The following is a 115343-nucleotide window of genomic DNA, read 5'->3' as shown; positions in this document are numbered from 1 at the left end:
GGAAGTTGCCTTCACGGTCGTTCCGTTCGTAGGTGTGGGCACCGAAGTAGTCCCGTTGTGCTTGTAACAAGTTAGCAGGTAAGACTTCTGCACGGAAGCTGTCGTAGTAAGTGATGGCAGCGGACAGACTAGGAACGGGGATGCCAGCTTGAACGGCTGTCGCAACCACGTCACGGATGGATTGTTGATACTTGCCGGCGATATCCTTAAAGTAGCTATCGAACAGCAGGTTGGTCAGCTTAGGATCCTTGTCGAAGGCGTCGGTGATGTTTTGCAGGAATTGGGCCCGGATAATGCAACCGCCACGCCAAATTTGTGCTAATTCACCAAACTTCAGGTCCCAATCGTTGGCTTCAGAAGCGAAACGCAGTTGTTCAAAGCCTTGGGCGTAACTCATTAACTTCCCAAAGAACAGGGCTTGCCGAACTTCTTCAACGAACTTGTCCTTGTCAGCGATTTCGGCCTTGCCTTGCTTTTCAGCGGCTGGTAAGACCTTCGAAGCCTTGACCCGTTCGTCCTTCATCATGGAGATGTACCGGGCGTAAACGGCTTCCGTGATGACGGATTGTGGTACTTGGACGTTGAGGGCATCTTCGGAACTCCACTTACCAGTCCCCTTGTTGTTCCCACGGTCCTTGATGGCATCGACGATTGGCAAGTTCTTGTCGTCGCCCAAGTCATCCTTACGGGAAAGGATGTCAGCGGTGATTTCGATCAGGTAGCTGTCGAGTTCACCCTTATTCCAGTCCTTAAAGATGTCAGCCATGTCGTCAACGGAAATGCCGGCGACGTTACGCATGATGTTGTAGCTTTCATCGATCAGCTCTTCATCACCGTATTCGATCCCGTTGTGGACCATCTTAACGTAGTGGCCAGCACCATTCGGGCCGATGTAGGTGACACAAGGCTTGCCGTCTTGAGGTGCCTTAGCCGCAATCTTGGTCAAGATAGGTTCAACCAGGTCGTAGGCTTCTTTTTGACCACCAGGCATCAGTGAAGGTCCTTGTAAGGCCCCTAATTCACCACCGGAAACACCCATACCAATGAAGTTGATCCCGGACTTGTCGAGTTCGGCGTTACGGGCCATCGTGTCGTGGAAGTTGGTGTTCCCACCATCGATCAGCACGTCACCCTTATCAAGTAGTGGCAACAGTTCATGGATGACTGCGTCGGTTGGTTTCCCAGCCTTGACCATCAACAGGATCCGCCGTGGCGTTTCCAGTGATTTCACGAAGTCTTCAATCGTGTAGCTAGGCACCAGCTTCTTTTCGCTGTGGTCCTTCATGACCTGTTCAGTCTTGCTGCTGGTCCGGTTGAAAATGCCCACGGTGTATCCGCGGCTTTCAATGTTCAGGGCTAAGTTCTTGCCCATGACCGCCATACCAACAACACCAATATTTGCTTTTTGATCTGCCATTAGTAACCTTCCTTTTTGTGTCAAAATTAGTAACGACTTTCCACAAGCTAGTGTAGCATTGAACAATTTGAAAGGAAACTTATTTGACTTAATTTTAGTGAAAAAGATCAATTGGGTTTCAAAACGGGTAAACGAAATGAGAACGAGCGCAAATTGTTAAGTGGGAGACTTAATAATGGGGTCATAAGGGCGCCTTCTTACGGCATACCAGTATATTGCTGTATGTGAATCAGTCATACAGTTCCGTGCCCAACAGTTCCGGGCTACAGCGTTGAACCAATCCTGGCCAGTCGACCACCGTCAGCGTTTTACGGGCGGTCGTCACGATGCCCTGTTCTCGGAGCTTTTGCAGCACGCGGGTGAACGTTAATAGCGGCAGGCCCACGTTACTGGCCATCGCGGCTTGGGTCAGGATGATACCGTGGGTCTTAAGTAGCTTTTCGTATTGATACAGATAGTTGCAGACCTTGGTCAGACTGTCTTGGGTAGCGAGCACCACCGCGTCGTACAGAAGGATGCTACTAAAGTCCGCGTACTGCCTCAACATGGCCAGGGAAAAAGGTGGCGTGGTGGTCAACAGGGAAGCCAAGTCACGTTGGGGCAAGGGTGTGACCACCACATCCGTTTGCGCTTTGACTAAGAAGGCGTCCCGTTCCATTCGGTATTGCCGTTCTATGGGGCTGTAGAGGGGAAATAGACCGCCGGGGCCGATAAATAGTTCAGTCTTTTCACTACCTGTTTCGGCATCTAGAATGTAAAAACGTAAGATGCCGTGATAAACGTAAAAACTGTGGGTCATGAATTCACCAATCGTGACCAGTTGGTCGTTGGTTTGGAAAGTTTGGGGTGTTCGCCCAGTTGTTAACGTACTTTGAAAATCGGCAAAGGTGCTGTCGTAGTAGTATTCGGGAATTTTGAGCATGTTGTGTGTCCACCTCACTTGATGTATAAGCGCTTCCAATTATAGCCTAAAATGTAAGTAGATACTGACATTAAGGAGTGATTGGATGACAAAGCAAGTGGCAGTGATTACGGGTGGTACCAGTGGTATTGGGTTGGCAACGGCACAAAAATTCGTCCAGGAGGGCTACGAGGTCGTGGCCGCCAGCGTGGATGCGGCTGATAAGGTAGCAGCGGCTAAGCAACAGATTGGGACCGAACACTTTAGCGTTTTGACTTGCAATGTCGCTGACCGAGATGCCGTTCAGCAGACTATTGCGGCCGTGATGGAACAGTATGGTCGCATCGATGTCTTGGCCAACGTGGCCGGCATCCTAGCGAAAGAAGTTGATTTGACAGATGCGGATTTGGATAACGTGGAACAGACGATTCAAATCAATCTGTTAGGGAGCATCTACATGGCAAAGGCCGTGGCTAAAGTCATGAAGCAACAGGGAAACGGCACCATCATTAACGTCGGGTCCATTGACGGCGTGATGGCCAACCACGAGTCGATTGCCTACCACGCCTCCAAGGGTGGCATTCACATGTTTACCAAGGCACTAGCCCGTGAACTGAGTCCGTTTGGCATTCGGGTGGTCTGCGTGGCACCAGGTTGGGTCGACACGGGGATGGTACCGGACAAAGCCCGGGCATACGGGTCAAAGCTCTTGATGAAGGGCCGGCTGATTACAACGGATGAGCTGGCCGGGGCAATCTGGCTCATGACCTTGCCTGAAGCAGCCGCTATCAATGGGAGTGTTGTGATGGCTGACGACGGTTACGCTGAGTTCAAAGGAATGGGGATTCTGGATTTGTGAGGTGTATTTGACGAGGACAAGCAGGGCCCTCGTTTTTTTGTGCAAAAAAGAGTTTGGGACAGACTTGCATGTGCTGCCGCACACCCCGAAACATGAAAACGGCGGTCACTAACCTTTTGATGATAAACTATCATTGAAGGATTAGTGATCGTCGTTTTATTGGTACTTCTCTTTGCCGAGGGACAAACTGATCCACCTAACTTGTGAGTACCCCGAAATATTGCCTTTGAGCATGAATATAAAATTACAAATTTTATTCAGTTAGGGAATCCTTCTACATACTATACGAGGGAGGCTTCATCATGGATATGGATGTAACGTATGACTGCTGCGCCGGCTTGGACGTCCACCAAGGAACCGTTGTCGCTTGTATCCTACATGGTAAACGAACTTCTACGCGGCCAAAAGCTGAGCTACGTACTTTTGGCACAACACAATCACAACTTGACCAGTTGGCCGACTGGTTAAATACGTTTGATTGCCAAGCTGTTGCGATGGAAAGTACGGGTGTCTTTTGGAGACCTATCTGGCACGTCTTGGCTGATAAATTTAGCCTTATTTTAGCCAATCCCCAAAGAATAAAGGGGATTCCCGGACACAAGACCGACAAAAAGGACGCGCGGTGGATTGCCAAATTACTTCGTTTAGACTTGATACCTGCGAGCTTTGTCCCCGATGAAACAATTCAAGATTTGCGTGATTTAACACGTACCCGCAAACACTTGATTGAATCACGCAATAAACAAAAAAATCGTGTCCATCAAGTACCGTTTCTTTACGTCTAACTTTCAAGTTTTCAAAAATAGAAATGCTTATGGAACTTTGGAACAAGCGTTAGATGAATGCCATTATCAAAGCATGTCCAATTAATGTTCCAAGGCATCCAAAAATTAAGAATGTTTTGAGGGAAGAATTTGGTTCATTCCCTATTTTTGAAATAGAGTTCTTTTTCCGATCTTCTACGCCCAACAATAATGAATCTATCGTTACATTGTATAGTGAGCGTAACTTGATTAATTTTTCAATATCAGGATACCCACGATCATTTTCCCATCTGGAAATTGATTGTCGTGAAATATTCAAGTGATTACTGACGTCCTCTTGCGACATTTGATTTGACGTACGTGCTTCCCGTAGGTTCTTTCCGATAGCGTTCATAATGACCTTCCTCCGTAAAATAAATTCTATTTGGCCTATACCATTTTATCATGAAACATTCGTGGATTATTTTACCGTCTCTTTACGTTTTACTCCTACGTAAATTTGAAGTTTACATGCCGAAACTTAGATGAAGCGTAAAACAATCGGTTCTTTCTAAATTGAATTAAGTTAGGTAATCTTGGAATTGTTGATCCGGATCAACGAAAAATATAAGGTGGAGTTATAAAACATGAATATTAAAAAGAGTAGTGTCATTTTAATGACAGTTTTTTCGTTATCGGGTATCATAGTTCCAACAACCCAATCTTTAGCTGCTACAACTGAGCAACAATCTTCAAACAGATCGTCTCAAAATAATCCAGTTCCACTAGCATTACGTGGGTTGAAAGTAAGAGTCCATGTTAATGATAATTGGAAGAAATTAAGTGAAGAGGCCCGCAAAGTTACTGCACAATCTGTTTTAATTACACCTGAACAGGAAAAAGCAAAATATCAAGAATTGATTGCTAAGTATGATGGAGCCCAGATCGATTATAATATCGAAGATGAGGCTGATCATGCACAAGCCCGAGGTCGTTCGTTTTCTGAGAAATTTGTCAATGGAGGTCTGAATGATTTTGCTTACAAAAAATCCGGTTTGGCCGATTTACGTTCATATTATGGTAAAACTGCGCTCTCTCTTAAAGGGCTAGGGGCAACCTCTGGCGCGGCTGCAGGAGCGTCTGCTGGTTTTCTGGGGTCTGCTGTTGGTGCACTAGTTGGCATGGTTGGCGGTACTGTAATCGGAGGCCATTTTGATGAGGCGCAAAGAGACATGAAAAAATGGATTTCTAAGGGGTCTTCAAAAGGTGGATGTCGTGTCACGGCCACTGATGAATTCCCAATTGCAAGTTTGGGATCTCAGAAACAAACGAATATCAGAAAACTAAAATAGGTGAAGTAATTTGAATTTTTTAACAATCTTAGGCATATTTGGGGCTGTCTTTGCAATCTTAATTGCAATCGTTCGAGTATATCGTAAGAAATTTAATCAAACAACGTGTTTGAGTGTAATCGTACTTTTTTTATTTAGCTTGTTTGTAGTGTATTGGTCATTTTAAAAGAGTGTCATCAAAAAGAGTCTGGGACAGACTTGCATGTGCTACCGCACACCCCGAAACATGAAAACGACGGTCATTAACCTGTTGATGACAAACTATCATTGAAGGATTAGTGATCGTCGTTTTATTGGTACTTCTCTTTGCCGAGGGACAAACTGATCCACCTAACTTGTGAGTACCCCGAAATATTGCCTTTGAGCATGAATATAAAATTACAAATTTTATTTTTTTGGACCCACCTAGGTCTTTATTTAGTGTACGCTTCTTTCGATGGAGTTTTCATATAAAAAAACCTAGAATCTGAAGTAATAAGTGGTGTTAATTGCCACGAACCGGCAATTAACACCACTTTTCTTTGGCATGATATGAGCCTGCTTAACTGTCTTCGATAATTTTGATAGGTTCTCAGCCATTAAGGCAATGCCAATCTCATTGGTAGCCGCGGTTAAGCCGCGAACTGAGAATCGCTTGAACTTCAGGTAGGTCTTTAAATCAGCGAAGATCGGTTCGATCTCAATTTTACGATGCGCATACAAAGCGTGGCCAACCTTACTAGTCAGCTGTTTCTTCGCCTGGTCTTTAAAGTAAAGCCAACTATAGTTCACACTGATTTGACGGCGGTTACCTCTCTTGGTTGTCGCCAAAGCCTCGCGCTTTGGGTCCTCAAAGTATTTGACTGAGCGATAAACCTTAAATTGTCTTTCATAGCCGTAGCGGTCATGACGGGTACTGTAATGGTGAAAATTAAAGATTATGCCATCAGGATCGGTGTACTGATCGTTCAATTCATCATATTGCCAGTTAGCGACTTTGCGCCGGTCTTTATGATAAGAGCGGGTTTGTTCTTTTTCGTACATGCCATAAGGAATCAGATACTTGGTTTGAAAGTCATCAGTAAGCTTTTGGTAGTTCATCTCACTGCCATACCCAGCGTCCGCCACCAAATATTGAACGACTCGCGGCGACTGTTTAAAGATATGCGTCACGAATGGAATCAAGGTTCGCGTATCCGTTGGGCGCTGGAAAAGCTGATAATAAAGGGCAAATTGTCGTTGACTGGCAACCTGTAAATTATATCCTGGTTTTAGTTGGCCATTTCTCATGGGGTCCTCTTTCATCCGCATGAAGGTTGCATCATGATCAGTCTTCGAGAAGCTATTTCGGTCACCAAAGGTCTTCTCAGCCAGCTCATAGCGCTGTTTACGAGGTAAATAGTCAGTCGTCAACAGGTGGAGAAAATGCTTTAATTTCCGGCGATGACGTTTGGCTTGTGAACCACCACGACGCGGCTTTTCAAATTTGATTTTTTCGGTTAAACCATTGATTGCGAGTGTTAAATTAGTGGTTAATTTAATCAGGTCAGCACTAGTTAACGCGCGTTCTCGCGGCGAGAAACGCGGTATGGATACTTGATAATTCAATAATTCTTGATAAAGCGAGGCCGTCTTATCATCGAGCTTAGGTTCAGCCTTCTCAATGGATTTACGCCAGACAAACGTATATTTATTAGCGTCAGCCAAGATCTTCGTCCCATCAATGAAAAGTGCGGAATTATTGAAGAGGCCGATCATCGTCAGGTAATCACGAAAGGCGCGAAAGAGCCCTTCGATTAGTCTCAGAGTTCCAGGATTACTGCGGAATCGATTGAAGGTTCGGTAACTCGGAATAGTTAGATTTGGGCCGATGAACCAACGCATCACTAGGTTTTCGTTAGCCAATTGAACAAGCTTACGCCCCGAAAAAGTCTGGCGTAAATAGCCAAAGAGCCAAAGCTTTAAGAGTAACTGTGGTGGATATGAAGGCCGACCGGTAGGAGCTGAACTGGTTTGAAAAGTAGCGGTCGGAATATCGTCCACAATAGCGTTAATAGCCCAGGCGACGCTGTTTGATTGAGGTTGCCAAGATAGATTGAGTTCCAAAGTGGTGCGATTACTGGTATAATTCATTTGCATGGAGTTGGTTATCTCTTTTCTTTTTTGGTTCAGCACCTAAAGAATAGCAGGGATTACCATCTCTGTGTATACATAAGCTTAAAAGGGGTCCTCTCAAGAAATCGGATGATTTCTTGAGAGGACCCCTTTTAATATGCGAGTTGGGAGTCTGTCCCAGACTCTTATCAATTAATTTAATTATTCAAACGGTAGATCCATTCACGGTGGTCGCGTTGAATGAGTTCTTCAGCGGCGGCTGGTCCCATAGAATGTGGCGTGTAGTTCGGGAAGTTTGGTTCTTGTAAGTCCCAAACACGACGGATTTGGTCGACGAACTTCCAAGCGTAGGAAACTTCTGGCCAGCTGGAGAAGTTGGTCCCGTCACCCTTCAAGACGTCGTGTAACAGACGTTCGTAAGGTTCTGGCGTTTCCTTAGACTTCTTGGCATCTACCAAGTAGTCCAACTTGATTGGTTCCGTTGAGAACCCAGCGTCGTTGGTCTTGGCGTTCAATTGCAGAGAGAACCCAGCGTGTGGTTCCACGAAGATCGTCAAAACGTTGGCAGCCAATGGCGTGTTTTGAGATTGTGGGAAGGCAAAGATATCAACCAATGGACGCTTGAAGACAACGTCAACCCGGGTGAATTTGTCAGCTAACATCTTCCCAGTCCGGACGTAGAATGGGGTACCAGACCAACGGTAGTTGTCGAATAACAATTTCCCAGCAACGAACGTTTCAGTCGTTGAATCAGCCGGCACATTGTCTTCGTGACGGTAGTCAGGTTGATTGTCGATCGAGCCGTATTGGCCCCGGACAAAGTTGGTAGCGGCGTCAGCCACGTTGTACACGCGCAGGCTCCGTAAAGCCTTGACCTTTTCAGCCCGGATATCCGTATCCGTGAAGGCAACAGGTTGTTCCATGGCTAACAGAGAAACGATTTGCATGATGTGGTTTTGGACCATATCCCGCAAAGCCCCACTGTTGTCGTAGTAAGAAGCCCGTTCTTCGACCCCTAACTTTTCAGACAGGGTGACTTGGATGTTGTCAATGTAACGGTTGTTCCACAGAGATTCAACCAAGGTGTTGCCGAAACGTAAGGCTTCAATGTTTTGAATCATTTCCTTACCCAAGTAGTGGTCGATCCGGAAGATTTGTTCTTCCTTGAAGGACTTGCTTAAGGCGTCATTTAATTGTTTAGCGGAGTCAAAGTCGCGGCCGAATGGCTTTTCAATGACTAACCGGTTGAAGGCGTCCTTGTTCTTGGACATTAAGCCTTGGTTCTTCAAGTCTTGGGCAATCGTGCCGAAGAATTGTGGGGCCATGGACAGATAGAAGATCCGGTTACCTTGTAACTTGTACTTCTTGTCCAGCTTTTCGGCGGCGTCCTTCAAGACGGAATAGTGCGCCGTGTCGGTAACGTCGTGAGCTTGGTAGTAGAAATGAGAAATAAAATCGCTGGCTTCTTTTGAGTCGGCGCGGTTACCGCTATCAGCCAAAGACTTCTTAACTGCGGCGCGGAATTTGTCGTCGTCTAATGTTTGCCGGGAAGTCCCGATAACGGCGAAATGGGTCCGTAAGCTGCCTTTTTGATAAAGGTTAAACAGACTAGGGTAAAGTTTCCGGTAAGCCAAGTCACCGGTACCCCCGAAGAACATGAATAAAGCTGTGCGTTCAGTTGCCACGAGATCGTCACTCCTTAAGATTGATTACGTTATATGAGCAGTATCTACAAATACATGCGTTAGAGACTATCGGTTATCCGAGGCGGTGAGCAAGGCCACCTCAGGTCCGCGAGTTGCCTAGACACTGTCTAGACCACTTCAGAAAGTTATTATACGCTACTTTGCCGTGAAACGCGACCTTTTTAAAGCAAGAATTTAAATTTTAGACAACCGGTTGCATTGGCGTAAAATCAACGTTTTCATGAATCTTACGTTTTCATGAAAACGTTTATATTTTAGGCCGGTTCTCATGGAAGCGCCTTTCCGCAAGTAAAATTTTGGAATCGCTACCACCTGTAGTCTAGCAGAAAAGGTCTTGGGTGTAACGTGAGACGACGCGGATTGGTGAGAAAGTTTCGTAAGGCCCCGCCATTTGCCCAGCAGCATGGTACACTTAACCCACACGAAAAGAGGGGTTCCCATGACAACGAATTGGAATCAACGAGAAATTCAGACCGTGACGACGGCGACCGACCTACAGCGGCTGTTTGCGCAGCTGGGATTAACGGTGACAGACACCTGCTTGGTACACACGGCGCTCAGTGCGTTTGGCTTTATCCCCGGCGGCGAGCAGACACTAGTTTCAGCTTTAAAGGCAACGCTGAATCAAGGCAATATTGCCATGCCCGCCCAAACGGCGGACTGGTCTGACCCGACTGACTGGGGTAATCCCCCAGTGCGTCCTGACCTCCAGGCGAAGGTCATTGCGGGGATGCCCGCCTTTGACCGTGACTCAACGCCGTGTCACATGATCGGGGTGACGCCCGAATACTTTCGGACGCTACCGGATACCCAGCGCAGTAACCATCCGACCTGTTCCATGACCGCCTGGGGCCGGGATGCCGCGGCAATCTGTGCGACCACCACGTTTGATCTGCCGTTTGGGGCCCAGGGACCGCTACAGAAGCTCTACGACCTGGATGCCAAGGTATTGTGCTTAGGCACGCCGTTTGAGAACGCCACGGCCATTCACTTGGCGGATTCGACGCTGGACCGGCCGACGCATTTGGAGCGTGCCCCAATCAAGATCAATGGACAGACCAAGTGGATCAGCTTTCAAATGGCACCGCTGGAACCGTATGATGATTTCAATGAAATGGGGGCGGCCTTCATGGCGGCATACCCACAAGCGGTCCAGGAGGCGACTATCGGTGATCACCGCACGGCCCGCGTCATGTCAATGCGCCAGCTGGTCGACTTTGCCCGGACGTACTATCGGGCTAAGGACGCCGCGCAAGGGTAGACGGAAGGTTTGATTAAACCATAATTTCCAATCGGATGGTTTCCAGCCGTTGAGATTGGCGAAAGCAGAATGCCTCCGTCAGCTGGCAGTTCTACTGGATTAAAGCGTATTTGACAGTAAAGAATACGTCGCCAAGGGTTAAACTGATTGATGGTTAAGCTTCTTTTTAGCCGAGAGTCTACCAAATATGGTAGAAGCTACCTTAGCAGCGGTCTTTTGGCTCAGAGTCGAGGCGTCGAGACCGTACTATGGCTCGCCCCGTCCGCCCACCGCGTTCCGACCCATAGTTGGGAGACAGCAGACGGCTAGTTCAGATTGTGTACCGGCACAAAACTAATTTAGCGCACCAAATGCCGTGGCGGTGTTTTAGACGATTTTCACCTTTCAATCCGCAATTAAAAAAGTGGTCGCAGCTATCTTAGAGATAACAGCGACCACCGGACGATTCAATTTTTAATCAGCTAAAGCCTTCAGGGCGTCAAAGTCCGCCTGGCTCAAGTCGATGTCTGCGCCATGAATGTTTTGCAGTTCATGGTCAGTGGACTTGGTCCCAGGAATTGGTAAGATGACATCGGACCGCTTCAACAGCCATGCCAACGCGATTTGTGCGGGTGAGGCGTCGTACTTCTTCGCGATGTTGATCAGGGTTGGGTTGTCGATCAACTGACCCGTTGCCAATGGGAACCACGGGATGAAGGCGATGTGGTGGGCGTCAGCGTAGTCCAGGACGTCTTCATCTTGACGATTGCTGAGGTTGTACATGTTTTGCACGGAGGCGATTGGCGCAATCTTTTCGGCTTCCTTGAGCTGGTCAACAGAGACCTGGCTGAGGCCGATGTGCTTGATCTTGCCCTCGTCTTGCATCGCTTTCAGCTCGCCGATTTGGTCGGCTAGCGGTACCGTCGGGTCGATTCGGTGCAGTTGCAGCAGATCAATGTGATCCAGGCCTAACGTGAACAGGTTCAATTCAACCTGTTGGCGCAGGTAGGCGGGCACACCGGTTGGGGTCCAAATGTCAGGGCCTTGACGCGTCTGGCCAACCTTGGTGGCAACCATAACGTGGTTGTTCGGCCGTTCCTGTAAGGCCTTACGCAGGTACAGGTTGGCGTAGAAGGGACCGTAAGCATCAGCGGTATCAATAAAGTTGACGCCGTTATCGATGGCCGTTTCAATGACCTTGACCGCATTATCTGGGTCAGCCACGGGGCCCCAGACACCCTTGCCAGTCAGCTGCATGGTGCCGTAGCCCAACCGATTAACCGTTAAATCATCATCAAATTTGAATGTTTTCCCCATTAGAGTACCACCTAACTAAATAGAATAAGTTTACTGACAATAAGTTAGTCTTTTTAACCGGCAGAAGCAAACATTTAGTTTCGTTTCTAATGGTAAATCAAGTTAATCTTAAGGGTGGTTAAAAAAAGCTAAACTCCTGTTCGATTTTGGTTCTTTTTCCTATAAAATCTGTTATACTACTAAGCGGTTAAAAAATTAATTGCCGGTGGGAAACGCCGGTAGAATAGGGGTCAGGATATAATGAAAAAATTTATGGTTGCGATGACCGGGTTGGTCACTTTAGCTACTATCGGCGCTGTTGCCCCAGTTTCTGTGGCGACGCCCACTGTAACGGCAAATGCGGCAACGCACGTTGGGCCTAGCCTGAGTGTTAACGCCATTTACACGTCTTCCAACAAGGTTTCGGGGACGGCAACGAAGGGTTCTAAGATCACTGTTAAGGCGACGAAGAACGCTAAGAAGAACTTGGCTAGCGGTACTGCCTCCAAGAAGACTGGCAAGTACAGCATCAAGCTGTCCAAGAAGCTGAAGAAGAACGCGAACGTTTACGTTTACGCAACTAACCCTAAGACCAAGACGTCTTTCTACCGGATCATCCGGGTCCAAGCCGCTGCGACTAAGGCAGCAACGAAGACGACGACTAAGACCACGACTACGAAGAAGGCCGCTACCAAGACTTCTACGAAGAAGACCACGGCGGCTAGCTTCTCCGTTAAGACACCAACTGGGACTTGGAAGTCAAACACGGCGAACAAGTACTCCCAAAAGTTTGTCTTCAGTCAAAAGACTGGTTTTAACCAAACGCTCTACAAGAATGGTAAGAAGGTCAAGACGCTAGTTTCTTACGCCAAGTACAGCGTAAACGCTAAGACCCCAACGTTCTGGAAGATTACTTACACGCCTAAGGGTTCTAAGACGTCTAAGAGCTTCTACATGCACTTCACGTCTGCTAAGAAGTTCAAGATCGTTAACAGTAAGGATAAGGCCGTTGCCGTTAAGGCCGGCGTTGCCCCAGCTGCTAAGTGGACTTTCACTAAGGCTTAATTCAAATAATGACGCGTAAAACGTGGGCCTAACGCCCAGTTAGCGTAGTGAGGTCGGGACTTTGGTTCTGGCCTCTTTTATTTTGAGCTGATTATTAAAAAATTAGTCCAGGTTGGCCACCTACAAAGGAAAGTGACCGCCCACCGGAGTCAGCCGCAGACTACTCGTGTGCAGCCTCTATAAAGATTCGTCACAAATTCGTTTATCCAAATTAATGGTAAAGCGGAAACACCTTTTGTATCTTTAATCAGAAAAGGGTAAGATGTTTAGAGAAACTGACATTTCAGGGAAAAGGGGAGAGCGCCGGTGCAACGGTCAATCAGAATCAGTTTAACAGCTTTGGGCGTCGCGGGATTGGCGATTGCGGCTGGCTTAGCCATGGGGTACATGGCCAATGATGTGGCCGTCTCATATGGGGAGGCCGCGGGTTCCGAGCTAGTCTTGTGGGTCTTGACAGCCAGTGCGACCGTAATCTTTGCCGTGAGTCTCTTTTGGCTGCGATTCCGCGGCATCACGTTGCTGAGCGGTGTGTTGGGCGTCGTGAGTATCAGTGGGTACGCCACGCTGGTGGGGACCGGCTTTGACTGGCTGATTCTAGGCTACCTGCTGTATCTCGTCGTAGGTAGTGGGTTAAAATGTTATGCGATTAAAATCTAAAGACACCAAAAGTCCTGGCCAACCATCAGTTGTGATGGTGACCAGGACTTTTTTAAAAACGTTTGATTAGTTCGTCGCTAATTGTTGGGTAGCTGGCTTAGCTTGCTTGGTACCGCGAGGCTTGTAGCCAATCAGGCGCATCGCGTTGAAGATAACCACGAGGATGGAGGCTTCGTGGACGAACATCCCACTGGCCATGTAGATGTAACCGTAAACCAACCCGATCAGCAGGAAGGCAACCGTTAAGATGGCGATGGTGATATTTTCCTTGGTGTTGGCAGAGGTCTTCTTGGCCAGGCCAACCGCGTGATTCAAAGCGGTAAAGCTGGATTGCATCAAGACCACGTCGGCAGTTTCGATGGCGACGTCGGTCCCACCACCCATGGCAATACCAACGCTGGCAGTGGCTAAGGATGGGCTATCGTTGATCCCGTCACCAACGAAGGCAACGTTGCGGCCCATGTCTTGGAACTTCTTGACGAAGGTAACCTTGTCGGCTGGCAGTAAGTCGGCGTGTACTTCGTCGATGCCCAATGATTCAGCAACAGCTTGGGCAGTGGCTTGGTTGTCACCGGTTAACATAACTAAGTGCTTGATACCTTGGCGTTTCAAAGCGGCTAAAGCGGCAGGAACTTCTGGCCGAACCGTATCAGCGACGCCCAGGATAAAGGCAAGTTGGCCTTGATAACCGACTAACACGGTGGATTGGCCTTCGTCTTGCATGCTGTGGAGGTCAGCGAGTTGGTCGTCCGTCAATGTGATGTCGTGGTCCTTTAATAAAGCGGCGTTACCAACGTACAGGTCGTTGTCGTGCCATTGACCGACCATCCCACGACCCTTGATGGTTTCAGTTTCAATGGCGCTGGCGTTGTCTTGTAAATGCGCATCTAGGTGAGCCACAATGGCTTGAGCCAGCGGGTGATCGGAAGTCTTTTCGACTTGGGCCACACCGGCTAAGAGAGACTTATCAGTGGTGTATTGCTTCATGTCAGCGACGGTCATTTTACCAGTGGTTAAGGTACCAGTCTTGTCAAAGACAATCGTATCAACCTTGGCGAGGCTTTCAACCACGTCGCCACCTTTGATTAAGATCCCATTCTTGGCACCGTTACCGATCCCAGCCACGTTTGAAACGGGGGCACCGATAACCAGGGCACCAGGGCAACCGAGGACTAAGACGGTGATGGCTAACCGGAGATCTTGTGAGAAGACGTAAACTAGAATGGCAATGACTAAGACGGCTGGGGTGTAGTATTGGGCAAATTTATCAATAAACTTTTCAGCAGGAGACTTGGTGTCTTGCGCTTCTTCAACTAATTCAATAATCTTGGAGAAAGTGGTCTCGTCACCAACTTGCGTAGCTTCGATGGTTAAGGTCCCACTTTCAACCATGGCACCGGAGTAAACGCCGTCACCATTTTGCTTATTAACCGGGCGAGATTCACCGGTGATGGAGGCTTCATTGACGTAGCCAGAGCCGTCGACGATCTTACCATCGACTGGGACTTGGCCACCGGCCTTGACTAAGACCACGTTGCCTTCTTCCAGGTCATCGACGTCGACTTCTTCAGTCGTGCCGTCATCGTTGACCAATTGGGCGGTCGTTGGGGCCATTTCAGTCAGGGATTGGATAGCGCCCCGCGTTTTGGCCAACGTCTTTTGTTCCAGGTAGGACCCGAAGAGAAAGAGGAAAGTTACGATAGCAGATTCTTCAAATTCACCAATGGCGAAGGCCCCAATAACGGCGATGCCGACCAGGAGTTCAATACTGAAAACCTTGGCTTTCAACGCGCTGATAGCCCGTAAAACGATTGGCGCTGCGGCAATCACAGAAGCGATGATCCAAGCGACATCGGTGACATAAGGGACTTTGGTGAACCAAGCGTTCAGGAAGCCAAGAATGATTAAGCCGGCTGACCAGAAGGTAATGGGATTGGTATGACTGTAAATAAAACGTTGAAATTTCATGGGAGAGCATCCTTTCTATTGATAATTCCTAAGTGCTAATGTTTCGTTCCTTGTTTATGTATTCATTATGCCTTGGAATGGGGGAGATTAACTTGATGCGAATCAAGTTGGAGGAAATAGTTGGGATTATTTTTATTTTTTGGGGGAAAATGATGAAAAATAGTTGATGCAGCGCCAAATCGTTCACGCTTGCACTGGATATAGAACAAAATAGATGATCCACCCCGATATTTTGAAGGTGAACCATCTTTTTTGCTGCATATAACTACAAAGCCGTCCTGACTATAACTTTGGCGAGTTACAGGGCGACAATCTTTAAGTAACTGGCCACCGCCTTTAAAACGACTGCCTGGGATTAGTGTGTTTCTACGAATCCCTTCTCATTCACTCCCATATCATACTATGCTGGTCGGGAGCAAGCAATTGGTAAGGTTCATAGGTAACGCGTAGTGCTAGTAATGTAAGCACCTAAAAACTGACCGTATTGAAATATGAATTAAAAAGAGATGGCCCGTCCTCGGTTTTTTAGGGCGGGCCATCTCTTCCATGGGTTGAGAAGACGAAGACAATGGTAGCCGCAGTAAAACAATTTGTGACGACTAGCGTGCATAACTTCAATTAACTTTGGCGAGTTATGGGACTGCCTTAATCATTTCTGTTTCTAGTCACCGCTCTTAAAGCGGCTTGCTAGAAAGAGGGGACTGGTGCAATAACATTGGTCCGTCATGTTTACGCCTGTATAATAGCATGGCGGTGAGGTCCGAGCAAGGGATGTAAACTCAAGATTGCGTAGCCCGGATCTTAGGTAGGCAGATACATACAGGTTGGCCAGTGATAAGTAAAAACGCGATTCACTCAGCACCTCGCAGTGTACTGAGTGAATCGCGTTTTCTCGCAGGATGAAACAATTTCGTAAGTGCGTGATGCTAGTGATTAATCTTCGTCGTCATCATCGTCTTCTTCGTCCAGACCGTCGCGGGCATCGTTGCCCAGTACGGCTTGGAGTTCACGGATGATGTGGTTGTTGGTGCCGCGGAGGTCAGTTAAGAAGCTAGCCAACGCTGGGCGTTCTTCTTTTTCGGCAAGCTTGATAGCCCGGTCGATGAAGAGGTTGTGGGTATCAGCGTCGTGGACCAGCTCACTGACTTGGTCTTCGGCACTCAGGTACTTCTTGGCGCCACTTTCTTGCAGCATGTTGTAGTCGTGGTATTCCTTGGTCGTCGTCGACACCGTTTCGCCTTCGTCCAAGAGCAGTTCGCCCAAGGCATCAAATTGCTTGCGGTAAGTGTCAATGTAGCCGGCTAGTAATTGGCGAACGCTCAATGCCAGTGGGCCTTTGACGGACCACCGCACTTGATGGAACTTCACGATGGAGATGTGCAGGTTAGACAGGATGTGGTTGGTCATGGCGCCGGCCGTTGGTACGTGGTGGTCGTGGTCAGTTTGGGCTTGTTCTGCTGCAAAGCGGTCTTCGATACTCATAGTGGTAGTTGTCATTGGTTGAACTTCCTTTCGTTTTTAGGGGATGGATTAGAGGGCTTTAACTTTAGAACTCTTCACGGTGTAGCCGAGGTCGGTGACCGTGTCAGCGAGGCTTTCAGCGGTCACTTGGCTGTCATCGAAGTCTGCCTTGATCTTGCTGGCGTTGAAGAGGACCTTGACGTTTTCCACGCCATCCTTCTTACTCAGCGCGCCTTCAATCTTGGTCATGCAAGAGGGGCAGGTCAATGCGTCTAACTTCATCGTTACTTTACTCATAATTGAAAACCTCCTAATGGTTTTAAAGTGCTTTAACTTTACTACTCTGAACGGCGTAGCCTAAATCGGTTACGGTGGTGGCTAAATCTTCGGCTGAAACGGTCTGGTCGTCGAATTCGGCTTTGACCTTGCTGGCGTTGAAGAGGACCTTGACGTTTTTGACGCCAGCCTTCTTACTTAGCGCGCCTTCGATCTTGGTCATGCAAGACGGGCAGGTCAGATCATCTAACTTCATGGTTACTTTACTCATAATGAAAACCTCCTTCGGCTTTTTCGTTTGCCTTGATTACATGACTTAGTATACGGGCGACTGGGCGAAAAGAACTTGACTCAGATCAAGTTAGGCAAAAAATCGTGAATTTCTTTAAAAAATTGGTGATTTTCGCAAAAAAACGCGGTTTAATCGCCTTTTGGAGAGGTAACTGTTTCAGAAATATTTTAAATATGCGACAATGAAGGCAGATTGAAGATAAGTGAGGGACAGTAAATGTGGAAAACCAAAAGAGAAGTCAGTATGGCGGGGATTGTGTCGGCGACCTTACTGCTTAATGCCGCTGCGGCGTGTATGTGGCCGTTAACTACAGTCTACATGCACAATCAGCTCCACCAGACGTTAACGCTAGCAGGTATTGCGTTGCTGGGGATGTCATTATGTATGATTCTGGGCAATTGGCTTGGTGGGTGGCTGTTTGACAATTGGTCGCCGTTTTACTCGGGAATCGTGGGGACGCTGTGTTCCTTTGTTCCGATGACGACACTGATATTCTTCCATGGTTGGCCGATCTTTGGTGTGATGCTCCTGCTGATCGGACTGGGCGACGGTATCGTGATGACCGTCGTCAATTCCTTTGCGGCCACGGTGAAGACGGTACAGAGCCGTAAAGTTTTCAATTACCTCTATATTGGGATGAACTTAGGGGTCGTTGTCGGGACCTTGATGGTCGGGGTCCTGATGAAACACGGCGTCACGCTGGTCTTCTCGGTGGCGGCGGTCAGCTATTTGGCCCTACTACTGATCTTCTTCTTTGACTTCAGAGCTAAGATTGAGAAGAAGACTTACACGCACGCCAAGGGGCCGGTCAAGCCAGCCCGGTTGAAATTGATCTGGCTGATCAGCGCGTTGGTCTTCGCCCTGTACATGAGTTATTCCTTATGGGAAAGTGTCATCTCGGTCCACATGACCAATCTGGGCATCTCATTTGAAAAATACAGTCTCTTGTGGACGCTCAATGGCTTGATGATCGTCTTTGGCCAGCCAATCGTGAACCGCATCGGCTCGGACTTTAAGTTGAGTTCGCAGATTTGGGTGGGGACGTTGGTCTTCATCCTGTCATTCTTGTTGCTGGTCTTTGCCAAGAGCTACGTGATGTTCGTGGTGACCATGGTCATCTTGACGCTGGGTGAAATGACCGGGTTCCCGGGGATTCCGGCGTGGATCGACGGCTTGGCTGGTGACAACGACAAGGGGAAATTCCAAGGCATTTACAACATGGCGATTTCCTTTGGTCGGGCGGTCGGACCGCTATATGGCGGGCTGATCATTGAGTATGGCAGCTATCGGTCCCTGTTCTGGTCGGTCACGGCGCTGATGCTGTTGGCGTTGGCTGCGGTGATGATCGTCAATCACCGAGGAGCGGCGCGAGTGAAGCGCGATTAAAAATGATTAAGGTTAGCGTGGTCCGGTGTCTGGGGACCACGTTTTTTGTTTTCAGGCGGTTGAAAGGAGAGGTATGGTTGGAACTGGCCGCCTCCCGTCCGCCAAATATGGGTCGGAACGCGGTGGGCGGACGGGGCGAGCCACAAGGCGGTCTCGCCACCTCGCCTTTGAGCCGAAATACACGTCTCAAAGACGCCACTTACCCAAGCAGCATAGACCATACTGCTTGGGTAAGTCCCACGGCTGAACCCATATTTGGCGAACTCCCGGCTACGAGGGTGATTAATCGCCAAACAGTTTAATCCTTGGCATGGATGGGGGAAATCAACGCCAACCAGCACTGATGAGCGCCAACCCACTGAAGTCGGCCGGCAGTAAATCAGACGAACCGGGAGCCCGATACATAGGTTGGCCACGTTTCTAAAGCAGGTGGTATTCTGGTTTGCCCTAATTTCACAAGTTAAATACTATCTGGTTATGATTCAACAGCTTAATCATATTTCAATTTCAGAATTTTAATGAACGCTGCTATGATGCGGTTTAACCAGATTCAAGTCAAATTTCGAAGGATTATTAAATCTGTAATAGCAAATTTGGCGATTTCGGGTGAAAATGATTGTGAATTTTGCCAAGTAGCGTAGCCTAAAAGCAAAAGGGAGGTCTTGTCATGCTTGTTGAATTCTCGTTGCAAAATTTTCGGTCGTATAAGGAACCCGCGACCCTGGCGATTGCTGATGCCAAGTGGGTCGCGCTGTGTGGACAGAATGGTGCGGGGAAAAGCGCGATTTTAGCCGGGTTAACGGTCTTGCAACAGATGGTGGTGGCCCCCACGGAACAGGTGACGGACAACTTGCCCTATGAGCCGTTTGCGCTCGACACGACCAGTCATCTCAAGCCGACGCAGTTTGCCGTCACGATTGCCCGTGATGGCCACCAATATCGCTATGCACTGCGGTACAACGCGACCCGGGTAATTGATGAGGAATTGACGCTACTGTTGCCCAATGGCCAGTCTCAACGGCTATTCAGCCGACGAAACGGCGCACTGGTCCAAGTGCCCACTGGTCAGCAGGTCACGGCGGCCAATACCCGGCCGAATGCGTTATTTCTGTACAATCTACAGGCGGCCAATTATCAGCCAGCCGCGGTGGTCTTTCGCTGGTTTGCGACGGATCTGGTAGTTTTGACGGATCGTCCCCAGGCCGATATTGCGCTGGCAGACTGGATTGTGCCCCAGTTAACGCAGTTTTTACACGCGGTGGGCAACGAGGTGGCAGGTGTGACCCAGCGACAAATGGCCGTGCAGTTCCTGGATGGGTCCAGCTTTTTGCGACCGGAATTAGCGTTATTGTATGAGAAATACGACGAAGAGGGCGAAGTAGAAGACGTGGTTGAGTTGCCACTCGACCGAGCCTCCAGTGGCACGCAGCAACTGGTCGCCGCAGGATTAGCTTTCATCACCGCCCAAGTGGCCCCCGCGCCGCAAACCGTCCTGGCCGATGAATTCGCCAGCGCCGTGCGGCCAGAGGTAGCGCAAGCCTTGCTGGGGCTGGTGGCGGGGGATGTTAACCGGAGTCAGTTTATCTTCTCAACGGCGCATGAAGCGTTGCTCGCCCAGCCCACGGCGGCCACGCAGCGTTACTTAGCCGAGAAAAATTACCGTGGCGAAAGCACGTTACAGCCACTTACGGCAGCCACGACCACCGGGCCGACTCAGCTTAGTGAACCGGCAATCGATGTACGGACCTTGCAGACAGCCTTTTTGACTGATGCGGCGGGCTTGTAGGGATGATGGGCTGTGCTGGCCACCTACTGTCCGCCAAATATGGGTTGGAACGCGGTGGGCGGACGGGTCGAGCCAAGGAGCGGTCTCGACGCCTCGCCTTTGAGCCGAAGAACACGTCTCAAAGACGCCAGTTTCCTAAGTGGCATGAATCGCGCCACTAAGGAAACTCCCACGGCTGAACCCATATTTGGCGGACTCTCGGTTACAGGTGTGCTTGCCAACAAAAGTCGACTTAACCCTTGGTAGCAGTTAGTTTGTCACTTAACTCTTGTCCAATGCAATGTTACTGATAGTCATCAACTTGCTGGAGGCGACTAGGGTGGAGCCGGCTGAACCGGAAGATCACTTCTCAGGCTGTAGGTGTTCCCCAGAGCAGGTGGAACCCTGGCAGACGCAGGTTCCTGGTTTCACTAATTTTGGTGGACCGCATATTGTCATTTCGGGAGTCAACGCGTTAAGTTGACTTTCCTTGCGAGTAAAGAAAAACCAGTCAAGACAGAGTCCTGGCTGGCGTAGGGATCTTAATTTTGAAATTAGCAATCAGTCCGCGGCACTCAGCGAAAAGCCTTGCTGGGCCAACGCCACTAGAATTTCTGCCCGTTGCTTAGGATCACGGCTCATTTCCGTAATGATGTGGTGGGTGAACGTTTCGTCGCGTTGGTTGCTGCCGCGCTCATGGTAGTAGGCCGTGATGAGGCGGTTGTAGTCGGCCAGAACGGGATTATCGGCCGTGATAGGCTGGTAGTCGTTGTCGAAATGGACTAATTCTTGTGGTAGGTGGGGCTTTAATGCCGGCTTTTCTGCGGGATGGCCGACCGCCAATCCCAGCACGGGGAAGGTCAGTTTCGGCAAGTTGAACAGCGAAATGACGCGTAAAGTGTCGTTTAGAATGCTGCCCATGATGGTGCTGCCGAGACCCAAGCTCTCACCAGCCGTGACCATGGCCTCCGTCGCAATGGCGGCGTCAAAGATTCCCGCGAGCAGCTTGTCTGCGCTGTGGAGATTGGCGATGGTCGTGTCAGTCTTCGGTGCCAACTGGGCGTTGCGGTACTGATCGGCGACCAGGAGAAAATAGTGGCCGGCGCTTTCCAGCCAGTGGTGGCCGGTGATCTCACCCAACACGGCAAGCTTGTGTGGGTCCGTGACACTGATGATGCTGTACTGCTGTGAAAAGGTACTGGTGGCCGCGTGTTGGGCCGCGCTGACCAGCGTGGCCACTTCGTCAGCCGTTAGCTTCTCGGCGGTAAATTTACGAACGCTACGGTGAGTCAACAGCGTCGTTAACGTAGGATTGTTCATGCGCCGATCACTTCCTTTGCGCGGGTGACCAGGGCGTCGTAGACCCGGGCCTCATCTCGTGGGACGCCGCGGAGTTCGTAGTTGGCCACGAAGGGTGCGTTGAACTTGGCGGCGTAGCGTTTGGCAGTCAGACAGTATTGTTCGTTAAAGTTACGATTGCCACTCCCAACGACACCCAACAAGTGCGTGGCGTTTTGCCCATAAGCGATGTACTCGCCCAGCACGTTGGTCATCAGTTCCTTGACGCCATTATCGATGCCGTTGCCGCCGTTCAGATAAGTGGGCACGAAACAAAAGTACGGTTGCGTTTCCGCGACAAAGTCACTGGCCTCACTGATTTCGGTGGCCGTAATGGTAGGCAGACTGGCGTCGCTGGCGTGCTGCTTGGCCGCATAGGCGGTGAGATTTTCCACAAAGTTGCGCGTATTGCCTTCGATGGAAATAAATAAGATACGTAAAGGTTGCATACAAGTCCCTCCGATTTCATGGCTATGATTACTCCTAGTGTACTCGGATTCTTCGCAAAATGCTGTAGAGATTTTGGCCAAGCTGAGTAAGTAAACTTGCGAAAATTAACCGGCTGTGCTATTCTGTGGGTACTTTAAGAAAGAACGAGGTATTCAGCCGATGCGCTTCTAATCAATCTACAAATGTTAGTCAGCTTCACCCAAAGACAAGGGGTGGAGTGGGCCTGCAATTGGGATTGATGGTGTACCGACTGAGTTGCCAAACGCAACCAGTGGGCGCCATTTCCGAACGGGAAATGCGGCCACTATTTTTGTACCCTCAATCCCTGCTCTTTAAAGGGGGATTACCTGATGACTCAAACAAATCATCGTTCACTGCCGACTGGCATAGCACAGTCGCAGATCAACCCATTAGCCGCTTATCAAGTTGACCACGCCCGATCCAAAGCAATTCACGCCCAGCTCACCAAGCCGGAGCATGCGCAACACCGGACTGCCGCCAACGCTAGTCAGCCACAGAAGGGGGGACGACCTTTTGACACAAATAACCTTAAATCAACTCACCAAAACAATCGCGGGCGAGTCGCTATTCACCGCCGCACGCTTAACCGCCCAGGCCGGTGATTGCGTCGGTATCATTGGCGCCAACGGGACGGGCAAGAGTACCTTGGCCCACATCATTGCGGGCACGGATACTGACTTCGCGGGCCAGCGTCACGTCACGGACGATGTCGTCCTGGTTCCCCAGATTGCGCCCACCGCGGGCCGGTCTGGTGGGCAAAGCATGTTGGACCGGATTCGCCGCGCCTTGGCCCAGCGACCAGCCATTTTAATTTTAGATGAGCCCTCGGCCAACTTGGACGACGAGCATCAACGCTGGTTAACCAACCAGCTGAAACATTTTGCGGGGCTGCTCATCGTCATTTCCCATGACCGGGAACTCCTGACGGCCGTGGCCACACAGATTTGGTCGTTAGAAGATCACCAGTACACGCAATACAATGGTGGATTCCAGGCGTTCACGACCTACCGCGACCAGCGCCGCGAGAATGCGTTGAGTCAGTATCAACACGAGCAGGCCGAACGGCGGAAATTAAAACAAGCCGTGCAGGCTCGCCACGAAAAGGCCAACCGTATTCGCAAGGGCGGGCGTAACATGAGTCAAGGTGAACGCGCCAATTCGCGGTCAATCCGTGAACAAAACGCCGGCAAGATGGAACGCGGCGCCCGAGCCCTACGCGACCGGGCGGAACGGCAAACGACGGCGGTTAAGCCACACGAAGCATCCGCATTGAAGTTGGTGGCGACCGATTTACCACCGGTCACGGGCAAGCGCTTAGTGGCCGCCGAAGACCTGCATTTGCAACGCGGCCAGCATGACCTGTTGCACCACGCCAGCTTCAGCATTACCCCCGGCGAACGGGTGGCGTTGGCCGGACCCAATGGCTGCGGCAAGTCGACACTGATCACGGCGATTCTCAATCACGCGCCGCACACCCACTTGGCACCGAGCGCGCGGGTTGGTTATTTCCATCAAGACATGACCGAACTGCCAGCTGAAAAGACCGTGTGGCAAGTCATGGCCGCGGCCACCGCGCTAGATGCCGACCGGACCCGCCAGGTCATGGGCGCATTTGGCTTAACGGCACGCTTCTATGACCGCCTGGTAGGCGACCTCAGTGGGGGCGAGCAGGTCAAGCTGCAACTGTTGGCGATTTTAGTGAGTGCCAGCAACCTCCTCATCTTGGACGAACCGACCAACTACCTGGACCTCCCGGCGTTACAAGCGCTGGAAGACTACCTGATCGGGTATCCGGGTACGGTGTTGTTCGTCGCCCATGACCAAGAATTTCGCCAACACGTGGCCACCCGAACGCTGGTTTTTACGAATCACCAGCTCGAAGACCCAGCGAAAACGGCTAAGGGCACGCCGCCCACCGATCTGCCCCGCCTGCAATTTGCGTATGACCAGGCGATGATGGCGCCGGAATTGGATACGGCCCTGTTACAGCGCCTGCGTCAGAAAATCGCGGCCGCCAAAGCAGAAAAGTAGGTCAATTTGCCCAAAATGTCGCTCTGAAACCGTTTTAATTTAAATTTTTCTAAATTTGCTATTACGAAGCCGGCTTTTTTCTGCTAAAGTAATCCATTGTGTTTAAATGAAAGTGAGTGTGAAAACAAATGGATTCAGCACAAAGTAGCCAACCAGAAATGGCAAAGAAAGCGCGTGTTCAAGTCGCGCACCCAATGCTTGCCATGATGGGCATGCTAATTGGGGGCTTTGTCGGGATGTTTTCCGAAACGTCCTTAAATATTGCTTTACCACAATTAATGGCGCAATTAAACGTCTCAACGGCCACCGTTCAGTGGCTTGTGACGGGGTATATGTTAATGGTCGGGGTCGTTTTACCTCTGTCCAGTATTATCACGAAATGGTTCACGACGCGGCAGGTGATTCTGTTTGCCTTGATCGACTTTGCGGTCGGGGCCGTCATTTCCGCTTCAGCACCAGGCTTCGGCGTTCTGCTGTTCGGGCGGATGATTCAAGGAATCGCCACCGGGTTGATCTTGCCACTGATGTTTACCGTGGCAATGCAGATCTTCCCACCCTATAAACTCGGGGCTGCCATGGGTATGGTCGGCTTGGTCATCATGTTCGCTCCAGCTGTGGGGCCAACCTTAGCCGGTATCGTCTTGGGTATCGCTTCGTGGCGGTGGATCTTCTGGCTGTTCGTTCCATTCTTAGTGATTGCCTTTATCTTCGCGGTCACTTCGTTGAAGAACATTGCCGAAGTTTCCCGTCCCAAGGTGGATTTCTTGTCCATCGTCTTGTCCACGTTAGGCTTCGGGAGCTTAGTGCTCGGGGTCAGCTTGGCCAGTGACCAAGGCTGGGGCTCTGCCGCAGTGATTGGGTCATTGATCGTCGGCATCTTGATCCTGGCTTGGTACACGCACCGGCAATTAACGGTGGCAAAGCCCATCTTGAACCTGCGGGCCTTTGCCATCCCTGGCTTCCGAATCGGGGCCGTTCTGGTCATGATCAACTTCGGGATTATCTTGTCCGCGATGTACCTGTTACCAATGTACATCCAAAAGGGTCTCTTGGTTCCCGTTGCCTTAACGGGGATCATCATGTTCCCAGGTGGGGTCATGAACGCGATTGTCTCCGCCGTTTCTGGTCGGTTGTACGACCATGTCGGCGCACAAATGCCAGCCCGGTTAGGCTTCATCATCTCGATGGTCGGGGCCTTGATGCTGGCGTTCACGTCCACGCATTCCGCCGTTTGGTACGTTATCGTGGCACACGTCATCTTGATGATCGGGGCACCGTTAGCGATGTCACCATCCCAGACGCACGGGTTAAACGCCCTGACCGGCCCAATCGCCGCCGATGGGAGTGCCATCATGAACACCCTGCAACAAATTGTCGGGGCGATTGCGACGGCGATTGCGACCAGCCTGTTGGGAATCGGCCAAGCAGCCTACATGGCCAATGGCACGACCAACGCCGCCGGTGCATTCGTCAATGGGGCGCACTACGGCTTCTACTTCACCTTTGTCCTGGCCTTAGTCGGCTTCCTGCTGGCTTTGCGCTTGCCTAAGGCGGATCGTTAATTTAACTGTTAAAAAATGGTGTCCAACCACTGCGGCTGGACACCATTTTTCTTTGGATTAAACGTGGTCGCCTGCCGTTGCGTGAAACTCTGGGCTGGAACGCTGGGGGAGGACGGCCCGAGCCAAAGCCCGGTCTCGGACCTTGCTTTGAGCCGAAAAGCGCGTCTCAAAGACACCAATTGATCAGCAAAGAGCGCTGCTAAATTCCCCGGCTGAGCCCAGATTTCACTTCACTCTCGGCTACGAAGTTGTTGCCAATAATGGCTTGTCCCCAGTAACTCGGTACAAAACGCCAGTAAACACTGCCGACACAGCTGGCTTCACCCTGGCTGCCTCCGGCGATATGGGATTTTATCAGAGGTGTTGTGTTAAACCATGTATTGTTGTGGCTAGCCATTAATTGGAGATAGTTTGCTAAATATGACCTCAGGATTAGTCCGGTCCGTCCACCGCGTTTCAGACCATATTTAGCGAATGGCAAGGCGGCCAGTGTATCCAGTTAGATCAAATTGCTCAGGGCAAAGACCAGTGGAATCGTGGCCATGCATAGAATGGTGGACACGCTCATCAGCGTGACGGCGGGGCTGGTGTCGCCGTGTGCCTTTAGAGTAAACAGCACCACGTTACCCGCGACCGGGCACGCCGCCATCAAGACGGTCGTGTACAGCGGAATCCCGCGAACACCAAAGGCTTGTAGAATCAGTAGACAGACCAATGGGAACGCAACGTTGCGGAGCGCCAAAGGCCACCACAGTCGGCGGTCCAGTGTGTGGCGGTTTAATTTGACCGCAGCCAAGCTGTTACCGATGACGATCATGGACAGCGGCGTGTTGATGGAGCTGACGTAGGTGATGGTCTGGTTGAGCAGGCTGGGGAGATGGACGCCGCTAACGAAGATGAGCAGACCAACCGCAATTGCGACAATGTTAGGGTTTAGCAGAATCTGCCGCCAGTTGATGTGATGATCGGCTGATTGGTGGGGCGTGAACAGCGCAATGCCGTGGGTCCAGCAAAAGATGTTGAATCCCGCCAGTGAGGCGACGGCAAAGAAGACACCGGTGCTGCCAAATAGCGCGCTGGCCAGCGGCACGCCCATGAAGCCAGCGTTGGAGTAGACCGCGCCAAATCGCATGATGCGTTGCAGGTTAGGGTCGGTCACGCGTTTAAACACCAGCTGGGTGACCAGGACCATCACGCCATAGGTCAGCAGAATGCCCAACATGACCCAGGCCAAGGCCTGCAAGCGGCTGGCTGAAAAGTGTTGCTCGAAGGCATTGACAATTAGACAAGGCGACACGATGTACAGCAGGATGTTGGTCAGGTCCGTAGCCGTTTGGCCGTGCATGAAGCCCAGCTTATTAGTCAGGAGGCCGACCGCCATTAAAATAAACATGAGAATAATTTGATTTGATAATTGCGTGATATCCAAGCGGGTAGCCTGCCTTTCTCTTTCCTACGTTCATCTTGAGACTAATTTCTAGGTGTGTCAACGATTGGTTAGTCAATCCCCTAATCATTCGTGCTAGAATGGAAGGTAAGCAGAAAGGCGGCAGAGCATTGAGGGTAAACAAGGATTTTTATCGTTCGTCTAACTTTTGGGGTGGCCTGGTGGCACTGGTGTTGAGTGGCTGGGGTTTCTCGCCACTGACGGGCAACAGCGTCTTCGAGTGGGTCGTATCCGCAATTCTGGTCATCATCGGGATCTACGAACTGTATCGCGGCATTTTTCGACCGACCGGACAGCGTAGAAAATAGGAGGTAGCCATGCAATTCAATCAGCGCTTCGTCCATTCACTGGATTTCTGGAGTGGACTCTTCATTATGTTTTTAATGATTTGGAATATCCTGCCATTTCGGGTAACCAGTGTGTTCTGGTGGGTGTGCTTCCTGTTGTTTATCGGCGGCGTCTTCTACCTGGTTAAGGGGCTCGTGCGCTTGCGGTAGTTGGCTCTACATATGAAAAGGACCGGCCAAGATTTGTTGTGGCTGGTCCTTTTGAGGTTAGGCTTTAACAGCCAAGACTTCGTCAACGTACTGACTAAAGGTCTTAGCGGGGCGTCCCATGAGCGCATTGAAATCTAATGGGTTCCCCTTGTACGGGTGATTGCCGTGATAGGTGGCGATGCGACCAAATTGGTCGTTGGCGTGAACGGACGGGAAGTCGGGTACGGGAATCAAATTGATTTTAAGTGTCTTCCCGGTCTTGTCGCAAACTTCCTGCGCGTATTCGCGGGTAGTCCGATTGCCAGCTGAGCAGAGGTCCAGTGAGCAGGCGTAGTAGTCGTCATCGCTCAAGAGGACTTTGACATTGGCGGCCGCGATATCGTTAAGACTGATCAGGTTAGATGGCTGGTCAACCTTGATAAAGGTCGTCAAGACGCCGGTTTCAAATAGACTGTCAGGGCCAGTGGGAAAATGACCTTCCATGTAGCCGCTGGGCTTGGTAATCGTGTAGTTTAAAGTCGAACCCATCAAACGGTCTTCAATCTCATATTTTTCCCAATGTTGCGCCAATTCCATGACGGTGTTCAGGCAAGAAGAGAAGACAAAGTGTGTGACGTGGGCCTTCTCGGCAGCGGTGATGAGACGTTCAGCCATCGGGACCATGCCATCGAGGGCGTCTGGTAGAATCAGCAGAATTTTATCAACGTCGGCCACGGCTTGGTCAATGATTTCGTCGCGGCGAATATCACCGACGATGACTTGACTGGCGCCTAAGGCTTTCAGTGGGGCTTGGTTGGCTGGGTCAGGATCGACCGCGACGACTTCGACGTGTTGCTGAGCCAGTAGGGGAATCACCTGTTGACCGATATGACCGTATGAAGCTGTAACTAGTACTTTCATGAAAGAGTCCTCCTTAGCGCCATTTGAAGATCGGGTTGTTGATCGTGTTGTCGTGTTTAAGTACCTTGTCATAGAGCATCTTAATGTTTTCGTCAGTTGGGGCATAGATGGTGTCGTGATGGTCTGGCGCCGTGATCTTTTGTGTTGATAGTAACCACAGGAAGTTCTTGATGGCGCGCCGTTGTCGGTCCATTTCCGTGTTGACGAAGTCGCCCAAGATGGTCAGATTTTTGATAAAGAACTCGCCGTAGTTCAAGGTCTGCTGATCATTGTTAGCCGTGCAGAAGACGACCTTGCCCAGCGGCCGCGTCAAATGGATGGCCAAGTTCATTCCGGCATTGCTCCCGGAAACGTCGAGGGCAGCATTGACACCGCCGTCAAGTTCACCAATCACCTTTTCAATGGCGGCCGTGTCGTTGGGGTCTAAGACAATGTCGGCGCCAGCTTGTTGGGCCGCTTGCCGGCGTTGGGTTTGAATATCAAAGGCAATGATGGGATGCAGGCCATTTGCCTTGGCTGCTTGAATGGCAATCTGACCGACGACACCAGCACCGATAACGGCCACAGATTGACCGAGATGCAAATCTGCTTTATCCAGGGTAAAGAGGGCGGTCATTCCTAAATTGTAGAAAACGGCATCGTCGAGCTTAACGTTGTCAGGTACCGCGTAGACCGCGTCTTCAGTGACATAGGTGTAATTGGAATGAGCACCGTAGACCGGCGCGCCAATGACACGGTCGCCGGGCTTGAAGCGGGTGACATCTGGTCCAACGGCTTCCACCACGCCGGCGGAACTGTAGCCAGGGATGAAAGGGAAAGTGGTTCCCAACACCACGTGGGCTTTGTCGTTGACGAACCAACTGTGTTCACTGCTTTGACTGATCAAAGAATATTGTGTAGCGATGAGCAAAAACTTGCCAGTTGGGGCACTGGCTTCTTCTTCGTGATACTCTGCCACACCAGCACTAGGCCAATAAACTGATTTCCGTAACATGAAAGTTGCCTCCCTTTAGTTGTTTACAGGTCTATTTTAAAAGCGTTTACATCAAAACGGAAATAGCGGATAATTGTCATTGGTAATAAGTGAAGCTTATAACAAGGTAGGTGAACCGGAATGGACTTAACGACATGTCAGTATTTTGTCGATGTCGTTGATTTGGCTAATTTTACCAAAGCAGCGGAACGCAACTTTATCTCACAACCAGCGATGAGCGCACAAATCAAGCAGCTGGAGGAAACGGTGGGCAAGCCACTATTGGTGCGTGACCACCATCACGTCACGGTGACACCAGCTGGTCAGCGCTTTTACCGGGCTGCCCAGCAGATGTTAGCGACCTACCACGGTGCGATGCGGGACATTTGGCATGAGCAGAGTCAGTCGCCAGCCAAGTTGCGGGTGTCCTTTTACATTGCCCAGCAATTTCAGCCGTACATTGACCAGCTGGTGCGTTTCCGAACGGACTTCCCCAATATCTCGGTGGATCTGGTCGAACGCGATTCAGAACAGGCCGTTCAGGACATTTTGACGGACCAGGCCGATCTGGGCTTTGGCATTGTCGATCATTCTGAACGCCGTCTGACCTGGAAGCAGGAGCTGGCGGATCGGTTGGTCGTGGTGGCCTCGCCGCCGACCATGGCAACAGTACCACGCGCAGTGACCCTAGATGACCTGGCGGCATTGACCTACGTGACGTTGGCACAAGTACCGGCGACGCAATTTGAACAGCTGACGAGAAATTTGCTAGCGGGACATGCGTTTCGGGTCGAGAAATTACCGACGCTTGACGTCCTATTCACCCGCCTGCAAATGACAGCCAGCTTTGCGTTGTTGCCGGAATCTCAGGTGCCACCGTCTCTAACTGGGTTGACTACCCGGCCGCTTAAAACATCGCAACCCAACACGATGGCGGTGGGTTGGTGTTACCGTCGCCATCCATTGGACCCGGTGGTGGGGGCATTTTTGGCCTATGCGAATTTGTTGTAACGAAAACCCCGCTACTCAAGCCAAGCAGCGGGGTTCTCATTACTTATCTTTGCTGTCGTGATCTTCGTCATCCACCGTGGTGATTTGCTTCTGCGGTGGGTTGACCGTGACCTCTAACCAATTGATGAAGGAGTTCTCGTAATCCAAGACCTTCAAGTCGAAGTTCTTCAGTTGGATGACGTCGTTGACCTTCACGTCCGGGTAATTATCAATGATGAACCCGGCCATCGTGACCGTATCGGAGGCCTCAAAGCCCTTGATATCGGTGTTGAAGTAGCGTTCAAAGTCATACGTCGTCATCTTCCCGTTGACCTGATAAGTGCCATTGGGTTGCTTGAAAATGTACTGGTCATTGGCATCGTCGATTTCATCACGGACGGTCCCGAACAACTCTTCATAAATATCCTTATCAGTAATGATCCCAGACGTTCCCCCGTATTCGTCAACAACGACGACGATTGGGGTCCGTTTCTTGATCATTTGTTGCAGCACCTGGGTGATTGGCGTCGTCTCGGGCGTCGTCGAGATATCACGAATTAATTTATCAATGCGAATGTGAGAATCCACTTGTTGTTGACGAATCAAATCGTAATTGTAGACGTATCCCAGAATCTTATCCTTGTCACCATCAGCGACGACCGGCAGGCGACTGAAGCGCTCTTGCAGGTAAACGTTCAAGGCTTCCTTGACGTTAGCCGTGATGTCGATGACCACCAATTGGGTTCGGTCGATCATGATATCCTTGGCCACCTTGTCATTTAACTCGAACGCCCGCTGCATGTAAACCAGGTCGTTTTTTTCCAGTTCGCCACCCTCAACGGCACTCCGTGAGAGGTTTAAAATTTCAGCTTGGGAGAAGACTTCGTCACTTTCGTTGGCCACTTTCAGGCCCATCAGTTTGACCACACCAGACGCGCTGCTGTTGAGTAACCAAACGAACGGGTAAAAGAGGACGTGGCAGTAATGCAGTGGTGTAACCACTAACATTAAGACCTTCATGGGCATATCAATGGAAATGTTCTTCGGGACAATTTCCGTGAAGACCACTTCGAGGTACGTCAGCAATAATACCCCGACGATAACCGCGATAGTGTGGGCCGTAGCGCCGTTCAGGTGAGCTGGGGCGATACCGCCTAACAAGAGGTCAACGAAGAACGTCTCCCCAATCCACCCTAAGATGATCCCAGCGAGGGAAACCCCCACTTGAGTCGTTGATAAATATTCATTTAAATTGGTGACCATTTTCATGGCCCGATTGAGCTTGGTCGACGGCTTGTCTCTTTCGGCAATTTTTTCCTCCAGAGCACTGGGCCGAGTCTGAACCAAAGCAAACTCGCAGGCAACAAAGAAAGCTGCAAAAAAGAAGGTAATTAAAATAATAATTAGATTCACAACTATCTGACCGCTATCCACACATCATTCCTCATTTCATATCGTTCTATCTCTTCATTATAGCGCGTCTCACCCCCTTTTCACAGGGGGTGAATTGAAGCAAATTTTACCCTTTCTGGGGCCGTATAGCAACCGAACATCGCAAAGTTTTCGCGAATTCGTTGAAATTTGACCACGTCACTGGCGTTTGCCAGCCGCGGTGGTAAAATGATGACCGCTAAACGCCGGTCCAACGGCCTTTTGATGCCGGATAGGGGGCAACAATTGTGAGGCGCATCTAGTCAATCAGAAAGGTATTTTAAATGCAATCAACTGGCTTGGTTGGACTTATGATTCACCAACTGATTCAAACTACGAAGGAATACTTAACGTTTCGACCAAAAAGGACTAGACTGAAGTCAGTAACATCAAAGGAGATTTTGATTATGGCAGATACACCTAAAGATAAGGAAAAAGCAGAAACGACCGTACAAATTCCTAAGGAAGACGTGGAAAAAGCGGCGAAGTTGGTTCTTGATCCGGGGTATGTGACGAAGAAAGATTTACCAAAGATGGCAGATTTAGAATGGGCAACCGCTTTATCTGATGCAGTTATGAAGCATTTCTTAAACGACGACGATGACCACGATCCTTACGTCTACTTCGAACAGTTCGACTTTGACGGTGGTGACATTGATTCCATCATCTTCAATATGGATATCGTGAAGACGCGTGAAGCCGGCTTACACAAGTTGTCAGAAGCCTTGGGCGAAAAGATTATTAATAATGTTGTGAAGCAAGAAACCTACTAATTTTAATATGAGAGCAGCTGGGGATGACCTGGTTGCTCTTTTTAGACGGTGTAGTTTTTTAAAAGACTGTATAAGGTTTTTTATAAGTTGTTTGGCTATCTTAACATCGTGACATCCGGTATAATCAAAGCCAAAAGGAGGTCACAGACATGCGAACGATGAACGTACCATTCAGTAATATTACCGATTTGAAAAAATCGCCAGCTAAGCTATTTGCGCGGGCGGCAGCAAAGCAGACCGGCGTTTACATTTTCAATCGGGACCAGCCAGCTGGCGTGGTTCTGGACGTGGCGGATTATGAGGCGTTAGTCAATCAAAATGAGGCGCTTCAAGATCGCGTGTTCGAGTTAGAACAGGATTATCTGGTAGCACAACGCTTGCAGCACCAGGAGCGTGAACAGGCATCGTTGGTAGATGACCGAACAGTGCGCGGGTCAGCGGCTGATGAGGCCCCGCATCTTGACGAAAATGATGGGTGGGCGTAATGGCTACTCAGGATAAGCCCTACCAACTCACGTATCTCCCTGCGGCTTGGCAAGATTATCAACATCTTGATGGGTCGCAAAAGGTCTTTGTCGATAAGGGACTGGCTCGTATTCGTATTTTAGGGATGCGCGCTGGACAACCATTAGCCGGCGAGCTCAGTCATTGCCATAAGTTGAAAAATAAGCGGCTAGGCTTGCGGATTGTCTTTCGTCAAGTGGATCAACAGATTCAGGTGATCCAAATCGTGGCGATTGGTCAGCGTGCAGACAAGCGCGTGTATCATACCGCGGAACAGCGGCTCTCTAAATTAAAGAAATTATAGCGAAAGGGTTTGCCCCAGGCAAGCTCTTTTAGTTTGCGCTGGAAATGGTCAGATGTCGGAACAATTGGTGGCAATATATCTCAGCTTGATGACAGTTTGCCAGTAGGGGGTTACAAAATGCCGTTTCATTTCGTTGGTAAAGGTATCGGGCGCTTAAATCATTTAGCACAATTATCGACTAGTTTTTCTTTGACCTTTAGACAAAATAATTGACCTTACCGTTGGCGAGATTTACAATGCATTTACATAAACACCGAAATATCAGTGTTTATCTCCGAAAATTAGCACTCTAGATAGTCGAGTGCTAATTACTTGCATTTCTGACCAATACTGACTATTATAGAAAATGTAAACAAGGAAGACAGAAAGGGGTTATTGATTATGACTAACGATGTTATGAACCGGAACTTTGATTTCTTTGATCCAATGAATTTCTTTAATGAAGTGGGCAACCTGGGGCGCGACATGTTTAGCGGCGATGGCTCCATGAAGACTGATGTGGTTGAACACGATAAGGATTACGTGGTTACGGCTGATATGCCGGGCTTCAAGAAGGAAGACATCCACGTTGATTATCGTGACGACACGCTGCGGATTTCTGGGAAGTCCGAAGTTAAGCAAGCCACGAAGGATGACGATGGCCGGGTTCTCCGTCAAGAACGTAGCAGTCAAAACGTTGCGCGTTCCTTCTACCTGCCAAGCATTGACTTGAAGAAGGTTGAAGCCAAGTACGATGATGGCGTCTTGACCTTGACGTTGCCAAAGCAAACTGAAGTTGAAGATAACCATCACATTAGTATCGACTAATCGATTCGTAAATGAATGAAGCGTCCTCGCTGAAATTGGCGGGGACGCTTTTTTGAGACCGTGAGTTTATTTATTTAGTAGTTTCTCCAGCTCCTCGAGAGTAGAGGCGCTGGGAAGTGGACGTTTACCAGAGAGGTCGTCGGCTACCTCCTGTAAAGAAGCTATGAGATCGGTATTGTTACGCGCGAAAATTGGGGCGTCATCACTTTTTTTAATATTGCTCACTGCACTCACCTCTGGATTGAACTGTACACTAAAGTGAAGACAAATAGAAGTGAAAAGCTCTGCTGAAGGGGTCGTTTCATTTCTACGTTAGAAGTTAAGCCTATCGTAAAGTCAGTTGCCCGATAACCAAGCCGCCAGTCGTACTCACCCCACACCGCATTAGAAAACGCCCAGTTATCACACGAAAAATTTACCCAGCTATTATTGAAATGCCAGCGGATTGTATTGTCGCTCATGTAAACTGATAAAAGCGCCTACAATCGGGCAGTTTGAAAATATTGGAGAGAAAATAATGGCTGATAACAATAACAATAAAATCACCTTAATGGCCTTGGTCATGATGATCTTTACGACCGTCTTTGGCTTTGCCAACAGTACGGTGGCCTATTTCTTAATGGGGTACTCGTCGATTCTATTTTACTTAGCCGCCGCAGTCCTGTTCTTTATTCCGTTTGCGTTAATGATGGCGGAATACGGGGCCGCCATTAAATCCGACGAGGGGAGTGGGATGTATCAATGGCTGGACCGCAGTGTGGGCCCCCGGTTTGCGTTTATCGGGACCTTCATGTGGTTTGCCTCCTACATCATCTGGCTGGTTTCCACTTCCGCCAAGGTTTGGATTCCGTTTACCACGACCTTCTTTGGCCGCGACCAAACGCAAAACTTCGCCTTTGCTGGGATGAACGCCACGCAGGTCATTGGGATTCTGTCATGTTTGTGGATGATCTTGGTGACCTGGGTTTCCATCAAGGGGGTCAAGGGCATCGTGCGTATCACCAGTCTGGGTGGCTTAGCCGTTATGAGCTTAAACGCCATCCTGTTGGTCATTTCCGGCATCGTCTTGGCCTTACGTCACGGCGAATTTTCCCAACCCCTGAGTACCTTCTTGCATTCACCACATCCGAACTATCAGCAACCAATGGGAATCATGAGCTTTGCCGTGTTTGCCATCTTCGCTTACGGGGGCCTGGAAGTTCTTGGAGGAATGGTTGATAAGACTAAGAATCCGGAAAAAACGTTCCCCAAGGCCATTGTCATCTCGGCCATCGTCATCACGTTGGGCTATGCCATTGGGATTCTGTGCTGGGGGATCAGCACGAACTGGCAAAAGGTCTTGTCTGACCCGACGACCAACATGGGGAATATCAGTTACGTCATGATGCGTAATCTCGGGGACGTCTTGGGTGAATCGTTAGGTCTGAGCGCCGCGACGAGTACCACGATTGGGTTGTGGTTCGCTCGTTATACGGGGCTGGGGATGTTCCTGGCTTACTCTGGGGCCTTCTTCACGCTGACGTATTCGCCACTGAAGACGCTGATTATGGGGACGCCCAAATCCATGTGGCCAAAGAAGTTCACCAAGCTCAACGCCAATGACATGCCAAGCTACGCCATGATGCTGCAGTGTGCGGTGGTCATCGTGATCATCCTGCTGGCGTCATTTGCCTCAACCGATGCCTCGGCGTTCTACAACATCCTGACCTTGATGGCTAACGTTTCCATGACGTTGCCGTACCTGTTCTTGGTCTACGCCTTTCCAAAATTCAAGCACAACCGCGATATCATGAAGCCGTTTGAGGTCTACAAGTCCCCAACTTGGACGACCATCATCAGCTGGGTCGTGTTCATCGTGGTCCTGGGGGCCAACACCTTCACGCTGATCCAACCCATCTTGGAAAACGGCGACGTGCAAAGTACCATTTGGATGCTGGTCGGGCCAATCCTGTTCGGCGTCATGGGCATCATCTGGTACGACATTCGCCAACGCAAGCATGTGAATGATTAAAAATGATTCGTAAAAAATGCAACCGACCTGCTGAGATGGCAAGCTGGTTGCATTTTTGATTACGCTTGGCAGAACTGGCAGCCTACGCCAGCTAGGGATTCCGCCTGCTCTGGGGAACACCTCCAGACTGAGAAGCGGTCTTCCGGTTCGCTTGAAAGCCTGGCAAAATTCGCCAGTCTCTCAAGTCGTCCCACCCAGTAACCTGGCATAAGACGCCAGCTAACTGGGTCGACACAGCTAGCGCCATCCCTAGCTGGCTCCGGCGGGTGAGGACTGATCAGTAACGTGACCGATAAAGCCAATTAGCGCGGAAAACTGAGGCGATAGTGTCAGATGATAAGTGATTTTCAACTTGCCAATGACTAAAAAAATGCAACCGACCTATTGAGATGGCAAGTCAGTTGCATTTTTGAGTGTTGATGATATTAGCGATGGTGACCAGTCGTAGCAGAACGAATCGCTGCTGACAATCACAACCGTAGCCGGAGTTCGCCAAATATGGGTTCAGCCGTGGGAGTTACCTTAGCGGCACGGGTTATGCCGGTTAGGTAACTGGCGTCTTTGAGACGCGACCTTCGGCTCGAAGGCGAGGTGTCGAGACCGACTTTTGGCTCGACCCGTCCGCCCACCGCGTTCCGACCCATATTTGGCGGACGGGAGGCGGCCATTTTCCACAATCTTGCCTAGTTCAGCAGAACTAGTACTGCTTACCGGTTTCGTAAACGATTTCTGGCTCGTTACCCGTCCGCTCGTTGCGGTTGAGAATATCGATCATGGTCATTTCATCAACGTCCAAGTCGAAGTCAAAGATCTCGGCATTTTCCTTGATGCGGTCGGGATGCGTGGACTTGGGAATTGTGACCAGCTCGTGTTGCAGCTCCCAGCGCAAGACGATTTGCGCGACTGATTTGTGGTGGTGCTTGGCCATCTTCATCAGCATGGGGTTGTCCAGCACGGCGCGGCGGCCCAATGGACTCCAAGCTTCCGTCACGATATCTTTTTCCTTATCATAGTCGAACAGGGCTTGTTGGTTCAGGTAGGGGTGATATTCGACCTGGTTGACGACTGGCATTTCCTTGGCCTGCGTGGCCAGTAATTCCAGGTGAGAAATGGTGTAGTTGGATACACCAATCGAGCGAACCTTGCCGTCAGCCTTGAGCTGTTCCATGGCCTTCCAGGTGTCAAAGAAGTATTCGCGCACGGGCCAGTGGACCAGCAGTAAGTCCAGGTAATCGGTCTGGAGACGTTTCAAAGAGCCTTCCACGGCCTTCATGGTCCGGTCATAACCCTGAACAACTTCGGCGACCTTGCTGGTCAAAAACAGGCCTTCACGGGGCAAGCCCAGTTGTTGTAGTGTTGGTCCCAAGATATCTTCGTTACGGTACAACATAGCGGTGTCAAACATCCGGTAACCCGCGTTCCAGGCCGCGTCGATAGCGGTGTTCATGGTTTCCTGGTCGCCGATTTTGTAAGTCCCAAAGCCCATTACTGGCATGCGATTGCCGTCAGCGAGCTTGATCGTATTGGTAATTTTGGTAGGTGCCATTAAAAATCCTCCTTGACGGCAGATACCGTCAGTCATTTCGTGTGTGGCGCGCCACACATAATACTTCTAATCTTAAGCTAAAACCGCAGAAATGACAACGCTTACCGGCGTTTGAATTGGTCGTAGAGGTTAACACTGGCTTCAATCAGCATCCCAAAGGTCATCAGCCACATCGCCAACATATCTTGGTGGGCCAACATACACCCTAGCAAAATAACGTAGAGAATAAATAAAATAACCGCTGTAGATTTATGGTTCAAAATAAACCCTCCCTTTGACTAGTTTGCTACCAATTCCAGTATAGTCTTCTGGTACTAGACGCGTGGCAAATTTGGTTGCGATTCCTTAAAAGATTACCCGAATCTGAACGAAATAGGGGCGAGTCGGTGGGGTTTTCTAGTACAATGAAGGGGTAAACATGAATGAAGGAGGCTGCGGGGAAATGACCACAACGAAACGTCACGAGACACCAATTGATTTGGGCTTAACGGCCGCTGAAGTTGCCCAGCGGGTGGCGGCGGGTCAACAGAACGATCCCTTACCCCCGCTGACCCGAAGCGTGCAACAAATCTTTCGGGATAATTTATTAACCCTCTTTAACTTAATCAATGTGCTGCTGGGGGGACTAGTCCTGTTCACCGGCAGCTATAAAAATTTACTCTTCCTGGGCGTCGTCGTGGTCAACACGGGGATCGGTATCTTCCAGGAAATTCGTTCAAAACGGCAGGTCGATAAGCTGGCCCTATTGTCGGAAGGCAAGATCAAGGTGGTCCGCGACGGACAGGTGGCGGCGTACCACCAAGACGCCATCGTGGCCGACGATATTCTGGCGCTGGGACGGGGAGATCAATTACCCGTCGATGGCGTCATCCGCGAGACTGCGGGCCTAGAAGTCGACGAATCCCAGATCACCGGGGAGGCGACGCCCATCAGTAAGCAAACGGGCGATGATTTGGTCTCCGGTAGCGTCATTCTCGGCGGCCGGGCGGTAGTGCAAGCGACCACGGTCGGTCACGGGAGCTTCGTCAAACAGCTGGCACACTCGGCCAAGCAAAACCGCCGCAGTGCTAGCCAATTACTCACGATTATTAATCGGATTATTAAAGTGCTCACGTTTGCCATTATCCCGTTAGGTGCCGCGCTGTTCATTGCCGCCGTGCTACGGGGACAGAGCCAAAACCGCGCCATCTTAGGCACGGTGGCCTCCATGGTCGGGATGATTCCCGAGGGCTTGGTGTTACTGACATCGGTGGCCTTGGCCGCGGGGGCGTTTACCCTGGGGCGCCATCACGTGCTGGTGCGAGAATTACCTGCCATTGAGGCGTTGGCCCGCGTTGACGTGCTGTGTTTGGATAAGACCGGGACCATTACCAACGGTCAGCTCCAATTGGACCGGGTGGAACCTCTGGGGACTATGAGCCAGCAGACGGCCCAAAACCGGCTGGCGCAACTGGTCGCGGCAACCGGTGACGATAACGAAACGGCCCAGGCCATTCAGGCGGCCTTGGGTACGCCGTCAGTGACGTCTGGCCAGGTCCTCCCGTTTTCCTCCGGCCGCAAATGGAGTGGGGCCGTTTTAGATGGGCAAGCCACCATCATGGGTGCCCCCGAGTTTATCTTCGAAACGGTCCCAACTGCGGTCCAACAACGGATTCAAACGCTGGCGGCTGCGGGCTACCGGGTGCTGGTTTTAGCGACGGCCGCTGATCTGGCGACGCCGCGGCCGACCACCCCGCAGGTCATTGGCTTGATCCTGATCACTGATGAACTCCGGCCGCGGGCCAAGGATACCTTTGGCTTCTTTGCGAATCAAGACGTGGCCCTGAAGGTCATTTCTGGCGATAATCCGGTCACGGTCGCTAGCATTGCCGAGCGGGCTGGTATCGCCGGGGCCCAACAGTTGATCGACATGAGCCAGGTGGGACCCAGCCCCGATTACGCCCAGTTGGTCGCGGACTACAACGTATTTGGCCGGGTGACCCCGCAACAAAAGGAGTCGCTGATCAAGGCGTATCAAGAAGCCGGGCACACGGTGGCCATGACCGGTGATGGGGTCAACGACCTGTTGGCCTTGCGCCAGGCCGACTGTAGTATTGCCATGGCCTCGGGAAGCGAAGCCACCAAGAGTCTGGCCGATTTCGTGCTGGTCAATTCCAACTTTGACGCGATGATCAATGTCTTAAACGAAGGCCGCCGGGTCATTAACAACATCGAACGGGTGGCCTCGCTCTTCTTGATCAAGACTATGTATTCCGTGGCGTTGACGCTGATTTTCATTTTCATGAGCCGGAGCTATCCGTTTGAACCGATACAGCTGACGCCGATTTCGTCATTGATGGTGGGAATCCCCACGTTCTTCCTGGCGCTGCAGCCCAACTATGCCCGAATCACGGGACGCTTCATGAAGCAAGTCATGGAGATTGCTGCACCGGCCGCCGTTTGCGTGGTCGGCTATATCCTGGTCATCATGGCCATCGGCACCCAATTCAATCTGAGTTTTGCGACGACCTCGACGCTGAGCGTGCTAATGACCGGCCTGATCAGCCTTAACGCGCTGGTCATGGTCGCCCGGCCGTTGAACCGTTTCAAGGTCGGCCTGGTAGCGCTGATGGCGGGGCTGTTTGCCATCATCTTCATCTTCTTTGGCCCCATTTTTTCGCTGGTGAGCCTATTGAACTGGAAATTAGCACTGCTCTACTTGCCGCTGATGGCCAGCGTGGTGCCAGTCTTTATCCTGGTCCAAGACGTCTTGGGTCGCCGGATCTTAAGTAAGATTCGTTGGCGCTAGATGAATTGCCGAATTCGAGTTTTAGCTAGTCATTGGGACTAGATTATATGTTATAATTGGAACTAGAAACGGAAGGGTAGGGAAAAGACATGGCTGATTTTAATCAATACACCCGTTGGGAACACCAGATGCACGGCGTGAAATTACCGCGCTGGGATGATTTACCGAAGTTTGACCTGTACATGGACCAGGTGACCGCACTGATCAATGACGTGCTGGGACCGCTGGGTGTTGATATGATCACGCCCGCTATGATCAACAATTACGTGAAGCATAACGTGATCTTGGCGCCGGTGAAGAAGAAATATCAGACCATGCAGCTGACCGATATTTTAATGATCAGCCTCCTCAAGCCCATGTTCCAAACGGATACGGTGCGCTCAGGAATTGACCAGATCACTGCGGGCGATTACCCCAAGCAGGCCTATGACAACTTCATTGACCGCTTGGAAGACCGGCTCCACCATTTAGGCGAGGACCAGGTTCAACCGGCAGCAAAGGACTTGAACGAAAAGCTCATGCAAGTCGCTGTCGATGCTGTGGTGGCGCGTTTACAGTCAGAAAAGCTGTTGCACTTGATCAAACGGCCGTTGCGTAAGATTGAAAAGAAATAACGTGAAATGCCATCTTCGAGTTCGTTGGGGATGGCATTTTTTAATGGCTTGTCAGAATTCGAGGTAGCAGGCATAATCATAGTGGAGGTGAAGATGACTGTAAAAGTTCAAAAGCAAGGTGAGACGTTGATAGTGGCACTCCCAGCTAGCTTGCAGGTTGAAGCGAACGCAGAATTTGACGTGATTCAGGAAACGAATGGCATTATTTCCTTCGTACCAGTTCAACAGAATATTTTTGCACAGCATCCGGATGATGATTTACGAGCGGATATTGCGGCGATGAACCTTGGTGACAACGGCCGTGCCGTGGGGAAAGAGAATGTTTGGAAGGTTTAATGATCGTTACCATGTTTTATTTAGAAAATAAAAAATCAAAACGACTGCTGACTAGATGCAAACTAGTGTCAGCAGTCGTTTTAGTATGAGGTCAGTGAAAGCGTCTTTAGACTAGAACGAAGATTTCTTTTTGATTCGCAACACGTCATGTGACCCTGTGGTGACAAGCGTCAACGTTAATATACTTTGGTCGATTTGGTAAATGACAATCCAGCCATCGTAATGGCCGTGATGTTTTTGCAAACGGGCGGGGTGAAATTCTCTAAATCCCTGCCATTGCCCTTGCAATGCGTGGTCGTGTATTCGGGCTTTTTTAGCATTGTCTTTGGTGACAATTGCTTGAATGCAGTCTGCAATTAGACTTACCGGATAATGTTGTTTGCCAAGTGTTTTTAATTCACGCTTAAACGTCCGCGTTTGTCTAATCTTTATTTTCGTCAATGTTATTTAACCAATTTTCCAGGTCGTGAATTGTACCAATATCTTCGGTGCGTCCCGATTCAGCCTCTTTTTTAGCGGCTAATGCTTCAGGTGAATCTAGAAAACTGATTAATTGAACTTCATTGTTGGCGGCTTTAACTAATGATAAACGAATATATTCCGAAAGTGTCAAACCTTGTTTTTCTAAGTTCTTTTTAGCACGGTCACTAATGTCAGCTGTGACACGTGCAGAAACTGTTTTATCACGAATCAGCGTGGTCATAAAAAAGTCGCTTCCTCTCTTTGCTCGTTTACGTCCGTATTACATTATGAGGATACGAAGATTTTGACGATTTGTCAAAGGAATTGCTTGGAGCTAATGTTTCCCACAAAAAACGACTGCCAACCAGGTTCAGGACCTGTGTCAGCAGTCGTTTTTGCGTGTAAAATTATTGCGTTTGGGTCTCCAAGGATAAGTCATTCATAAGTGTCAACAACAGGTTGGCGTAGCTAGGGTGATCCGTGTTGTCCTTGATTTCCTGTTGGATCACCGACAAGTTGTTGGTGATGACCCCATTGGCGCCCATGAACATCATCTGGTCCAGGTTGGTGATGGTGTCGATGTCCCAGGCATAAACTTTTTTATGCTGGCGATTGGCCTGGTCGATGAAGGTGTCATTGAGCGTTGTAGATTCCATGGTGTAGGCATTGGCCTTAGTGTGAGGGAACGTCAGGTTATACGGCATGATGTAGCTGACAAATAGGTCGGGGTGTGCCGTCTTCAATTGATTCATAATCTTATAACTGAGCGTGTGAACCTGTTCGTGATTGGCGAGGATGCGTTTGCCAAATTGCCGGTAGAAACGTTCGGCGAGATCGGGCGTATCGGCGCTACCCGTCTTGATCTCAATCAGGAGCTTTTGGTGGTGAGCAATGGCCGTGTTCAAATAGTGATTGAAGCTAGGAATCTTGGCTTGATAGCCGTTTTCCGTGACGGTCACTTTAGTCAGTTGCTTAAGTGTCATCTTGGACACGGACCGCTTCAATCCAGCCAGCGCCTTGAGGTTGCCATCGTGCATCACGACAAACTGGTGGTCCTTGGTCATGCGGATGTCCATTTCCACGAAGTCGGGCTTTTCCCGGCTAGTCTTGACCATGGCGGGAATGGTATTTTGCACGCCATTGCCGTTGTCGACGCCTCGGTGGGCAATCGTCAGGGGCTTAGTCATGGCCAGACCGTTGAGATAAATCAGGTTGAAACCAACTAGCGCCGCACTGATGACGGTCAGACTGCTGATGATCAGGAGTCGGGTCCGCAGTTTGGTCTTGGCAGGTTCACGGAAGCTGAAGAGCGACAGTGGTGTTTGCCGATGGGTGTCGTGGCTGCTCAAGATAATCATCATGAAGATGATCGTGGCGTAGCACACCAAAAATTCCGTGAGTACTTCCATCAAGAAGAGATTGGCGGTCGCCGCCACCAGCGCCACGCCGGTCTTGTCGAAGAGCACCTGACCAACGTACAGGACGGCGTAAATGACGAAGACGACCACGCTGATCAAGACCAACGTCAAAATAATTTTGCTAAAGTAGTTCCAGAAATTATAGCGGGTGCGTTGCCAACTCAACCGGATGGCCTCGCGGCTGTGGTAGTGGTCGAGCATCATCAGCGGTAGGACGGCAATCAGGCGAATGCCAATGTAGGCCGCCACCACGTAGAGGATGGCTAGCAACGCGGCCCACAGCGGATTGTCCAAGAGATAACTCATAATGAAGGCGGGAATCTTTGCCTTGTTGAGCAAAGGCGTGGTGAACAGCTCGCTACCGAACGGAATGATGACGATAAAGTAGCCAATAAAGAAGAAAAAGGTGCTGGGTGAGGCCCCGGCAATGCTGCGGACCGTGTCACCCAGCAGGGCGCGGGTCGTTTCCGGGCGGCCGTTACGGATATTGATGATTCCCAGTAACAGATAAGCGAATTGCCAGTAAATTAGGGTAACAACCACTAATAGGATTAAAAGTAGGCCAATGATGGCCAGGGGATGGTTCAGCGCAATGGCGCCAATATTGGTATAAGACACGTAGGGAACGTGTTGCCAGTCCATCAGTGCGGACGTCAGCCAGGTCAAGGCCGGCACCGCCAAATAACTGATCGCCAGGTTGGTCACGAAGACCAGCGTGACGTAGCTCCCCCAGTGTTGGAAAAAGTGGTGGGTTGCTTCCCGCCAGAACCGCCAAGCTTGCACAGTTCTCAACTCCTCTCGATTCACGAAAAGTCCCAGTGGATGCCGGAACTTTAGGGTATGTGTTTACCTACTACTTTAGCACAATGGGTCGGTGGCTACCTGAGAAAATAAGCGGGCCAGGAATAGCGGTCGCCATCACGAAGAATGGCCAGGTTTATGAAAAAGTTGATCGATAGTTATGAAAACGAAATGGTTAGGTAGTGATATTATTCACAGAAAGAAAAACGACGAAATTATTTTAGCTATCGTGTATGCGCTTACATTCAAAGCAGCTGTAAACACCGGCAAACAAGGCATAGTAAGCCAAGCGAATTAATTGTGATTATTTTAACAAAAAAGGCTTGCGTAATTTTGAAATCATGATATGATATATCTCGTGAAGAAGTTAACAAAGATGTTTTCAAAGATGGAGGCATAACCATGTTAAAAGACGTGAAAGAGAAAACGACTACTAAAAAACAAGAAAACAATGAAACTGTTGATCAAATGATCGACCGCTTAACCGCCAAGGCCCACGACGCCCTGTGCGCTATGGATAATTTCGACCAAGCTAAGGTCGACCACATCGTTCATCAAATGGCCATCGCCGGGTTGGACCACCATATGGAACTGGCCAAGGCAGCCTTTGACGAAACGGGTCGGGGTGTGATGGAAGACAAAGCCATCAAGAACATGTACGCCACTGAAGAAATCTGGCACTCAATCAAGAAGGACAAAACGGTTGGTATCATTAAAGACGACCACGAACGGCAACTGATTACCGTGGCTGAACCACTGGGTATCTTGGCCGGGGTCACCCCCGTGACGAACCCAACGTCCACGACGCTGTTCAAGTCCCTGATTGCGGTGAAGACGCGGAACCCGATCATCTTCGCCTTCCACCCACAAGCACAGAAGTCTTCCGTGATGGCTGCTAAAGTCGTTCGCGACGCTGCCATCGCAGCCGGGGCACCAGAGGGCGTGATCTCTTGGATTGAAACGCCAAGCATTGAAGCCACTACTGCTTTAATGAACCACCCGATGGTTGCCAGTGTCTTGGCTACCGGTGGTCCTGGCATGGTCAAGGCCGCTTACTCCACTGGGAAACCAGCCTTAGGGGTCGGTCCTGGTAATGGCCCAGCCTACATTGAAAAGACGGCTAACATCAAGCGGGCCGTGTACGACATTGTGTTGTCCAAGACGTTTGATAACGGGATGGTCTGCGCGTCTGAAAACAGTGCCATCATCGACCAAGAAATCTACGCAGAAGTTAAGAAGGAAATGCAAGACCGCGGCGTCTTCTTCATTAAGAAGAGCGACGAAAAGGCCTTGGCCGAAGCCATGTTTAAGCCTGAAGGTGGCGTGAAGGGCCCCGTTCCTGGGATGTCTGCCCAAAAGATCGCTGACATTGCGGGTATCAAGATTCCTGCCGGCACCAAGGTCTTAGCTGCCGAAATTACCGGTGTTGGGCCAAAGTTCCCACTGTCTCAAGAAAAACTGTGCCCAATGATTTCCGTTTACAAGGCTACCAGTAAGGACAATGCGTTTGACCTCTGTGACCAACTGCTACACTTCGGTGGGCTGGGTCACACGGCAGCCATCCACACCATGGACGATGATTTGGCCACTGAATTTGGTATCAAGATGAAGGCCAGCCGGGTCTTGGTCAACACGCCATCCGCCATTGGTGGAATCGGGAACCTCTACAACGAAATGGTGCCATCACTGACCTTGGGGACTGGTTCATGGGGCAAGAACTCCGTGTCCCACAACGTTTCCTCATTTGACCTGTTGAACATCAAAACGATTGCAAAGCGGCGAAATAATATGCAATGGATTAAATTACCTCGAGTTTACTTTGAAAAGACTTCTGTTCGTTACCTCGACGATATGCCGGGCATTAAGCGCGTCTTCTTGGTCACCGACCCAGCAATGGTTGAGTTGGGCTACGTGGACACGGTCTTGAACGAATTGAAACGCCAACCAAACGGCATCGAATACTCCCTGTTCTCCGACGTTGAACCGGACCCAACGACTGACACGGTCAACCGTGGGGTCACGCAAATGCGGATGTTCAAGCCAGATACGATCGTGGCCTTAGGTGGGGGTTCTGCGATGGACGCTGCCAAGAACATGTGGTTGTTCTATGAAGACCCAGAAGCCAGCTTCTTTGGGGCTAAGCAAAAATTCCTGGACATTCGGAAGCGGGCTTACAAGTTTAACAAGCCACACAAGGCCCAATTCGTGGCCATTCCAACGACCTCAGGGACTGGTTCTGAAGTAACTCCATTCTCCGTCATCACGGATTCCAAGACCCACGTGAAGTACCCACTGGCCGATTACGCCTTGACGCCAGACGTTGCCATCGTGGATTCCCAATTCATCGAAACGGTGCCAAAGAAGACGGTCGCATACTCTGGACTGGACGTCTTGACCCACGCTATCGAATCCTACGTGTCCAACATGGCTTCCGATTACACTCGGCCATGGTCACTGCAGGCCATCAAGCTGGTCATGGACAACCTGACTAACTCCTACAACGGCGATATCACGGCGCGTGAAGAAATGCATAACGCCTCGACCTTAGCCGGGATGGCCTTTGCCAACGCCTTCCTCGGGGTTGACCACTCCATCGCCCACAAACTGGGTGGGGAATTCGGCTTACCGCATGGGTTGGCCATCGCCATCACCTTGCCACACGTGATCCGGTACAACTTCAAGGAACCTTCCAAGTTGACCATGTGGCCGAAGTACGAATACTTCCGGGCCGACGAAGACTACGCCCAAATTGCGCGGTACCTGGGCTTGCCAGGCACGACGAAGGAAGAATTGAAGGAAGCTTTGGTCCACAAAATCATCGACCTGGCCCACTCAGTTGGCGTAACACTGAGCTTGAAGGCCAACGGTGTCGACAAGGCCCACTTCGACAAGGCCGTCGACAAATTAGCCGAACTGGCCTTCGAAGACCAATGCACGACCGCTAACCCACGCGAACCACTGGTTTCTGAACTGAAACAAATTATGATTGACGAATACGACGGGAAAAACGTTGAGAAATAACGGTTTTCACCAGTATTCAAGGCACAACTCTCGTTAAAGCTAGGTCAGTTTCCCTTTACCCGGGGAGGCTGGCCTAGTTTTTTTAGGGTTGGCGTGACGCGTGATCCCGCTACTGACGACGGATTGACGGTTATCGGGTAGATAAAAAGTGCGTGTTTCTACTATATTATACTGGGAGTTAAGCGTAAATGGTGGTGGGTGATGAACATTAGTAGTGGGTGGTCATTAGGGCCCTTAGGCAAAATTGATGGAAAAGTTGGTCGATTTCGCTTAATTATTAACGACTGCAATCATAAAAATCCGAGTAAAATTGGCCAGTTTTCATCAAATTTTCATGAAATCGGCCATTTTTTTTGCGTTTTTTGGTGCAAAAGGCACGGAAAAACACGGCCCGTTTTCACTAAAATGGGTAAAAATGGGCCCAAAAAAGCGTTTTATATAACAGCAGTGTTACAAATATTACAGATTGTCATACTGTAATATTTTTCTTAACGCGGGCGTAACGTAACCCCAATCTAACTGACACAACCATCGGTTATTCTAATACCCGTTAAGCAAACAAAGGAGGACATTCATTTATCATGAATATCAAAAAAGCTTTAGTTAATACTTTGGGTACGGTTGCCGTTGTCGGTGCCGGCCTGTTCGCCACCAACGTCACGGCCAACGCCGACACTAATGTTACGGTCAAGCAGGGGGATTCTGTTTGGTCATTAGCTAACCAATACGGTTCATCCGTTAGTGCCATCGAAAGTGCCAACAGTTTGAGCAACAGCAACTTGATCTACGTGGGCCAAACGTTGAACGTGCCAAGCAGCACGAAGACGGCTACCACTAACAGTTCTAGCGTTGCTAGCCAAAACTACACGTCTACGAACAACCAAGCTAGCCAATCCACGACTAGTCAAACAACGACTAACCAAGCAACGACGACCAACAACACTCAAGCAAGCAGCACGACTGCTTCAACTGGTGTGTCTGGTTCCGAAGCCAGCGCCAAAGCTTGGATCGCTAACAAGGAATCTGGCGGTTCATACTCAGCCACTAACGGCCAATACATTGGGAAATACCAACTGAGTTCTTCTTACCTGAACGGTGACTACTCAGCTGCCAACCAAGAAAAGGTTGCGAACTCATACGTCGCTTCCCGTTACGGCTCATGGTCTGCGGCCCAAGCTTTCTGGCAAGCAAACGGCTGGTACTAAACTGACCAGCGCTTAGAAAAGCTAACTAATTTACGTTTAAAATCAAGTAACGCCCCCGGATGCAGGTCCGCGGGCGTTTTTTGTCGGTTAAGTGTCTGAAGGTTGCAAGTACAACACACCTGATAATGCCCAGCTGACAAGGATTATGAACATTAAATTAGTCCACACCATCACCTGCGGCCGTCAGAGATTCCGGTAGCTATGGGGAACGCCGGTGGCCTAAGGAGCGGTCCACCGACTCGGCTTGAAGCTTGACGAACCCCGTCAATCTCCAAACACGTCCCACGCTGTAAGCTGAGGAAAAGCGCTCAGCTAACACCGTTGCCACAGCAACCTACATCTCTGACTGCCTCCGGTTACGTCAGTGGCAACCATAAAGTTGGCAGGAACATCGCTGAAAAAGCGATATACATCTACATTAATGGGTAATCTACTACGTAGCCGTGAGTGAGCTAAATTTGGACTCAGCCGTGGGAGTTTTCAAGTGATTTGCTTGGAAACTGGCGTCTTCGAGACGTGTTTTTCGGCTCGAAGCGAGGTTGAAGACCGCCCTTTGGCTTCGACCGGTCCTTCCCGCAGCGTCACGGTCCGAATTTGGCGAACGGTAAGGCGGTCAGCACGGACTACCTTATGTTCAAAGACTAGTTTTGCTGCCATAAACTCAGATGTCACCATGAATCTGGCTACTGTCATGTGGGTTAGGATGATTAGCTAGTGCGCTTCCCAATCCGTGGAAATTACCTTAGGCGTGTTAAGCGAAACAGGCTGCCCAGCAGAACCGGTTGTAGAAGCTGCCGAAAGTAGTATATCTTGGGGAAAAGTCCCAGCAACTTTCCGTGGCATGCGCCTAGCCAGCGGTCGGTAGCACAATTATTTTTGTAGTTTTCGGTGAAATTTACTCTAAAAGACCTGATTGACAGCCAGATCTTTGGCGACTGCCACCCAGAGACACTGACTTTCCCGTCACACCCACGCAACGTAAGAACCGAAAACCCGGTTAATGTTGCAACCGGATTAACCACATTACGCTTTGTCATTTAAGCCGGTATTTCTTAACGTGGGCGTAACTCAGGAACAATCACGGTGTAACCTCCGCGGGTTATGATAGGTCTCGTTAAGTAATTGATAGACAGAGTCACTAATCAAAAGGAGGACATTCATTTATATGAATATCAAAAAAGCTTTTATCACTACTTTAGGAACTGCAGCCATCTTAGGTGCCGGTATCTTCGCCGGAACTACTTCCGCTAACGCCGACGTCCGGGTAACGGTGAAGTCGGGAGACACGGTTGCTAAAATCGCTAACCAATACAACTCCAGCGTTTCTGCTATCGAAAAAGCCAACAGCTTAAAAAATGTTAACTTGATTTATGTGGGCGAATCCTTGGAGATTCCTAACGCCACGAGCGCTTCAACGACCACTACGACTAGTGCGGCAACCACGCCTAGCCAATCCACAACGACGACCAACACAACAAATAACGCTAAAACAAACTACAGCCACACTTACAGCAACCAAGCCAGCACGAGCGCCTCAACGGGGACGACTAGCAGCGCTTCTACGGCGTCTACGTCCACGACGGGCTCTGACTCTTCAGCCAAGGCTTGGATCGCTAACAAGGAATCTGGTGGCTCTTACACCGCTACCAATGGTAACTACTACGGTAAGTACCAATTGAGCAAGTCTTACCTGAATGGGGACTACTCTGCCGCTAACCAAGAAAAGGTTGCGAACGCATACGTGACGTCCCGTTACGGGTCATGGGCCGCTGCCAAGTCATTCTGGCAAGCAAACGGCTGGTACTAAACCAGATTAAGCAAATAAATCCCTGAAAAAAGGACGGTCCAGTGAAAGAATACTGGCCGTTCTTTTTCGTGTCTAGACCGGCGTTTAACGACATATTGTTACACCAAGTTACCCGAAATGGTGAATCCCGTTACAAGTTTGTAACATACGGAAAACCTGGCTGTAACTTAAGAACGTTATGATATTCTTAATTAATTCATTAGGAGGGGCCCACAGTTGAAATTAAAAACCGTTTTCATGTTAATCGTCATGGTCGTGTCATTGGCCCTTCCTAGTGTCTCGTCAGTGGTCAAGCCTGCTACGACGGCCGAAGCCAGTGTGACTTACACTTGCAAGCTGTCCAAGAAGGAACAACGGGCTAAAGCCTGGATCGCCGTTAAGGAATCTGGTGGCAATTACCGCGCCCGAAACGGCCGGTACTACGGCAAGTACCAACTCACCATTTCCATGTTGAAAGGTGACTACAGTAAAGCCAACCAAGAAAAGACCGCGGATCGTTACGCACACAACCGGTACGGTTCCTGGACCAAGGCCAAGCGTCATTGGTTGGGCTACGGCTGGTTCTAACAAATTAACGTAAATGATAGGGTCACGGCTGCGGTCGTGGCTTTTTTGCTGTCACTAACTGGAAGCCGACCCTAAAAATTCTCACAGAAAGCCAATCTTTTCTTGAAAGCGGTTACAAAATCATTTAAACTGGGAAGTAACCGAGAAAATGATTGGGAGGAAGCAGTACTATGGCAAAGACATTAGCAATTAACGCAGGTAGCTCGACATTGAAGTGGAAGTTGTTTTCCATGCCAGAGGAGACGGTGATTGCCTCAGGGATGGTCGACCGGTTGAATCTACCGGGGTCCATTTTCAAGGTCAAGTTACCCGATGGCAAGAAGATTACGGATACGCAGGACAATATCACCAATAAGCTGGCGGCGGCCATGGTACTGACGCGGCTGAAATCCTACGGGATCGTTAAGCATCTGAGCGAGATTACGGGTGTCGGCCACCGGGTCGTGGCTGGCGGGGAAGTCTTCAAGGACTCCGCGGTCATCACGCCCATCGTGTTGAAGCAGATCAAGGAACTCAAGGATTACGCGCCGTTGCATAACCCGGTGCAGGCCTACTACATCGAGGTCTTCCAGCAATTATTGCCAGAAGCCAAGCAGGTCGCGGTCTTTGACACGTCGCTATACACGGAAATGCCCGCCGTCAATTATATGTACAGCATTCCCTATGAATATTATGATAAATTTGGTGCCCGGAAGTACGGCGCCCACGGTACGAGTCACCGTTACGTGGCCCACCGGACGGCAGAAATCTTGGGCAAACCGTTGTCCGATTTGAAGCTGATCACGTTGCATCTGGGTTCTGGCTCATCCATCACAGCGTTTGACCACGGCCATGCCCTAGACACGTCCATGGGCTTCACGCCGCTGGCCGGGGTCATGATGGGGACGCGTTCTGGGGACATTGACGTGTCACTGGTTGCTTTTTTGGCCGAGAAGCTCCACAAGACCATGCCGGAAATGATCGATATTTTGAACCATAAGTCCGGTCTGCTGGGAATCTCCGAGCTATCGCCTGATCAACGGGACTTGGAAAAGACCCAAGACGAACGGCCAAAGTCAAAATTGGCGCTGCAAATGTTTGTCGACCGGGTCGTCAGCTACGTCGGCAGTTACATCGCTGAACTGGGTGGCGTTGATGCCATTGTCTTCACGGCCGGTTCCGGTGAGAACGGCGTGGACATGCGCCAAGCCGTTGCGGACAAGCTGAATTACTTTGGCATTGCGATCGACCCCGCTAAGAATGATTTCCGTGGTGAGGAACACATCGTTAGCCCTGACGGCAGCAAGGTGCAGGTACTGGTTGTGCCAACGAATGAAGAATTGATGATTGTGCGCGATGTGGCGCGGTTAACTGAATAGTCAATGAAAGCGTCGCTCCGGTATGGGGCGGCGTTTTTTAGTCAAACGACGCGAGAAAATGCTGGAAGTAGGTGGCCATCATTTGGTATTGGTCGATGGGCAGGTTGTGGCCGGCATCTGCGAAGAGTCCCAGGGAGCCGTTGGGTTGGCGAGCCATGAAGGCCAAGTGGTCGGTATAGCCGATGGTCACATCATGTCGGCCGGACAGCAGGGTGATGGGTTGCGTGAAACGAGTAGCCTTGAGATCCGTTTCGAAGGTCAAGCGGTAGTGCTGGCCGTGGTCGCGATGTAGCTGATGTAAGGCGTCGAGGTCGGTTCGGCGGATGCCGGGGATGACCTGCGTTTGAAAGGCTTGCCAGGTCTCGGGGGTCTGCACGACCGTGACCTTTTGGTAGTTGGCAAAATAATCCGCATTTTCCGTGACCTGAATTGGCGTGGTCGTGAGGACTTGGCGGTCGGCAACGTGGCGCTCGCCTTTGATGCCAGTGAGTGTCGGGCAGACCAAAAAGAGGCGTTGTACACGTTCGGGTTGCTGAAAGGCCAAGCCTAACGCCAGGTAGCCGCCGTAGGAGTAACCAACCACGGTGTAGGGTTGATTGCCCAAGACCGCGTGAATGGTTTCTTGAATGGCTGCTAAGACGTGGTTACTGTCTGTTTGGTCAGGTGGTAAGGCCGGCGTGGCGCCCATGCCGGGTAGGTCGAGGTAAAGTCGCGTGTGGGGCTGGTCGGCCATGAGCGGCTCAAACCATTGTTCCATTGCATCATGGTCGATAGCAGCGCCGTGAATAAACACGATGGGGCTGCCGTGGCCGCGTAAATCATAATGTAAGTGCATCGTTGGTCCCTCCTAAAAATACCGATAACATACCTTCATTATACCCTAGCATCACCATGTTAACGGGGCCTTAAGTAGGGGCTTAACCCTTTCTTGACCACTATGTCAGTTAGGTAAAGACCGTGACAAATTGTCATGAAGACCGGCATTCTTTAATTGAGTAGTAACTTGTTCCTAACGGCGTTGAGATATCCTGGCGGTAAGCTAGGGTCAATCAAAAGGGAGGAACCACTTGATGATTAGAAAAGTTCTACTTACCACCTTTAGCGCCGTTGCGGTTTTCGCCGCCGGCATCGGTTTTTCCGGCGTCACTGCCAGTGCCCACGCCTTACAGGGAGCGGCGAACACCCAATACCAACAATCGCAAGCTAGCACTTACACCGCTTCAGCCGTGAGCCTCCGCGGGCAAGCGGCTAGTCAAACCAGTACCACGAGTACCAGCAACAACGCCACCGGGGCAACGATTACCGCTGCACAGTTTGAGCAGCAGGGGGTCGTCTACCTCAATGGCAATAAATGGACGTATTATTCTGGTAGCCTGACCGCTGACGGCACGCAAATCAGCGCCAACGGCCTGGACCCTAATGGCTATCGGGTCGTCGCGGCCCCAGCCAGCGTGCCATTTGGCACTAAGATCATGACACCACTGGGCATGGGCGTCGTGCATGACCGCGGAACCGCCATCACGGGCAATCACTATGACGTGGTGTTGCAGTAAACTAGTGGGTAAACGTAACCGCACCTCATCGGTTGAGCCGAGGGGGTGCGGTTTTGTTTACGTCTAAATGGCTGGGGGAGCCAACGTATCTATAGCATACCTGATGTTTAGCCGAATTGCGAGTGATATCTAACTAATTTAGTTGGTTACTTAGGGGTTAACCAATTGAACTAAAAAAGGTGGTGCTCAGACAGTTGTTTTATAAATAAATCGTTAATAAAATATAGATAATATTGTGGATAATTAACACTTGATACTTGGCGAAAAATCAGGTAAGCTTTAGAAACAGTAGCGACTTACGCGTGTTGCGGTTCTCTAGCTAGGGGAGGACAAATGATGCTGGCGTTAAGTTTGACTGGGGATGCTGTCTTGGCCGTCACGCCCGTTCGCGCTACACGGACCAATTCAGCGCAAAAAACGAGACTAGCGCAATCGTCTAGTCTCGTCAGGATAGTCAAATTTGTCAGGTTCAGCTCATCTGTAAATCACGCCGACGATACCCAATCCAGCCAATGAGCACGAGCACAACGGCAAGACCAACCATCCAACTGAAAGTCGTCCAGTCCATGGCGTGGAGGGGAACGCGCGGCATCCAGCCGGTAGGGGTGACATTTTTAACCCAATCGGGCAACTTCAGGAGGCTCCCCATGTAAACGCTGATGAAACCCAGGGCCAGGTATAACCAGCTGATGGCTTTTAGTCGTGGCCAGCAGCCAACCAGTAAGACGCTCAATGCCAGAAATACCCAGATTTCAGGCAGCTGGGCAGCAACCCCGTGCCAAAACTCGGTTGCGCTGATGCCATCCTTGACGTGGGTCAGGCTGGCGTCACCCATAACGACGATACCGGCCAGCCCCCCAATGAAGGCCAGTGTGCTGGTCACAAAGGCGGTTCCCACGTAACTGAAGAGCACGTGGGTCCGACTGACTGGTCGCGCATAGAGGGCTTCCAGCCAGCCACGCGTCTCATCGGTATGGAGTTTCAAAATCAACTGCATGCCCGGGATGATAGCCACCGCGGCCATGACGATGGCTAATAGTGACGTGAAACTCAATAAGATCTTATGATTGGCTTCGTGAACCATGGCAGCCCCGAAGACCTGTTGCATCGTGGGATTCGTTTTGAGAATGTCGCCAATCGTGTTAAAGACCGTGCCATAAGCGACGCCGAAGATAATGACCGCGATGATCCAAGCGATGATCACGTTGCGTTGCCGCCGCCAAACCAGCGTGGCGGGTCCACGCAAGAAGCTAGAGGCTTGGGCACGGCCAGGTCGCGTCGTGATAGCACCCGCGCCGATGTCTCGGTGGTCGTTGGCCAGCAAGGCCAGTTGCAGGAAGACGAAAGCCGATAAGAGACTTAACCCCACGGGGAGCCAGCGGGGATCGTTGTAGGGCGCGAGCTTTTCGACCCAGCCCAACGGCGACCACCAGGTTAAGCGGGGATGCTGGACGTCCGTGATCATCCGACCCAGGTAGCTAATGCCAAAGACGGCATAGGCCAGACCGGTCGCGCTCGAAGCGTGGTCAGCGACCTGAGCGGTGAGTAGCCCCAGCATCCCGAATAAAAGACCGGTCGCGGCTAACCCCAGGCCGATGAGCCAATTGCCCTCGGTGGTGGCTCCTGGCATGTTGGCGGCGCTTAGTCCGACGCTGTAGAGGATACCCAGTAGACCGTTGACCAGAATCAACTCAATGGTGGCGGCCAGCAGTGGTGCGGTGGTCCCCACAGCGTGTGCGCGGACCAGTTCGGTGATGCCGAGATCCTCCTCGGCCCGGGTCGCGTGAACGCTTAACGCCAAGTTCATGACAACTTGAATCAGGGCCATGAAGAGCAACATTTCGTTGGCGAAGATTTCAGCCGTGGTCACCTGTCCCTTAAAGGAAAAGGTGCCAAACATAGCCACGATGCCCGGACTCGCGAGGGTACCCTTGATGGCATTGATTTCACTAGGTGTGCCGTAAATCCCCTCAAACTTCCAGGCCACACTGGCCATGAGGGCTGCCAGAATCAGGATCCACATGAGAATACGGAAGCGGTCGCGGCGGAGAGCCAAACGCACCAACTGTCCTGTACGTCCATAACGTGTCATGATGCTCACTCCTTCCCCGTGTAGTAGTGCATGAAGAGGTCTTCCAGTGTGGGTGGCGTGCTTTGTAGCGCTGCGATTTGGTGTTGGGCCAACGTGGCCATCACGGTGCTGAGGTGTTCGGCCTCAACGGAGAATTGCCATTCATGTGGGGCGTGGCCAGCTTCGACCCCGTGAACACCGGGGAGAGTGGTGACATCAAAATCATCGCCTAAGGTCACGGTCACCATCGTTCGTGTCAGGTGGCGCATGTCGGCTAGGCTCCCGGTCTCGATGAGTTGGCCTTCGCGAATGATACCGATTCGGTCACACATGCGCTCAACTTCAGATAGGATGTGGCTAGAGAGCAAGACGGCCTTGCCCTGTTGTTTTAGTGCCATGACGGCATCTTGGAAAATACGTTCGTTTAACGGGTCCAGGCCAGAGGTGGGTTCGTCAAAAATGTAGAAATCGGCGTTCTGGGAAAATGCCGCAATCAACGCGACCTTTTGCCGGTTCCCCTTCGAATAGGTCCGGGCCTTCTTGGTTGGGTCCAGCCCAAATTGCTTGATCAGCTCATCGGTCTTAGCGGAGTGGGCCGTGCCGTTCATCTTGAGGAGGAGGTCAATGATTTCGCCACCTGTCAGATTTGGCCAGAGATAAACGTCGCCGGGAACGTAAGCTAGACGTTGATGAATGGCGACGCTGTCGGTCCAGACGTTTTGACCGAAGATGCTGGCTGTCCCGCCGGTCGCACGGATGAGTCCCAGTAACACCCGAATCGTTGTGGATTTACCCGCGCCGTTGGGGCCGATGAAACCAAAGACCTCGCCTGGTCGTACGTCAAACGTGATGTCTTTGAGTGCTTGGAAATGCCCAAATTTCTTTTGTAGATGATTAATTTGCAGTACAGGATTTGTCATAGAGAATCCCCTCCTCACAGTTTTAAAATCGATTACATCGTAAGCCCCTGGTCACCGAAAGTCAACGAAAAAGTGAACTATTTTTATAAAATAGTTCACTAAAATGTCGGTGAAGAGGAACTTGCGGTATGATAGACTATAGACCAGTAAGGAATCTGTGAGGAAGGTGACGGTAAATGGCAACCAATCAAGAACGCAAGGCCCAGCAGCGGCAGGGAATTTTGGCGGCAGCAATCGAGCTGTTTAACACACAGGGGTTTAAGCCCACGCACGTTAAGACCGTGGCCCAGGCAGCGGGCGTGTCGCAGGTGACGCTATACAAATATTTTGATAGTAAGCTGGAATTGGGGCACCAGGTTGTCATTGAGATGATCAATCAGGGCTATGCCAGTTTTCAAAAGCTGATCGACGATGATCAGGTCCCGTTTCCCGATATCGTCAAGGCCATGATGGCCAACAAGGTCAAGCTCAGCGACAAGATTCACCCGGATTTCTACCAGTTTGTCATTGATGAGATGAGTGGTAAGAACGGCAGTAATGTGGTGAAGGAAGCCTACGTTGCTGGTGAAAAAAAGTTCTGGGACGCCGTGGTCGCGCGCGGACGAGCAGCGGGGATGATCAATCCCAATGTTTCGGATGAGGCATTACTGTTATACTTGGAAATGTACGTGTCGTACTTTACCACGGCTAATATTGCGCCGGAAAAGTACCAGCGACTCGTTGACCAACTAATGCATTTATTTTTCTACGGGTTTGCGGGCGTTCCCGCGACGGTGGACCATCCGCAACCGACCAAGGAGGAGAAATCTTGACAGAGACCACAGTTTTAGCAGCAGTTCGCCAATTTTCCCAAGATAAAATGGGGGATGATGAGACGGGCCACGGCTTCGATCACATTCAGCGCGTCGTCGGCCTGGCTGATCGCATCAGTCGATCATACCCAGAAGTCGACCACTTAGAGACGCTCACGGCGGCGTATTTACACGACGTCATTGATGAAAAATTGGTGACAGATACCGCCGCAGCCAGTGCGGAGGTTCGTCAATTTTTGGTGACGCAAGGATTGACGACGGCGCAGATCGACACGGTATTCTTGATTATGGACAACATGTCTTATCATAAGACACTCGATGGGACTGCGAGGCCCTTGCCGCTAGAGGGACAAATCGTCCAAGACGCCGACCGCCTTGATGCCATTGGTGCGATTGGGATTGCCCGGGCCATTTATTTCGGTGGCCATTTTGGTGAAAAGATCTATGATCCAGCTGTAAAGCCGCGTACGGCAATGACCCACGCCGAATATCGAAATCTCAATAACGAAACAATCATCAATCATTTTTACGAAAAACTCTTAACCTTGAAGGATTTGATGAATACCACGGCCGCGAAACAAATCGCAGAACACCGGCAACAGGTGATGTTGGATTACCTGGCCGAGTACAAGGCCGAATGGAACGCGGAAGCTTAGGCTGACCGCGTTTTTTTCTGCAATTGGAATCGCTTTAGTCTAAATTACCTGGTGCATTTCCCGGCGAAAATGCGTATCATGGATAGTAATGCTAAATTTAGAGAGAAGCGAATAAGATGCAAACGACTGTCCAACCCGAGAAGGTGCCCCGCGGCAACCTGATCGCTATTTTTGCGATTGCCCTCATGGCTTTCTTGGGAATTTTAGTGGAAACGTCCATGAACGTGGCGTTCCCGACCCTGATGACGCAAATGCACGTGTCCTTGAACACGGTGCAGTGGATCACGACGGGCTACCTGTTGACGGTGGCGCTGTTGATGATCACGTCAGCGTTTTTGAAACAGCGCTTCACCAACCGCCAGTTGTTTGTCGCAGCGGCAACGGCCTTTATTTTAGGTGATTTAATCTGTGCGCTCGCAACTAACTTTCCGATTTTATTGATTGGTCGACTGATTCAGGCTGGTTGTGCCGGGTTGGCGATTCCGTTGATGTTTAACATTGTTGTGGAAAGTGTCCCGCGGTCGCGGTTAGGCTTTTATATGGGGATGGCTGGGCTGATCTTGATGATTGCCCCAGCTAGTGGCCCGACATTTGGCGGTATCATGGTCTATCTGGCTGATTGGCGGATGATTTTCTGGTCTACGTTGCCCGTTGAAGCGCTGATTCTAGCGCTGGGATTCGGGGCCATCAAGCAATTCTCACCGGTCCGTAAAGTTAAATTCAACTGGGGGCAATTTCTGTTGTTGGCGGTGGCCTTCATCAGCTTTACCCTGGGGCTCAATAGTGTATCCACGGCTGGCGCTGTCAGTTGGCAGTTCCTTGGTGGCCTCGCGTTGGCCGTTGTGGCAGTGGTCGGCTACATTTGGTTGGCCAAGCACAGCGACCAGCAATTATTGAAGCTGGAGATTTTTAAAAATCCCGTATTCACCTACAGCTTCTTTGCCTACTTTATCCTGCAGTTCTGTAATATCGGCATCAACTTTGCCCTGCCCAACTATGCCCAAATCGTGGTTGGCGCGACGTCCCTGTTTGGGGGACTGATGCTACTGCCCGGGAGCTTGATCACAGCGGTCTTACAGCCGTGGTTCGGCCACCTGTTAGATGAGCACGGTGCCCGGTTGCCCATTTTACTGGGGAGCAGTCTGTTTCTGTTCTCCGCACTGATTTTTACCGTGTTCGGCCAACACCTCAGTATCGTCTTGATTGCAGTGATGTACATTATTTTCAGTATTGGGCGGTCGATGGCCTTCAGTAACACGCTGACCAACGGACTCAAGGAAGTCGACATGAGCCAGCGGGCCGATGCCAACGCCATTTACAATACCGGTCAGCAGTTTGCCGGGTCGGTCGGCACGACGATTTTGGCCGCACTGATGTCATCGGTGAAGGTGAGTGGCATGTCCTACGCCCATGAAACGGCGATTGGGAGCCAATTGGCGTTTGGCCTGATCTTCGTGTTAAGTATCATTAATTTTGGCTTTTACTTTGTGGTGTTCCGGTATCAAAAAAATGATAAATAGTGATGAGGCGAGGGCTGGGGGGTCCTCGCCTTTTTGTATAAAAATACCCCCAATCTCTCTCAGCAAATCGAGCAGGATTGGGGGTAAAAATTAGAAGAAAATGATTTCTGTGTCATACCCAGTTGGTGTCAACGTAATGCGTCGCGCACCGCGGGGCAGTGAGCCATAGGTGTTGTAGCCCGAGACATTACCGTAATTAAGACCGATACCCTGGTAGTTGGCGGTGAAATTGTTGTCGTGATCATGACCAGCAAACAGTGCTTTGACATTTTGGGCTTGCCGCAAAGTGTAGAACAGGCCGGAATTTGTGACGGGTGAGCAGACGGGTTCACCTTGTTGTCCGGTCAAGATCTGCTGAGCAGCCAAGTTATACTCCGGCAAGGGGATGTGCAAGAATCCCAGGTCTGTGCGTTCGGCTTGCCGCGCGTAGGGGAGTCGGGAGAACCAGTCAATTTGTGCGGGGTCAATGGCGGCGTACTGTTCGGACTCTGGCCATTGCGAGTAGGCGCCACTGTCCCAGACGTAAAGAACGTGGGCAAGCCTACCGTCGCGGGAAATCTCCAGGGTGTAGCTTTCCCGATTGGCAATGACATTGGCGTGGTGCTTGTCCGCACGATGAGTCAGCCCATTCTCCAGCTCGCGTAAGGCGGCACGATTCGCGGCCCCCTCCGTGTCATGATTGCCATAGGTGACGGCGACTGGGATTTCCGCATGATTTAAGACCATATACAAGGCGGCCAGAGTTTCGGCCGGATTGGGGACGTCTTTGCCCCAGAGCAAATCCCCTGTGAGCAGGATTAAATCAAATTTATGTGTCTGCAGTAGCTGATCAATCGCTGTGAGCGTTTGTTGACTAGCGGTATTTAAGGGGACTGGCCCTAAGTGGATATCCGTCAGTTGACAGATTCTAAAGGGCGTTTGCCCAGTTGTGGCAAGTTGCATGGCACATCACGCCTTTCTTAATTGGCAAAGTGATTTTCAAGATAGGTGTTGAACCCTTGGCCAACAGCGCTGACGGCATGGGCATCCGCACCGAAGACTAACGGAATGCTTCGCGCCTTTGCTTCTTGAATCCAGGGTAGCGTCGGGGTGAACTCCGTTTGGGCCGGTCGGAAAAGTCCCGCCATATTGCAGTCCAACAGGTCGTTTTTTTCGGCGATGGTATCCAGCAGGTGGCGTAGCAAAGCATCTGTCGCGGCATCAGCCCAAACCGTGGTTGCCGGGAAGGTGTTACGCCACTTGCGGTATAACATGATATGACCGTATCGCGTGGGCTTATTGTCAACTGACCAGTCTACGGCTGCTTGCAGGCGCTTCAGATAGGCGTTAGCCACGGCTAGCGGGGAACCGTATGCTGCGACGACCCCCGATTTGAAATCAGCTGCGTTATCGTCGATCGCCCGAAAGCCTTGGGCTGTGGGTAAGAAGTGGACAGATAGAATCGCGTCGTCAATCTGATTGCCAAATTTGGCCAGTTGGGCCGTGGTCCAGTCTGCGAATTCCGGGAAGAAATCAAATTCAAAGCCAACTAGAATGGTCATTTGCTGGCGATATTTTTCCTTTAAACGGGTCATCTTTTCCAGATAAGCGGGTAGCTCAGTAAAAGCACAAGCGGCGGTGTAGACGGCATGCCGCGAACCAACCGGGTGGGCATAAAATGTTGGCGGCAACGGAAAGTGTTCCGTGATACTGTAGGTCTTGAATCCCTGGGCAATAGCTGCTTGAATGAATGCTTCAACGTCCTCGCCGGATCCGTGGGGACAAAATTCCGTGTGGTTGTGGCCGCTCCAGGTCTGGCGGTCGATGGTCCGGAGAGCTGAGTTACTTAACATGAGCAGCCCCCACCAGATGGATCATTGCGGGGTCCAGGTAAAGCGTCATCGTCGCATCGACAGCTAGAGGCGTGTTATGGTTCAGCAACTCGACTTTGAGGGGCAGATCAGCATCACTTAAGAACTGATAGCGGACACGATCCCCCAGCATAGTGACCGCAGTTATTTTTCCAGGAATCGCCACGGCGCCGGGTTGCGGTTCAGGTGAAAGTAGTTCTGGACGCACGACGTAGTGCTCAGTGGATGCTAAGGCGTGATGCGTTGTGGGGGCCACGCCCAGTTGCTGTAGTTGTTGGCCCGTTAACAGATTATGATTGCCGATGAATTGCGCCATGAAATCATTAGTCGGTTGCGTGTAAATGGTCATAGGAGAGCCTTGTTGTTGCACGCAACCCGCGTTCATGACAACGATGTCATCGGAAATCGCCATGGCTTCTCCCTGGTCATGGGTGACAAATAGCATGGTGATTCCCAACTTTTGTTGGTACTCCCGAATCTGTTCACGAAGACTCACGCGAATCTTGGCGTCTAGAGCGCTGAGCGGTTCATCCAAAAGTAAGAGCTTAGGTCGGAGAACCATTGCTCGAGCGATGGCAACACGTTGTTTTTGGCCACCCGACAATTGGTCGGGGTAGGCATCACGCTTGGCGGTTAACCCAACAGTTTGGAGCATCGCGGTGACTTCTTGTTGAATGACAGCCGCTGACTTCTTTTGCACACGTAACCCGTAAGCAACGTTGTCAAAGATCGTCATGTTTGGAAACAGCGCGTAGGATTGAAAGACCATGCCAATGTGTCTTTGGTTGGCGGATTGGCTTTGAATCTCTTGCCCATCCAACAGAATTTGGCCACTGACTGACGTATTGAGACCAGCAATCGCTCGCAGGACGGTAGTCTTACCGCTCCCGCTGGGCCCCAGAAACGTGGTCAGGGTATTGCGGCGAACGTTGAACGACATGTCCTTGATGACCTGATTGCCAGAGAGGGTGATGCTGAGGTTTTGTATCTGTAGAAAGTCTGACTGCATTAGCGCTTTGTATCCTCCTGTTTAGAGTGGTGTGGTGCGGCGTATCGTTGCATGATGACGATTAGAATTAATGAGACCAGCGCCAAGAAAACAAAGTAGATGGTGGTCAACACGCTACTTGCCTGGCCGTTGCTCTGCATCAGCCGGTACATGTAGATCTTGAGCGTTTCAAAATTACCGCCCAGCAAAATGTTGGTCAGGACGTATTCGCCAAAGGCACTGGTAAAGGTCAATAGCATGGCTACTAAAATCCCCGCGCGGATATTTGGCATGATGACCTTGAGAAATGCCTTGAAGGGGGAATCACCCAGGACTAGTGCCTGTTCAAACATGGCCCGGAAATCGCGACCGATGAAGGCGTTGTCCAATGCCTGGTAGGTTAACGGCAGACTGAGCAAGGAAATCGCCAATACCAAAATCAGTAGCTTGGGAATTGGCAAGTCCGCGTAGAGTTGAATCAGTCCGGTCACCAGAATGATGCCGGGAATAGTGAAGGGGAGAACGGTAATAAAACGTAGTCGTGACTTGACTTGCGGGTTATACACGTTGGCGTAAAACACAACGGGTAAAAAGCAAATCAACGCAATCACGGTGGTTAAGAACCCCAGACCAAACGAGCGAACCAGTGCGGAAGTGAAATCGGCATTAGTGATCAGCTGGCTGTACCACTTTAGCGTTAAACCACTCGGCAGGAGCGTCTTGATCCATGACGTAGCGAACGAGTAAATCATCGTGACGAGAATGGTGTGGCTAGATAAACAAATAAGACGGTGATGATTCCGCGAGCGAGATAGGTGCTTGCTTTACTGTGCATTAAGCCTTGACCCTCCGTTTCGTGTGGGTGACCCGATTGCCTAGCCAGACAATGAGCGTCATGACTAAGGCAAATAAGGTGGCGAAGGTACAAGCTAAAGGAACATTGGCGGTCAGCCCACCATCGATCAGAGTCCCAATCAAAGTGGGGATGGTCACGATACTATTACCGGTTAGGGCAAAGGTAGTTTCGTAAGTCCCCATGGCATTCGCAAATAACAGCGTAAAAACCTCGACAATGTTGGGGAAAATGACTGGTAGAATGACCCGTTTAAAGAAAAAGAAGGGTGAGGCCCCGAGGACCGCTGAAATCTCATGCCATTCTGGATTGAGCTCTTCAAAGACTGGAAACAAAAACATGATGCCCAAAGGAACTTCAAAAAACGTGTAGGCCAAAGTGGTGCCAGTCAAGGAGTAGATCTCAAAGAAACGGGGAAGGTGCAGCGCTGTGGTGAGCGCTTGCCAGATGCCGGCGTTACCGAAGAGAATGATCAATGAAAACGCCAGGGGGACCCCTGCAAAGCTGGCGGACATATTAAACAAAGACAACAGCACATTCTTCGTTTTAGGTGCCAGCCGGGTTAGGGCCCACGCCCCGATGATGGCCATCACCAGGGAGACTGTCGTCGTAATCAGTGAGATTCCCAGACTATTGCGAATCGCTTCGCTATAGTAGTGGTTGCTGATCACCTGATGATAGTTGTCCAGGCTAAAGCCACCGTCGAGGTTCTGAAAACTAGCGATGACCATGACGATAATCGGCAGCAAGAGAACCAGGACGACCAATAGGCTCAGTGGTAAAAATATTTTTAGTCGAGTTGTCATTGCATTTATTTCGCTCCGAGAACTTCATTTTGCCATTGCTGACCTAATTTCACCGTCGCCTTGTTCCAGACATCGTTGCTCTTCACGTGGAAGACCTTCTTGTAGTCGCTTTGAGGCAGGAGCTTTTTCTTCACATCTGCTGGGAGCTTGACACTAGACCGAATTGGCCGTGCATAGCCCTTTGCTAAGTTGATTTGACCCTGATCAGAGAGGATAAAGTCGCGGGCTAACTTGGCTGCGTTCGGGTGGGCCGCGTTCTTGTTAATGATTTCTGTGTACCCACTCGTCACAGTCCCATCGGTAGGTACCGTGATCTTGAAGCGTTTGGCGTCGATCTGGTGGGCATAGTTGAGGGCGTTGAAGTCCCACATGACTGATACCTGAATCTCGCCTTTTTGTAGGTTTTGCACGGTAGCATCGACGGTGGAAAGGCGCTTTTTGGCGTGCATCTTTGCAAAGTATTTCAGACCAGGTTCCACGTTATCTTCGCTCCCACCATTGGCGTAGGCAGCGGTTAAGACAGCATATTGTGCTTGGGCTGCGGTGGCCACGTCACCTAAGGACACCTTGTATTTACCGCTGGCTAAATCTGCCCAGGACTTAGGTGCGTCGCTGGCTTTCACGTTTTTGGTATCCGTGATGAAGACCATTGATCCAGAGTATCCGGCTGAGTAATAGCCCTTTTTATCCTTGGCCCAGCTCGGAATCTCCTTCCAGTACTTCGTCTTATAAGGTGTTACTAATTTTTGTTGGACAGCCGTTGGGGCAACGTTTAGACCGATATCCCCAATGTCAGGAGAGTCACTGGACTTGGCGCGCTTGAATTTCTGAAGTTCTTGCGTACTGGACATGTCCGTGTCGGTATGTGCGATACCATACTTGGATTTAATATCTTGCCAAGTGCCGATCCAGTTGGCCCAGGTATCGGGCATGCCGACGGAAGCAATCTTGCCTTCCTTCTTCGCTTGTTTTTCGATCGTTTTCCAGTCGTCAGAGGTGCCCTCAGCGCTCTTGGTCGAGCATCCGGCTAATGTAGCAGTCAGCGTCAGTGCCGCTGCGGCGATTGCAAAATTTCGTTTGTTAAACATGAAAGTAACACGTCCTTCTCTCAGATTAGGTACGAGAAGTATGTTATCGAACCCATGTAAAGTACTTGCAAAAGTGAGATATTATTTTTGTAAAGGATATATTTATTTAATCATGCAAACGGTTACGACTGGTGATGGACAGGTAATCGATGATGCCAAAAAATTATCGACGTGGCAGCAAAAAAGCGTTTGGAAAATATATCCAAACGCCTCGAGTAAGACTAATGTTCTTTAATTTGTAAGGCCAAGCGCACCAGCAAGTTCGTCAGCAGGGAAATCAGCAGCGCGTACCCTAATACTACGGCTAGCAAAATGATGGCCGCCGTGAGCAAGCGGAGAAAACCGCTGGCCGCATTGAACAGCGTCAGGCCAACCGTTAAGACGACCACGATGGTGATGAAACCAATCAGGCCGATCCGCGAATTGGCGAAGTCGGCGGCGCTTAGGTCGAAGCCCCCAATGCTAAGGTTGAGTGACAGTAAAATCATGATGGGCCAACGGACCCACGGATGGGAATCACCGCCCAGCGCACCGAAGAAACCGGTCCAATCCAAGGCAAAAGGATTGGCAATCAGCGTCAACATGCCTTGAAACCAACTGGGAATCAACAGGGCCGTCAATCCCAGCAGAACCGCGGCACAGCCGAAGATGGGGGCCACGCCGATGAATAAATTGCCGGTCGTTTGGTACCAATTGTGCTGATTCCAGGTGTGATTGACGTAGCCCAGCGCCAGGTCCGGTTGACCGTCACGGCCGCGTTGGTGGGGATGGGGCCGTTTCAGCAGTCGGACCTGTTCAATGCGGTGGCCAAACGCGAGAGCCGCCAGCAGGTGACTGAGTTCGTGGAAAAAGATGCCGATGAAGCCCAAGTATAGCTCGCTGTTCACGCCAAAGCCGTTGGCCAAAAACCGCTTGGTGTCGCGGTTCAAATAGGTCAGTAGCGCCACGAACACGAACGGGATCACGATCAGATCCAGCCCCACGATGCCCAAGTTCTTGAAGATTATCCCCAGGTCGGTGTTCATCCGCCTACTCCAGCAGGTCGGTGAAGGTGCCGTGGACTAGGGTTGCCAGGTCCGCAGCGTTCACTTCTACCGACCGGCCGATTTGTCCGGAAGAAACCAGAATGTCGCCTTGTTCTTGCGCAGTGTTGTCAAAGTAAATGGGGAAGTGGTTCTTTTCCCAAATGCCGACGGGCGTGTTGGCGCCATGCTCATAGCCGGTCGTTTTGACCAAGTCCTTGAGCGGAACCATGTCGACCTTCTTGTTGCCAGAGGCCTTGGCTAGTTTCTTTTCGTCCAGGTGTTCGTCGATGGGCAGCACGCCCACAACGGGACCGGTCGTCGGACCACTGAGGACCAGCGTCTTATAGATATGGTGTTCGTCCACACTTTGGTGGTCGACTTCTAATTGGGCAACGTCGCCCTTGGTATGGGTGGCAAATTCAAATTGTTTGTATGCAATCTTATTTTTATCTAAAATCTGTTCCACAAGTGTTTTGTGGAGTCGTTTCCCTTTTTTCTTTTTGGACATGAGAGTCACCTTTCAATTATTAATAAATTGGACCGCACTTTAAAACCAACTGGTCCGGTTGTTTTTCGATAAAAGAAGACACCGCCGGTAAAACCTGTTATACTCTAACACAGAGAAGTTATGTTGGGTAGGGATACCACCCAACACGTGGCGCAAGTTTATTTGCAGAGTTATGAGGAGATATCATGGCAGATTTAGTCTATCGACAAGTGATGCGGGACTTAAAAAAACGAATCCATCAAAATGAATTTCCCAACAAGCGGCTACCAGACGAGCGGAGCCTCAGCGAAGCTTACGGTGTTAGCCGTAGCTCGGTGAAACGGGCCCTCAGCATCTTAGCCAATCAGGGATTGATTTTTAAGAAGCGCGGTTCCGGTACGTTCATTAACCCATTATATATGAAAAACCAGACAATTTTTCAATATGAGGGTTCTAATTTAGGAATTACTGACAGCATGAAGTCGGCGGGCAACACCCCCGGCATTCGGCTATTAAACTTTAACGTGGTTCCCGCCAGCAAGGAAATCCAGCAGGATCTCTTCTTAGATGACGGTGATTTTGTCTACGAAATCAAGCGGTTGCGGCTGTTTGACGATAAGCCCTTTATGATTGAGACCGGCTACATTCCGATTAAAATCGCGCCGAACCTGACGCAGACGACGGTGTCTGATTCCATTTTTAATTATCTGGAAAGCCAAGACAAGGTCGTTACCAAATCCTTCATGTCGATTCAGGCCCAGCCCTCGACGGCGGAGGATCAAGAATTGCTGCACTTGAAGCCGGTCGAACCGGTGGGCATCATGGAAGGTATTTTCTTCTTAGATGATGGCACGCCATTTGAGGTCTCCAACATGCGACTGCACTATCAGTATTTGAACTATAACACCTTTGTCTCCCTAGATGAAGAGTAGAAGCGCAACAACCACGAGCCTGGGATAAATTTCCCGGGCTTTTTTGTTTTATCAGAGGGTGTTAGATGGCAGGTGTCCGCTCTGTTAAGCCGGTAGGTTCAGTCGCTGACGTGGCCAACGGTAATTGCTGGTCAACGGCTAGGGCCCCTGATACAGTAGAGATAGTCCGATTTGGGCTGGCGCCAAACTGTGAGAATACCTGTTGGCGCAAGGTCTATGGTAGGGTGGTTGATGCAACAAGCGCACGTAGTTAGACAGCTGGTTCGCTAACTCGTTAAATTGATACGGTCCAATTGTCAAAAAGGTTGACTTTTATTTCAAACAGACTATCATAGGACTTGTAAAAAGCATCCCGGTAAAAATATGGGATAAATTTTACTAAGTTATCTAGCAGTTAGGTAATGTCGTTACGAATTCAAAGAAGGAGTGTTATTTACATGGCAAATGCAGACTTCGACTCCAAGGCATACTTGGAAGGCGTTGACAAGTATTGGCGTGCAGCAAACTACTTGTCAGTTGGTCAATTATTTTTGCGTGACAACCCGTTATTGAAGCGTGACTTAACCTCTGACGATGTAAAGATTAAGCCAATTGGTCACTGGGGGACAATTGTTTCTCAAAACTTTATTTACGCTCACTTAAACCGGGCAATCTTAAAGTATAATCTGAACATGTTTTATATTGAAGGCTCCGGTCACGGTGGCCAAGTCATGGTTTCTAACTCGTATCTGGATGGTAGCTACAGTGAAATTTATCCAAACATTTCCCAAGACGAAGCTGGTTTGAAGCGCTTATTCAAGCAATTCTCCTTCCCAGGTGGTGTGGCTTCTCACGCTGCCCCCGAAACACCAGGTTCTATCCACGAAGGTGGGGAATTAGGTTACAGTCTGTCTCACGGGACTGGTGCTATCTTAGATAACCCAGACGTCATTGCCGCTGTTGAAATCGGTGATGGGGAATCTGAAACTGGCCCATTGGCCGCTTCATGGTTCTCAGACAAGTTCATCAACCCAATCAAAGATGGTGCGGTTCTGCCAATCATCAACATGAACGGGTTCAAGATTTCTAACCCAACGATTCTGTCTCGGATGTCTGACGAAGACTTGACTAAGTACTTCCAAGGCATGGGCTGGGATCCACACTTCGTTGAAACCGATGGCGCTGACCATATGAAGGCTCACGAAGACATGGCCAAGACCATGGACGAAGTTATCCCTGAAATCAAGGCTATTCAAAAGAATGCCCGTGACAACAACGATGACTCCTTACCTGTATGGCCAATGATCATCGTGCGTTCACCTAAGGGCTGGACTGGTCCTAAGGAAGACTTAGATGGCAATCCTATCGAAGGTTCCTTCCGTGCCCACCAAGTCCCAATTCCTGTTGCCGCTGGTGACATGGAACACGCCGACATGCTGGTCAACTGGTTGAAGTCTTACAAGCCAGAAGAACTCTTTAACGAAGACGGCTCAATCAAGCAAGAAGTCCGTGATATGGCGCCTAAGGGTGACCAACGGATGGCTATGAACCCAATCACTAATGGTGGGATCAAGCCAGAACCATTGAAGCTGCCTGACTACAAGAAGTATGCGGTCGACACGACTGAACACGGCAAGACGATTGCCCAAGACATGATCGTTTGGGGCAAGTACCTGGCCGATGTTATGAAATTAAATCCAAACAACTTCCGGGGCTTTGGTCCTGATGAAACCAAGTCTAACCGGCTTTACGCAGCGTTGGACTACGGCAAACGTCAATGGATGGAAAATATTCATGAACCAAATGATGAAAACATGGCCCACGAAGGCCGGATCATCGATTCACAATTGTCCGAACACCAAGCTGAAGGCTGGTTGGAAGGTTACGTTTTGACTGGTCGTCACGGCTTCTTCGCCACTTATGAATCCTTTGGCCGGGTCGTTGACTCCATGTTGACACAACACATGAAGTGGTTGCGTAAAGCTTCCGAACAAGAATGGCGTCATGATTACCCATCCTTGAACTTTGTGGACACCTCGACTGTCTTCCAGCAAGACCACAACGGGTACACCCACCAAGATCCAGGTATGCTGACGCACTTGGCTGAAAAGAAGCCTGAATTCATCCGTGAATACCTGCCAGCCGATGCCAACACCTTGTTAGCTGTCGGTGATGTGGCTTTCCGGAGTCGCGAAAAGATCAACTTGATCGTGACGTCCAAGCATCCACGTCCACAATGGTTCTCCATTGATGAAGCCACTAACCTGGTTCACAATGGGTTGGGCTACATTGACTGGGCTTCTACGGACCAAGGTCAAGACCCAGATATCGTCTTCGCATCTGCTGGGACGGAACCAACTTGGGAATCATTAGCCGCAATTTCCTTATTGCATGACGAATTCCCTGAAATGAAGATTCGCTTCATTAACGTGGTTGATCTTTTGAAGTTGCGTTCACCTAAGCTGGACCCACGAGGGATTTCCGATGAAGAATTTGACCGGTTATTCACGACTGACAAGCCAGTGATCTTCGCCTTCCACGGCTTTGAAGGCCTAATCAAGGATCTCTTCTTCGATCGTCACAACCACAACGTTCACGTTCATGGTTACCGTGAAAACGGGGACATCACCACGCCATTTGATATGCGGGTCCTTAACCAATTGGATCGCTTCGATCTGGCTAAGGAAGCTGTTAGTGATATTCCAGCTTACGCAGTCAAGGGTGCTTACTTCATTCAACGGATGGACGACATGGTGGCTAAGCACACTGCTTACATTCGTGAAGTCGGGACTGATTTGCCAGAAGTTAACAACTGGCAATGGAAGCCGTTGAAGTAACATTAAACCGAATAACAATTAACGTCTAAAAGGTGTTCAACCGGTCTTAAGTGGCTGGTTGAACACCTTTTTTTGTGGCCGGCGACGGCTATCGATCAGGCCAAGATACGGGTGACGACGCTACTGAGTGGTGATCGGCCCGTGATGACTCAGACCCATTCGCTGAAGGTGCCGAAAAATGCGACGCCCATTGTCTCCATCGTTCAAGGCGTGGGCCTGTCCAAAACGTATTACTATCATTTCAGTAAAGACCTACCAGCCGAGGGCAAGCAGGTCTTTGCGGATGCTGTGAAGGTGTACAACCAGACGGGTATCGTGCACCTGGTACCGAATTCGGGGTGGCATGGTGCGGGCCATAACCGCATCACTTTTTCCGTTTACCATAAGGAAATGGGCAAGCGGGCCGCAACGGTCGAGCTGGGTCACGGCGGACCGGAGATTGAGCAGACCAGTGATACCTGGGAAACAGACAGTGAAAATCACGCGGTCGCCAGCCTTAATGGCGATTACAACGCAGCCTTCAGCGATGCCGTGGCTATTCACGAGTTGGGGCACGCGCTGGGACTCGCGCACAGCAAGTCGTGCCACTCCGTCATGTATCCCATTGCCCACGGCCAAACGCGGCTATCGCGCGGGGATCTGACCAGTTTGAAATTGATTTACTGACTCATTTAAAAAGTTAGTGTGTAGACCGATGACTCAAGAACCAAGCGGGGATGGCTGTGACGGCGATGAAGCCGACTGACCATAAGAAGGCCGTTTGGTAAGCTGCGGTCTGACCAACGTGAGGAAGTTCGTGTTGGATGATCGTTGCTAAGACGGCCGTTCCTAGTGCGCCACCGATATTTTGGAGCATCCGGGTTGCCGTAGTCGCTTCCGCAATCAGAGGTTGGGGAACGCCCGTGTAGCTGTCAGCCATGACGGGAATGGTCAATCCCCCCTGGCCGATGCCGCGGATGAAGAGGGCCAGAAGAATCCACCAGGTGCTGGTGTGTGCGGTGAAGTAGGCAAATGGCAGTGTTCCCGCGATAGCAATCACGATGGCGCCCAAGACGACCCAGCGGGCGCCGATTTGGTCGGTCAGCTTGCCGATTTGGCTTCGTGAGACCAGCAGCCCCACGCCTTGGGCAATCAGGTAGGTGCCGGACCAGATAACACTTAAGCCACGGCTATTTTGCAGATACAGGGGGAGTAGGAACATTGCCCCGTTAACGGCGATTCCCGACAGCATCAAAATAATGATGGCAGCGTCAAACGTGGGTGTCTGAAACAGGTTGAGGCTGACCAGGGCGTGTTGTGGGCGCCAGTAAGCATAACCCACGTAGCCTAATAGTAGCGCAACGGCGATGAGCAAAGGGATGAGCACGCGGGCAGACGTGAATCCCGCACCAGTGCTGAACCGTGTGATACCAATGATGGCGGCTGTGAAAAGACCAGCTAACAAGCCAAGACTGGGCAGGTCCAGGTGCTTGCCGTGCTTGGGTGCGGGAAAGTGTGGCATCTTCCAACCCAGCAGAATCAAAGAAAGTAAAACCAACGGGATGTTGATTAGGAAAATCCAGTGCCAGTTACCCGCTTCAATCAAGTAGCCGCCGACTGTTGGCCCGAGAATCGGAATCAGGACAGCGGGCATGCCGACGACGGCCATCAGTTTGCCGAGGCCTTGGCTACCAGCAACCTGGACGATCAATGTCGTAATCAGTGGGATAACGATTCCCGCTGCGGCGCCCTGGATGACGCGGCCAACGACCAAGAGCGGCAAAGTCGTGGCCCAGCTCGACATGACGGATCCCAGTAAGAAAATGACCAGGGCGCCCAGGTACAAGTGCTTGCCGTCAAACCAATTGGTGGCCCAGCCAGCAACGGGGACGGCGATGCCTAAAGCCAAGACGTAACTGGTGGTCACCCACTGCACGGCGTTGACGGATACGTGTAGAGACTGCATAATGGTGTCTAAGGCGACGTTAGTCATGGTCGTGTCTAGCAATGGTGCAATAGCGCCGACGACTAAAAACAGGGCAATCTGAATGAGTGTTTTCGTTGATGTTTGTGAAGACATAAGAATCACCTGACTTTTAAATTAGGTACGGCCGTATCTTATATTTAAAAATAGTACCCCTTAAATCATAAAAATACAAGGGAGGCGATAACTTGATGGCGAAAAAAAAGCGCCGGCGTGGCGCAGAATTGGTGGATGCCATTTTAGAGGCCGCCTGGGAACAGCTCCAAGCCAAGGGCTATCAAGACGTGACGATTGAAGGGATTGCGGCTGCGGCGGCGACCACCAAGACCGTGTTATATCGGCGGTGGCCGGACAAGGCGCACCTGATTATTGCAGCGTTAAGTAAGTTTGGTAATCTACCGGATTATCAAGTGCCCGATACCGGGAGTCTGCGGGGAGACCTGCTGAATTTATTTGGGCAGATGGCCACCTTGCTGGACCGCTTGCAAGAAGATACGTTGCGCGGCTTGTTAGCAGATCGCCTGCAACACCTGGAGTTTGGCGAAATCTTCAGCCATTTGACGACGGGCGAACAGCTCAAAGGCCTCATCCAACCGCTATTGGACCGGGCGGCTGCTCGTGGTGAGATCAGCCATGCCGACTGGCCCGACCGCGTCGTGACCTTACCCGGTATACTCTTATTGAACGAAATCTTGGGTCGACAAACGTTAACGCTGGCGGCCCAGACAGAAATAGTGGATGAGATCCTACTGCCGATTTTTGCGGCGGGGTCTGCGCAGTGATGAGGTGGCATGGTACACAAAAAGGCGCGGGGAAAAACACCCCAACGCCTTAGTATTTTGAACTGATATTGACGCAATAGGAGTCAGTTTGGCTGGTCAGGTTCCTGGAGACTGACCGCCACCACCCGCACGTCATAGCTGGCGTTGGGGGCGTGAATCGTCACGGTATCGCCTGGGTGGTGGCCCAACAAGGCCTTGCCCAGCGGCGACACGCGGGTAATCTTACCGGCATCGAGATCGGCTTCTTGGGTTCCGACCAGCTGGTAACTGACTTGATCGGCGTCGTCCATGAATTGGACCGTGACCCATTTGCCCAGCTCGACCGTGTCATTGGCGGCCGGATTGACCACCTTGGCGTATTGCAGCTGCTTATTGAAGAAACGCAATTGGCTTTCCAGATGGCGTAGGTCGCGTTTGGCGGCCGAATACTCGGCGTTTTCCGAGAGGTCACCGTGCGCTCTAGCCTCCGCCAGAATTGCAATTTTTTCCGGTCGGTCGGCTTCTAACGCCGCAATCTTATCTTGCAGCTCTTGGTAGCCGGCCGCCGTGATCGGGTTAAAATCCCGTGAATTTGCCATCGAATCACCTCAACCTCTTCTGATACGTCCCATTCTAACGAAGGTTGCGGGAAAAGGAAAGGAGTTTTCCCATGAAATTATCACTGACATATTGGCTTAAACAAACTGGTATCGGGTTGGTCTTCACCTTGGTGTTCATGCTCCTGGGCCACCTGAATTATGCGCAGTGGCGCTTGATGCCAGGCATTACCATTGCTGACTGGTACTTTTTGCTGTGTCTGCTGTGCTTTGCGCTGGCCAAATGGGTCATCCTAGAAGATAGCCGCGACGTGAAGGCGCCTACGATTCGTCGGCGTAAGAAGCGGGGCCAACGCAAAGCCGCGGCACAGACGGCTTCCGTTTACGAAAAAATGGCGCAACCAGCCCGAGAACCGCGCTTGCAAGCGGCACCTAAGACGGCACTGAAATGGTATTGGCGGGTCCTCTTAGATATTGTATTAGCCTTCACGAGCCCCTTAATTTTAGGCGGATTTTTAACCTATTCCTTACGGCACAATTAAATTGTGCTCGGCAACTCCACTTTATCGTGCATTAAATGACGTTTGCGCGGGTTCCCCGTGAGTTATGGCATTTAATGGTAAAGTAGTAACAGTTGGAAGGGGTCAGTTTTACGGCAACTGATTTTGCCGGTCAATCGGTTAAAGTGTACGTGAATCATCACACGAATCATGGCCGGGTAAACCCAATGATTATCTAATCAAATAGTCGGCTTGACAGTGTTTTAGTGAAAGTTATGGCTTAGGTTTGTTAAGAAATGGGTGTCACCAATGTGCTAAAGAGTAAGTTGTGGTTATTGGAGGCCTAGGGTGTGACTGGTTAGAACTTGGGGGAGTGCTAATTGCCGACGCAGGAATTAAATAATCCACTTAGAAAGGAGCTACCAACGTGGGTAGTTCTTTTTTATGCGGTCAGCGCGCGGACAAATGGCCGGTATATCAAGAACGGTCAGGTGATAATTAGCGGTACTAACGATTTGCCGTGAAGTGAGTGATGGCACACCAAGTAAACGGCGTGCAACCGAAACGATTGCAAATCCCGCAAATTCAAGGTACATTAGTGGGTAATAGGTACGGTGATAGTTTAGTTAAAAGGGTGTGGTATTAATGCTAGCCGTTTATCTTTGTGAGGATAATCCTGAACAGTTAAAACATTATACGGATGTGGTGCAACGCTACATCATGATTAATGATTATGATATGCAGATTCGACTAGCAACGCCCAGTCCGGCAGACTTGCTGGCGAGCTTGCGGGCGGATCCACCAGAGTATGCGTTGTTTTTTTTGGACATTGAGTTCCCGGCTGAGAAGACAACGGGGTTGGAAACGGCCATCACGATTCGCCAGGACCTGGCCTTTGCGGAAATCGTGTTCGTCACGACGCATTCGGAGATGGCCCTGTTGACATTTGAGCGTAAGGTCGAGCCTATGGACTTCATCGTCAAGGATCTGGGGCGTGAGCAGATCGACCAGAAGCTCCGGGAAAATATTGACTACGGGTATCAGCGGTACACCAGCTACTTAGGAAATACTGAAAATTTATTTACTTATACGATTGGTGGGCGGGCCTTTAACCTGCCAATGGGGGATGTCTATTTTGTGGCGACCGCAGATACCCCGCACAAGGTCACGGTTCACGCGGCGACCCAGCTGATTGAATACCCGGGCTTCTTAAAAGACATTGCCGATCGGTATCCGGAGCTCTATCGGACGGACAAGAGTTTTTTAGTCAATCTCGACAATGTCAGTGGCATTGATGAGACCAACCGCCGTCTGATCTTCCCCAACGGCGATCAGACCGACGTGGCCACGCGGCGCTTCCATGAGGTCAAAACGCTGGTTCAGAAACATATCAACCGCCCCTGACTAAAAGTCAGAGGTTTGTGGGAACAACATCCTAAAATGTTACGACCACAATTTGCTTAGATACAGCGATTGCCTGCATGCAGGTCTTACGTGCTAATTACCAAAGCCTTTAACGTCCGCAGGTTGCCAGACGGACAATGTCTTTTACTGATCTGTTAGTGTAACTAATCCTTTAGCTAAAATATTCTTAGCCGCGTTATGGTCACGAATGTGGTAAGCGGTACATCGCGGACAGGTCCATTGTCGATCGGCCAGAGTCAACTTCTGAGTTGGTTCAGTGCCCATAATAAAACCACAATCACTACACGTTTGCGTGGTATTTCGTGGGTCCACAGTTACGAATTGGCGTTTGTACAAATCGGCCTTATACGCAAGCATACCTAAGAGCATTCGCCACCCAACATCGGCAATATTCATTGCGAGTGCGTGGTTGCGTAACAGATTTTTGCTTCTTAACTCTTCGGCGACAACCAAATCGTGGTTCTTGATCAGTGCTGTCGAAACAAGATGTAAGAAATTTTTTCGTCGATTAGCTACCTTGCGTTGGATAGTGGCTACCCGTTGCCGTTGTTTCTGATAGTTTTTAGATTCACGCAAGGAACGATGGGCTTTCTTAGCGCGCGTTGCCCGTCGAGACAGTGTCCGCTGAGCCTTAGCCAACTTACCCTTGATTGACCGGTAGAATCTGGGGTTAGCAATCACATTGGCGCTGGAATCCGTCAGAAAATTATCCGTGTTTAAATCAATGCCAATGGCTGAATCTGACTGGGACGTTTCCGAGTTAACAAACGGTTGGTCAGATGCCAACTGGAGGGAAACGTAGTAGCGGCCAGTCGCGTCCATGGAAATAGTCGTTGTGCCAATACGGATTTCGGCCTTACGTGCAATTAACTTAGCTGGCATGCCTTTAAATCGTAACCTTCCTAGCTTCGATAGCTGGATATGCTTGTCATCTAGCAGGCGAACACTGCCGTTAAACATGTTGGGGATCTCAATCTTACTGGCATAGTGATTGGAAGTCTGATATTTTTGTTCGGTTCGTTTCTTGTGAAACACGGGCGTCCCTGCTCGATGAACTTTCCGAAAATTCTTCCAGGCGGTGCGATAATTCTTGATGGCATTGGCCTTCATATCGCTATCAAGCGCTCGATCATTCAACCAACCGTGAATATTGGAAATGTTAATAGCCGGGTGTTTTAATCGTTGCTTCAATGTTTCAATCCGTGTTTGAACTAGCTTAATGGGCGTTTTAACTTGGTGCAACGCGAATAACTCCCGGTTCATGCCGTTCATCTCGTTGTAAATGTACCGACTGGCATCGCTATTCAGCTTGATTAAGCGTTTCTGCTCATTAGACGGAAAGACTCTTAACTTTACGCCGTAATGATACGGTAACTGAGCCATCGTTTTACGCAAATCACTTCCTCCTTTCACTATGAAATTATGATATCATATAAGGTGATCAGAGCATACTGAATACGCTTATAAATAAATTCATAGGAGAGTGCAGATGAGTAAAGAAAATGATCGGATACCAGATGCGATTTATGGACGAGGTTATGTTTATAATTTTCATTTTCACCTAATTTGGGTCACAAAGTACCGAAAGCCTATTTTTACGACACCAACGTTGGTGTCTGACATGAAGAAAATTTTGACACGAATCGCCCAACTAAATGAGGTCACCGTGGAAATAATGGCAATCATGCCAGATCATATTCACCTATTAATCAATTTCAAGCCTAAATACGCACCTACAAATATTGTCAAGGCCTTTAAGGGGGCCTCTGCACGACTATTTTTCGAGAAATATCCTGAAATCAAACAACAACTCTGGGGCGGTCATCTCTGGTCAAATAGCTATTACATGAGTACCCTGGGTAACATGAGTAAAGAAATCGTCGAAAAATATATCAAGAACCAACCTACCAAGAACATTCGAAAAAACAGTGACTGGCATTCCTCTCCTGATTGAAATCAGAAGATTCCTGCCTTAGCTATAATTGAAATCATAAGAGGGTGAGTCGATGGCATTACAGCTGTTTAATACCCATTTTTGGATAAACTTTGTGTTGGCCATCACGATGCAGTGGTTTATCACGCTGTGGATTGGGGTCATTCGACCGCAGAACTGGAAATTGCCACTGAAGTGGATGGGCTGGGCCTTGATTCCGGCTTTTATCGGCGAGTCCTGGGCACTAATGCTACCGCCAATCAGTGCGCTGGTCTACCTGATTCATCACCGACCGAAAATGGCGCTGATCTTTGTCAACGCGACGATTGTGATCTACTTAGTCGTGGTGCTGGTCAATGACGTGGTCAGAGCCGTGTCGATTGAGATCTTTGGCATGGCGACCAGTCAAACCGCACTGGTCATTACGGGACGGCTGATTTTTCAACTCTTCATTTACACGCTGTTCTCGCTGGCCGTGTCGGGGATGCGCATCCAGCCGGGGAACTTGGAACGGTTGGCCTTTAGTCACAAGGAACAGTGGACCGTGATGGCGCTGCTGACCAGTCTGGCCATGCTCGCTCAGCTGTCGTCGTTGATCATTCACCGCATGGCCATCACCCACGCGATGATGACCTTCGCGCTGAGCATCGAGCTATTGATGATTCTGGTCATTAGCACCAGCTTATTTTTCTTTCTCCAAAGCTTCTTTCACCGGCAACGCGTCCAGGCAGAATACCAGGCCACGCTGATCCGGTCGCGCTATGACCGGCGTATTTCCAATCAAGTCCAGGCTATTCGTCAATTCAAGCAGACCTACCAAAAGCAGATGCTACGACTGGGCGACTACCTGGATGCCAACGACTATGCCGGTTTGACCCAGTATTATCAAACGCTGAATTCGCGGTGGCAAGCCACCAGTCGCATGGTTGGTCTAGAAGAGGTCGGCCTCCAAAAGTTGCAGGACCCACCACTAAAGAGCTTGTTGTTTCAAAAAATCTTGGCGGCGCAAAATCAAGGCTTGGTGCTCCAATTGGAGATTCCGACCGCAATCAAGACGATTCCGCTGGCCAACGTGAAACTGCAACGCATCGTCGGCATCCTGCTCGATAATGCCATTGAAGCGGGCACCGTTGACCAGCGCAATACGATTCACTGCGCCGTGTTAGACTATCCCGACGCCGTTGAAATCGCCGTGGCCAATCCGGTTTCGACTACGCAGCCGCCTAAGATCAATCAGTTCATGAATGCGGGCTACACCACGAAGGGCAGTGGCCACGGACAGGGCCTGAGTACGGTACGAGAAATTGTGACGGCCACACCGAATGCGGCCTTGCAGATTGAAATCAAGCAGGCACGGCTGTACTTTACGCTGATTTTGACTAAGCCAAAGGGGGTGAGTCAATGATTACAGTCGGCCCATTAAGTTTTTCGATAGCGGATTATTCCATCGTGTATTGGTTTGTTTTTTTTCAGTACTATTGGTTCTCGCAATTGGTCATGATGAGACACGTTTCGCTGTTCTGCGCCATTGTGGCCGGGGCCTATGTGGCTGTTGATCTACTCAATCCCTTTACGGCCGATAGTCGACTGCTGGGAGCCTTACCCGTGATCTTGCTGCTGGGCTTCGAGTGGGGTGTCTTGGCCCTGCGCCACCAGCTACAATTTTTACCGGCCTTCATTGACGTGACGATTCTGGCGTATTTGATGATCGAATTCATTGATATGATGGTGATTGCCGCCACGATTCACCTGACCAGTCTGTCCTTTGCCACCAGCTTGTGGGGAACACTCAGCGAACTGGTCATTGACAACATGATCTTTGCACTAGTCGCGTCGGGGCTATGGTTTACCAGAGCACCGATGGAAAACATGATTCACGACATGCTGGGCCGGTCGATGGAGTACCTATTTTTGACCTTCATGACGATTCTGGCGTTAGTTTATATTTTATTCGAATATTCCTTGCAGTCACTGCAAGAATCCGCGCAATACCTGATTTTCCTCGGTGGGATTGCAGGGACCCTGGTCGTTGGGTTGTCACTGAGCACGTACATGCTGATGCAGACGCACCTGCAAGCCACCCACAGCCACCTGCAAGCCCAGGGACAGGAGTTTCGCGAGCAATACACCACCGAATTGAACCGGCAAATGGCCGCCGTGAAGAAATTCAATCACGACTATCAAAACATGTTGTTGGGGCTGGGTGGTTACCTGGCAGATCACGATTACGCGGGCTTCCGCCAGTTCTACATCGACATTCGTTCCGGTTGGGAGACCAGTAACGCCGCCGAATTGACGATTGAGGACCTGGCTAACGTGCCCAATACCGAGTTGCGGTTTCGGCTGTACCACAATTATTTGTTGGCGCGGCAACAGGAGGTCCAGCTCTTCGTCCAGATACCCGCGCCCCTGACAGCCACGGTGGCGGTGCTCAAGCAAATGGGGAAGATCGTTGACAAGACGTTGCCGCGTAATTTGCCAACGCTCGGTAAGGCCCAACCGGCCACCGTGACCTTCGCCTTGCAGGAGACGCCGCAAGAGCTGCACTGGTTACTGACGTTTCCGGTGCCCAACAATGCGCAGCTAGATGGTCACAGTCGGGTGCTCACTGATGTGGGTGTATTAGATTTTTCTAATATACATGGCATGTTACCCGCCAAAGCCACCAGTACTTTACAGATAAAATTCCATTGGGGCCAATTAATCGTGGCGCTACCGAAGTCATCGACGGGATAGCCCGCCCCTTGGAGCTTTCACAAAGTCAGTAGGGCAAACCGTTTACTGAATACTAACGTCCGAATAAACTAATTCACTGAAAACGCTTGCATTTCTACGGCCATCTGATATACTAGGTCTTGTAATACCAATCAATCTTTCAGGGAGCCTGGAAAATAAAGTGATTTTGCAGGTTCTTGACATTGTGAAGTTTCTCTCAATCGGTGTGATTAGGAAAAACTTCATGGCACAATTAGTTTTAACTAACTAAAAGTGATTTGAATTGCTCAATACTACATATTGAGATTATGGCTGATTTGAGTGACAGCGTTTTCCTGACTACAAACTGTGATTATGTTGAATGCTCTAATGATGCTAGTGGGAGTCGGAGAGTGGTTACTCCGGCTTTTTTTTGTGCACTAAAAAGGGTCCGTGGCTATTCGTAGCCGCGGGCCCTTTTCTAAGTGAAATGCCGCATGTCATTTTGGAAACTTCAGGATAAATTTAAGATTCCCCAAATCAATAAGATAGCGAGTAGCAGCAGTAAAAGAATGAGAGAAACCCGCGATTGCCAACGCATCAAATCCCCCCTAAGCCGACTTACTAAATTTAGTGTATCAGGTGAAAATGGTTAACGGTTGTAATCGTCTAAATCGACATTTATTTGACGATAATGCTCAATCCAATCGAAAATTGGCGAAATCAAGGGGTAGCGGCGCCGTCACGGTCGTTTCCGGTGAATCGAGGGTAAACGGTTGTGGAAAGCGTAATTGCCAGCAGTGGAGCCGTAAACGGCTGTGGCTGGGGGCAGCGTAAAGCGGATCGCCAATCAGGGGATGGCCGGCGTGCGCCAAGTGAACGCGCAATTGATGGGTCCGACCGGTCTCTAGCCACAGCTTGACTAGTGTGGCCTGGGGCTGATGATCGAGGACTTCATAATGCGTGATTGCCGACTGGGCGTGGGGGCCGTTGACCAGTCGTTTTCGTTTGTCATGCGGGTCACGGCCAATGGGGTCGCTGAAGGTGCCTTGACCCGTGAGTGTGCCTTGGACCCACGCCAGGTAAGTGCGCTGGACCTGCTTTTGGGCAATGTAGCGGACCATGATGGGGACCACAGCGGGGGTCTTGGTCATCAGTAAGGCGCCGGTCGTTTCCTGATCTAAGCGGCTCAAAATATAAGGCCCAGGTTGATCCGGTCCCAGGTAAGCAGCCACGTGATTCAGGGTCGTGCCGCGTTCCCAGGGCAGGTTGGGATGCGTCTTACTGCCACGGGTCTTGTTGATGACGAGGAGGTCGGCCGTTTCGTAGAGTACGCTGACGGTGGCGGCACTGTCGGGTTCAACGGCGGGGAAGGGCTCCTTGAAGTCGCTGGGCACAAATCGCAACTGAACGGTCTCGCCGCCGCTGACCAGTTGGTTCATGGACCGGTATTGGCCGTCAACTAAGACCCGCCGGTTGATTCGCAGGTCGTGAATGAGGTGGCTGGGTAAGACCCACGCGGACAACAGGGCGCGCAGAGGCATGGCGGGTTGGGTGTCGGGAAGGGGAATCGTGTAAGACCACTGCATGGCAAAGCTCCTTTTTAAGCCTAAAAATAAGGCCGGGACAAGTTGCGTCCTGGCCTCGTTTGATTTCTAAACGGGTGTTACTTCGTTGGTTCTGGCTTGATAATCAAGACATCGCAGATTGCCGAACGGCTGACGTAGTTGGTAACGGAGCCGACCATTAAACGTTCAACGGCAGTCAGACCAGTCGAACCGATCACAATCAGTTCGGACTTGTGGTCTGCTGGGAATTCCCGCGCAATGACAGGCTTGGGATTCCCAAACCGCACGTGAATGCTGACGTCAGGCACACCAGCATCGATGGCCTGTTGCTTCAAGGCGTCGAGTCGGTCTTGCACGTCTTGGGAAAGTTTGTAGATGACGTCGCCACTAACGGCACCACCATAGGTATCGCTGAACTGGTTGACTTCGAGCACGTTTAAAATATCCAGGTGCGTCTTGTTGCGCTTAGCGACTTCGATTGCTTTTTCTAAGACTGGTTGGGTTGCCTTGGAACCGTCAACGGGAACCAGAATGTTCTTGTATTGTTGTAACATATGGAATGCCACCCCTTCACGAGTCATGTTAAAACTTTACCTTTACTATATCATTTATTGCCCGGGGTGTAAGCACTTTATTCCGAAAAGTCGGGATGAAAAACCCTGAAAATGCCGTAAAGTTGGGGATTGCAAGAAAGAAAAAAGTTCTCCTTTCACGGTTGCTGGTTGCGTGAGTACTAGGGCTGACTGTCAGCGCTATGGGACGGTAACGTGAGCTGACAAGTATGCTGTAGCATTGGCTGTCAGCAATAATGAACGTCACCGAATTGTTTTACAAAATTAAAAATTTTCGATTGGATTTGAGAGGTAAAAAAACGTCGCTGGTTGACCAACTAGCGGGGAGAATCCAGTATAAAAATCATTATAAACGCTGTTACGACGGCACTTTGGGGCTTGGCACTGGTATCTGATTCCGGTATAGTAGCGGGTACAGAAACGAATCGAATCTGGGGAGGAAGAAAATGTCAGATGGCGCTGGCCTGGAATGGGTCGATGTAATTTGGGTGCTCGTTAAGGTGGGGGTGGTGCTGATCTTCGTTAGTGGATTCTGGTGGCAGTGGCGGCATCGTGGGCGTAAGTGAGGGGATTGAAAAATGATGAGACAACTACGAGATTTTTGGGTACAGCATAATCAACGACTGTGGCTACTGCTAACCTTAATGTTGCTGATACTCGTAATCACAGGCTTTCAGCTGAAAGGGCAGTTAGACACCCAGGGGACACTAGACCTGGTGACGATTATGCTGCCCAGCTTGGTGTTAGGCGGTGCCTTAGGGCAGACCGCCCAGACACCGACCCAGCGACTGGCGGTGTTGGGAGTGACCAGTCTACTTTACTTGGTCGTCTTGAGTAGTGGCCTCTTTTTGCTGACACAGTCCACTTTCCAAGGCCCGTTACAGGTGGATACCGTCTTGTTATCAGGACTGGTCTATGGCGGGCTGGCCAGTGCGCAGGTCATTCTTGAGTGGTGGTTACTCTTAATGCTATTGGGGACCTTGCAACTGATTGGCGAGCTGTATCACCATCGCTGGTCGCTTCTGGCTCCGTGGCTAGTGCCGCTTGGCTGGTTAGGCTATCGGGGGTTGTTGTTCCTAACAGCCACCCCATGGAGCTATCCCGGCGTCTTTGCAGCGGAAACGCTGGCGCTCCTGCCAGTCGTCGTGCCGGTGGCTACCGGCGTTAGCGTCGCGGAGTATTTGTATCTGACAGCACACAAAAACCGCCGCATCCCGAAAGATACGACGGTTCATCTGAGCGATTAACACAACGATTTAGATTATTCCAAGCTTGAAGAAGTCAAACTCAAACTGCTCCAGAATTCGTTGTTGTCAGGACCAATATCAAAGCCCTTGACCCGCTTGTTGACTGGACCCCAAGTGTAACTGAAGGAACCAGGAGCAACGGCGGCTTGATCGTTCATGTATTCTTGCCATTCCTTGAAGGCCTTGGTCCGGTATGATTCGTTCCAAGCCTTGCTGTTGTTCATGTTGTTGATCAATTGCGTGTTCTTCTTAGAAACAAAGTGACCCATGTTGTAGGTAGCGTCTTCACCGTAGAGTTGCGTAGGGGTTGGTTCTGAAGATAAGCCCCAGGCAGCGGCGTAAACGTCAATCTTGCTTTGCTTTGGTTGTTGTAACGTGGAGTAGAAGCTGTTCATTTCCATCGTCTTACCACCAGTGAATTGCACGTTCAACCCAATCTTGTGCCATTGTTGCAGGTAGTCTTGGTATTCAGCAGCTTGTGCAGAGGTCCCAGTCATGGCACCGAAGTAGATGGTTAACTTCTTGCCATTAGGATCAGAACGCCACTTGCTACCGTTACGCTTCTTGTACCCGGCATCAGTCAGCAACTTGTTAGCCTTCTTGATGTTCAGTGGGAAGCCCTTGGCACTTGAATCGTAGTACTTTTCAAAGATTGGTGGAATCAAGGTGTTTGCCCGCCAAGTGATCCCGTTACCAAACTTCTTGGTAACAGCGTCCAGGTTCAAGGCGTACATCATGGCTTGACGTAAGTTCTTGTTAGCCATCTTGCTGTTCTTATCCATGACGTTCTTTTGGGTCTTAGTGTCGTAGTGACCAACGTTAAAGCCAAAGTAGTCGTAGGAAAGGGCAGGTTGACCGACCATCTTGTAATCCTTCAGACCCTTCAATTGCTTGTAGTCAGTCCCGTGCATAACACTGGCTGGAACCGTAAAGTCATACTTCTTGGATTGGATGGCCTTGTCGATGTTGTTTGAAGAAACAACGTTGATAGAGATGTGCTTGATTTGGGCTTTCTTGCCGTAGTAGTACTTGTTTGGTGACCAAGTTGTTGATTCACCTTCAACGACCTTGTCGAGCTTGTAAGGACCAGTGAAGATAGGGTTCTTCCGAACTTGACTTGAGGAAGCTAACTTGGCGATTGGGACATTCTTGATGTATTCGTAAGGTTCAACGGTACTCCAGATGAAGGAGTTCCCGGAGTATTGCATCGCAGGCGTCACTTTATCTAAGTGAAGTACAGCTGTCCGGCCCTTTTCACCATCAGGGAAGGTGATCCCAGAAATGGTCTTTGCCTTACCAGTGTGGTAAGCGGCCATCCCTTTGATGTTGTTGAAGTCAGCAGAGTACTGTTGTGACGTGGTCTTCGGGTTGGCGATAACTTCGTAAGGGTATTCGATATCCTTGGCAGTTACCTTGTCACCGTTAGACCACTTAGCATCACTACGTAAAGTAATCGTGACGGTCTTGGCCTTCCGATTGATCTTTTGGTTAGCTAAGCCACCATCAATGATCTTGTAGTTCTTGTCGACTTTCCAGAGGCCATCTGAACCACCGGGAGAGAAGACGTCGGCATCTTCTGAATTGGTTGATAAGACAGGATCAGAAATGCCTTGGAATGGTGAGTCGTTAGGTTCAGCGACCTTTAATGTACTCTTGTTCGTGGCAGTCTTGTCAGTAGCCTTCGTGTTGTTGTAAGCAGATGCTAACTTCACGGAAGCGTTAGTGCCACTGCTGCTGGATGAACTCTTGTTGCTGGAACATGCTGCGAGGCTGACAGTTGCTAAGACTGCCATCGCAGACAATGCGAGTTTTTTCTTATCCATGCTATGTTTCCCCCTTGTTTTTTGGAATCCTCATGATCAACGCGAATCGGTTCCCCTCAGAATCGATTGGTAAAGCGGTAACGCAGCTAACAAATACGGACGTTGAGTGGCACCATCTCCTCAAATGGATTCAAGCGAGTTAATCAGCAGCACCTTGCCGTTGCGAAGCATCAGCTGCCCGCCGGAGAACTTGCCCGATATAACTAATGGATAAACACAAAATGATGATTTCTAATGCGGCCGGTAACCAAGTCCACCAGTATTGTGTGATGTTGTTGGGGTCGTTGGCGTTGGCAATCATGGTCCCTAACGAAGGCGTCTGGGTAGGTAACCCGAAGCCCAGGTAGGAAAGCCCGGTTTCAACCCCAATGTTTTCCGCAAAAGATAAGGTACAGTCGACGATGATCAGAGAAGAAATGTTAGGCATGATTTCGCGGAAGATGATTTTCCAATTGCTAGTTCCGGAAGTCCTAGAAGCGGCCACATAATCCTTTTCTGATTCGGCTAAGGTCCGCGAACGAATCAGTCGTGACGTTCCTTCCCAGTAAAAGATCGAGAAGATTAAGGTCAAGGTCACTGAGTTGTAGTGCGGAATGATCGTGACTAAAACAATGATCATCATGGTCATTGGCAGCATCATCATGAAGTCGTAGACCCGTTGCATGCCCCAGTCGATGTAGCCGTTGTAGTAACCAGAAACCAGCCCCCAGCAAATCCCGAAGGTGGAAGAGATAATGGTCAACCCAATGGCAATCCCGATAGAATTACGGGAGCCCACAATCAACTGCTTGGCAACGGAACGACCACCGGAATCGGCACCTAACCAAAAGTCAGCGGTAAACGGCTGATTGAAGTAAGCCATGATGTCCGTTTCCATCATCTTGGGGGTGTTGATGAACAGGGCCCCGATCATGACGAAGAGGATAAAGCCGACGATGATGAAGAGGGCAACCATGGCTGGTTTGTCAGCCTTGAATTCGCTCCAAATAATCTTAGCCGTTGAAGGCGTAGCTTCTGCCTGCGCCTCTTGCGTCAGACGGGCCAAATCAGCTGCGGAAACGTCTGAGTGTTGTTCAAAATTTTCTGCCATTCTGTTTAGCCTCCTTATTCGATTCGAATTCGTGGATCAACGATACTCAAGATAATGTCAGATAATAACGTCCCAAGTAAGTTCAGAATCCCGTAAATCAGCACCAGTGCGGTGATGACCGTGTAGTCCCGGTAGCTAATGGAGTTCACGAAGAGTAGGCCCATCCCGGGGTAAGAGAAGACGGTTTCGGTAAAGATCGACCCGTTCAGTAACCCGGTGATGGAGTACCCGGCGAACGCTGCAATTGGCAGCAGGGAATTTCTGAAGATATGGTGGCGGTAAATGTCCTTGCTAGGAACCCCTTTAGACCGCGCCGTCCGGACGTAGTCAGAACTCTTAGCATCAATAACTTCGGAACGGAGATACTGGACGATGTTGACGGTCCCGAACAAGGCGCCGAGGATACCTGGTAAGAGAATGTGGTAGAAGCGACTGCCGATAGTATGTAGCCAACCGGTAGCCGACGAGGATATTGACCCGGTCGTTGGGAACCACCCGAGAACGTAACCGAAGATCCAGATGCCTAAGACTAAGATAACGAAGAAGGGGATGCAGTAGGTTACGTAGGTGTAGACCCGGATGATGGTGTCGGGTAATTTACCTTCGTGCCGGCCGGCGTAAACGCCCATTGGTAAGGCGAATGCGTAGGTCAGAATCATGGTAAAGAGTGCCAGCCATAAGGTGTTGGCTGCCCGGCCACTGATCAAGCGCGTAACGGGTTCTTGGTACTGGTAACTGTTCCCCAGGTTGCCGTGGAACAAGTGGACGACCCAGTGCCAGTATTGCTGGTACCACGGGTCATACAGACCGTTGATCTTCATCAAATGGTGAATCTGTTGTGGGTCAGCCTTGGGGTTGATTGAGCCGGTAAAGGGATCACCGGGCATCGCTTTAGCCAAGAGGAAGACCAAAATACTGAGAATAATAACTTCGGGAATCATAATTAAGATACGACGGAGAATCGTTTTCCACATTAGGCCTGCACCTCCCCTTCCTGGCTGGCAAGTTGTTTGGCAATCGTTTCAGGGAGGGCCACCGAGTGGGTGGGGCTGACCTGAATCAACGGAAATGCCTCGCCGTTTTCATCGTAGTATTTACTCTGTTGTTCCTGGTAAATCTTTTCGACGGCCAGCCGCGAAGCCCGGTGCGCCATCCGTTGGTTCACGTTGGTTTCGGGAATAGCGGCCAGCAGGCGCTTCGTATAGATGTGTAGCGGGTGATTGTAGATGTCATCTCGCGTACCAATCTCAACCAAGCGGCCCCGGTTCATGATGGCAATGTTATTACACATGTGCCGTACTACCCCTAAGTCATGGGAAATAAAGAGGTATGAAATCCCAAATTCCCGTTGAATCTTCTTCATGAAGTTCAGCACTTGGGCTTGAACGGACAGGTCCAACGCAGAAACGGGTTCATCGGCGATGATGAGCTTGGGGTTGGTAGCCACCGCCCGGGCGACCCCAATCCGTTGCCGTTGCCCACCAGAGAATTGGTGGGGGTATTTGTAAAGCGCATCAGCATCTAGTCCAACGATATCGAGGAGCTGTAAGACCCGCAGCTTTTCGTCGTCTTTACTGAGATGTTCGAAGTTACGAAGTGGTTCGGCGATGATGTCTTCGATTCGCTTACGGGGATTCAAACTCGATAGGGAATCTTGGAAGATCATCTGGACGTCACGGTTGTAGTCGATCCGCGAACGGTTGGCCTTCTTGGTAATATCGACGCCTTGGTAGAGGATTTCACCGCTAGTGACTTTTTCCAAACCCACCACAGATTTACCGGTGGTTGACTTCCCCGATCCAGATTCACCCACCAAGCCGTAAGTTTCGCCAGCCTCAATATTGAAGGTAATGCCATCTACGGCCCGAACGGAATCAGTGATGCGGTTCCAGAAACCCGTCCGAATGGGGTAGTGGACTTTTAGGTCTTTGATTTCAACTAAACTCATTCAGTCACGCTCCCCTTCTCATCTGGAAATTTGAAGTTTTTGTAGCAGGTGCAACGGACTTCGTGTCCGGGTGTTACTTCATGCATGGTTGGATTGGCTTCGTGCGCGTCGGCAGGGACCCAAGGAATTCGTGGGGCGAACCGATCGCCCGTGCTTGGCATCTTCTGTAAGGAAGGCACATTTCCTTTGATGACGTAGAGGTCATCGTTTTCGTTGTCTCGTTGGGGCATGGACCGGAGTAATGACCGCGTGTAAGGATGTTCCGGCGTGTTGAAGATTTGTTCGGCTGTTCCCTGTTCCACGATTTGCCCCGCGTACATGACGGCAACTCTGTCGGCAGTCTCGGCGACAACACCCAAGTCATGGGTGATCAGGATGATGCCGGCGTGATTTTCTTTTTGAATGGCCCGTAAGACATCAAGGATTTGGGCTTGAATCGTGACATCCAGCGCTGTGGTCGGTTCATCGGCAATGATGAGGTCCGGCTTGCAGGCGATGGCGATGGCGATGATGACCCGTTGGCGCATCCCCCCGGACAGCTCATGAGGAAATTGATGTGCGGTCCGCTTGGGATTCACGATGCCAACCTCATCCAATAGTTGTAAGACGCGGTCGTGTTTTTCTTCCTTACTGAGGTCGGTATGGTAATCCATGACCTCGCTGATCTGGTCTTCCACCCGCTTTAAGGGGTTCAGCGCAGACAGCGGATCTTGGAAGATCATGCCAATCTTGGCACCACGGAATTGATTGTAGCCGGTGTCATCTAGCTTTAAGAGGTCGGTGCCTTCAAAATCAATTTCACCAGAAATTTTCGTTTCATGGGGGTCATGTAGACCCATAATCGTAGTAGCTAAGGTACTCTTACCACAACCTGATTCACCAACGATGGCAAGAATTTCGTCGCGCTGGACTTGGAGGTTGATGTGGGAAATGGCGTCGTAGAATTGGCCATTGATCTTGAAAGCCGTACTGACGTCTTTAATGCTTAAAAAGTTTGATGCGGTTTCCACGGAAATCCCTCCCCAATGTTAGTTCTAATATATCTCTCATTTTTGCATAAACCCCGGTGAATAAACATCTTCGCGTATTCAGTGCAGTGCTTAACAATAATTGTGTTTGATTATAGTTAATCAAATTCTCATTTACAACCCCAAATTTGAATTATTTTGCCATTAAGTCTTCACAAATTCTTCATGAACTTTGATATACCAATCATCGCAGACAATTGCCAAAATGATAAAAAATTTAACTTGAAAGTAAATAGTTGGACAATCAGGTTATCAAACTAGTAATTTATAGGGTTAATCTATACATTTCGTTGAAACAATATGCATGTATATTCTGAATGAGAAAATGCTTAGCTAGCGATTGATTGCATCGTCTGAATTCACAAGATGTGGTATGATACCAGTATTAACTACAGAATTTTTGAAAGCGATGGCTGAACGATGAGATTAGACTTTTCTGTTGCGGTCCACAGCTTGCTCTACCTGGACGAGAATCGTCCCCGCAAGATTGCGAGCCGGGAGTTGGCAACATCCTTACAACTGAATGCGGTCATGATTCGCAACATTCTCTCCGTCCTACACAAGCAGGGCTACATTGAAGGCACTGTCGGCAAGAACGGGGGGTATCAGCTGGTCCGCGACCTGACTGATATTAACGTGGGTGAATTATATGACCTGACCATCCCGCCGACCATCAGTTATGCGCGGTTTATTACCGGGGACTCTAAAGGGACCAAGGCAAGTGACAACACGGATATCTCTGCCAACATCTCGCAGACGCTGACGGATCTCTTTACCTTAGCCGATGAAGATTATCGTAAATTCTATCATCAGTTCACGATGACGGACCTAAAAAAGGATCTCCATCAACACGGATTCTTTCGCCGCTTAATTAACCATGATTAACTGGGCTGGTTGTGAGCAACTTACTGCCTTTTCGTCAACGAAGCGGGTATACTAAAGGTGTAGATAAGGGATGGCGGTTACGGCCACCATTAATGTCGTTGGAAATCGCCCGGGGTGAACCTGGACGATTTTTTTCGGTTTTGTACTTGAAAACAACCGCAAATTGCCGGCGATCGGGCGGTCATTTTCCGCGGGAGACCGATTTTTTTCACCCAGGCAAACCAGTTTGTAAGCTAAATTGTAATCGATTACAACTCGTGCTATGATTTAAAGTAACCGGGAAAGTTACCGTATGGGACGGCCCCGGGTTGGTTAATTTGAAAGGGGTTTTTGGGTTATGTATTGGTATGCCATGAAATCACACGATATTCGCCACAATTTAGCAACGGAACAATACTTAATGAACAACAAGAAGTTCGATGAACCATTAGTTTTGTTCTACTATGAAGGGCCTTGCATCATTGTTGGTCGTAACCAAAATACATTGGAAGAGATCAACCAGAAATATGTTGAGGAGAACAACATCACGGTTACCCGTCGGTTATCGGGTGGCGGTGCTGTTTATCAAGACCTCGGGAATCTTTGCTTTAGCTTCGTGGTTGATAGCGATAGCGAAGAATTTGGGGACTTCAAGTCCTTCGTTCAACCCGTTGTCGATGCCTTACATCAAATGGGAGCAACGACTGCCGAAGTTTCTGGCCGAAACGATATCTTAGTCGACGGCAAGAAATTCTCTGGTAACGCCATGTACTCGCACAGCGGCAAGACCTTCTCTCACGGGACCTTGATGTTGGACGTGGATCAAGACGTGATTGCCCACGCCTTGAACGTGCCAGAAGATAAGATGAAGTCCAAGGGTATCAAATCGGTCCGTTCACGGGTTACCAACTTGAAGCCTTACCTGGCGCCTGAATATCAAAACTTAACGGTGCCAGAATTCCGCGACACCCTGTTGAAGGAATTGTTCCACGTGGACAACTTGGACGCCATCAAGGATAAGGAAGTCGTCATCGAAGACAGCGAAAAGGCTGCTATCGACAAGATCTACAACGACTACTACAGCAATTGGGATTGGGTCTACGGCAACTCACCTGAATTTACGGTCAAGAAGCGGCAACACTTTACGGCCGGGACCATCGATGCCCGTTTGTTAGTAGAAAATGGTAAGATCAAGAACATCAAGTTCTACGGTGACTTCTTTGGGCCATCAGACGCGACTGAACTGGCTGACAAGCTGGCCGGTGTACGGTATGACCGCGAAAATGTCGGCAAGGTCTTGGACAGCGTGAACACCCAGCTGTACTTCAACGGCATTGAAACCAAAGATATTTTGGACTTGTTAGTTGATTAGATTCCCGTTAGTTTTCGGTGATTAGCTGATTTTCTAGCAGGAATAAGTTAGAATAGAATGGAATTGACTAAGACGTGGTCGGTTTGACTGCGTCTTTTATTTTATGAATTTATTGAGGAGTTTATTTTAAAATGAAAGATCGTAACGTGATTGCCTGGGCCATCATTTCCATGGTTGGCTTTGTGGTACTGAATTTTCTGATGTCTCGGCCCTTCGTAGACTCGACCAACGTGCAAATGACCATGAGCGAGTTTTGGCGGACCACGCTGATTGCCCTGGTACTGTACGTGATTCCCATCGTGTTGGCGGCGTTGGATTGGCGGCCCTCATTTTACCTAATGGGGTTGGTCATTGCGCTGTACACGTTGTCACCCATCAGTGTGCTGTTCAACATGTGGATGGACAGTGGCGCGAGCGTCATGATTAAATTATTAATGTCCGCGTACAGCCTAGCGCTGATCGTGGGCAATGCCTACTGGCTGGTCCTGGCATTACGGTTACGGCAACGGCAACAAAAAATCGCCGACCGCAAGCGATTCGCTGCTAAAAAATGAGGTGTAAAGCATGAAACGTGAAATTCAAACTTTTATTGATGCGGTCGAAGCCGACGAAATTCAGCATTTCGCAGTGGACACCACGGAAAAGGCCTTTGAGAAGGATCCAGACGGGGCCATGGCGCCACTGGCTGCCTTCATTCGGGAACAAATTGGCAAGGACCAACTCGCCCAAGCCGAATTGAAGCTGACCGATACGGCGGTCTCAGTGCGCTTGGAAATGAGCGTCATCAATCTGCCGTTGCAGGACAGCAAGACGATTGGCAAGATCATGGAAACCAGTGATGAGGCGGACATCAACGTTTACGCGGTGATTGAAACGCCAGACATCAACGTTTCCGGTCTCCGCATCGACGCGTTGGCGCCAGCAGAGACCTACGTGGACCAAGCGGCAGTGGCTGACGAAAGCCTACATGACTGGTTGAAGCTGCAAATTGAAAAGCTCCAGACCGCAGCCACGAATAAGGCGGAAACGGACGTCAAGGCACCTGCTGAAGAAGCCGCGACGTCGAAACCAGCCGCTAAAAAGGCGACGGCCAAGAAACCAACTGCTAAGAAAGCAGCAACCAAGAAGCCGGCTGCCAAGCGGACCACCACTAAACGGACGACGACTAAGAAAACCAAATAAGCTTGAACTCTGCCACAACGTGTGGTACTATTGTCTCTATGCGATGAGTCGAGAAATCACGCGTCCCTTGCTTGCAAGGAGCGTCCGCGCAAGCGGCTAGGTGAATTTGTCAGCAGGGCACAGATGTCACCGGATTTGTGACGTGTCTGATCTTGAGGGAATGTGGATTCCGAGATAGATCCATTCGAGCAATCGAATGCTGTGTAAAAGCGTCCAATCAGTCTTTGGCTGGTTGGGCGTTTTTTTTCGGGTAAATTTGGCAGTAGTCAGGGGCCTAATAGGGGAGCAACTGTGCTATTCTAGGTTTATCTGAAAAATATGAGGGGACTTGACGATGAACAAAGGACGGGTGGAGGCCTTCACTGATGCGGTAGTGGCAATTGTGTTAACGATTATGGTATTGGAGTTCAAAACACCAGACGAGCCAACGTTTGCGGCGCTGGCAGCGGACTGGAGTTACCTGGTGGCCTATTTAATCAGTTTTCTGTTTATTGGCGTGGCCTGGTATAACCATCATTACATGTTTGCCCTGACCAAGCACGTCACTAAGAAAATCTACTGGGTCAACAACGTCTGGATTCTGGTAATGGCCATGTTGCCGGTTTCGACGGCCTGGGCTGGTAAATTTATTTTTGAAGTCCAGCCTGAAATTTTCTATTTTGTGATTTTCACGTTCTGGGCGTGGGCGTACGCCGCGTTGTCCTATACGGTGATGCGGGCCAACCGGGCGCGTGATCCGCAGATTGCCCAGAAGATTCGCAACATGTCTGTCTATCGGTTGCACGCGAACGTTTGGTTTTGGCTGGTGTGGCTCATCGTCTTTGGCCTGATCTTTGTCTGGCCACCGATTTCGCTGGTCTTTACCCTGATTGAGCTGGTAGCCATGGCCGTGTACACCCCGGCCGATAGTGACAAATTGTTTTAGAGGAGTTTAGAAGCGATGCAAAATGAATTATTTGATATTCCCGGGGTCGTGTACCTGGGCTGGCTGGTGCCATTGGGGTTCGGCCTGATATTTGCGATTAGTTATGGCATTGAGAAGCGCCGGCTAGGCAATGGTATTTGGTTTTCGTTATTTTTCTATTCGTTTTTAACCATGCTGGCCGTGAGCATCTTGGGCACCAATAATAAGTGGCTGATCGTCATCAGCCTCCTGCTATTTGTCCTACTGCTGTTGCTGATTGGGGTGGCCTTTACGCTCCAAGCCTTCCTGTTGCTGTGGAATGCCTGGATTGTCTGGAAACGTGAGAGTCATACGCTGGCCAACATGTTAACGCTGATTTTAGGTGTCGCCATTTTACTGGCACCGTTCGTGACGCGGTTGACCACCCTGTATTTGCCTGTGCCGGTGGCGACCGTGTTAAACCTGTTCCCAGCAATGGTCATCTTCTACGTGCTATTTTGGTTTTACAACTACCTGACCATGCTGTTCATTTATCAATTTAATCATCCCCGGTATAAGCAGGATTATTTAATCGTGTTAGGTGCAGGACTATTAAATGGTGACGAGGTTTCGCCGCTGTTAGGTCAACGAATCGACCGGGGGTTGAAATTTTATCGTAAACAGCTGGCCAAAACGGGACGAGCGCCGATGATGATTTTCTCTGGTGGCCAAGGCGGCGATGAGACCGTGGCCGAAGGAGTGGCCATGCGTCAGTATGCATTGGCCGAGGGGCTACCGGCCGACCACGCGATTGCTGAGGACCAATCTAAGACGACCTACGAAAACATGGTCTTTTCACAGCGAATCATTGAAAAACGTGGTCCAGCCAAGCCGCGGGTAACCTTCGTGACGAACGGCTACCACACGTTTCGGGCGGGGATGATTGCCCGCAAGGCTGGACTAAAGGCCAACGGTATCGGTGCGCACACGGCGAAGTTCTTCTTGCCCAACGCCATTTTGCGCGAATACATCGCGATCTTTGTGGGCAACAAGCGTTGGCATGCCGTGGCAATCGTGTTGATGCTCCTGTTGACGCTGGTGCTGACCTGGGCGGAATACCAGTAACTGGCGTCTTCGAGACGTGGTTTTCGGCTCGAAGCGAGGTTGAAAGTTCATGAATACGCTCCAGTCCCCAGCTGACAAGGCTTATCGTCATAAAATTAGTCATCAACGACCACCTGCGTCAGCCAGAGATTCCGGTGCTGTGGGGACCGTCTGCGGCCTGGGAAGCGGTCCTCCGACTCGGTTTGAAGCCTGACAAGATACGTCAGTCTTCAAACACGTCCCGCGCTGTAAGCTGCTGCACAGCTAACACCGCTGTCACGGCTACCTCCATCTCTGTCTGCCTCCAGTTACGAAAGTTAAAAGACACTAGACGTGCGATAACATCGCTGGAATGACAACGTTCAGCCAGTTTAATTGGATACACTGTATGTAGCCGTGAGTGAGCCAAATTTGGTCTCAGCCGTGGGATTTTTCAAGTGTTCTGCTTGGAAAATGGCGTCTTTGAGACGTGACCTTTCGGCTCAAAGCGAGGGAAAAGACCGTACTTTGGCTTTTCCCGGTCCTTCCCACAGCGTTCCAGACCAAATTTTGCGAACGGCAAGGCGGCCAGTATGCGACTATTATAATGGCTGTTATCCTTGTCACACCGGAGATTCTAGCTACTTTATATTCTTTCAACCCTCAGTTACAAAAGAAAAAATGAGGTCAGGAATGCTGCCAGCCGGCAGGTCCTAACCTCATTTTTAATTTTCTTCGTCATTGCGATGGGCTTGATAGCTGGCCACTGCCGCGTAACCCAACGCGAGCAGGAGCAAAGTCCCCAAGCCGTAGAACAAAATATTCCCCAGTGCGACCATCAGTCGTTCCTCCCTGTATGCATGTTACTTGTCATATCATAGCAAAACTGCCCACAGGGGTAAATAGATAGCTGGCGAATGTAATATTACAGTTACTGCGTTACTTAACCAAATAAACGTGGTCGTGAATCAAATCAATTTGCGTATAGTGACGGTTCAAGTCGCGGGTTGCCTTATTTTCCAGCAAATCGGCGTGGTCCCAGAAATCTGCCGAGCCGGTGGCGCCGTGGGGTTCACCCAGCACCACGAAGTCGACGTCCTTACCGGATTGGCGAATCGCCTGGAGTAATTCCCAGTCCAGTGGCAAGCCGTCTGGTGACCAAGACATGACCACGACGCCCACCTGGTCTTGGTACTTGGCCCAAGCGTCCAGCGCGGCGAGGGGTTCGATGGTGGTCAGGGGATGTCGGCCAGTTTCATTTTCCACAGTCCACGCCTGACTGTCCGTGGCGAAGACCGTCTTGTGCTTGTCCCGCAAGCCCTTGGAAATGTAGCCGTTGCCCGCCATCACTTCCAGTACGGCGCGGTCATCCACGAAGGTGGCCAGGTCGCTGATAAATGGCGCTGGTGTGTAAGCCCACATGCCGTAGTGGTTCTCCAGATAATCCCGGAAGGAGCGCAGGTCGTGGTCCAACTGGGGCAACGCATCAGTTAGCTCATTCCACAACCGGTCGCCAGTAGCGTCCCCGGCTGGATAACGTTCGTTGAGCTTGCGGTAGACCTGATCTTGACTGTCGTCCGGCAGCTGGAGCAAGGGCAATTGTTGCGGTAGGTCGCCCGCGGCTAGCATCCGGTCGGCTAACAGAACGTTACTGATTAAAATTTTAATTGACGGGTAGTCATTGAATTGGTGATAATAGGCCGTCATACGCTCAATGTAGGTCGTTTTACGTTGACTCAACGGGGCGTGGCGGACTTTTTTCTTGAGTTTTTGCAATTTTTTCGGATTCACGGTAAAGGTCCTTTCTGAGGAGAATGCTAAGAAAAGCTTAAATCAACCGAAAAGGGGTCACCAATTCCGGTTGGATTTCGTTAGTAAGGGTAAGGGGCCACAAGAAAAGCCGGCTGATTAGCAGGTTCGCTGACCAGCCGACCCCTGATTAATGGTCGTCTAAATGTAGATCCAGTTCCTCTTGTTGGTTCGGTGACGACGTGGTGGTCCGGTTTTCGCGACCATGCAAGTAGCCATCGATCAACTGGTAAATTTCGTAACGGTCTTGGCCGCTCAACAGTTCCCGGTTGAAGCTCAGTTGCTTGCCAGACAGGAAGAGGCGACCCAAGTCGTATTCGTCGCGCTCAGTCTTCCCCGTGAGGTAGTCCATGGTGACGTCAAAGTATTCAGCGAGCTTACGCACTTCCATGAAGGAGGGCGTCCGAATCCCACGTTCCCAGTTGCCGAGTTGCGAGGCGGTATTCTTACGCGTATGCGGTTCAGTTGGTTGCGCGTTCAACGCCGTAGCCAGCTCACCTAAAGTAATGTGTTGGCCCCGACGCAAGGCCCGAAGTCGTTCTGGAAACATTGCACTCACCCGTTTCTTTCCTAGTTTTAATACCACTATTATACCACTCTCTGTGGTTTTTAAGGGAAAGTTTACGTGTCAGGGAACTGGTTGTCGGTCTGTGGCGCCCTTGGTGGCGGGGGATGCTGCCAGAAAGTTACTTCACCAAAGGATCAGTGAGGCGCATGAATTCGGCAACGTCGCGCTTGATCAGCTTGACGCCGGCCAGCCAAAAGTCGGGTTGGGTCAGATCGACGCCCAGGTGCTTTTGTGCCAGTTCTTCGGTCGTCATGTTGGCGGTGTCGCGCAAGAGGGCGATGTAGCTGTCCTCGAAGTCGCCAGCTTGTTGGGCCTTGGCGTAGATGCCGAGGCTAAACAGGTAGCCGAAGACGTACGGGAAGTTGTAAAAGGCCGGTTCGTCGATGTAGAAATGTAATTTGCTAGCCCACAAATGCGGGGAGTACGTCGACAGGTCGTGGCCAAAGGCTTCCTTTTGGGCGTTGAGCATCAATTCGTTCAGTTCGGCCGGCGTGACTAGTTTCTTTTGGCGCAGTTGGTAGAACCGCGTTTCAAATAAGTACCGGGCACGGATGTTGAGGAACATGGCCAACGGGTTGTCCATCTTCGCGTTCAGCAGGGAGATCTTTTCCGCGTCGGTTTTGGCCGCCTTGACGTTGGCATCGGCGACAATCAGTTCGCCAAAGGTCGAGGCCGTTTCCGCCACGTTCATGGCGTAATCTTGCCGCAATTGGGGCAGGTCACTGATGACACTGGAATGAAAGGCGTGGCCGAGTTCGTGCGCCAGTGTGGAAACGTCGTTGGGTGAGCCGGTAAAGGTCATGAAGATCCGGGACTCGTTGGTCTCCGGTGCGCTTTCCATCCAGCCGCCGGGTGCCTTGCCGGCTCGGTCTTCGGCTTCGATCCAGCGGTGTTCAAAGGCGTGCTTGGCCAGCGCCGCCATTTTCGGTGAGAATTCGCCGTAGTGTTTGATAATGAAGGCCGCGGCCTCATCGTAGGTGAACTGGTGCTCCGCGCTACCTGGTAGGGTCAGTGGAGCTTCCACGTCCTGCCAACCGGCGTGCTTCTTTCCCAGCAACGCCGCCTTGCGGTCGAGGTAGTCCAGCAAGAACTGCTTGTTGTCATCGACGACCTGCCAAATGGTGTTGAGCGTGGCCGCACTCATGCGGTTGTCCCGTAGCGGTTCGCGCAAAAAGTCAGTGGTGCCATGCGCGGCGTATTCCGTCAACCGGAAGCCGGCCAAGTGGTTCAACGTATCGGCAAAGAGCTGTTCCTTGTCCGTCCACGCCTGTTCCCAAGCGGGTAAGAGGGCGGCCCGGTATTCGGGGTCAGCGTTGCCCAACAGATTGTTGTCGGCTTGTCCAGCAGACAGGGTCAGGGGCTGACCAGCCGCGTCGTGGAAAGGCACGTTGACGGTGGCGACCAATGAGTCGTAGTGACTGCTCCAAGCGGCCTTGCCATCAAGGTTGAGTCGACTGATCAGCGCTTCCGTCTTGTCGTCCAGCAGTTCCTTACCATCGTCGCGCATCTCTTTGAGGTTGAACGCAATCGGCTGAAGTGCCGGTGTGGCAAGCATTGCCGTAAAGTTCGCATCGGGTACTTGGACCAAGACCTTCTTCAACTTGCCACTCACGTTTTCAGCCTGCGTGCTGAGCGTGCGCAGTTCGGCTTCCATCGGGGCCACGTCTGGATTATTGACGTCCGCTGACCCCACGGCTGTGATGAAGATACCCATTTGGCCAATGGCGGCATCGATTTTTTGCAGTTGCGTCATTAATTTAACAAACTGTTGGTAGGCCGGCGCGTCACTCGCGGCGTCCCAGCGGTCTAACAGATCCCCCAACGACGCGATGGCACTTTGCGTCTGGGTAAGCTTTGTCTTCAGTTGTGCGGAATTGATTCCGCCCGGAAATAGTGAATCAAGATCCCAATTTAAAGCGTAGGTCATCAGCGACCCCTCCTAAGAATTAAGTTGTGACCATTATAGCAAACATCATAGGCGTTGCGCTGACTTGAAGAACTTCGTATACTTACCAGTAAGAGAGAATTGAGAAGTTTAGGAGGAAATGAACCGTGAGTAAACGACTGAAACGTTGGCTGATTGCCGGCGGAATTTTGGTGATTCTAATTGTGGGTGGACTGATCGGCGCGAGCTTTTATTTTTATAACATGACAGTGGCGAGTGGCAAGAAGGATTTCGTGGCGCCTGCTAAACCGTTGAAGAAGTCAAATCCGTTGTACGCGCAGAAGAAGTGGTACCAAAACGTGCACAAGTACCGGTGGACGGAAAAGGCCGCGGGAACGAATTTGAAATTAGTGGCCGACTACATTCCGGCCGCCAAAACGACCAAGAAGACGGTGGTCCTGGTCCACGGTTTCGGGTCCAACAAGGAAGCTATGGGTGGCTACGCCGGTATGTTCCACGACTTGGGGTACAACACGCTGATTCCGGATACCCGGGGTCAGGGGCAGAGTCAAGGCAAGGTCATCAGTTACGGCTACTATGAGAGCCGGGATTATCTGAAATGGGTCAACCAGGTCATCGCCAAGCAGGGCCCGCAGTCGCAGGTCGTCTTGTTCGGCGTGTCCATGGGGGGCGCCACGACCATGATGACCAGCGGGTTAAAGACACCGCGGCAACTCAAGGCCTACATCGAGGACTGTGGCTATACCAACGCTGACGCGGAAATCACGTACCAGGCCAAGCAAATGTACAACTTGCCACGCTGGCCGTTGGTCCCACTGACCAGTCTGGTCACGAAGATGCGAGCGGGCTTCTATTTCAAGGACGCCAACAGTGTCGCCGCGGTCAAACGCACTCATAAACCGATGCTGTTTATTCACGGCGGTGCGGATACATTCGTGCCTACGCGGATGGTGTACCAGGTCTACCGTGCCGATGCCGGGCCCAAGCAACTGCTCATCGTTCCAGGCGCCGCACACGCCGCAGCCCTGTCGCATTCGCCTAAGCTGTACACGCAAAAGGTCCGCAAGTTTTTGGCGCAATACATTCATTAGATGCAATAGATTCTAGGCAGCGTAGTGTGTGCTGGCCGCCTTACCGTCCGCCAAACATGGGTCGGAACGCTAGTCGAAGCCAGTTGCTTGCGGCTGTCAGGGGTTCCGCCTGCTATGGGGGACACCTCCAGCCAAAGAGCGGGCTTCCGGTTCGCTTGAAAGCCTGGCAAAAAACGCCAGTCTCTCAAGTCGCCCCACGGTGTAGGCTGAGAAAAAAACTCAGCCTACACCGTCGACACAGCTGGCTCCACCCCTGACCTCCTCCGGCAAGATTGGTTTTGCCCAAGCGTTGTGATTGGCGCGGCTTGCGGATGTAGGTGGTGAGAACGTGGCCAAGTGGGCAATGGTCGTCCAGTGGCGTGGCAAGTAGGCAGCATCGTCAAATTGTGGCAGTATCCGGATTGACGTAAGGTCGCTGATAAGCATCAGTCTCGGCTATGAAGGTATGCTTTCACAACGCTTAGTGGGAGTTAGACTATTGTGGTTGCGGCCACGGTGATGGGCCGTGGTCAACAATCAAACTTGTGTCGCCATGATGGTGACGTGATCCACGATTTCGGTCTTGTTTGGCATTTGGTTATGGGGCCGTTCTGTATTGTCGTTGACCAATTGAGTGTGGCGATATTGACCTGAATCTAGGGTTGTTGACGGAGACAATTGCGCCGGAGGAGGCCAGGGGTGGAAGCGAACTGGAAGTCGCAGGCAAGGTAGTGGGTCATTTGTAAGGTTGTGTCAAGCCTGCATGCAGGTGTCGAGATGTGGGCTGACAGTGGCTAAGGTTGGTTGTCTGCAATGAGTGGGTAATTTGCCAAGTGCTGACCATTCCAATCGTCGCTAGCTTGATTGTGACGGGTTCTTGGCTAAACATCTTGTCGCCGATACCGACCACCGTAGCCGAGAGTGAAGCGAAATCCAGGTTCAGCCGGGGAATTTGCTAGTGACCTTTACTAGCAAATTGGTGACTTTGAGACGTGATTTTCGGCTCAAAGCAAGGGCCGAGACCGGGTTTTGGCTCGGGCCGTCCTCCCCCAGCGTTCCAACCTGGATTTCGCGCAACGGCAGGCGGCCAGTACAAGCACAGTTTCCAGAAAGACTAACGTTTAGTAAAGGAGCACAGTAAACAGAGGAGATGATTGGATGGGACCGACAGTTTCGCGGCAATTTCGGCCCGTCACTGATACCGTCCTGACCCTGGGCGCCACACTGGTCATGGGGATGATCGATGCGGATACATTTCTGAACCACGGCGCAGTCTTCGTGAGCGCGCAAACGGGGAATATGGTGGTCTTCGTGGTGAAGCTAGCCGAGCATGGCTGGGGCGCCGCGTGGGTCAACGTGCCCGTTTGGATCGGGTACTTTCTGGGGTGTTTTTTGGCGCAAGGATTGAGTGAACACCTAGGTCAGGGCAATAAGCGCCGGCAAATGCGGTGGTTGATGTTGCTCGACGTGGGGGCGTACACGGTGTTGGCCAGCCTGCAAACGGCGATTCCGACCCTGTGGCTGATCTTTGGCCTGGGCATCGTGGCCGGCTATGAGCTGACGGTCTTTCGCCAGGTCGGGGGTATCGGCATCAACAACGGCATCATGACCGGGAACACCAAGAACCTGGCGACAGCGACCTACCGTGCCTGGTTTGACGGCGACCGTGTGGCCCGCAGCAAGCAACGGCGCATCGCTATCGTCTTGGCCACGTTTATTTTAGGCTGTGGCGTGGGGGCCCGGTTGGCGACGTTGACGCCGCTGGGTGTGCTGTGGATTGCGACGGCGCTCAAGTTGATTTTATTGGCCTGGTTGTTTGTGCCAGCGGCAATGGAAAATCCGGACAGATGATTGGTTGGGTTGTGGCCACAAGTAGCGTATAATTAACGAGATAAGTGACCAATCCACCCGGCGAGTCGTCGGGACTGAAAAACTAAGGAGCACGATCAATTTGCTAAATACAGGACTCATCATCGGTCTACTACTGATTGGGTTGCTGGTCGGCTATCTGGTGCGCCGTCACAAGCATCGTCAGGAGCTCCTGGCGGTCCAAGAACAGGCTCGGGGGATCATTGCCCAGGCCAAGACGAAAACGCAGCAGCGCGTGGCTAAATTAAACGCTGAAGCCCAGCGTGACACATTAGCCTATCAGCAGTCAGTTAAAGATGAATTGACCGAACAAAAAAATGACATTGCTGTCAGAGAACAACGGCGGCAACAACGCGAACAGTTACTGGGCCAAATGAGTGTCCGGTTGGACGACCAAACGGCGATGCTAGACGAACGCAGTCAGAGTAACCGCGACCAGCGCCAGGCTATTCATGGCTTGAGAGACGACGCCGCGGATTTGCGGACGACGCGTGACGAGACGTTGGCCGATCGCGCCGGCATGGATGATGCGGCGGCCAAGGACCACGTGTTGCAAAACACGGAATTAGCGTTGAAACGTGACCGTGACATTGAGATCAAGGCCCTCAACGATAACGCCGTGGCCAACGCTGAAAAATGGGCCAAGGACGTGGTGTTATCCGCCACGGAGAGCGGTCCGCAAGACTTACCCAAGGAACACATGGAACATACCGTGACCGTACCTAACGGCGAGATTCGTAGTAAGATCATCGGCCGCGATGGCCAGCACATCCGCTTGTTGGAAACGTTGACTGGGACCGACCTCATTTTCGTACCGGATGACAACACCACGTTGTTTATCAGTACGCACGATCCGATTCGTCGAGAAGTCGCCCGGTTGGCATTGACCAATTTGGTTGCCAGTCGGCGCATTTCGGCGAACCAGATCGAAACGCAGGTGGAAAATGCCCAACGTGACGTCAACCACAGCCTCTGGGAGACCGGTGAACAGACCGTCAGCCTGCTGCACGTGGGCTGGATGCATCCCGACTTGATGAAGCTGATTGGCCGACTCAAGTACCGGACCAGCTATGGGCAAAACGTCTTGCTGCACTCGATCGAAGTGGCTCAACTGACCGGAGCCATGGCAGCGCGCTTGGGGTACAACACCCGGTTAGCACGACGCGCCGGACTCTTGCATGATATCGGGAAAGCCATCGACCATGAAGTCGAAGGCACCCACGTGGAAATCGGGACGGAATTTGCCCAGAAATACGGCGAAGACGACGTGGTCATCAACGCCATTGCGGCGCACCACGGGGATGTCGAGAAGACGTCGCCGCTGGCTGATCTGGTGGCGGCAGCCGATGCCGTTTCCGGTGCGCGGCCGGGTGCGCGGAGTGAATCCGTAGAAGACTACATCAACCGGTTGCGGGCCTTGGAAAAGATTGCCAACGATCAGGAGGGTGTGGCCGAAAGCTATGCCATCCAAGCCGGCCGGGAACTGCGAATCATCGTCAAGCCTAAAGAGCTGGATGATAAGGCCGCAGCTAACCTGACGCAAGAGGTGGCCCAACAGATCGAAGCCACGTTGACGTATCCTGGTAAGATCAAGGTCACCACGATTCGCAAGTCGACCGCCGTGGAATACGTCGGCGACGAAAAGAAAAAAGCCAAAAAGAAGAAAAAGAAAAAGGCGGCTAGTGCGAGCTAGGCTGCCTAAAACGAAATCCGCTGCGACGATGCCTGATAGACATCGTCGTAGCGGATTTTTTGTACAAACTGATTGATTGTAACATCAATATTCTGATTGTAACATCACGATGTTACAATCGAAGAATAGCTGTTACAATCATGGCGAAGGCGGGGTGTCAGCTGGAAAATCCGATTAGACAATTGGTCAAAGAATTTCGCATGAACGCAGGCGTGCAACTCAAATTAGAAGCGAAAAAAGGTTATCCTTGCCCAGCCACGCAACGGTGGTGAAGTAAGGATAACCTTTTTTGATGGCGTATTAATGACGCGGTTCGTTGATAATTGTGAAATTGGCATTGGCCGTTGCGTCGATCACCGGATGTTCCTGCAGGTAGTCGGCGATGATCTCGCTCATGGCACCTTGGCTTTCGGCGACGATCTTATCGGCACTGTACATGCTGTAGTGGCCGCCACCCACGGCCCGGTACTGATTCAACACGATGCGTAGCGGTTGGTCTGGCATCACGGGTTGGCCGTGATAGCTCAGGTGCTCCACGCGTTGACCAACGGGGTTGGCAACGTTGAGGGTGTAGTCGATACCCTCATACATGTCGTAGTTGTACTGCCGGTGTTTGGGGTGAATGAAGGCGGGGTTCACAATGATGTGGCCGTCTTCGTTACTGAAGTAGCGGGCACTGACCTCGAGGGCCGCCCGCAGATCTGCCCCGGTGATGTTTAAGAGGGACAGACCGTTGGGATAGACGTAGTTGGTCATGATATTGCGCATGGTGATGGGATTTTCGAAGCCGCGCGCTTCATTGTTGAAGAGGGCCGTGGCGGAAATGTCCGCGCCCATCGTGGCCATTTGGACCTTTTGTATGAATTCAATGTAGGGCGTCTCGTGAATTCGGGCATCAAAGGGATCGTCAAAGGTCATGTCGCCCTTGATGTGGCCGAGGGGTTGGTCGAGCCAATGCCCCACGGCGTCGTTCAAGCCGCTAGCCGCGTTGAGGACCTTTTGATCCAACGGGGCCTCTTGGGCGGAGACCAGTTCGGAGTGGTGCTGGACCACGGTCACCTTTCCTTGGTCGTCGCGGTCGAGGTCTAGCGTGATTTTACCAACGGCCTGACCCCGGAAACCCGGTTGGGTCGTGGGAATGTCAAAAACGTCGGTGGCCAGTTGCCGATGCTGATGGCCGGTCACCAGGGCATCGATGCCCGGAATGGCCTCTAAAATGTGGTAGGCTTCGTTTTCGCCGACGTGAATGTCATTAGGCTGACCAGTGGTCAAATCGCGCTCAAACCCGCCGTGGTAGCACACAATGACCACGTCTGCCTGTTCACGGATGATGGGCACGTATTTCTTGGCCGCAATGAAGGCCGATTCAAATTGGAGGCCACTGATGTTCGTGGCCTTTTCCCATTTGTAGACGGCTTGGGTCGTCAGTCCCAACACGCCGATCTTGATGCCGTCTTTTTCAATAATTTTGTACGGCTGGCCGTATTCGGGGTCACCGTTTGCATCTAAAATATTGGCGCATAAAATCGTGCGTTTGGCATCACGAATCGCGGCCTGAAGGTATTCCTGGCCGTAGTTGAATTCATGATTGCCGAGAATGCCGCAGTCATAATCAATTTGATTATAAATGTTGATCAGCGGCTGCGGGTCGCGGGTGGGCTGGACTCTGGCCACGTAGTAAGCCAAAGGTGAGCCTTCCAAAAAGTCCCCGTTCTCAATGGTCACCACGGGGCCTTGTTCCTTGGCAGCGGCTTGCTCGCGGGCGATGACCGTGGCCGCGCGGGCCAGCCCAAACCCTTGGTGGCTCCCCTTTTTCACATAGTTCGTGGGGAAAACGTACCCGTGGGTATCACTTGTCGATAAAATTGTCAGCTTCATTGTAATGTCACCCTCCAATAGGAAGTCTGGCTGGCCACGGGTCACGTAGACCAGTTGCTGGCAGACCGTTCGCGAAAAGACGCCGAATCTTTAACGTGTTAAAGAAATTATAAGCTAGTTTGGGTTGTGTGTAAATTTTAGCTGGCTAAAATCGTAAAAAATTGTGAAATTTCTTCCCCAAAACGATTCCGGGTGGTAAAAAATAGCGTCTGGCAACAGTGTGCCTCAAGTCCGCCTTACCGTTCGCTAGCGATGGGGTGGAACGCTGAGGGCGCCGGGTCGAGCCAAGGGACGGTCTCAACCCTCAAGTTAGAGCCGATAGTCCGCGTCTCCAACTTACCAGTTCCCTAAGCGTCGTAACCCGTGCCGCTAAGGGAACTCACGGCTACGGTGGTGGTTGCCAGCGATAAGTAGTGTTGACATGTCAGGTGTACAGCCATTTTAGGTGAGTATTCGGCTGCCTGGATACATCAATTTTCGCCAGTGTTAATCAGAAATTATGCCGACAATTGCTTTGAAAATTGGACTTCTAAGTGATTAGATGCCAAAAGTCTAGTGGGGCCAATCAGCTAAGCCGCCGTAGTTAAACGGACACCGTCGGGTAATTAAGGCCAGCTAACTGGGTCGATAGTCATTGAGTACCAACTGTCCCCGGTGACCTGGCGCTTATCGGTGTGGGTCAGATATGACTGTAGTACAACTGTTGCCAAGGGCTGAACTGATTGATGGTTAATTATCTTTGTAGCCGGGAGTTCGCCAAATATGAGCTCAGCCGTGGGAGTTCCCTTAGCGGCATGATTCTTGCCGGTTAGGGAACTGGCGATTTTGAGACGCGTTTTTCGGCTCAAAGTCGAGGAGACGAGACCGCTTTGTGGCTCGTCCCGTCGCCCACCGCGTTCCGGCTCATATTTGGCGAACGGTAGGCGGCCAGTTTGGACTGTGCGGCTGTAAACAACCAGTTTTGAAACGCGGGCTTCGGCTCAAAGCGAGGACGAGACCGCTCTGTGGCTCGACCGGTCCGCCCACCGCGTTCCGGCGCCTACTCGCGCAACGGCAGGCGGCCAACTAAAACCAGGTTCATGGTAACAAAAAACGGCGGCCAGGCCTTGATTGCCTGCGTCGTCGCTTAGAGAATAACGTATCTTACGTTTGGAGTGGGCTGGTTGCAGTAGCAGTGCCGCCCGTTTTTACTTGGAGGAGTAAAATTGGTAACTTATTCGTTTGTTTTAGTCGTAAGTTATAAATTCACTATACCAACAAATTGTGAAGAAAATGTGACGCGAATATTACAATCACACCGGCTTTGCACAAACTCGTTCAGGGGCAACACAATTAAAACCAGTGATTCGTCACGGTCAAAATCACGTCGCCACGACACCTAAACGTGGTGGAGAGGAGATGGCTTTCGATTAGTCCGTGCCAGCATTTTCCTGCATGTACAACATTTGGTCGGTCGAAATTTGCTGGTACAGTTCGTCGGCCAGGGCGGGGGACAGAAGGTTGGCACTACGCTGTTGCCGAATATAAGTGTACTCATATTGGAAGGCCTGAATGAACAGCTCGCTTTCCATGTCCGTGGTTTCCTTGGAAACGAAGCGGCGGTGACGGGCATTGTAATAGTTGCGGACCGCATTGACTTCGGTTTGGTTGTCGACACTGGAGACGTCATTTAAGAAATTGGCCACATTGTTGTAGATGTCCGCTTCAATAGTCAAAAAGTTTTCCCGACGTTTGGCGTCAGCCTGCGGATCACGTTTCGGTCGTTTGGTCGGCAATTGCTGCTCCTGTTGGATGCGTTGCTCCTGCAGGCGCGCCTGTTCGGCCGTGTGCGGCGTCTGGGCCAACCGTTGCCGTTGTTGGGCAATGCGCTGGTCGTGGTGCCGACGCCGGCCAACCATGTGGGTGAGTCGGTGCCCCACGAAACGGAACCACAGGGTGAGGTTGACGAAGGGGTTGTTGCTGCTCATCTGTGTCTTGAGAACCAGCATGCGGACGTAGCGGTTCGCGTAGCCAGCGGGGATGACGCCTTGGTCGGCCAGGTCTTGGACCGTCTGAACCTCAATCTCAGTCGCCTGGTTCAGGAGCTCACGGACCTTGTGTTTGTCCGGTCGGTCCGCGGTTGCCTGACTATTTAGGACTTCAATTACGGCTTGTGTCGCGCTAGGCACGTCCGGGTTTTCTTGGACCAGTCGCTCACTGGCGTAGGCCACCAGGGCTTTACGCTGCTGTAGCGCCTCGGCGGGATCCACGGCCGTTTTCTTGCTGGGGAGGACTAGTGGCAAAATAATCGTTGGTACTAACAGACTCAAGATGATGACGACGGCGGCCACGAAGATCAGTGAATTGCGAAATGGAAAGGCGTGGCCATTTAACGTCAACGGGAGCGAGAAGGCCATGGCCAACGTAATGGTCCCGTGGACGCCGGAGAGGGCCCCAACGAGCGCGTTGGTTCGCCGCTCGTGGGCCTTAGAGCGAATCAAGGCCCAGTCGAAGCGAATCCACAGGTAGCGTAGCCCGAGCATGACTAAGTACAAGACGACGGCCAGGAAAATTAGGCTGGGGAGTGTCTTGGACGTGTCTTGTTGAATATTTACCCAGACTGTTGGCAGTGAAACGCCCAGTAAAACGAAGACGAAGCCGTTTAAAATGCTGGTCAGAAAATGCCAGGTCGAGCGCGTGACCAGTTGGAGTTGTGTACTGGACAAGCGCAGTTGAGTGGTGGAGAGACTGTACATCAAGCCGGCGGCCACCACCGCTAAGATACCTGAGAGGCCGACATGTTCGGCGGCTAAATAGATCAGGAAGGGGACTAACACGTCGTAAGGGATGATGACGCTGGCGGAATCCTTGCCACTGCGGACCAGGAAGACCCGCGCCCAGACGGCTAGTACGCCAAGAACGATCCCAATCAACAGGCCACCGAAGAAGACGACTAAGAAGTGCTTGATGCCACCACCAACGGAAAATTTACCGGTGGTGAAGGCGGTCAAAGCCAGGCTGAAAGCGACCAAACCAGAGGCGTCGTTGAAGAGTGATTCGCGCTCGAGCATGCCCATGACGCGTTCGGGGACCGCCATGTTGGTGGTGATGGAGCTGACGGCCACGGCATCGGTCGGTGTGACGATGGCGGCCAGCGCAAAGGCCAGCGCCAACGGTAGAGTGGTCAGGATGGCGTGGCTGAGGTAGCCCATTAGAATCACGGTCAGGATGGCAAGAATCACGGCCATCGACATGACGGACCCCACGTTCCGCCGGAGTTCCTGCGCGTTGGCATTGCGGCCATCATAGAACATTAATGGTGCAATGATCAGCAGCATGAACACCTCTGGTTCCAGGACAAAGTGGTGGTACAAGGGAACCAGTGACAGGATCGCCCCGGCAAAGATTTGGTAGAACGCTTGTGGGATCGCCGGAAAATACGGGTAGACCGTATTGGCCACGATGGTTGCCAGCACAAGCAAGAGGACGGCATAGAAGACTTCCAAAATAATCCCTCCAGATGAGTTTATTCGTTACCGTTTATTCTACGCTAGTCGTTAAGAAAGTGGCGGAAAAGTTCTTGGGAAATTTAACGCTCAAGGTTTTAACCAATTTCAGCAAAATGGTTAGACGATTTACTGAGGACGAGAATGATTTATTGAATAAAAATGCGAATGGATTGGATATACATACATTTCAACGAAAAAGAGACGCCTGGCTGGATAGTTTGTAAAAATTAATAACTTATCAGCAGATAATTGGTCAACGGGTAGAACCTTGTGACGGCGTAGCGAGCCGATATGGTGGCTATTTTCTGGATTTATCACAAAGCCATTTGCTCACATCACAATGGTTGGGACCCACAACCAACCCACTAAGAAATGTGGGGGATTATTTAGAAAGTTTCCAAAAAAGGTTGATTATTCATTCAATTGTGGTAACATATAAGTTGGTTCTACTAGATGGTTCAATGAATTGTTTAGGCGAGCTTAGTTACGTTGTCTGTTATCGTTACTCAATCCAACGATAAGGAAGTGCTGAATATGATCAATTTGTACATTGCACCAAGTAGCGCATCCAGCCGGAAAGCACGCGCTTGGCTGAAGGAACACGACATTGCGTTTAGAGAACGGAATATCAAGTCCAAGCCATTGAATGCAGCTGAGGTTAAACAGATCTTACGCTTAACCGAAAACGGTAGTGAAGACATTATTTCTACGCGTTCCAATGTGTTTAAGGAACTGCACGTAGATTTAGATAGTCTGTCAGTGAGTCAACTGGTTGATTTGGTTGTGAAGTACCCAGATCTGATCAAGCGGCCAATCATCTTTGATGACAAGCGCTTGGAAGTTGGCTACAACGAAGAAGAAATTCGCCGGTTCTTACCACGTGAAGTGCGGACGGCAGAATTGCACCACTTGGAATCACAATTAAGCTCATAGATCGGATCGATCAGTTCTCGGGGGAGTGCTGGTCGGTTTTTTATTGAAATAATTGTAAAACGTTCGAAAAAATAGTGCTCATGACTTGTGGTTGACCACAGGTGATGAGCACTATTTGTTTACGGTCATCTTAAATGCTGAAACCACAGATTGTGGCTTAGTGACTGGCCTTTAAATAACTTTTTGCCATGTGTGCGTAGCCTAATTGTTCCAAGGTCTCGACAATCGTGGCCTGAATCGTCCCAGTCGCAACGACGTCAAACCCCGCGAGCTGCGCGACAATGAGGCTCTCCACCCGATGAACGACGGTTGGGTCGTTGGTGAGGGCGGCCAGCGCCGCGTGAATCTTACGTGAATTAAACGGCGTGTGTTTTCCGTTAGGGGTTTCCACGGTCAGGCCGGTAGGGTCCACTGTCGCCTGAGATCTTCTGATAACGTCCATCGTCTTTAACCCTCCTAGGTTTTACGACTTCTTTAAGCGCGCGAAAGGCACTTGCCGAAAAAAGCCTGTACAACCATGGTACGATGAATTCAGAAAAATTACAACTAGATATAGGGGCAATTTTAGCTAAAATTCTACATATGGTAGGGAAACCACAGAGTGTGGTCCGCTAGTTTTTCCGTTAGATACCCTTGAGCGTTTCTTGGGCGTGAATCTCTTGGGCTAGGATGGCGTTGGTTGGGGCAGGCACGTGCAGTTGCGCGCCTAATTTTGCCACGTAGCCGTTGAGAAAATCGATCTCGGTCGGCCGTTGATGGGCCATGTCCTGGTGCATGGATGGGTAGTGGCCGCCGTTGGTCTCCGGTGAGAATTGCGCGGCAATCAGGTCGGTGACCGCCTGCGCGCTGAAGGTAATGCCCGCTGCCGTGGCCACGGCCTCAAACTCATTGAGGACTGCATCGTTAAGCGCGCGCCAGTTCGGTAGCGCACCGAATTCGCCGATATTGCAGTCGAACAGCGTGCAGTAGGTGTTGAGCACACTGTTGAGGCCGGCTTTTTTCCAAATGGCGGCCATGACGTTGTCGGCTTCGCTAGCGTTCAAGCCAGCGCCGTTTAGCGTGGCCAAGAGCCCAGGTAAATCGGCAAATTCAGTGGGCACGACGGCCTGTAGCGAAATGCTCCCGGTCCCCGTTACCTTGATGTGGCCCGGCCCCGGCATCCCGGAAGACCAAACCGTCGTCCCGACCACGATTTGCTGCTTGGGCACGTGCCGTTCAATGGTTTCGACGTTGCCAATCCCGTTGGCCAGCGTTAAGACCATGGGATGGGTGGCCAAGATACCGCTGATGTCTTGCAACATCTGGTCCATCTGCATGGCTTTCGTAAAGAGGATGACTAGGTCAAATTCCCCGGTCACCGCTTGTGGTGCCGCTGCTGGTAGATGGTAAACGTGGTCGGTCCCATCATCGGTCGTTACTGTCAGACCATGTTGATTGATCGCCGCAACGTGGTCCGCCCAGTTGTCGATCAACGTGACCTGGTTGCCAGCTGATTGAAGCTTAACGCCAAACCGGCTACCCATGGCGCCAGCACCTGCAATCGCAATTTTCATGTGAAATTCACTCCTTTTAGTTGTCTTAGGTTCAGTGTAGCAGGTTTCACCGCGGCCGTGGGAAAAAAGCTGCCGATCGTGATTGACATTAGCCGGCCACTAGGCTAAGATGTAAAACAATTATTTGATGAGAAAATAATGAGAAAATACATAACGGGAGTGATGCGTATGGCAAAGGGTGTTAGTGCTCAGGATCTATTCAGGTTAAAATCGGTGACGCAACCGCTAGCCACGGGGAGTCAGGTCGTTTTCGTGGAAAATGGCATTGATGAAGCTACCAATGATTATCGTGCGCAGGTCAGACGACTTGACGCGGCTGGCTATGTCCAAACGCTGGCGGTCAACGGTCGGTTGAACGTCCAGCCAGTAGTGGCGGGCGACCAGCTCTTTTACGCGGCCAACGTTGCTGATGCCAAAGCGCAATTATTTCAGGTCGGTGTGACGGGCGGCGAGCCGAAATTGGTGACCACGACCAGTCCAGCCGAAGCCGTAAACACGGTATTGGCTTCCGCAGACGGTCGTAGTGTGTTCTTCAAGACCACTGAAACGGCCGAACAGCCCAAGCTGCCGAGTCCGCAAAAATTCCCGCAGACCCGCCACGTGGAACGGCTGATCAACAAGGCTGATGGCTACGGCTGGTTGCCGCTGAACGTGACGTACCGGTTGCGCCGCTACCAGCCAGCGACCGGTGTGGTGGACGAGCTCTTCCAACAGGGCGTGGACTTTAGTCTGACCTCTGTCAGCGACGACGGTCAGGCGGTCACGATTTTACAAGACGACCAGCCCAACAATGACCGGGATTTTGCTCACGGCGCGTATCGCTTTGACGTGGTCACCCGGCAGCTTACGAACCTCACGGCCAGCTTTGCCCACGGCCATTTTGACGACGCCACGCTCTCACCAGATGGTCAACAAGTGGCATTGATTGGTGATGACGGGGCGTTTGGCCGCCATACCGTGGCCAATCTGTATTTGGGCGACCAAGCTGGTCAGCACGTGACCAACCTGACCGCTGAGTTGCAGGCCGACCTCGCCCCAGAATTTGCCGGTGATTTTGTCCAGCAGGCTGGTGGCAAACTGGTCCGGTGGCTGACCGCCGATAAGGTTGTCTTTGCGGCGTGCTTCCATGCGCACAGCCAACTCTACGTGGGCGATGCGCAGGGCGTGAAGTTAGTCGATGACACGGCGCGGCAGATCGTGGACTTCACGGTCGTTGACGCCCAGACGGTGGTACTGGCCGTTTCCTATCAAGACCAGCCAAGTGCCTTGGTTAAATTAGATTTGGCAAGCGGCCAGGAGACCGAGCTGTATGACCCGAACGCCGCTTACGAAGACACCCACGAATTTGCTCACCCGCAACGCTTTGACTTTCAAGCCGCAGACGGTCAGGCGTTAGAAGGCTGGTATTTACCGGCCCAAACGAACGCTGCTAAGCAACCCGTCTTACTCTATGTCCATGGTGGCCCGCATGCCAACTATGGGGAGACGTTCTTTTATGAATTTCAGGTCCATGCCAGCCGCGGCTTCGGCGTTGTCTTCTTCAATCCGCGCGGCTCTACCAGTTATGGGCAGGACTTTGAGGGCCACGTGAACGGTCATTATGGTGAGGACGACTATACGGATGTGATGACCGGTTTAGATGAAGCGTTGGCGAAATTTCCACAGCTGGACCCTGACCGACAATACATTGCCGGCGGCTCCTATGGCGGCTTCATGACGACCTGGGCCGTCGGGCATACGCATCGGTTTGCGGCGGCCGTGGCCCAACGCGCCGTGACCAACTGGATCAGCCTCTTTGGGACCAGTGACATTGGATTTTACTTTAACCCAGAGGAACTCACCACGGACCTGTTCGATGAAGGCGGCGCCGCGGCGTACTGGCGGCAATCTCCGCTGGCTTACGCGCCTAACGTGACCACACCGATTCGCCTGCTACACGGCGAGTGGGACATGCGTTGTCCCATCAGTCAATCGGAAGAGTTCTTCACCGCGGTCAAGCGCGCCGGTGTCGACGCGGATCTGGTCCGCTACCCGCAAAGCTTCCACGGCATCTCGCGGGGTGGCCTGCCTAGCCTGCGGATTCAGCGGCTGGACGACATGACGGATTGGTTCACGGCTCATCCTTCTGTGACTGCGGACAAATAGACTGGTTGTGCTGGCCGCCTACCGTCCGCTAGAGATGAGTTGGAACGCTGAGGGCGCCGGTCCAAGCCAAAGAGTGGTCTTGGACCTCAATTTGAAGCCGGTAACCCACGTCTCCAAGTTGTCAGTTTTCTAAGCGGCAAGAATCATCCCGCTAAGAAAACTCCCACAGCTGAACTCATCTCTAGCGGACTCTCGGCTACACAGGTGATTAACTTCCAATTGTGTTGGCCCTTACAGTCGTTGATAAGTTTCAGCCGGAGTTCTTGTGATGATCCGGAATTCTTGGTAACCGCCAATATATGGTAGTTGTAAACTATTTTTGTAATCTTTCAATAAGTACGAACTGAATCTGAAATTAAAGGAGCTTGGGATAATCCTGAGCTGCTGCTAAAGGGAGGGATTATGATGAAAGAGCTCCTAAAGTATATTTTAGATTTATGTAAGGGGTTCGCTATTATGATTGTCTTGTTGACTTGGAATCTTCAGAATTTTCAAGGCCATTGGCGAATTCCGATAACGAAGTTTACCGTCTGGGTACTTTTGAGTTGGTTACTTTTGTATCCAGGGCTACGAAAGGCGTACCATTTCTTGTACAGCAAAAACGGGAGTGGAATAGAATCTTACAAAACCAGATCGATGAAAATGCACCATCAAGATATTGCCAACAGTCATAAGGATCGTAGATGGACGACCAATGGTGTAGTTGCAAATCCTTGGGAATACAATCAAGCATATACGCAAAGTACAGATGAAATTTTAAATCCAATTTTTGTTTTTTGTGAACATTTATGGATAACCTTTTTGTTGATTATCTTTGGACCGCTCATTTTCGTTTTCCGCATGGTGGTGAAATTATATAGAAATTTAGCTAGTAAACATTAACTGATGGATGGCAGAAATCAAAATCGAACATGGCTATGACAAGAGTTGGTCCAAAAATTTTGAAGCCATGGCGCTCCAAGGGGCACTTACGCTCTTCTGCGCCAACATCAAACGGATTCAGAAATTAACTAACGCGTAGTGCTAGTAATGTAATATTTCAAGAATTGAATAACAAGCTTAAGTCCTAATGCATGCAAAAAGCCCGCATTTGCGGTAACTTCTATGGCGACGAAACCAAG

At 50.7% G+C, this 115343-nt stretch carries 103 protein-coding genes and 1 pseudogene (1 of these 104 running past the window's edge); 54 read left to right on the top strand and 50 right to left on the bottom strand.

Features of this window, described 5'->3' with window-relative positions; all coding sequences use genetic code 11:
- Together gnd and NGM66_RS06660 are read right to left on the bottom strand one after the other, a co-directional pair.
- Positions 1-1417, bottom strand: the 5' portion of a protein-coding gene (gene gnd / locus NGM66_RS06665; protein WP_208907692.1) for an NADP-dependent phosphogluconate dehydrogenase. 26 nt of this gene lie to the left of the window's left edge; only the first 1417 of its 1443 coding nucleotides appear in the window; its start codon is at positions 1415-1417; its stop codon lies off the left edge, out of view.
- A 229-nt stretch (positions 1418-1646) separates the two neighbouring features.
- A complete protein-coding gene (locus NGM66_RS06660) occupies positions 1647-2339 on the bottom strand; it encodes a Crp/Fnr family transcriptional regulator (protein ID WP_208907693.1) in 693 nt (230 codons plus the stop codon).
- An 85-nt stretch (positions 2340-2424) separates the two neighbouring features.
- Here NGM66_RS06660 and NGM66_RS06655 point away from each other — a divergent pair, with 85 nt between their 5' ends.
- Positions 2425-3177, top strand: a complete 753-nt coding sequence (locus NGM66_RS06655) for an SDR family NAD(P)-dependent oxidoreductase (protein WP_208907694.1) — start codon at positions 2425-2427, stop codon at positions 3175-3177.
- Between the two features lie 308 nt (positions 3178-3485).
- Positions 3486-3941 (top strand): annotated as a pseudogene (locus NGM66_RS06650) (IS110 family transposase); the annotation flags it as partial.
- 70 nt (positions 3942-4011) lie between these two features.
- Here the strand turns inward: NGM66_RS06650 and NGM66_RS06645 are convergent.
- Positions 4012-4335, bottom strand: coding sequence for a helix-turn-helix domain-containing protein (locus NGM66_RS06645; RefSeq protein ID WP_208907696.1), 324 nt, complete (start codon positions 4333-4335; stop codon positions 4012-4014).
- A 232-nt stretch (positions 4336-4567) separates the two neighbouring features.
- Here NGM66_RS06645 and NGM66_RS06640 point away from each other — a divergent pair, with 232 nt between their 5' ends.
- The gene (locus NGM66_RS06640; RefSeq protein WP_245155295.1) at positions 4568-5272 is read left to right on the top strand and encodes a hypothetical protein; all 705 of its coding nucleotides are present in this window, start codon (positions 4568-4570) and stop codon (positions 5270-5272) included.
- Between the two features lie 459 nt (positions 5273-5731).
- Here NGM66_RS06640 and NGM66_RS06635 read toward each other — a convergent pair whose 3' ends face one another.
- Entirely contained in the window at positions 5732-7384 is a 1653-nt protein-coding gene (locus NGM66_RS06635) for an IS1182 family transposase (RefSeq protein ID WP_245155330.1), read from the bottom strand.
- 179 nt (positions 7385-7563) lie between these two features.
- Positions 7564-9051 (bottom strand): glucose-6-phosphate dehydrogenase, encoded by a 1488-nt coding sequence (gene zwf, locus NGM66_RS06630; protein WP_208907698.1) that lies wholly within the window; start codon positions 9049-9051, stop codon positions 7564-7566.
- A 460-nt stretch (positions 9052-9511) separates the two neighbouring features.
- Here zwf and NGM66_RS06625 point away from each other — a divergent pair, with 460 nt between their 5' ends.
- Positions 9512-10333 (top strand): AAC(3) family N-acetyltransferase, encoded by an 822-nt coding sequence (locus tag NGM66_RS06625; protein ID WP_208907699.1) that lies wholly within the window; start codon positions 9512-9514, stop codon positions 10331-10333.
- Positions 10334-10786: 453 nt separating this feature from the next.
- Here NGM66_RS06625 and NGM66_RS06620 read toward each other — a convergent pair whose 3' ends face one another.
- Positions 10787-11629: an aldo/keto reductase gene (locus tag NGM66_RS06620; protein WP_208907700.1), complete on the bottom strand. Its 843-nt coding sequence runs from the start codon at positions 11627-11629 to the stop codon at positions 10787-10789.
- 240 nt (positions 11630-11869) lie between these two features.
- Between NGM66_RS06620 and NGM66_RS06615 the strand changes: the two genes are divergently transcribed.
- Positions 11870-12673, top strand: coding sequence for an Ig-like domain-containing protein (locus tag NGM66_RS06615; RefSeq protein WP_208907701.1), 804 nt, complete (start codon positions 11870-11872; stop codon positions 12671-12673).
- A gap of 306 nt (positions 12674-12979) precedes the next feature.
- On the top strand, positions 12980-13330 hold the full coding sequence (locus NGM66_RS06610) for a hypothetical protein (protein WP_208907702.1): 351 nt from the start codon (positions 12980-12982) through the stop codon (positions 13328-13330).
- 66 nt (positions 13331-13396) lie between these two features.
- Here the strand turns inward: NGM66_RS06610 and NGM66_RS06605 are convergent, their stop codons facing one another.
- The 4 genes from NGM66_RS06605 to NGM66_RS06590 form a co-directional block, all read right to left on the bottom strand.
- Entirely contained in the window at positions 13397-15298 is a 1902-nt protein-coding gene (locus NGM66_RS06605; protein ID WP_208907703.1) for a heavy metal translocating P-type ATPase, read from the bottom strand.
- A 933-nt stretch (positions 15299-16231) separates the two neighbouring features.
- Entirely contained in the window at positions 16232-16795 is a 564-nt protein-coding gene (locus NGM66_RS06600; RefSeq protein WP_208907704.1) for a Dps family protein, read from the bottom strand.
- A gap of 33 nt (positions 16796-16828) precedes the next feature.
- Positions 16829-17056 (bottom strand): heavy-metal-associated domain-containing protein, encoded by a 228-nt coding sequence (locus NGM66_RS06595; protein ID WP_208907705.1) that lies wholly within the window; start codon positions 17054-17056, stop codon positions 16829-16831.
- 22 nt (positions 17057-17078) lie between these two features.
- Positions 17079-17306 (bottom strand): heavy-metal-associated domain-containing protein, encoded by a 228-nt coding sequence (locus NGM66_RS06590; RefSeq protein WP_208907706.1) that lies wholly within the window; start codon positions 17304-17306, stop codon positions 17079-17081.
- Positions 17307-17543: 237 nt separating this feature from the next.
- Here NGM66_RS06590 and NGM66_RS06585 point away from each other — a divergent pair, with 237 nt between their 5' ends.
- Both NGM66_RS06585 and NGM66_RS06580 read left to right on the top strand, forming a co-directional pair.
- On the top strand, positions 17544-18713 hold the full coding sequence (locus NGM66_RS06585; protein ID WP_208907707.1) for an MDR family MFS transporter: 1170 nt from the start codon (positions 17544-17546) through the stop codon (positions 18711-18713).
- Between the two features lie 667 nt (positions 18714-19380).
- On the top strand, positions 19381-20499 hold the full coding sequence (locus NGM66_RS06580; RefSeq protein ID WP_208907708.1) for an AAA family ATPase: 1119 nt from the start codon (positions 19381-19383) through the stop codon (positions 20497-20499).
- Positions 20500-21039: 540 nt separating this feature from the next.
- On the opposite strand, the gene NGM66_RS06575 is transcribed toward NGM66_RS06580, so the two are convergent.
- Together NGM66_RS06575 and nrdI are read right to left on the bottom strand one after the other, a co-directional pair.
- The gene (locus NGM66_RS06575) at positions 21040-21798 is read right to left on the bottom strand and encodes a nitroreductase family protein (RefSeq protein ID WP_208907709.1); all 759 of its coding nucleotides are present in this window, start codon (positions 21796-21798) and stop codon (positions 21040-21042) included.
- Positions 21795-22265: a class Ib ribonucleoside-diphosphate reductase assembly flavoprotein NrdI gene (nrdI, locus tag NGM66_RS06570; protein ID WP_208907710.1), complete on the bottom strand. Its 471-nt coding sequence runs from the start codon at positions 22263-22265 to the stop codon at positions 21795-21797. Before nrdI ends, NGM66_RS06575 begins: the two co-directional genes overlap by 4 nt.
- A 535-nt stretch (positions 22266-22800) precedes the next feature.
- On the opposite strand from nrdI, the gene NGM66_RS06565 reads away from it, so the two are divergent.
- On the top strand, positions 22801-24318 hold the full coding sequence (locus tag NGM66_RS06565; RefSeq protein ID WP_208907711.1) for an ABC-F family ATP-binding cassette domain-containing protein: 1518 nt from the start codon (positions 22801-22803) through the stop codon (positions 24316-24318).
- A gap of 128 nt (positions 24319-24446) precedes the next feature.
- On the top strand, positions 24447-25880 hold the full coding sequence (locus tag NGM66_RS06560) for a DHA2 family efflux MFS transporter permease subunit (protein WP_208907712.1): 1434 nt from the start codon (positions 24447-24449) through the stop codon (positions 25878-25880).
- A 499-nt stretch (positions 25881-26379) separates the two neighbouring features.
- Here NGM66_RS06560 and NGM66_RS06555 read toward each other — a convergent pair whose 3' ends face one another.
- Positions 26380-27309, bottom strand: a complete 930-nt coding sequence (locus NGM66_RS06555) for an AEC family transporter (RefSeq protein WP_208907713.1) — start codon at positions 27307-27309, stop codon at positions 26380-26382.
- 128 nt (positions 27310-27437) lie between these two features.
- Between NGM66_RS06555 and NGM66_RS06550 the strand changes: the two genes are divergently transcribed.
- Together NGM66_RS06550 and NGM66_RS06545 are read left to right on the top strand one after the other, a co-directional pair.
- Positions 27438-27635, top strand: coding sequence for a hypothetical protein (locus NGM66_RS06550; RefSeq protein ID WP_208907714.1), 198 nt, complete (start codon positions 27438-27440; stop codon positions 27633-27635).
- A gap of 9 nt (positions 27636-27644) precedes the next feature.
- Complete coding sequence (locus NGM66_RS06545) at positions 27645-27824, top strand: hypothetical protein (protein ID WP_208907715.1); 180 nt, start codon at positions 27645-27647, stop codon at positions 27822-27824.
- A 57-nt stretch (positions 27825-27881) separates the two neighbouring features.
- Here the strand turns inward: NGM66_RS06545 and NGM66_RS06540 are convergent, their stop codons facing one another.
- On the bottom strand, positions 27882-28724 hold the full coding sequence (locus tag NGM66_RS06540) for an SDR family oxidoreductase (protein WP_208907716.1): 843 nt from the start codon (positions 28722-28724) through the stop codon (positions 27882-27884).
- A gap of 13 nt (positions 28725-28737) precedes the next feature.
- Positions 28738-29718: a zinc-dependent alcohol dehydrogenase gene (locus tag NGM66_RS06535; RefSeq protein ID WP_208907717.1), complete on the bottom strand. Its 981-nt coding sequence runs from the start codon at positions 29716-29718 to the stop codon at positions 28738-28740.
- A gap of 120 nt (positions 29719-29838) precedes the next feature.
- On the opposite strand from NGM66_RS06535, the gene NGM66_RS06530 reads away from it, so the two are divergent.
- Positions 29839-30708, top strand: a complete 870-nt coding sequence (locus NGM66_RS06530; protein ID WP_208907718.1) for a LysR family transcriptional regulator — start codon at positions 29839-29841, stop codon at positions 30706-30708.
- A gap of 39 nt (positions 30709-30747) precedes the next feature.
- Here NGM66_RS06530 and NGM66_RS06525 read toward each other — a convergent pair whose 3' ends face one another.
- On the bottom strand, positions 30748-32121 hold the full coding sequence (locus NGM66_RS06525; RefSeq protein WP_208907719.1) for a hemolysin family protein: 1374 nt from the start codon (positions 32119-32121) through the stop codon (positions 30748-30750).
- Positions 32122-32525: 404 nt separating this feature from the next.
- On the opposite strand from NGM66_RS06525, the gene NGM66_RS06520 reads away from it, so the two are divergent.
- The 5 genes from NGM66_RS06520 to yjeM all read left to right on the top strand — a co-directional run bounded on the left by NGM66_RS06520 (position 32526) and on the right by yjeM (position 36517).
- Complete coding sequence (locus NGM66_RS06520; protein ID WP_125575554.1) at positions 32526-32891, top strand: hypothetical protein; 366 nt, start codon at positions 32526-32528, stop codon at positions 32889-32891.
- A 149-nt stretch (positions 32892-33040) separates the two neighbouring features.
- The gene (locus tag NGM66_RS06515) at positions 33041-33376 is read left to right on the top strand and encodes a type II toxin-antitoxin system Phd/YefM family antitoxin (RefSeq protein ID WP_208907720.1); all 336 of its coding nucleotides are present in this window, start codon (positions 33041-33043) and stop codon (positions 33374-33376) included.
- Complete coding sequence (locus tag NGM66_RS06510; protein ID WP_208907721.1) at positions 33376-33699, top strand: addiction module toxin RelE; 324 nt, start codon at positions 33376-33378, stop codon at positions 33697-33699. Before NGM66_RS06515 ends, NGM66_RS06510 begins: the two co-directional genes overlap by 1 nt.
- 381 nt (positions 33700-34080) lie before the next feature.
- A complete protein-coding gene (locus NGM66_RS06505; protein WP_208907722.1) occupies positions 34081-34506 on the top strand; it encodes an Hsp20/alpha crystallin family protein in 426 nt (141 codons plus the stop codon).
- Between the two features lie 517 nt (positions 34507-35023).
- Positions 35024-36517, top strand: a complete 1494-nt coding sequence (yjeM, locus tag NGM66_RS06500; protein WP_208907723.1) for a glutamate/gamma-aminobutyrate family transporter YjeM — start codon at positions 35024-35026, stop codon at positions 36515-36517.
- Positions 36518-37214: 697 nt separating this feature from the next.
- Here the strand turns inward: yjeM and NGM66_RS06495 are convergent.
- Both NGM66_RS06495 and NGM66_RS06490 read right to left on the bottom strand, forming a co-directional pair.
- The gene (locus tag NGM66_RS06495; RefSeq protein ID WP_208907724.1) at positions 37215-38063 is read right to left on the bottom strand and encodes an aldo/keto reductase; all 849 of its coding nucleotides are present in this window, start codon (positions 38061-38063) and stop codon (positions 37215-37217) included.
- A gap of 101 nt (positions 38064-38164) precedes the next feature.
- A complete protein-coding gene (locus tag NGM66_RS06490) occupies positions 38165-38323 on the bottom strand; it encodes a hypothetical protein (RefSeq protein WP_208907725.1) in 159 nt (52 codons plus the stop codon).
- A gap of 182 nt (positions 38324-38505) precedes the next feature.
- On the opposite strand from NGM66_RS06490, the gene NGM66_RS06485 reads away from it, so the two are divergent.
- The 3 genes from NGM66_RS06485 to mazE all read left to right on the top strand — a co-directional run bounded on the left by NGM66_RS06485 (position 38506) and on the right by mazE (position 41801).
- Positions 38506-40851: a cation-translocating P-type ATPase gene (locus NGM66_RS06485; RefSeq protein WP_208907726.1), complete on the top strand. Its 2346-nt coding sequence runs from the start codon at positions 38506-38508 to the stop codon at positions 40849-40851.
- Between the two features lie 89 nt (positions 40852-40940).
- Positions 40941-41465: a DUF1836 domain-containing protein gene (locus NGM66_RS06480; RefSeq protein ID WP_208907727.1), complete on the top strand. Its 525-nt coding sequence runs from the start codon at positions 40941-40943 to the stop codon at positions 41463-41465.
- A gap of 93 nt (positions 41466-41558) precedes the next feature.
- Positions 41559-41801: a type II toxin-antitoxin system PemI/MazE family antitoxin gene (gene mazE / locus NGM66_RS06475; RefSeq protein WP_209280009.1), complete on the top strand. Its 243-nt coding sequence runs from the start codon at positions 41559-41561 to the stop codon at positions 41799-41801.
- Positions 41802-41912: 111 nt separating this feature from the next.
- Here mazE and NGM66_RS06470 read toward each other — a convergent pair whose 3' ends face one another.
- The 3 genes from NGM66_RS06470 to NGM66_RS06460 form a co-directional block, all read right to left on the bottom strand.
- Positions 41913-42242: a type II toxin-antitoxin system RelE/ParE family toxin gene (locus NGM66_RS06470; RefSeq protein WP_245155297.1), complete on the bottom strand. Its 330-nt coding sequence runs from the start codon at positions 42240-42242 to the stop codon at positions 41913-41915.
- The gene (locus tag NGM66_RS06465) at positions 42223-42504 is read right to left on the bottom strand and encodes a type II toxin-antitoxin system RelB/DinJ family antitoxin (protein ID WP_208907728.1); all 282 of its coding nucleotides are present in this window, start codon (positions 42502-42504) and stop codon (positions 42223-42225) included. Before NGM66_RS06465 ends, NGM66_RS06470 begins: the two co-directional genes overlap by 20 nt.
- A 166-nt stretch (positions 42505-42670) precedes the next feature.
- The gene (locus tag NGM66_RS06460) at positions 42671-44464 is read right to left on the bottom strand and encodes a glycerophosphoryl diester phosphodiesterase membrane domain-containing protein (RefSeq protein WP_208907729.1); all 1794 of its coding nucleotides are present in this window, start codon (positions 44462-44464) and stop codon (positions 42671-42673) included.
- A gap of 178 nt (positions 44465-44642) precedes the next feature.
- On the opposite strand from NGM66_RS06460, the gene NGM66_RS06455 reads away from it, so the two are divergent.
- From NGM66_RS06455 to apf (NGM66_RS06445), 3 genes are all read left to right on the top strand, one after another.
- Positions 44643-44780 carry a hypothetical protein gene (locus NGM66_RS06455; protein ID WP_258115458.1) on the top strand — a complete coding sequence of 46 codons (138 nt, stop codon included), beginning with the start codon at positions 44643-44645 and terminating at the stop codon, positions 44778-44780.
- Positions 44781-44884: 104 nt separating this feature from the next.
- Complete coding sequence (adhE, locus tag NGM66_RS06450; RefSeq protein ID WP_208907730.1) at positions 44885-47503, top strand: bifunctional acetaldehyde-CoA/alcohol dehydrogenase; 2619 nt, start codon at positions 44885-44887, stop codon at positions 47501-47503.
- Between the two features lie 581 nt (positions 47504-48084).
- Complete coding sequence (gene apf / locus NGM66_RS06445) at positions 48085-48708, top strand: aggregation-promoting factor (RefSeq protein WP_208907731.1); 624 nt, start codon at positions 48085-48087, stop codon at positions 48706-48708.
- Between the two features lie 480 nt (positions 48709-49188).
- Here the strand turns inward: apf (NGM66_RS06445) and NGM66_RS06440 are convergent, their stop codons facing one another.
- A complete protein-coding gene (locus NGM66_RS06440) occupies positions 49189-49365 on the bottom strand; it encodes a hypothetical protein (RefSeq protein ID WP_208907732.1) in 177 nt (58 codons plus the stop codon).
- Positions 49366-49873: 508 nt separating this feature from the next.
- Between NGM66_RS06440 and apf (NGM66_RS06435) the strand changes: the two genes are divergently transcribed.
- The 3 genes from apf (NGM66_RS06435) (at position 49874) to NGM66_RS06425 (ending at position 52440) form a co-directional block, all read left to right on the top strand.
- Positions 49874-50515 (top strand): aggregation-promoting factor, encoded by a 642-nt coding sequence (gene apf / locus NGM66_RS06435; protein ID WP_208907733.1) that lies wholly within the window; start codon positions 49874-49876, stop codon positions 50513-50515.
- Between the two features lie 216 nt (positions 50516-50731).
- The gene (locus NGM66_RS06430; protein WP_208907734.1) at positions 50732-51082 is read left to right on the top strand and encodes an aggregation-promoting factor C-terminal-like domain-containing protein; all 351 of its coding nucleotides are present in this window, start codon (positions 50732-50734) and stop codon (positions 51080-51082) included.
- Between the two features lie 170 nt (positions 51083-51252).
- Positions 51253-52440, top strand: a complete 1188-nt coding sequence (locus NGM66_RS06425) for an acetate/propionate family kinase (protein WP_208907735.1) — start codon at positions 51253-51255, stop codon at positions 52438-52440.
- Between the two features lie 37 nt (positions 52441-52477).
- Here the strand turns inward: NGM66_RS06425 and NGM66_RS06420 are convergent, their stop codons facing one another.
- A complete protein-coding gene (locus NGM66_RS06420) occupies positions 52478-53275 on the bottom strand; it encodes an alpha/beta fold hydrolase (RefSeq protein ID WP_208907736.1) in 798 nt (265 codons plus the stop codon).
- 235 nt (positions 53276-53510) lie between these two features.
- On the opposite strand from NGM66_RS06420, the gene NGM66_RS06415 reads away from it, so the two are divergent.
- Positions 53511-53993, top strand: coding sequence for a hypothetical protein (locus tag NGM66_RS06415; protein WP_208907737.1), 483 nt, complete (start codon positions 53511-53513; stop codon positions 53991-53993).
- Positions 53994-54462: 469 nt separating this feature from the next.
- Here NGM66_RS06415 and NGM66_RS06410 read toward each other — a convergent pair whose 3' ends face one another.
- Both NGM66_RS06410 and NGM66_RS06405 read right to left on the bottom strand, forming a co-directional pair.
- Complete coding sequence (locus tag NGM66_RS06410) at positions 54463-56085, bottom strand: ABC transporter permease (RefSeq protein ID WP_208907738.1); 1623 nt, start codon at positions 56083-56085, stop codon at positions 54463-54465.
- Positions 56086-56090: 5 nt separating this feature from the next.
- Positions 56091-56984 carry an ABC transporter ATP-binding protein gene (locus NGM66_RS06405; RefSeq protein WP_208907739.1) on the bottom strand — a complete coding sequence of 298 codons (894 nt, stop codon included), beginning with the start codon at positions 56982-56984 and terminating at the stop codon, positions 56091-56093.
- Between the two features lie 176 nt (positions 56985-57160).
- Between NGM66_RS06405 and NGM66_RS06400 the strand changes: the two genes are divergently transcribed.
- The 3 genes from NGM66_RS06400 (at position 57161) to NGM66_RS06390 (ending at position 59972) form a co-directional block, all read left to right on the top strand.
- Complete coding sequence (locus NGM66_RS06400) at positions 57161-57796, top strand: TetR/AcrR family transcriptional regulator (protein ID WP_208907740.1); 636 nt, start codon at positions 57161-57163, stop codon at positions 57794-57796.
- Positions 57793-58452, top strand: a complete 660-nt coding sequence (locus NGM66_RS06395; protein ID WP_245155298.1) for an HD domain-containing protein — start codon at positions 57793-57795, stop codon at positions 58450-58452. The genes NGM66_RS06400 and NGM66_RS06395 overlap by 4 nt, the downstream gene beginning before the upstream one ends.
- Positions 58453-58568: 116 nt before the next feature.
- Positions 58569-59972, top strand: a complete 1404-nt coding sequence (locus NGM66_RS06390; RefSeq protein ID WP_208907741.1) for an MFS transporter — start codon at positions 58569-58571, stop codon at positions 59970-59972.
- A gap of 90 nt (positions 59973-60062) precedes the next feature.
- On the opposite strand, the gene NGM66_RS06385 is transcribed toward NGM66_RS06390, so the two are convergent.
- The 8 genes from NGM66_RS06385 to ybaK all read right to left on the bottom strand — a co-directional run bounded on the left by NGM66_RS06385 (position 60063) and on the right by ybaK (position 67090).
- On the bottom strand, positions 60063-60914 hold the full coding sequence (locus tag NGM66_RS06385) for a metallophosphoesterase family protein (protein WP_208907742.1): 852 nt from the start codon (positions 60912-60914) through the stop codon (positions 60063-60065).
- Positions 60915-60931: 17 nt separating this feature from the next.
- On the bottom strand, positions 60932-61804 hold the full coding sequence (gene hisJ / locus NGM66_RS06380) for a histidinol-phosphatase HisJ (protein ID WP_208907743.1): 873 nt from the start codon (positions 61802-61804) through the stop codon (positions 60932-60934).
- Positions 61794-62831, bottom strand: coding sequence for an ABC transporter ATP-binding protein (locus NGM66_RS06375; protein ID WP_208907744.1), 1038 nt, complete (start codon positions 62829-62831; stop codon positions 61794-61796). The genes hisJ and NGM66_RS06375 overlap by 11 nt, the downstream gene beginning before the upstream one ends.
- Positions 62831-63562, bottom strand: coding sequence for an ABC transporter permease (locus tag NGM66_RS06370; protein ID WP_245155299.1), 732 nt, complete (start codon positions 63560-63562; stop codon positions 62831-62833). Before NGM66_RS06370 ends, NGM66_RS06375 begins: the two co-directional genes overlap by 1 nt.
- Positions 63563-63644: 82 nt before the next feature.
- Complete coding sequence (locus NGM66_RS06365; RefSeq protein ID WP_208907745.1) at positions 63645-64469, bottom strand: ABC transporter permease; 825 nt, start codon at positions 64467-64469, stop codon at positions 63645-63647.
- A gap of 5 nt (positions 64470-64474) precedes the next feature.
- On the bottom strand, positions 64475-65557 hold the full coding sequence (locus NGM66_RS06360; RefSeq protein ID WP_208907746.1) for an ABC transporter substrate-binding protein: 1083 nt from the start codon (positions 65555-65557) through the stop codon (positions 64475-64477).
- Between the two features lie 221 nt (positions 65558-65778).
- Positions 65779-66582 (bottom strand): hypothetical protein, encoded by an 804-nt coding sequence (locus NGM66_RS06355; protein WP_208907747.1) that lies wholly within the window; start codon positions 66580-66582, stop codon positions 65779-65781.
- Between the two features lie 4 nt (positions 66583-66586).
- On the bottom strand, positions 66587-67090 hold the full coding sequence (gene ybaK, locus NGM66_RS06350) for a Cys-tRNA(Pro) deacylase (RefSeq protein WP_208907748.1): 504 nt from the start codon (positions 67088-67090) through the stop codon (positions 66587-66589).
- Between the two features lie 185 nt (positions 67091-67275).
- On the opposite strand from ybaK, the gene NGM66_RS06345 reads away from it, so the two are divergent.
- The 3 genes from NGM66_RS06345 (at position 67276) to NGM66_RS06335 (ending at position 71483) form a co-directional block, all read left to right on the top strand.
- A complete protein-coding gene (locus tag NGM66_RS06345) occupies positions 67276-68001 on the top strand; it encodes a GntR family transcriptional regulator (RefSeq protein WP_208907749.1) in 726 nt (241 codons plus the stop codon).
- Between the two features lie 437 nt (positions 68002-68438).
- On the top strand, positions 68439-70817 hold the full coding sequence (locus tag NGM66_RS06340) for a phosphoketolase family protein (protein WP_208907750.1): 2379 nt from the start codon (positions 68439-68441) through the stop codon (positions 70815-70817).
- Positions 70818-70889: 72 nt separating this feature from the next.
- Positions 70890-71483, top strand: coding sequence for a matrixin family metalloprotease (locus tag NGM66_RS06335; RefSeq protein WP_245155300.1), 594 nt, complete (start codon positions 70890-70892; stop codon positions 71481-71483).
- A 13-nt stretch (positions 71484-71496) separates the two neighbouring features.
- Here the strand turns inward: NGM66_RS06335 and NGM66_RS06330 are convergent, their stop codons facing one another.
- Positions 71497-72876, bottom strand: a complete 1380-nt coding sequence (locus NGM66_RS06330) for an MDR family MFS transporter (RefSeq protein ID WP_208907751.1) — start codon at positions 72874-72876, stop codon at positions 71497-71499.
- A 95-nt stretch (positions 72877-72971) separates the two neighbouring features.
- Between NGM66_RS06330 and NGM66_RS06325 the strand changes: the two genes are divergently transcribed.
- Positions 72972-73562 carry a TetR/AcrR family transcriptional regulator gene (locus NGM66_RS06325; protein WP_208907752.1) on the top strand — a complete coding sequence of 197 codons (591 nt, stop codon included), beginning with the start codon at positions 72972-72974 and terminating at the stop codon, positions 73560-73562.
- A gap of 83 nt (positions 73563-73645) precedes the next feature.
- Here NGM66_RS06325 and greA read toward each other — a convergent pair whose 3' ends face one another.
- Positions 73646-74140, bottom strand: a complete 495-nt coding sequence (greA, locus tag NGM66_RS06320) for a transcription elongation factor GreA (RefSeq protein WP_208907753.1) — start codon at positions 74138-74140, stop codon at positions 73646-73648.
- Positions 74141-74211: 71 nt separating this feature from the next.
- On the opposite strand from greA, the gene NGM66_RS06315 reads away from it, so the two are divergent.
- Together NGM66_RS06315 and NGM66_RS06310 are read left to right on the top strand one after the other, a co-directional pair.
- Complete coding sequence (locus NGM66_RS06315; protein WP_208907754.1) at positions 74212-74640, top strand: hypothetical protein; 429 nt, start codon at positions 74212-74214, stop codon at positions 74638-74640.
- A gap of 603 nt (positions 74641-75243) precedes the next feature.
- On the top strand, positions 75244-76002 hold the full coding sequence (locus tag NGM66_RS06310) for a response regulator transcription factor (protein ID WP_208907755.1): 759 nt from the start codon (positions 75244-75246) through the stop codon (positions 76000-76002).
- A gap of 144 nt (positions 76003-76146) precedes the next feature.
- On the opposite strand, the gene NGM66_RS06305 is transcribed toward NGM66_RS06310, so the two are convergent.
- Positions 76147-77406, bottom strand: coding sequence for an RNA-guided endonuclease InsQ/TnpB family protein (locus NGM66_RS06305; protein WP_208910972.1), 1260 nt, complete (start codon positions 77404-77406; stop codon positions 76147-76149).
- Between the two features lie 106 nt (positions 77407-77512).
- On the opposite strand from NGM66_RS06305, the gene tnpA reads away from it, so the two are divergent.
- The 3 genes from tnpA (at position 77513) to NGM66_RS06290 (ending at position 80692) form a co-directional block, all read left to right on the top strand.
- A complete protein-coding gene (gene tnpA, locus NGM66_RS06300; protein WP_208907756.1) occupies positions 77513-77977 on the top strand; it encodes an IS200/IS605 family transposase in 465 nt (154 codons plus the stop codon).
- A 52-nt stretch (positions 77978-78029) separates the two neighbouring features.
- Positions 78030-79361, top strand: coding sequence for a GHKL domain-containing protein (locus NGM66_RS06295; RefSeq protein WP_208907757.1), 1332 nt, complete (start codon positions 78030-78032; stop codon positions 79359-79361).
- A 92-nt stretch (positions 79362-79453) separates the two neighbouring features.
- Positions 79454-80692 carry a signal transduction protein gene (locus tag NGM66_RS06290; RefSeq protein WP_258115457.1) on the top strand — a complete coding sequence of 413 codons (1239 nt, stop codon included), beginning with the start codon at positions 79454-79456 and terminating at the stop codon, positions 80690-80692.
- A gap of 656 nt (positions 80693-81348) precedes the next feature.
- Here NGM66_RS06290 and NGM66_RS06285 read toward each other — a convergent pair.
- Both NGM66_RS06285 and NGM66_RS06280 read right to left on the bottom strand, forming a co-directional pair.
- Entirely contained in the window at positions 81349-82239 is an 891-nt protein-coding gene (locus tag NGM66_RS06285) for an RluA family pseudouridine synthase (protein WP_208907759.1), read from the bottom strand.
- A gap of 77 nt (positions 82240-82316) precedes the next feature.
- A complete protein-coding gene (locus tag NGM66_RS06280; RefSeq protein ID WP_258115456.1) occupies positions 82317-82772 on the bottom strand; it encodes a universal stress protein in 456 nt (151 codons plus the stop codon).
- A 596-nt stretch (positions 82773-83368) separates the two neighbouring features.
- Between NGM66_RS06280 and NGM66_RS06275 the strand changes: the two genes are divergently transcribed.
- Positions 83369-84037 carry a hypothetical protein gene (locus NGM66_RS06275; protein WP_208907760.1) on the top strand — a complete coding sequence of 223 codons (669 nt, stop codon included), beginning with the start codon at positions 83369-83371 and terminating at the stop codon, positions 84035-84037.
- A 14-nt stretch (positions 84038-84051) separates the two neighbouring features.
- Here the strand turns inward: NGM66_RS06275 and NGM66_RS06270 are convergent, their stop codons facing one another.
- From NGM66_RS06270 to NGM66_RS06250, 5 genes are all read right to left on the bottom strand, one after another.
- Complete coding sequence (locus NGM66_RS06270) at positions 84052-85860, bottom strand: oligopeptide ABC transporter substrate-binding protein (RefSeq protein WP_208907761.1); 1809 nt, start codon at positions 85858-85860, stop codon at positions 84052-84054.
- Between the two features lie 139 nt (positions 85861-85999).
- Positions 86000-86950 carry an ABC transporter permease gene (locus NGM66_RS06265; RefSeq protein WP_208907762.1) on the bottom strand — a complete coding sequence of 317 codons (951 nt, stop codon included), beginning with the start codon at positions 86948-86950 and terminating at the stop codon, positions 86000-86002.
- 14 nt (positions 86951-86964) lie between these two features.
- Positions 86965-87924: an ABC transporter permease gene (locus NGM66_RS06260; RefSeq protein ID WP_208907763.1), complete on the bottom strand. Its 960-nt coding sequence runs from the start codon at positions 87922-87924 to the stop codon at positions 86965-86967.
- Positions 87924-88898, bottom strand: a complete 975-nt coding sequence (locus NGM66_RS06255; RefSeq protein ID WP_208907764.1) for an ATP-binding cassette domain-containing protein — start codon at positions 88896-88898, stop codon at positions 87924-87926. Before NGM66_RS06255 ends, NGM66_RS06260 begins: the two co-directional genes overlap by 1 nt.
- Positions 88895-89908, bottom strand: coding sequence for an ABC transporter ATP-binding protein (locus tag NGM66_RS06250; RefSeq protein WP_209279993.1), 1014 nt, complete (start codon positions 89906-89908; stop codon positions 88895-88897). The genes NGM66_RS06255 and NGM66_RS06250 overlap by 4 nt, the downstream gene beginning before the upstream one ends.
- Positions 89909-90346: 438 nt before the next feature.
- Here NGM66_RS06250 and NGM66_RS06245 point away from each other — a divergent pair, with 438 nt between their 5' ends.
- The 6 genes from NGM66_RS06245 (at position 90347) to NGM66_RS06220 (ending at position 95352) form a co-directional block, all read left to right on the top strand.
- Positions 90347-90811, top strand: a complete 465-nt coding sequence (locus tag NGM66_RS06245; RefSeq protein ID WP_208907765.1) for an Rrf2 family transcriptional regulator — start codon at positions 90347-90349, stop codon at positions 90809-90811.
- Positions 90812-91148: 337 nt separating this feature from the next.
- Complete coding sequence (gene lplA, locus NGM66_RS06240; RefSeq protein WP_208907766.1) at positions 91149-92162, top strand: lipoate--protein ligase; 1014 nt, start codon at positions 91149-91151, stop codon at positions 92160-92162.
- A 131-nt stretch (positions 92163-92293) separates the two neighbouring features.
- Complete coding sequence (locus NGM66_RS06235; protein ID WP_208907767.1) at positions 92294-92716, top strand: hypothetical protein; 423 nt, start codon at positions 92294-92296, stop codon at positions 92714-92716.
- 10 nt (positions 92717-92726) lie between these two features.
- Entirely contained in the window at positions 92727-93344 is a 618-nt protein-coding gene (locus NGM66_RS06230) for a hypothetical protein (protein WP_245155302.1), read from the top strand.
- 334 nt (positions 93345-93678) lie between these two features.
- Positions 93679-94269 (top strand): TMEM175 family protein, encoded by a 591-nt coding sequence (locus NGM66_RS06225; protein ID WP_208907768.1) that lies wholly within the window; start codon positions 93679-93681, stop codon positions 94267-94269.
- Positions 94270-94284: 15 nt separating this feature from the next.
- Positions 94285-95352: a YdcF family protein gene (locus tag NGM66_RS06220; protein WP_208907769.1), complete on the top strand. Its 1068-nt coding sequence runs from the start codon at positions 94285-94287 to the stop codon at positions 95350-95352.
- 897 nt (positions 95353-96249) lie between these two features.
- Here the strand turns inward: NGM66_RS06220 and NGM66_RS06215 are convergent.
- The 3 genes from NGM66_RS06215 to NGM66_RS06205 form a co-directional block, all read right to left on the bottom strand.
- Positions 96250-97101, bottom strand: coding sequence for an SAM-dependent methyltransferase (locus tag NGM66_RS06215; RefSeq protein WP_208907770.1), 852 nt, complete (start codon positions 97099-97101; stop codon positions 96250-96252).
- Positions 97102-97249: 148 nt separating this feature from the next.
- Positions 97250-97669, bottom strand: coding sequence for a helix-turn-helix domain-containing protein (locus NGM66_RS06210; protein ID WP_208910974.1), 420 nt, complete (start codon positions 97667-97669; stop codon positions 97250-97252).
- A 136-nt stretch (positions 97670-97805) separates the two neighbouring features.
- On the bottom strand, positions 97806-99614 hold the full coding sequence (locus NGM66_RS06205; protein ID WP_208907771.1) for a M3 family oligoendopeptidase: 1809 nt from the start codon (positions 99612-99614) through the stop codon (positions 97806-97808).
- 125 nt (positions 99615-99739) lie between these two features.
- Between NGM66_RS06205 and NGM66_RS06200 the strand changes: the two genes are divergently transcribed.
- The 3 genes from NGM66_RS06200 (at position 99740) to rny (ending at position 104225) form a co-directional block, all read left to right on the top strand.
- Entirely contained in the window at positions 99740-100684 is a 945-nt protein-coding gene (locus NGM66_RS06200; protein ID WP_208907772.1) for an alpha/beta hydrolase, read from the top strand.
- Between the two features lie 1137 nt (positions 100685-101821).
- The gene (locus NGM66_RS06195; RefSeq protein ID WP_208907773.1) at positions 101822-102514 is read left to right on the top strand and encodes a YoaK family protein; all 693 of its coding nucleotides are present in this window, start codon (positions 101822-101824) and stop codon (positions 102512-102514) included.
- A 100-nt stretch (positions 102515-102614) separates the two neighbouring features.
- On the top strand, positions 102615-104225 hold the full coding sequence (rny, locus tag NGM66_RS06190) for a ribonuclease Y (RefSeq protein ID WP_208907774.1): 1611 nt from the start codon (positions 102615-102617) through the stop codon (positions 104223-104225).
- A gap of 300 nt (positions 104226-104525) precedes the next feature.
- On the opposite strand, the gene NGM66_RS06185 is transcribed toward rny, so the two are convergent.
- Positions 104526-106103, bottom strand: coding sequence for a bifunctional metallophosphatase/5'-nucleotidase (locus NGM66_RS06185; protein WP_208907775.1), 1578 nt, complete (start codon positions 106101-106103; stop codon positions 104526-104528).
- A gap of 1409 nt (positions 106104-107512) precedes the next feature.
- Positions 107513-109588 (bottom strand): cation:proton antiporter, encoded by a 2076-nt coding sequence (locus tag NGM66_RS06180; protein WP_208907776.1) that lies wholly within the window; start codon positions 109586-109588, stop codon positions 107513-107515.
- Positions 109589-110125: 537 nt separating this feature from the next.
- Here NGM66_RS06180 and spx point away from each other — a divergent pair.
- On the top strand, positions 110126-110524 hold the full coding sequence (gene spx / locus NGM66_RS06175; protein WP_125575502.1) for a transcriptional regulator Spx: 399 nt from the start codon (positions 110126-110128) through the stop codon (positions 110522-110524).
- Positions 110525-110681: 157 nt separating this feature from the next.
- On the opposite strand, the gene NGM66_RS06170 is transcribed toward spx, so the two are convergent.
- A complete protein-coding gene (locus tag NGM66_RS06170; protein ID WP_208907777.1) occupies positions 110682-110966 on the bottom strand; it encodes an ATP cone domain-containing protein in 285 nt (94 codons plus the stop codon).
- A 181-nt stretch (positions 110967-111147) separates the two neighbouring features.
- Positions 111148-112077, bottom strand: coding sequence for a ketopantoate reductase family protein (locus tag NGM66_RS06165; protein WP_208907778.1), 930 nt, complete (start codon positions 112075-112077; stop codon positions 111148-111150).
- 213 nt (positions 112078-112290) lie between these two features.
- Between NGM66_RS06165 and NGM66_RS06160 the strand changes: the two genes are divergently transcribed.
- The 3 genes from NGM66_RS06160 (at position 112291) to NGM66_RS06150 (ending at position 115243) form a co-directional block, all read left to right on the top strand.
- The gene (locus NGM66_RS06160; RefSeq protein WP_258115454.1) at positions 112291-114222 is read left to right on the top strand and encodes a S9 family peptidase; all 1932 of its coding nucleotides are present in this window, start codon (positions 112291-112293) and stop codon (positions 114220-114222) included.
- A 456-nt stretch (positions 114223-114678) separates the two neighbouring features.
- A complete protein-coding gene (locus NGM66_RS06155) occupies positions 114679-115104 on the top strand; it encodes a hypothetical protein (RefSeq protein ID WP_208907780.1) in 426 nt (141 codons plus the stop codon).
- Positions 115105-115111: 7 nt separating this feature from the next.
- Positions 115112-115243 (top strand): hypothetical protein, encoded by a 132-nt coding sequence (locus NGM66_RS06150; RefSeq protein ID WP_258115453.1) that lies wholly within the window; start codon positions 115112-115114, stop codon positions 115241-115243.
- The last annotated feature ends 100 nt before the right edge of the window (positions 115244-115343 follow it).

Origin of the sequence: Levilactobacillus yiduensis (assembly GCF_024718525.1) — a bacterium.
GTDB lineage: Bacteria > Bacillota > Bacilli > Lactobacillales > Lactobacillaceae > Levilactobacillus > Levilactobacillus yiduensis.
The sequence above is the reverse complement of the archived record's forward strand: the minus strand, read 5'-3'. Positions and strand labels throughout refer to the sequence as shown.

What these genes read in the sequence shown, in the direction of transcription:
- NGM66_RS06170 (WP_208907777.1), bottom strand. Translation starts at nt 110,966, where the DNA reads ATGGACGTTATCAGAAGATCTCAGGCGACAGTGGACCCTACCGGCCTG.
- NGM66_RS06575 (WP_208907709.1), bottom strand. Translation starts at nt 21,798, where the DNA reads ATGAACAATCCTACGTTAACGACGCTGTTGACTCACCGTAGCGTTCGT.
- NGM66_RS06415 (WP_208907737.1), top strand. Translation starts at nt 53,511, where the DNA reads ATGATTAGAAAAGTTCTACTTACCACCTTTAGCGCCGTTGCGGTTTTC.
- NGM66_RS06355 (WP_208907747.1), bottom strand. Translation starts at nt 66,582, where the DNA reads ATGAACACCGACCTGGGGATAATCTTCAAGAACTTGGGCATCGTGGGG.
- NGM66_RS06440 (WP_208907732.1), bottom strand. Translation starts at nt 49,365, where the DNA reads ATGGCAGCAAAACTAGTCTTTGAACATAAGGTAGTCCGTGCTGACCGC.
- NGM66_RS06420 (WP_208907736.1), bottom strand. Translation starts at nt 53,275, where the DNA reads ATGCACTTACATTATGATTTACGCGGCCACGGCAGCCCCATCGTGTTT.
- NGM66_RS06230 (WP_245155302.1), top strand. Translation starts at nt 92,727, where the DNA reads ATGAAACGTGAAATTCAAACTTTTATTGATGCGGTCGAAGCCGACGAA.
- NGM66_RS06340 (WP_208907750.1), top strand. Translation starts at nt 68,439, where the DNA reads ATGGCAAATGCAGACTTCGACTCCAAGGCATACTTGGAAGGCGTTGAC.
- nrdI (WP_208907710.1), bottom strand. Translation starts at nt 22,265, where the DNA reads ATGCAACCTTTACGTATCTTATTTATTTCCATCGAAGGCAATACGCGC.
- NGM66_RS06305 (WP_208910972.1), bottom strand. Translation starts at nt 77,406, where the DNA reads ATGGCTCAGTTACCGTATCATTACGGCGTAAAGTTAAGAGTCTTTCCG.
- NGM66_RS06455 (WP_258115458.1), top strand. Translation starts at nt 44,643, where the DNA reads ATGAAAACGAAATGGTTAGGTAGTGATATTATTCACAGAAAGAAAAAC.
- NGM66_RS06495 (WP_208907724.1), bottom strand. Translation starts at nt 38,063, where the DNA reads ATGGCACCTACCAAAATTACCAATACGATCAAGCTCGCTGACGGCAAT.
- NGM66_RS06185 (WP_208907775.1), bottom strand. Translation starts at nt 106,103, where the DNA reads ATGAAGCTGACAATTTTATCGACAAGTGATACCCACGGGTACGTTTTC.
- NGM66_RS06510 (WP_208907721.1), top strand. Translation starts at nt 33,376, where the DNA reads ATGGCTACTCAGGATAAGCCCTACCAACTCACGTATCTCCCTGCGGCT.
- NGM66_RS06270 (WP_208907761.1), bottom strand. Translation starts at nt 85,860, where the DNA reads ATGGATAAGAAAAAACTCGCATTGTCTGCGATGGCAGTCTTAGCAACT.
- NGM66_RS06375 (WP_208907744.1), bottom strand. Translation starts at nt 62,831, where the DNA reads ATGCAGTCAGACTTTCTACAGATACAAAACCTCAGCATCACCCTCTCT.
- NGM66_RS06370 (WP_245155299.1), bottom strand. Translation starts at nt 63,562, where the DNA reads ATGATTTACTCGTTCGCTACGTCATGGATCAAGACGCTCCTGCCGAGT.
- NGM66_RS06245 (WP_208907765.1), top strand. Translation starts at nt 90,347, where the DNA reads ATGAGATTAGACTTTTCTGTTGCGGTCCACAGCTTGCTCTACCTGGAC.
- NGM66_RS06560 (WP_208907712.1), top strand. Translation starts at nt 24,447, where the DNA reads ATGGATTCAGCACAAAGTAGCCAACCAGAAATGGCAAAGAAAGCGCGT.
- NGM66_RS06360 (WP_208907746.1), bottom strand. Translation starts at nt 65,557, where the DNA reads ATGTTTAACAAACGAAATTTTGCAATCGCCGCAGCGGCACTGACGCTG.
- NGM66_RS06540 (WP_208907716.1), bottom strand. Translation starts at nt 28,724, where the DNA reads ATGAAAGTACTAGTTACAGCTTCATACGGTCATATCGGTCAACAGGTG.
- NGM66_RS06390 (WP_208907741.1), top strand. Translation starts at nt 58,569, where the DNA reads ATGCAAACGACTGTCCAACCCGAGAAGGTGCCCCGCGGCAACCTGATC.
- NGM66_RS06615 (WP_208907701.1), top strand. Translation starts at nt 11,870, where the DNA reads ATGAAAAAATTTATGGTTGCGATGACCGGGTTGGTCACTTTAGCTACT.
- mazE (WP_209280009.1), top strand. Translation starts at nt 41,559, where the DNA reads ATGACTGTAAAAGTTCAAAAGCAAGGTGAGACGTTGATAGTGGCACTC.
- tnpA (WP_208907756.1), top strand. Translation starts at nt 77,513, where the DNA reads ATGAGTAAAGAAAATGATCGGATACCAGATGCGATTTATGGACGAGGT.
- NGM66_RS06625 (WP_208907699.1), top strand. Translation starts at nt 9,512, where the DNA reads ATGACAACGAATTGGAATCAACGAGAAATTCAGACCGTGACGACGGCG.
- NGM66_RS06235 (WP_208907767.1), top strand. Translation starts at nt 92,294, where the DNA reads ATGAAAGATCGTAACGTGATTGCCTGGGCCATCATTTCCATGGTTGGC.
- NGM66_RS06345 (WP_208907749.1), top strand. Translation starts at nt 67,276, where the DNA reads ATGGCAGATTTAGTCTATCGACAAGTGATGCGGGACTTAAAAAAACGA.
- apf (WP_208907731.1), top strand. Translation starts at nt 48,085, where the DNA reads ATGAATATCAAAAAAGCTTTAGTTAATACTTTGGGTACGGTTGCCGTT.
- NGM66_RS06365 (WP_208907745.1), bottom strand. Translation starts at nt 64,469, where the DNA reads ATGACAACTCGACTAAAAATATTTTTACCACTGAGCCTATTGGTCGTC.
- NGM66_RS06520 (WP_125575554.1), top strand. Translation starts at nt 32,526, where the DNA reads ATGGCAGATACACCTAAAGATAAGGAAAAAGCAGAAACGACCGTACAA.
- NGM66_RS06205 (WP_208907771.1), bottom strand. Translation starts at nt 99,614, where the DNA reads ATGACCTACGCTTTAAATTGGGATCTTGATTCACTATTTCCGGGCGGA.
- NGM66_RS06265 (WP_208907762.1), bottom strand. Translation starts at nt 86,950, where the DNA reads ATGGCAGAAAATTTTGAACAACACTCAGACGTTTCCGCAGCTGATTTG.
- lplA (WP_208907766.1), top strand. Translation starts at nt 91,149, where the DNA reads ATGTATTGGTATGCCATGAAATCACACGATATTCGCCACAATTTAGCA.
- greA (WP_208907753.1), bottom strand. Translation starts at nt 74,140, where the DNA reads ATGGCAAATTCACGGGATTTTAACCCGATCACGGCGGCCGGCTACCAA.
- NGM66_RS06645 (WP_208907696.1), bottom strand. Translation starts at nt 4,335, where the DNA reads ATGAACGCTATCGGAAAGAACCTACGGGAAGCACGTACGTCAAATCAA.
- NGM66_RS06535 (WP_208907717.1), bottom strand. Translation starts at nt 29,718, where the DNA reads ATGTTACGGAAATCAGTTTATTGGCCTAGTGCTGGTGTGGCAGAGTAT.
- NGM66_RS06655 (WP_208907694.1), top strand. Translation starts at nt 2,425, where the DNA reads ATGACAAAGCAAGTGGCAGTGATTACGGGTGGTACCAGTGGTATTGGG.
- NGM66_RS06590 (WP_208907706.1), bottom strand. Translation starts at nt 17,306, where the DNA reads ATGAGTAAAGTAACCATGAAGTTAGATGATCTGACCTGCCCGTCTTGC.
- spx (WP_125575502.1), top strand. Translation starts at nt 110,126, where the DNA reads ATGATCAATTTGTACATTGCACCAAGTAGCGCATCCAGCCGGAAAGCA.
- NGM66_RS06400 (WP_208907740.1), top strand. Translation starts at nt 57,161, where the DNA reads ATGGCAACCAATCAAGAACGCAAGGCCCAGCAGCGGCAGGGAATTTTG.
- NGM66_RS06150 (WP_258115453.1), top strand. Translation starts at nt 115,112, where the DNA reads ATGGCAGAAATCAAAATCGAACATGGCTATGACAAGAGTTGGTCCAAA.
- NGM66_RS06620 (WP_208907700.1), bottom strand. Translation starts at nt 11,629, where the DNA reads ATGGGGAAAACATTCAAATTTGATGATGATTTAACGGTTAATCGGTTG.
- NGM66_RS06600 (WP_208907704.1), bottom strand. Translation starts at nt 16,795, where the DNA reads ATGACAACTACCACTATGAGTATCGAAGACCGCTTTGCAGCAGAACAA.
- NGM66_RS06595 (WP_208907705.1), bottom strand. Translation starts at nt 17,056, where the DNA reads ATGAGTAAAGTAACGATGAAGTTAGACGCATTGACCTGCCCCTCTTGC.
- NGM66_RS06210 (WP_208910974.1), bottom strand. Translation starts at nt 97,669, where the DNA reads ATGTTTCCAGAACGACTTCGGGCCTTGCGTCGGGGCCAACACATTACT.
- NGM66_RS06585 (WP_208907707.1), top strand. Translation starts at nt 17,544, where the DNA reads ATGTGGAAAACCAAAAGAGAAGTCAGTATGGCGGGGATTGTGTCGGCG.
- NGM66_RS06195 (WP_208907773.1), top strand. Translation starts at nt 101,822, where the DNA reads ATGGGACCGACAGTTTCGCGGCAATTTCGGCCCGTCACTGATACCGTC.
- NGM66_RS06155 (WP_208907780.1), top strand. Translation starts at nt 114,679, where the DNA reads ATGATTGTCTTGTTGACTTGGAATCTTCAGAATTTTCAAGGCCATTGG.
- NGM66_RS06635 (WP_245155330.1), bottom strand. Translation starts at nt 7,384, where the DNA reads ATGAATTATACCAGTAATCGCACCACTTTGGAACTCAATCTATCTTGG.
- NGM66_RS06255 (WP_208907764.1), bottom strand. Translation starts at nt 88,898, where the DNA reads ATGAGTTTAGTTGAAATCAAAGACCTAAAAGTCCACTACCCCATTCGG.
- NGM66_RS06515 (WP_208907720.1), top strand. Translation starts at nt 33,041, where the DNA reads ATGCGAACGATGAACGTACCATTCAGTAATATTACCGATTTGAAAAAA.
- NGM66_RS06275 (WP_208907760.1), top strand. Translation starts at nt 83,369, where the DNA reads ATGATGAGACAACTACGAGATTTTTGGGTACAGCATAATCAACGACTG.
- NGM66_RS06505 (WP_208907722.1), top strand. Translation starts at nt 34,081, where the DNA reads ATGACTAACGATGTTATGAACCGGAACTTTGATTTCTTTGATCCAATG.
- NGM66_RS06225 (WP_208907768.1), top strand. Translation starts at nt 93,679, where the DNA reads ATGAACAAAGGACGGGTGGAGGCCTTCACTGATGCGGTAGTGGCAATT.
- NGM66_RS06640 (WP_245155295.1), top strand. Translation starts at nt 4,568, where the DNA reads ATGAATATTAAAAAGAGTAGTGTCATTTTAATGACAGTTTTTTCGTTA.
- NGM66_RS06660 (WP_208907693.1), bottom strand. Translation starts at nt 2,339, where the DNA reads ATGCTCAAAATTCCCGAATACTACTACGACAGCACCTTTGCCGATTTT.
- NGM66_RS06530 (WP_208907718.1), top strand. Translation starts at nt 29,839, where the DNA reads ATGGACTTAACGACATGTCAGTATTTTGTCGATGTCGTTGATTTGGCT.
- hisJ (WP_208907743.1), bottom strand. Translation starts at nt 61,804, where the DNA reads ATGTTAAGTAACTCAGCTCTCCGGACCATCGACCGCCAGACCTGGAGC.
- NGM66_RS06220 (WP_208907769.1), top strand. Translation starts at nt 94,285, where the DNA reads ATGCAAAATGAATTATTTGATATTCCCGGGGTCGTGTACCTGGGCTGG.
- NGM66_RS06605 (WP_208907703.1), bottom strand. Translation starts at nt 15,298, where the DNA reads ATGAAATTTCAACGTTTTATTTACAGTCATACCAATCCCATTACCTTC.
- NGM66_RS06280 (WP_258115456.1), bottom strand. Translation starts at nt 82,772, where the DNA reads ATGTTACAACAATACAAGAACATTCTGGTTCCCGTTGACGGTTCCAAG.
- NGM66_RS06425 (WP_208907735.1), top strand. Translation starts at nt 51,253, where the DNA reads ATGGCAAAGACATTAGCAATTAACGCAGGTAGCTCGACATTGAAGTGG.
- NGM66_RS06290 (WP_258115457.1), top strand. Translation starts at nt 79,454, where the DNA reads ATGATGAGACACGTTTCGCTGTTCTGCGCCATTGTGGCCGGGGCCTAT.
- NGM66_RS06325 (WP_208907752.1), top strand. Translation starts at nt 72,972, where the DNA reads ATGGCGAAAAAAAAGCGCCGGCGTGGCGCAGAATTGGTGGATGCCATT.
- apf (WP_208907733.1), top strand. Translation starts at nt 49,874, where the DNA reads ATGAATATCAAAAAAGCTTTTATCACTACTTTAGGAACTGCAGCCATC.
- yjeM (WP_208907723.1), top strand. Translation starts at nt 35,024, where the DNA reads ATGGCTGATAACAATAACAATAAAATCACCTTAATGGCCTTGGTCATG.
- NGM66_RS06260 (WP_208907763.1), bottom strand. Translation starts at nt 87,924, where the DNA reads ATGTGGAAAACGATTCTCCGTCGTATCTTAATTATGATTCCCGAAGTT.
- NGM66_RS06410 (WP_208907738.1), bottom strand. Translation starts at nt 56,085, where the DNA reads ATGACACGTTATGGACGTACAGGACAGTTGGTGCGTTTGGCTCTCCGC.
- ybaK (WP_208907748.1), bottom strand. Translation starts at nt 67,090, where the DNA reads ATGTCCAAAAAGAAAAAAGGGAAACGACTCCACAAAACACTTGTGGAA.
- adhE (WP_208907730.1), top strand. Translation starts at nt 44,885, where the DNA reads ATGTTAAAAGACGTGAAAGAGAAAACGACTACTAAAAAACAAGAAAAC.
- NGM66_RS06310 (WP_208907755.1), top strand. Translation starts at nt 75,244, where the DNA reads ATGCTAGCCGTTTATCTTTGTGAGGATAATCCTGAACAGTTAAAACAT.
- NGM66_RS06580 (WP_208907708.1), top strand. Translation starts at nt 19,381, where the DNA reads ATGCTTGTTGAATTCTCGTTGCAAAATTTTCGGTCGTATAAGGAACCC.
- NGM66_RS06465 (WP_208907728.1), bottom strand. Translation starts at nt 42,504, where the DNA reads ATGACCACGCTGATTCGTGATAAAACAGTTTCTGCACGTGTCACAGCT.
- NGM66_RS06285 (WP_208907759.1), bottom strand. Translation starts at nt 82,239, where the DNA reads ATGCAGTGGTCTTACACGATTCCCCTTCCCGACACCCAACCCGCCATG.
- NGM66_RS06485 (WP_208907726.1), top strand. Translation starts at nt 38,506, where the DNA reads ATGACCACAACGAAACGTCACGAGACACCAATTGATTTGGGCTTAACG.
- NGM66_RS06330 (WP_208907751.1), bottom strand. Translation starts at nt 72,876, where the DNA reads ATGTCTTCACAAACATCAACGAAAACACTCATTCAGATTGCCCTGTTT.
- NGM66_RS06405 (WP_208907739.1), bottom strand. Translation starts at nt 56,984, where the DNA reads ATGACAAATCCTGTACTGCAAATTAATCATCTACAAAAGAAATTTGGG.
- NGM66_RS06165 (WP_208907778.1), bottom strand. Translation starts at nt 112,077, where the DNA reads ATGAAAATTGCGATTGCAGGTGCTGGCGCCATGGGTAGCCGGTTTGGC.
- NGM66_RS06295 (WP_208907757.1), top strand. Translation starts at nt 78,030, where the DNA reads ATGGCATTACAGCTGTTTAATACCCATTTTTGGATAAACTTTGTGTTG.
- NGM66_RS06315 (WP_208907754.1), top strand. Translation starts at nt 74,212, where the DNA reads ATGAAATTATCACTGACATATTGGCTTAAACAAACTGGTATCGGGTTG.
- NGM66_RS06545 (WP_208907715.1), top strand. Translation starts at nt 27,645, where the DNA reads ATGCAATTCAATCAGCGCTTCGTCCATTCACTGGATTTCTGGAGTGGA.
- NGM66_RS06385 (WP_208907742.1), bottom strand. Translation starts at nt 60,914, where the DNA reads ATGCAACTTGCCACAACTGGGCAAACGCCCTTTAGAATCTGTCAACTG.
- NGM66_RS06480 (WP_208907727.1), top strand. Translation starts at nt 40,941, where the DNA reads ATGGCTGATTTTAATCAATACACCCGTTGGGAACACCAGATGCACGGC.